Below are 115,343 nucleotides of genomic sequence, written 5' to 3'. Positions count from 1 at the left end.
AAACATCATGTGTTTTACTTTAAAACCAATTTCTGAATGTGTTGGGTCTATTGCCCATTTTGTTGTTGACATAGTAGTATTATTTATTAGTTATTTCTATTGTTTTTTTATCTGATTATAATTTCATCGGTACTTCCATCAAAAGGATTTCGGCATCTGCAGAATTTGCAGTGATTGAAATTGTATCAGTATCCCATATACCTAAACCGTCACGTTCATTTAAAACGATGTTTCCTATAGTGAAATCACCTTTCAAAACAAAAGCATAAATTCCATTTCCTGGTTTTTTTAATTGATAAGAAGTAGAAAAATCCTTGTCAAATTTCCCGATATGAAACCACGCATCCTGATGCACCCAAACGCCTTCGTCTTCTGGATTTGGGGATAAAATTTGTTGTAATTTATTGTGACGATCCTTTAAGTCCAAAGTAACTTGATCATAACGCGGGGTTACATTTTTTTGATTCGGATAAATCCAAATCTGTAAAAATTTAACCAACTGGTCTTTATTCTTATTGTATTCGCTGTGAAAAATCCCTGTACCGGCACTCATAACCTGAATATCTCCTTCTTTGATTACGGTAGTATTTCCCATACTGTCTTGGTGTTCTAAATCCCCTTCGAGCGGAATAGAAATAATTTCCATATTATCATGTGGATGTTTCCCAAAACCCATTCCTTGACTAACTCTGTCGTCATTCAAAACCCTTAAAACACCAAAATTCGTGCGCTCTGGATTGTGATAATTAGCAAAGCTAAAAGTGTGATAAGATTCCAACCAACCATGATTCGCGTGACCACGAGTATTGGCTTTGTGTAAAACTGAATGAGTAATTAATCTGTCTTTAATTTTATCTGTATTTTCCATCGTTTTGTTCTTTAATATTATGGTACAAAGTTGCGTCAAAAAAAAAAAGTATCCATTGAACTAGGACAAGAAATGAAAAACAATAAAAATTTAGAGTTTGGCAATTTTGGTTCTTACTTTGCTTAAAAACTCGGCAGAAATGCCAAGATAAGAGGCAATGTAATGTTGAGCGACGCGTTGTGACAGTGTAGGATAATGTTCGAGAAACTCTATATATTTCTCGGTGGCTGTTTTAGAAATGGTATTAAATAAGCGATCTTGAGTAACTGCTAGACTGCGTTGCATCAATATTCGAAAAGCTCTTTCAAACTTGGGAGCTTTCACAAATAAAGTCTCTTTTGTTTCAGGACTGAACATAAAAAACTCACAATCTTCTAATGTTTCGATACTTACACGACTCGGTTTATCTTCATAAATACTAAAAGAAATATCGCTTATCCAAGCATTTTCAATGGCAAATTGAAGAATAACTTCAAAACCATTGGCATCAATATAATATTTCCTGACACAACCCTTAATAACAAATGCTTCAAAATTGCACATTTCGCCTTCATGAAGCAGAATCGTTTTTTTAGGAACAGTTTTATATTCCAATAAAGAATTGAAAATTTCCAGTTCTTCCGGTTCAAAAGCCACATAACGACTGATATTTCTATTGATTTGTGCGAACAAAATATTTCTATTTTTAGAAAACTAAAGGTAGAAAAAAATGCGAATTAATAATGCCCAATAAATATATTAAATCAGCAACATTTCCGCAAAAAAACAAAAACCACTCGCAATTAAATTCCTATTTTTGCTTTGATAAATAAATAATACATCTTTTATGCTCATTATAGGAATTGCAGGTGGAACAGGAAGCGGAAAAACAACCGTAGTACATCAGATTATGAATGAATTACCGGAAACAGAAGTAGGTATTATTTCACAAGACTCGTATTACAAAGAAAACCACGGGCTTTCATTTGATGAAAGAGCGCTTATCAATTTTGATCATCCGCGTGCTATTGATTTCGAATTATTAGTTACTCATCTGAAAGAACTTAAAGAAGGAAACAACATCAACCAACCCGTATATTCCTTTGTAACGCACAATAGAACTGATGATACCGTTTTTACACATCCCAGAAAAGTGATGATTGTTGAAGGTATTTTAATATTGGCAAATCCAGAATTAAGAGATTTATTTGATGTGAAAATATATGTTCACGCTGATTCTGACGAACGATTAATCCGTCGGATGCGACGTGATATTGCAGAGCGTGGCCGTGATATGCATGAAGTCATCAATAGATACCAAACAACATTAAAACCTATGCATGAGCAGTTTATAGAACCTACAAAAGCATTTGCAGATATTATAATACCAAATGACAAATACAATACCGTAGCCATAGACGTAGTTCGGGCGGTAATAAATCAAAAAATACTATAATTTAGTTTTAATCTAATTCATTAATAAGAGCGATTTTCCAATTTCCGTTACGATCTTTTTTTTTGGCAAAAAATAAAAAAATTTTTCACTTTAAATGAAGTTCACTGGATTCCAATGAAGATAGAAATTAAGTGAAGTAATCGGGGCTAAAAAAATAAAAATGACAAATCCGTATAAAGACAAATCTTGGTTTAAATTTTTGAGTAACAAATACATTTGGGTCTTGTTATTTTTTGCCACTTGGATGGTATTCCTCGATAACTATTCCTATTTCGATCACCGCTTTCTGGACAAGCAAATTGAAGAGCTGGAAGACAATAAAAAGTATTACCAAGACGAAATAAAAAAAGACCAAGAGAACATCAAAGAATTAAAGAATTCCGAACAAATAGAAAAATACGCCCGCGAAAAATACTATATGAAAAAAGATAGTGAAGATATTTACATCATTGAATTCGAAGGCGACACGATTGAAAAAAATAAATAATTAAAGATTTTAATTATTCAAAATTATAAAATAATCAACAAACAAAATGGCTGTAAACCTTTTCGATGATTTCAATCCCATTTCTTCCAAACAATGGAAACAAAAAATCCAATTTGAACTCAATGGAGCTGATTATAATGAAACCTTAGTTTGGAACTCTCCCGAAGACATTCAAGTAAAACCATTTTACCATAAAGATGAATTCAAGAAAGCTTTTGCGCTTACTACAAAAGCAACTCAATTCAAAATTTGTCAAAACATATTTGTTTATGATTTTGAAAAATCAATAGAAAGAGCCTTAGATTCGTTAAAACGTGGTGCGGACAGCCTTCGGTTTATAATAGAAAATGAATCCATTGACATCACAAAATTACTGGAGAAATTACCTTTAGAAAAAGTAACCGTTTACTTCCATTTGAGTTTTATCTCAATCGATTTCGTGAAAAAAATTGATGCATTTGCAAAGAAAAATAATACGCAAATTTTCTGTAATCTCGATCCAATTGGACAATTAGCCAAAGACGGAAACTGGTTTGTAACCAAAGAAAAAAGTAATTTTGAAACACTCAATTTACTTTCGGCAACAACAACCGCAGTGTCTTTAATAAGTATCAATACCGCTTTGTATCAAAATGCAGGCGCAAACATGGTGCAGCAAATTGCCTATAGCTTAGGCCATGCCAATGAATATTTCAACCGAATTGAATTTATAAATCAACCAATCGTTTTCGAAGTTGCTGTTGGGACAAATTACTTTTTTGAAATAGCAAAATTACGTGCTTTACGATTACTTTTTAATCTAATAGCCAAAGAATATAACCACAATCTAGATTGCAACATTATCGTTTCACCAACAAAACGCAACAAAACATTATATGATTATAACGTAAATATGTTGCGCACCACAACTGAATGTATGTCGGCAATTATTGGCGGAGCAGATGCAATTGCTAATCTACCTTACGATGCGTTGTATCATAAAGACAATGAATTTGGAGACCGAATCGCAAGAAATCAATTATTGATTCTCAAAAATGAAAGTTATTTTGACAAAGTCAATAATCCGGCTGATGGAAGTTATTACATAGAAAGCCTGACCAATCAATTAGCCGAAAAATCATTAGCATTATTCAAGGATATGGAGTCTAATGGTGGTTTCTTGAAACAACTTAATGACGGAATCATCAAAAGAAAAATTCAAGAAAGTGCTGATACGGCCCAAGAATTATTTGATAATGGTAAAGAAATTTTACTAGGAACAAACAAACATCCCAACAAAGCCGATAAAATGAAACACGATTTAGAACTGTTTCCTTTTGTAAAAGTCAAACCGAGAAAAACATTAATTACGCCAATAATCGAAAAACGACTGGCAGAAAAAATAGAACAGGAAAGACTTGAAAAAGAAGGCTAAGATTTAGTATTCCGTTAAAAAATTATTTCCAAAATAGTATAATTCATTGCTGAAAAATGAAAAGAAAAGAGCTACAACATATTCAATTAGAAAGTAAAAAGTCGAAAGTCGAGAGTGACAGTTTACGCGCTAATGCATTTATGACAGCCGAAGGAATTGAGCTAAAACCAACGTATTCCGAACAAGACATTGAGCATCTTACTCATCTTGATTTTGGAGCTGGTTTTGCACCAAATTTACGCGGACCTTATGCAACCATGTACGTTCGTAGACCATGGACAGTACGCCAATATGCTGGATTTTCGACTGCTGAAGAAAGCAATGCTTTTTACAGGAGAAACTTGGCTGCGGGTCAGAAAGGACTTTCCATCGCTTTTGATTTACCTACTCATCGCGGGTATGATTCGGATCACGAACGCGTAGTGGGTGATGTCGGAAAAGCGGGAGTTGCGATTGATTCTGTCGAAGATATGAAAGTATTGTTCGACCAAATTCCGCTAGAGGAAATGTCAGTTTCCATGACCATGAATGGTGCTGTCTTACCTATTATGGCTTTTTATATTGTTGCAGCAGAAGAACAAGGCATAAAACCCGAATTACTTTCAGGAACGATACAAAATGATATTCTTAAAGAATTTATGGTGCGCAACACCTATATTTATCCGCCAACCCCTTCGATGAAAATTATTGCTGATATTTTTGAATTCACCAGCAAAAAAATGCCGAAATTCAATTCGATTTCTATTTCAGGATATCACATGCAAGAAGCGGGAGCCACTGCAGATATTGAATTGGCATACACACTAGCCGATGGATTGGAATACATTAGAACTGGATTAGCAACGGGGATGAAAATTGATGAATTCGCTCCACGCCTGTCCTTTTTCTGGGCGATTGGAATGAACCATTTTATGGAAATTGCCAAAATGCGTGCAGGAAGAATGATCTGGGCAAAACTGGTTAAACAATTCGAACCAAAAGACGACAAATCATTAGCGTTGAGAACCCATTGCCAAACATCGGGCTGGAGCTTAACAGAGCAAGATCCTTTCAACAATGTGGCGCGAACGTGCATTGAAGCTGCAGCCGCCGCTTTTGGAGGAACACAATCTTTACATACCAATGCTTTAGATGAAGCAATTGCGTTACCAACAGACTTCTCGGCAAGAATTGCCAGAAACACGCAACTCTATTTACAAGAAGAAACTAAAATCACAAAAACAGTAGATCCTTGGGCTGGAAGTTATTACGTGGAAAGTTTAACGAATGAAATTGCCGAAAATGCTTGGAAGCTGATTGAAGAAGTGGAGGAACTAGGTGGCATGACCAAAGCCATTGAATCCGGAATTCCAAAACTTCGAATCGAAGAAGCTGCGGCAAGAAAACAAGCGCGAATAGATAGCGGCCAGGATATTATTGTGGGCGTTAATCAATACCGATTAGAAAAAGAAGACCCTTTACAGATTTTGGATGTGGATAACCAAATGGTTCGTAAACAACAACTGGAACAATTAGACCGAATAAAAGCGACCCGAGATACTGAAAAAGTAGAAAATTCTCTGAAAAAATTAATCCTTTGTGCTCAAACTGGCCAAGGCAATTTATTAGAAATTGCTATTGAAGCTGCCAGAAACCGGACAACGTTGGGAGAAATTAGTGGTGCGCTGGAAACAGTTTTTGGAAGATATAAAGCACAAATTAAATCCTTTAGCGGCGTGTATAGTAAAGAAATAAAAGACGACAAAAGTTTTGAAAAAGCAAAACAAATGGCAGATGCCTTTGCAAAACTAGAAGGACGCCGACCTCGAATTATGATTGCCAAAATGGGACAAGACGGACATGATCGTGGGGCAAAAGTTGTTGCTACCGGTTACGCCGATGTAGGTTTTGATGTTGACATTGGCCCACTTTTTCAAACACCGGCTGAAGCTGCAAAACAAGCGGTAGAAAACGACGTGCATATTTTAGGGGTTTCCTCTCTTGCGGCAGGTCATAAAACCCTTGTCCCTCAAGTAATCAATGAACTTAAAAAATACGGTCGGGAAGATATTATGGTAGTTGTAGGCGGAGTAATTCCTGCACAAGATTACCAGTTTTTGTTTGATGCTGGTGCGGTTGCCGTATTTGGACCTGGAACAAAAATTAGTGAAGCAGCTATCAAAATATTGGAAATTCTGATGGAAAGTTTAGAGTAAACAGATTCCTGTTATATTAATATTAAAAACATCAATCGAAAGGTTTGTGTTTTTTTGTATCGTTTTTCAATCTCAATTACAAGCACGAATTCCTATTAAAAAAAGTTTTTTTTAGAGTAGTTACTTTTAACATTGCATACAGAAAAAATTAACTTAATGGGCTGAATAAATATGTTAATTTTACTAAAGACAATATGTTTTTCAAAATACTTATTAAAATAATTTTTATTAAAATGTTAATATACAATTTATTAAGATGATTAATAAGAAAAAAAACAATACCACTTAGCATTTATTTGCTCATTAAAATGTATCTTATTTAATATTAATTTAAAACCAAATATCATGAAATCATTACTTATTATTTTGATGTTTTTAGGTTTATGCTCACCATCTTATTCACAAGATCAGAAGAAAGATACCGTTCAGGGAAAGATGAAAATCACAGAATTACCACCAGTTGTAATCAAAAAAGCAGGGAAAGATTTTGCAGTATATCTTCCGGATAATAACCCGGATAAAGGTGTGCAAGCTGTAGAAGAAAAATTCATCGGTTACGACCTTGGAAAAGATTATGAGGGGTTTGAAGAATACCTTGTGGTTCTGAGTACCGCAAAAGGTACTTTATCTGCAACTTATAATGAGAATGGAAAATTAATGCGTGTGGTTGAAGAGTATAAGAATGTAAAACTTCCCAGTGAGGTAATTTATTCCATTTACAGAGCTTATCCCGGATGGGCAATTGTAAACGATCAATTTCTCTATACCCAATCAAAAGGAGATGTTGTAAAGAAACAGTATAATGTTAAGATTAAAAAAAACAAGGAAGTCGTTAAACTAGTAGTTCGTCCCGATGGAGAAATTATAAAAATGAAATAATAATACTATTTTTAATAGAATAAATAAAGAGGTTGCCAAATATACATTGGGCAGCCTCTTTGCTTGAATGAAGTAAACCTTTTATATGTTTTTTATAGTTGCATTACTATCCGCAACAATAAACGAAGTATCATACCCGCCAAAGGATTTCATATAACTACGTATGGAAGTGCCGTAAGCATCCCGAAAATATCTTTTCCCTTTAGTTTTCAAATATTTTCTTACTGAACCTGGACCTCCAAGATGTGCAGCGGCCAATATTCCAGATTCCGTTATGCGAATTCCATTCATTATTGTGCCTTGATATTTTTCAATTTCCTTTTTCAGCTCCCATTTATTTTGTGCTAAAAGAGCAATAAATGCTTTTTCCTGCATTTCGGGGCTATTCAAAAAAGCAGTGCTATTGCGCACACCAACTGATTTTAGTGTTTCTACACCAAACTGGTATTTGCCTAAATATCCGAGTGAATTAATTTTTTTGTATTTGCTTTCAGATTCTCTGTATCCGATTGCTTCTTTGAATCCAATAAAGAAATTTCCAGTAAAAGGGATATTCAAATTGGTGTAATCTTCTTGTTTTTCAGATGGAAATAAGTAGTGTGATCCATCTTCTTCATGTACTAGAAACCAAGAGTTGGTGTCTAAATTAAAGGGTTTAAAACCCGAGCTTAAAAAAGCGACAATAATTGTCAAACCTGTATAAAAATACCATTTCTTTATCATAAATTGTTTTTCTTCAAAACGCTGTCCCGTTAAGAAATTTCTACGTGCAAAGATAGGTAAAAAATAATTATACTGATAATCAATTAGTTAAAGTTTTCTAAAAATAGATTAAGTGGAATTTAACATCGTTGAAGAGCACCATTTCAATCGTTGGAGCTGGTATTTTTACTGTATTTAAAACTGAAAAAAGAGTCTTTAAAAAGTGGGATTTTGTATTAATTTTAGTCAAATCGACATCAAGACTCAGGTAAAATTGCCTGTATCTTTGTCGATTTAGAGTCCGAAATTGTACCTCATTTTGTCTATTTCCGGTTATCATTCCTTCGGCTCCATAACCCAAAGCAAGATTCAGCCATTTTGGTATTTTTGAGCCTTTGGCAAAAGAATATAAATTGACCGAAAACCAATAGGTTTGTCCATTATAATCTTTTAGAATTTGTTCTGTAAATGAACTCCCTAAAACTGCTGGTCTTTGATTTGCATATTGGGTGATATGAAAAGAAAATTTAGGGGTTATACGCTGTTCTTTCCACAGTAATTCTTGTGAAACATATAAAGCCGTTCCGGAAGCATTTGCAATTACATCCCCGGATGAAGCGCCCCATTCCGAAGAATAACCGTCCATCACCTCAACAGCTGTCAAAAAAGCAAACCCCAAACCCGCTCCGTAAATCAGTTGGTTCTTTTTACTGGCTCCACTCCACTGCAACATTTCGGCACCAAATCTTCCTAAATGATACGAAGAGAAAGAATGCCCCAATTTATCCATTTGAAGCCACTGGGAATTATCATTTATAAAATGAAAATCAGATTTGGGATAATCGGCATACCAAAACTGGTTTAAGCCCACCAAAATCCCGGAAGCCAATACAGTCTCAGAGATCACAACGGTTTGTTGTCTTATCTTATTTAACGAATCCGATGGTGTCAGGAAAGTATCAATTGCATTTTGTGAAAAACCCGTTTGATACCCAGTCAAAAACAAGAATAAAAAAAGCAGCTTTTTAAATGTCAAAACTATCTTTTTACACCTTGACTGTTTATCCAATCTGAATATTTCTTGGCATTTTTATTATGTTCTTCTAAAGTAGCAGCAAATTCATGGTATCCAAAACGTTCCACACTCGCACAGAAATAGATAAAGTTATTTTTCTCCGGATTTAAAACGGCTTCCAATGCTGTAATATCAGGCATTGCGATAGGTCCGGGAGGAAGTCCAATATTTACATAGGTGTTATAAGGAGAACTCATTGTCAAATCTTTATAAAAAACTCTTTTTATAACCTGATCAAAATCATTTGATTTCTTTTTTATCGCATAGATCACTGTTGGATCCGCTTGCAATGGCATTTTCGCTCTTAAACGATTCAAATAAACGCCGGCAATTCTTGGTCTCTCGTCTTTTTTTACGGATTCTTTGTGTACTATTGAAGCCAAAATAGTTGCTTCAATTGGGGTTAATCCTTGTTTAGCGGCTTTAGCAAAACGTTCCTTATTCCAAAAATTTCTATATTCTTTAATCATTTTATCTCGGAATTTTTCAGCCGAGGTATTCCAATAGGTTTCATACGTATTAGGAATGAACATCGCCAAAACATTTTCATCAGTAAAACCATTTTCTTTCAAAAAAATGGAATCTTTAAATGAAGTCAGCAATGATAAACTGTCCGCTTCAATTTGGGACCCCACACGTCCTGCAAAATTCTCCAATCGTTCCTGATTATTGAAAGCCAATTTTACTGGTACATTGATTCTCAAAGTTTTCACTAAATCATAACTATTCATTCCTTTTGTAAATAAAAAGCGACCTGGTTTTACATTTTCCGGATAATCTCTTTTGCTTGCAACCATTTCAAAACGATTCATATTTTCGATATAAGGAGCAATTATTTTTTTAACATCTTCGTATTTAGAGTCTGTTGGAATGTACACATAGAGTTCTTTATCTGTAAATTTTGTATTCGCTGAAAAAATTTGGCGCAATAAAATAAATCCATAAACTATTAATACTGATATTAATACAACAGATATGATTGTTATAATTTTCTTTAAGTTCAAAATAATTATCTTTTTAAATTACTACGCCAGTTCGCTGACGCTCGTGTGATTAATTAATTGAAAAATAGCTTCGTTTTTATAAACGCCTTTGACTAAATTCCAATCCTTTTTTATTCCTATCCTTTGAAAACCAAATTTAGTAAAAAGAGCGGTACTTGCTACATTTTCTGTTCCAATATTTGCATATAATTGATGTAGGTTCAGATGATAAAAAGCGTATTGGATTAATAGTCCTAATGCTTCCGAGCCAATATTTTTTTTGCGGTTTTCATTACCTTGAATTACAATCCCGACCCCTGCCCTATTATTTTTTGGATCAAAATCAAATAAATCGATTAATCCCAAAGCCGGAAAATCCTGGTCTTGGCAAATGGCCAATCGCAATTGCTTGGCTTCATAAATATCCTGATGCGCATTTTCCAAATATTGCTTTACTAAAAACCGACTGTAAGGCGTATGCGTATTGCTCACTTCCCAAATACTTTGATCGTTTTCAATAGCGTAAATAAACTCCAAATCATTAGGTTCAAGTGCGCGGATGTAGATATTTTCTCCTTTTAATGTTATCATTTAGGTATCAGGTTCTTGATTTTGGTTTTTAGTTATATTTCGATAGTTCCTTTAAACACAAATTCAGCTGGTCCTTTTAAGAAAACATTGGTAAACTGTCCGTCCTTTTTATCAAAAGAAACAACTAATTTTCCACCTTCAACATTCAAATCTATTGAGTTTGCTTTTGTTTCACCCAAAACATTCATTGCGATTGCTACTGCAGTTGCTCCCGTTCCACAGGCCAATGTTTCATCTTCCACTCCTCTTTCATAGGTGCGAAGCGAAAAAGTAGTTTCATCTATTTTTTTTACAAAATTGATATTGCTTCCTTGTTTTCCATACAATTCACCGTATCGAATGCTTGCTCCGTTTTCTTTGACATTGTAGTTTTCTAAATCTTCCACCAGTTGTATATGATGTGGTGAACCGGTATTCATAAATACATAATCCGGAGTAATTTTCACCTCATCTACATTTATCATTTGTAAAGAAACTATTCCATTGTCGGCAACTGAGGCATGATGCAACCCATCTGTCGCAATAAAAGTAGCATTGTCGTCAATAACGTTTAGCTTTTTGGCGAAAGCCACTAAACATCTTCCACCATTCCCACACATGGAACTTGGATTTCCATCTGAGTTGTAATAGACCATTTTGAAATCAGTTTCCGGGTCATTTTCCAATAAAATAAGTCCGTCTCCACCTATCCCAAAACGCCTGTCGCATAAGTGGGCTATAAGTTGAATATTTTCTTTTGGAAAAATTGCCTGTCGATTATCAATCATCACAAAATCATTTCCTGTTCCTTGGTATTTATAAAATTCTATTTGCATCTTATTTAAATTGATATATACAAAAGTACGAACTATTAATGAAATGTTAATCATTGTTAAAGAGCGTTAAACTGTTTTATAAAAAAGCAATTTAACGCTATTTTTACTTTAAAATAATTTAAAAACGAATTCTAATATGAAACGATTTTCAACACTTTTTTTAATATCATTGCTGAGTGGAGCCGTAACATTAGGGGCTTACAAATTATTATTTGACAATGATGGTTATTTTTCGAATAACAAAGACTCTATCACCACCTTAGCCTCCGATTCCTATGGAAAACGCGTAGGATTATCCGCTGAAAATGTTGATTTTACAGAAGCTGCAGAAAAGACCATTCATACGGTAGTTCACGTAAAAAATGTATCGCGTAAAACGGTGACCAACCCAATGCTTGAATATTTTTACGGCTACGGTGGGCAGCAACAGCAAGAACAAATAGGAACGGGTTCCGGTGTGATTATTTCTGAAGACGGTTATATCGTAACTAATAATCATGTGGTGAAAGACGCCTCGGAAATTGAAATTACTTTAAATAACAAAAAATCATATAAAGCCAAACTCATTGGAACCGATTCTAAAATGGACATTGCTTTATTGAAAATCGATGCAGATGAGAAATTACCGTATACTGCTTTCGCCAATTCTGATTCGGTGAAAATTGGGGAATGGGTTTTGGCAGTAGGAAATCCGTACAACTTAACTTCAACGGTAACCGCAGGAATTGTTTCGGCAAAAGCCAGAGATTTAGGTACTAGCGGCATTCAGTCTTTCATACAAACAGATGCAGCGGTAAATCCAGGAAATAGTGGTGGCGCATTGGTAAATACACGTGGCGAATTAATAGGTATTAACACGATGATTTCATCCATGACGGGTTCTTATGTGGGTTATTCTTTTGCAGTTCCGTCAAATATTGCCCGAAAAATAATTGAGGATATTATGGAATTCGGTAATGTGCAAAGAGGAATTCTTGGAGTTGAAGGTGGCGAATTAAACGGAACTGCTTCAAAAGAATTAGGCATTTCCCAAACACAAGGATTTTACATCAAAAACGTGACTAAAAATTCCGGTGCCGAAAAATCCGGACTTGAAAAAGGAGATATTATCGTAAAATTAGACGACCAAAATGTGGCTACTTATGCCGATCTTTCCGGGTATATCAATACTAAAAGTCCTAATGATAAAGTTCAAGTAACCATTATCAGAGACGGAAAAAACAGAATTGTTCCGGTAATTTTGAGTAAAAATGAATTTTTCACTACGGAATTCAAAGGTCTGGAATTGGAAAACATAAATTCGGCTGATAAAAAGAAATTCAACCTGAATTTTGGTATTAAAATTAAATCTGTTACCAATGAAAACCTCAAACAATATGAGGAAGAACTCAAAGGAAATATTATTCTGAGTATTGATACTATAAAAGCAACAGATATAGAAACAGTCTCTAAACTTTTAGACAAAAAGGACGAAAGTCAAAGTATCCGAATTGAGATGATTAATAAAAACGGAGAAATTATAAAAATTATAATCTAATACTTATATTCTCAAAATGAAAGCCACCTTGTAAACCGAGGTGGCTTTTAAAAAAAAAAAAAAATCATAAAACAAGTTACGAAATCGATTGAAATGGGTATTTTTGCGCAAAATTTAAAAAATTATTAATTTATTTTACAAATTTTCACATGAGCATTATATATGAAAAAGAAGTTTCTTTTCAAGCCGAAAGAAGACGTGCAGGAGTAGAATTAATAAAAATCATCAGTGATTTATGGTATGAAAAATCAATTGAAATGGTTTTGTTTAGAAATCAATTAATTGACAAAAACGTTAGCGAAATCATCAACTTGCACGAATATGCAGGTGAATTCGTGGGCAAACCAATTTCTGTGTTTGATTCAGTAGAAATTGCCCGGGCTGTTTTAGAATTAGATTTACCGCCTTCAAAATTGGATATTGGTAAACTTACGTATGAGTATCGTTTAGAAGAGGATAAATATCCTGACACCAGACATTTTGTACTAGACAAATTAAAAGATGCCAAATCATCTGAAGAAATTCAACCTAAAGATGTAGTGTTATATGGTTTTGGCAGAATTGGAAGATTGTTAGCTCGTGAGTTACTTTCGAAAACAGGAAAAGGAAACCAATTGCGATTGAGAGCCATTGTCACCCGTGATAAAAACGATGCTACTTCCCTGGAAAAAAGAGCTTCCTTATTGCGTTATGATTCTATTCACGGTGATTTTCAAGGTTCAGTTGTTGCTGACACAAAAAATAATACGCTGATTATTAACGGCACAACCGTTCCTGTAATATATGCAAACACACCCGAAGAAATTGACTATACCATTTACGGAATCAACAATGCTTTGGTTATTGATAATACTGGCGCATTCACAAATCATGAAGCTTTGAGCAGACATTTAGTTTCAAAAGGAACCGATAAAGTCTTGCTTACCGCTCCCGGAAAAGGAGTTCCAAATATTGTTCATGGTGTCAACCAAAATGAATACAATCCGGATGAAATAAACATTTTTTCGGCTGCGTCCTGTACTACGAATGCGATAACTCCAATCTTGAAAGCCGTTGAAGATACTTTAGGTGTTGTAAAAGGACATTTAGAAACTATTCATGCGTACACTAACGACCAAAATTTGGTTGATAATATGCATAAAAAATACCGTCGTGGTAGAGCTGCTGCCTTAAATATGGTAATTACCGAAACTGGTGCAGGAACCGCTGTTGCCAAAGCATTACCATCGCTTGAAGGAAAGCTAACTTCTAATGCCATCAGAGTGCCGGTTCCTAATGGTTCTTTGGTAATTCTAAATCTTGAAGTGAGCAGAGTAACTTCTCTACAGGAAATCAACGCCATCATGAAAAAATACGCTTTAGAAGGCGAACTGGTAGAACAAATAAAATATTCGTTGAACAACGAGTTAGTTTCTTCGGATATCGTGGGGACTTCGGCACCTTCCATTTATGACAGCAATGCAACAATTGTTTCTAATGATGGAAAGAATATCGTCTTATACATTTGGTATGATAATGAATATGGGTACAGCCACCAAGTCATCCGACTGGCGAAATATATTGCTAAAGTAAGACGTTTCACGTATTACTAACATTTAGGTTACAGGTTGTACGTTGCTATTTTAGTTTTAATTTTAGTTTTTTAATTTTTTGTAGCGCAACCCAACCTGAATTAAATAGAAAATCCGTTTTATTAAATTGAAACGGATTTTTTTGTTTTTTGAATTACAAACTAAAATTCATCTAATTTAAATCGGTAAAACAGTGGTACTCTTTACTTCTGAAATAATAAAAAAACTATTAATCAAGGAAACCTCTGGTAAAACAGATAATTTTTTTTGATGAAAATAATGATAACTTTCCATATCTGGCAATACGATTTTCAACATATAATCAAAATTTCCAGAAACAAAATTACATTCTACCACTTCTGGCATATTTAAAATTGCCAGATTAAATCCTTCTGAGATGTCATAATTCTGTTTCACGAGTGTCACCTGGCAATACACTGTCAGGTTTTTACCTAATTTCTTTTTATTCAAAATAGAAACATACTTCTCAATAATTCCTTCTTTTTCCAAACGCTTTACCCTGTCATGAACCGGTGTTAGCGAAAGGTTGATTTGATTGGCAATATCTTTCAGTGTCAAATGTGCATCTTCTTGAAGAAGACGTAAGATTTTTTTGTCAGTTTCGTCTAGTATCATAATTTGTCGATTCTTTTTTTAGGTACAAAAGCAGTTTTTTTTTCTTTTTAGAAATATAAAAAAACTCATATTCAGAAATATTTCATGCTAAATTACCAAATAAAAAGAATATTTCCTTAATTTGATGCCAAATAGCAATAATATTTTCTTTATATATAAATTTGTAATGCAATTAAATTAAAACATTTAAACACATCACTATGATAATCGGAATTCCTAAAGAAATCAAAAATAACGAAAACCGTGTTGCACTTACTCCTGCAGGTGTTGCCGAATTCAAAAAACAAGGTCATGTCGTTTATGTTCAAGCAAGTGCTGGTGAAAATAGTGGTTTTAGCGACAAATCATATGCTGAAGCTGGAGCAGCGTTATTGCCAACTATTGAAGACGTTTACAGCATTGCTGAAATGATAATCAAAGTAAAAGAGCCTATCGCTTCTGAATATCCTTTGATTAAAAAAGACCAATTATTATTTACCTATTTCCACTTTGCATCCTCTGAACCATTGACGCATGCTATGATTGAGCGTGGCGCAATATGTTTGGCATATGAAACTGTTGAAAAAGCAGACCGTAGCTTGCCTTTATTAGTACCCATGTCAGAAGTGGCGGGTCGTATGTCAATTCAGGAAGGTGCTAAATATTTAGAGAAACCATTAAAAGGAAAAGGAATCCTTTTAGGTGGCGTTCCGGGAGTTCCTCCTGCTAAAGTATTGGTTTTAGGTGGTGGAATCGTAGGAACACAAGCGGCTAAAATGGCAGCAGGTTTTGGTGCTCAGGTAACCATTATGGATGTAAGCTTAGCGCGTTTGCGTTATTTATCTGATGTAATGCCGGCTAATGTTACCACTATAATCTCCAATCATTACAATATCCGTGAAGCAATTGCTACAGCCGATTTAGTTATTGGAGCTGTCTTAATACCAGGAGCCAAAGCCCCGCATTTAATCACTCGTGATATGTTGAAATTAATGGGACCTGGAACGGTAGTAGTAGACGTAGCTGTTGATCAAGGAGGTTGTATCGAGACTTGTACGCCAACCACACATGAAAACCCAACTTTTATCATAGACGATATTGTACATTACTGTGTGGCTAATATGCCAGGCGCAGTACCTTATACTTCAACATTGGCGCTTACAAATGCTACTTTACCTTACGCGTTGCAATTAGCAAACAAAGGATGGCAAAAAGCATGTGCCGAGAATGAAGAATTGAAAAAAGGATTGAACATTGCCAACGGAAAAATCCTTTACAAAGGAGTTGCCGAAGCTTGGAATCTCCCTTTTCATGAAGAGTTAATGTTAGAAAACACTGTTAACTAATATTAAACAAGTGCTTACTACACTAGAAAAACCCGTCTTGTCACAAGGCGGGTTTTCTGTTTTTATAGTATAAAGTAAAGTATTTTTGGTGTGACCTCCAGCAAACTAGAAATCAGATTCCAGTATTCAATCTCAGATTACAATCTCATATCTGCAATCTGAATACTGATCACTCCAAAAACTACTCTTTTGGTTTCGTCATATAATAAACCGGAATTCCTGTAAGCATAATCAACACTCCCCAACCACAAGTCGAGAATTTAGTCAACAATAAAGAAATACATATTGCCGATGCTACAATAATGTATAAAAACGGCAGAAAAGGATATCCAAACGCTTTATAAGGTCGTTCCACATCTGGCATCTTCTTGCGAAGTATAAAAATTCCGTAAATAGTCAAGATGTAAAAAATCAACACAATGATAATTACAAAATCCAACAAATCACCGTATTTCCCTGTCAAACACAAAATCGAAGCCCAGACACATTGTATCCATAAAGCCCAAGCGGGAACACTTGCATCGTTTAACACCGCAGCTTTCTTGAAAAACAAACCATCTTTTGCCATGGTATAATAGACTCTGGCTCCTGCCATAATCAATCCGTTGTTACAGGCAAAAGTCGAAATCATAATCATCACCGCAATGATAATCGTCCCCATATCTCCAAAAGTATATTGTGAAGCCACAACCGCTACCCTGTCAGATTTTGCAGTAGCAATTTCGTCCAAAGGAATTACGGCGAGGTACATTAAATTCGTCAGTATATAAATAATGGTGACAATAAAAGTTCCCAAGAACAAACTCAAACCTACATTTCGCTTTGGATTTTTAATTTCACCCGCTATAAAAGTAACTCCCACCCAAGCATCACTGGAAAACAAAGAACCCACCATCGCTGCCGAAATTCCGGTTAACAAAGCCGTTCCGCCTATTGGCATCCAAGAACCACTTTCGGTATTGAAGGCTCTGGAACTAAATGCATTTGTCCAGTTGGCATTCCAAATTTCCGCTTTAGCAGCAAGAATAAAACCAAAAATTATTAATCCAAACAATGATAAAATTTTAATAACCGTCAAAACTGTTTGCATTATTTTACTGTTCTTCACCCCGCGACTGTTGATGTAGGTCAGTAAAATAATCGTGATTATAGAAACAATTTGGGCTGCATTGAGCTTGAAAGAACCTATTTCGTACAGAATATTTTCGTCACTTAATGGAGGAACCAAATAAGCCGCAAATTTTGAAAACCCAACCCCAACCGCGGCAATTGTCCCCGTCTGAATCACCGCAAAGAAACTCCAACCGTAAAGAAAGGCAATCAGTTTATTGTACGCTTCTTTAAGATATACGTACTGTCCGCCTGCTTTGGGAAACATAGCACTCAATTCGCCATAACTAACCGCCGCAATAATGGTAATCAATCCCGAGATCAGCCAAATTAAAATCAGCCATCCTGCTGAGCCCACTTGTCGGGCAATATCGGCACTTACAATAAATATTCCCGAACCTATCATAGAACCCACCACAAGCATGGTTCCATCAAGCAATCCTAATTCTCTTTTAAAATCTTCTGGTTTTTGGTCTTCCATATTTTTGGGTTTTGGGGTTTTGGTTGGCTAAAGATATACTTTTTTTAGAAATTTAAAAAAATGGAGAAAAGGATGCGCAATAATTTTAAAGTTTTGGGCGTGACCCTCCGTAAAAACTTTGGGTCGTGCTGTACGCTATATCTTTATTTTCTTAAAGAAAGTAAATAAAGGATGCCGCTTCCATCACTCACGCAAAACCAATACCAAAGACAACAATGCTTTCGTTGATTTATAGTTGTGGATTACGTTGTGGTGAATTATTAGCGCTTCAGCCCGTTCATATTGACTCCAAAAGGAATATTGTATTACTTAAAAACGCAAAAGGAAAAAAAGATAGAATTGTGCCCTTAAGCCCAAAAATACTCGATATGCTAAGAGAATACTACTCCTTATATAAACCAAAAAAATATTTGTTTGAAGGGCAAGTAGCAGGAGTTCCTTATGATAGTCGGAGTTTACAACAAGTACTCAAACAAGCATCACATAAAGCCCAACTTACAAAACCAGCTACACTACATTGGTTGCGACATAGTTACGCCACTCATTTACTAGAAAGCGGAACCGATCTGCGTTATATACAAGAATTACTAGGCCATAATAGCAGTAAAACTACAGAAATTTACACCCATGTGAGTACCAAAAGTATCCAACAAATAAAAAAGTCCATTTTGATGATTTGTAAGATAAAAATTAAAATGTATATTTGAAAGTAATACGCTACAGAGTAGCGCCTATATACAAGTTACCAGCAAGGCTACAGCAACAGTGCAAACTTGACACAAACAAATTGAAATATGATAAATAAGGTAGAAAGTCTTGTTTCCATTGGGAAATACCGCAACTACAATGCTGTTGGACAAGTTAATTTTAATAAACTTACCCTAATTTATGGGGATAATGGAGGTGGAAAAACTACTTTAACATCTGTTTTTCGCTCTTTAACAACAAATAACCCCGACATAATCAGAAGTAGAATTTCTACAAATCATACAATACCACAAGTTGCACAGATTACGCAAAGAGCAACGCCAACAAATATTTTTCATACTTTCGGTTCCGGAGGTTGGTCAGTTCAATTTTCAGATATTGAAATTTTTGACATTCATTTTGTCAATGAAAATATTTATTCTGGTTTTGATTTTAACGATGAACATAGAAAACAATTACATCAATTTGTAATTGGTGCTCAAGGAGTTGCTATCCAAAACCAAATTGAGCAAAATAAAATTGCAAAAGCAACTTCAAGACAAACTCAAACGAGTATTGAAACGCAACTAATTCAACAAGTCGGAAATAATCTAACACCTGATTTAATTAATAGCTTTTTAGCTATTCCTATTTCAGAAACGGCTAATATCGACCAATTAATTACAAACGCAGAGACTGTTTTAGCAAGTGCAAATGCAACTAAAATAATACAAACGCTACAACCTCTTTCCAATCTTACAAGAATTACTACAGGTATAAACTTTGTTTCTCTTATTGTTGACTTACAGACCACATCGCAAACTATCCAAAATACAGTTTTAGAGACTTTGTTTTCTCAACACTGTTTAGATTTATCTGCTAACACGATAGTTGGACCTGAAAGTTGGTTACAAAAAGGATTTGCATATGTTGAAAACAAACAAGAGAATACTGAATTAAGTATTTCCTGCCCATTTTGTACACAGTCCATTGATGCGAGTTCTGATATTCTAATGTCTTTTGCAAGTAAATTCAACGCTGATTTTAATGCTTTGACTGAAAGACTTCAAAATCATTTATTATCACTTCAAGACTTTAATTTAGAAGCGACTATACAATTAATAAACAATGTAAATCAAACTAACACAGGAAGAATTTTAAATTGGACAGCACATTTACCAAATACTATTCAACCACCAGCATTTAATATAATTGCTAATGAAACTGATTTAAGAACAGAATTTCAAAATTTAATTACAGCGGTTCAACAAAAAATACAGAATCCAACATTAGCAGTGGCTCCCGCGACTGCTAATGCTTTTGAAATTTCTGAACTAGCAATTAATAGTAATATTGTTAATTACAATCAAAATGTAGTAATATACAATACTGCAATATCAACTTTTCTTTCAAGCATTCAAACTGTTGCAACTGCACAACCTGAAGTAGATAGACTGAAAAGGATTAAAAAGAGATTTGAAACTCCTATTGATACATTTTGTATTCAACTTACTACTGAAAAACAAACATTAAGAGGATTAGAAACAACATATACACAATTGTCTCAACAACAACAAACGTCAGCAACAGCCTTTTTCAATAATTACCAAACTCAAATAAACCATTATTTAGGAAATGTTTTTAGAACGCATTTCAGAATTGACAATGTTGTTCACGTTGCGCCACGAGGAAGAGCTACACAAAGCCAAATCGGATACAAACTGACAATTGACGGAAAAGATATTTCATTTGCACCCAACCAACCATTTAATGCAAAAGAATGTTTAAGTGAAGGCGACAAAAGCACAATAGCTTTAGCTTTCTTTTTATCAAAACTTGACCTAGACACAAACAAGCAGAATAAAATTTTAGTTTTTGATGACCCTTTATCAAGTTTAGACACAAACAGACGAACATATACGATCGGGATTATTAAATCATTGTTTCAGCAATTAAAACAAGTAGTTGTTTTGAGCCACAATGAATTTTTTCTTCACGAAGTTGGAAAAGACATTGCCATAGCTCAAAAATGTACACTTCGCATAACGGAAGATTTTTTAGCGAAAGCTTCAAAAATTGAAGTTTGCGATTTAGACGAATTGGTCAAAATTGATTATTTCAAACACATTGAAAGATTAGAATCATTTAGAAGTAACCCTGATATTAATTTAAGAGATTCTATTTTAGGTAGGCTAAGAAATGTTTTAGAAGCACATTTGCGATTTAAATTTTACAAAGAAATTCGTTCACTGACAGGACAACCAACTTTCGGCAGATTAATTTCGTTTCTAAATACATTTCCAGTTACATTTAGAGACAACACAAATAGAGCGGACATAATATCAAAACTACATTTAATAAATGGTGTCTCTTGGAAATCTCATCACGGAGATCCTAATCCTGATTATACCACATTAGGTATGAATCCAAATACAATTACAGTTACCGAATTGGACAATTTAATACAAGATACTCTTACTTTGATAGAAACCCGATTATGACAACATAACACATAAAAGCCCAGCTGGTAACAGCCACTACAACGGATTTGGGCATTTGGCTTAATGTAAAGTTGGTTTTCTATTTGGGATGATTTGGCAAATCCGAAAATAGGGCTTCCTTATTCCGCCACATCGCCAAGCTGCGGGACGTCAAACTATCTAATAACCTCTTTTCCTCCCGTCAACATTTTTGTGTTAAAAATCACTCCCCGAAGTCTTAGCCGGTCCATACTGAGCAAAATCTCCCGACTTTGCGCCCACAATGCTAGGTCAGCAATCCTAATCTCAATCAAAGAACTAGAACAAGAATCCCGGTTTTGAGTAGTTTTTTATGCTTGATTTGAAGTTAATCAAAACGAACCTCATTCTTTACATATCTGCGTAAGTACACTAAAACCTTAGTAACGATTTTTCTGATAACAGAACAATAATCGCAATTCAATATGCCTTTTTTGGAAAGAAAAACATTAAATCCATACCTTAGTTTTCGCAAATATATATTTAAAATTAAATTTATGGAACCTAAAATGATATGGGCGAATCTTGTCTCAAATGACTTAGACAGGACAACCAAATTCTACACAGCATTAAATTTTAAAACAAATGGCGCTCGTACGGAAGAGTTGTCGAGTTTCTTTTTTGGCAAGGATAAATTTATCATTCATTTCTTTGTAAAAGCAAGATTTGAAAGCTTTGCGAACAGTGACGCTGCAAATCTTGAAAAACAAAACGAGGTAATTTTTTCTCTTTCCGCTCAAAGTAAAGAAGAAGTTGATCAATGGTTCATAAAAGTCAAGAAAGCTGGCGGAAAAATTTATGCTGAACCGCAGGAATTTGAAAAGGGATACACATTTGGATTTGCAGATCCAGACGGTCACAAATTTAATGTCTTATATTGGCCGGGAATGTAATTCATCCTGCCGCAATCTCTTTCACCAAATGACACCATCAGTTCTGACCAACTTTTCTAAATACCGACAATCAGAAAAAAATACTGACTTATCTTTATCCATGGGCTGACCTCTGGTCATCCGTGCCTCATTAAAATATAAAAATATGTATTCCAAAAAATTGATCTTTTTATCTTTAACTGTTTTACTTTTATTTACTTTCAATATTTTTAGTCAAGTTACACTCCCGAAAATTCTGGGACATAACATGGTTTTACAATAACTAAAAGACGTACCTGTGTGGGTAAGTCTAAATTTGTTCAGGCCATGCTAGAATACAGTGAATTTCAATCCGCAGTGAAGGGAAATAGAACTCCTGAGGATGATTTATAGTAAATAATCACAACATTGCATTTTTATACCATCGAAAATACATGAATCTAAGTCCAGAACATCTCGGTTGGGACGCGGCATTAAACCAAGGATTCAGGCTTCTAAAATTGAATCAAAATTCCAAATTACTTCACGACTTAATTACTATAACAACGTACAAAATCGGGAGACTTCACACCGTATATTACAAAAGGCTCGAAATGACGTTTAAAACTTCTCGTTTTTTAACAAAGAAAAATACATTATTTTCAAGTATTTTAACAACATATCCACACATTTGCAAAAACCATCCTTAACATCTATATTGTATCCGATTATAAACACTAAAACCAAAATTTATGCCAGCAGGAGGTAGCGTAACGGGTAGAATACTAAATTGTGTTCCCTCTTTTGATAAAGAAAACGATTGGACACTCGATAAGGCAATTGTTGAAGGACTAGTAATAACTGACTTTCCTGAGATTTTTGATTTGCGTGAAGACTGGTGGGAAGTTGGAGATCAACTCGAAACATCTGCATGCGTCGGTTGGGCGTCTACACATGGATTACTTAGATGGCATCTTGTTAAAGAAAACCGTATCAGCAAAGACGATCAACTCTCGTCATGGTTAACTTGGATGGCTGCTAAAGAAACAGATTTAGATGCTACTACAACACCCGAAGACATTAATTCCGGCGTATGCTTGAAAGCTGCACTGGACGTATTACGAAAATATGGTGCTGTTCATGAAAAGAACCTTCCTTTAGACACATACCAATTCAGCAAGAAATTCAAAACAACGGAATTCACTGATTTAGCCGGGCAGATGAGGATTAAAGGGTACTACAGAGTAATCAACAACGATGATTGTAATGTAGATTATTTACGCATGTGGATTTCAAGTCAAGGTCCTGTACTTGCTTTGGTGGACACAGATAGTCAGTGGGTTCGAACCTCAGAACACCAGTTTAAAGTGTATGATAAGGAAAGTTTAAATGGTGGTCACGCTGTGGCCATTGTGGGATACACAAAAGATTATTTCATCGTTCGCAACAGCTGGGGTACCGATTTTTGCGACAATGGTTATGTTTATTGTTCAAACGAATATGTAACCAAGGCATTTTGCGAGGCATACGGGATATTACTTTAAGAATAAAAGCAAACAAATAAAACCGCATCAACTGTGCGGCTTTGTTTGTTTTAGGAACTTGTCTCGTCCTGTGAAGAAGAAAACGAGATTCTTTACTTGGTTTTCATTGGCGGTAAGTCAAATGCTTCTGCTTCATGTTCAAAATTGTTACGGTGTGAACCATCACAAAAAGGCTTATTTGAGGATAATCCACAACGACAAAGACCCAATGCAGTTCTTCCTTCGAGTCCATAAACTTTCCCTTCAAAGTCCATTATTTCGAAATCACCCTCTATTTTTATAGATCCATTGCGATTAACTATTAGTTTAGTCTTACTCATAATACAATTTAATTTTTTAGAGTTCAAAGATTGCAAAATATATGCTTACCACTTTTAAATCCGGATTCTTTTATGATGCAAAAAGCTAATTTACATTAATTCTATATTATGCAAAAGGTAAATCATGAAGTAATAGTAGCCAACTGAACCAAATCAGATCTAACACCAAATCAATCACAACCAAACTTCCTGCTATAGAAAGGTGGCTTCACACAGAATCTAAATTCGGATTCGTATCCCGTTTTTATTTTATGGTATAAGCTGAATGATTTACATCTATATTGTACATTTGTCAAGTACGAAGTACATTGGGCAGTGTTTTCTCATTTTATGTTTTTCACATAAAAGATTCACACCCTTTTTAATTGTAACTAAAAAGAATTTAATACCCTATAATATTAAAGCATGAGTGTCTTAAAAAAAGTAAATGAATATAGAAGGATAGTAACACACAGCCTGACTAAAAACATTGGCAGTTCACAAAAAAAACAAAAAATTGATTTGACTCAAAAAATCGAAATTAAAAGAGTTTTAATTTCAAGGCCCAATCATAGATTAGGAAATCTTTTGTTGATTACGCCGCTTGTGCAAGAAGTTATCGCCACTTTTCCAGAGTGTAAAATTGATCTATTTGTAAAAGGTGGTTTAGCTCCAATTGTTTTTCAAAATTACCAAAACATCAATCACATTATTGAGCTTCCTAAAAAACCTTTTAAAAATTTAATAAGTTATTTTCAAGTTTGGATAAAAATCAAAAAACAACACTATGACATTGTCATTAACGTAGATAAAGGTTCTTCGTCGGGAAGGTTATCTGCGCAATTTGCTAATGCAAAATATAAGTTTTTTGGCGAAGTTGATGAAAACATACAATTGAAATATAGCGATTATGAGCATATTGCAAAATATCCGGTATACGAATTTAGAAATTTTTTAACCAAATTAGGATTTAATAAAAAGGAGAATCCTGTTCCATCATTAGACATTAAGCTAAGTTCTTCAGAAATTGCTGAAGGTCAAAAAATAGTGAAAGAAATAGTAAAAAACGATGTAAAGACAATTTCTATTTTTACTTATGCCACTGATGACAAATGCTATTCAGAATCTTGGTGGGAAGAATTTTATGATCGATTAAAAAAAGAATACCCAAATTATAACATTATTGAAGTTTTGCCCGTTGAAAACATTTCACAAATTGGATTTAAAGCACCTACCTTTTACAGTAAAGATATTCGTGAAATTGGGTCGGTAATTGCAAATACAGAAATTTTTATTGGTGCAGATAGTGGTATTATGCACTTGGCTAGTGCATCACTAACACCTACTGTTGGTTTATTTTCACGCCCTAATCTAAATATGTATGCACCTTACAACAATAATAGTGTGGCAATAAACACAAACAACATTAATACGGATGATTGTATTAAAATCATCAATCGTATTCTTACTGCTAACTGATTTAGCACTATCTTGCTCCCTAAAAAAAATAAATTAAATAGCTATGAAAAAAATATTCTTTTTACTTCTTATATTCGTGTTTACTGGATCAATTTGGGCACAGGACCAAAACTCATTTTCGTTAACTATGGATCATGCGGCGCTTTCGGTAAAAGATTTGGATCGTTCGGTTGATTTTTACACTCACGTTTTGAAACTAAAAGAAATTACTAATCTTACACGAAAAGAAGGTATTCGTTGGATTTCTTTGGGAGATGGAAAAGAATTACATCTAGTCTCCACTATCAAAGAACCTGTTACAATAAATAGAGCGATACATCTTGCTTTTAAAGCCATTAACTTTGATGGACTGGTAAAAGTATTAGAAAATCTAAAGATCACCTATTCGGATTGGCCTGGAACGCGTGATAAAATCAACGTTCGTGCTGATGGCATTAAACAGATTTATTTTCAGGATCCCGATGGTTATTGGATTGAAGTAAACAGTGTCGAAAAATAGATTACTTTTAAAAGCTATTGCTTTATCCTTACATTCCATAAGTGAGCAATAAAAATGTAAACTCTTCTCTATTCTTTCGCAAAAAAAAACAATAAACCACATCTAATTAGATGTGTGAAAAATGATACTTTTATTCTAAATTGTGTACTATTTTCTTTGTGTATCTTTTGCAATTTTTTAGTATTGGTTTAAATTCTTTTTTGAACTAAATAATACGATAAATAAATAAGGTGAGGAAATATAAAAAACTCAAAACAGTAATGAGTTAATCGTTATCTCTTTTCTTTAATCTAAAACACACGATGGCGCCACTGTAAATCTATGAGCCATAAAAGTTTAAAGATGAAATTGAATTTAATAAAAAACAAAAAACTCCTCAGTTTCCTGAGGAGTTTCCATTTTATATAAGAAGTAGTAAATTTACTAAAATTCGATTATTGTAAAACTCGATTGATTTGTGTTAATTTTTTTTCATAATATTTCTCTTTAACAGATGAAATTACAACTCCACCACCTACAGAGGCATGAATGAATTTTATATCACCATCGCAAACTTCAACAACCATTCCAACATGATTGATACGACTTCTTCCATTGGTTTTAAAGAAAATTAAATCTCCTTTTTGAGCATCTTCTGTATTGACTACAACTCCTAAACGGGATTGTTCTAAAGAAGTTCTTGGTAATTTAATATCGAAAGCCCCAAATGTAGTACACATTAAACCAGAACAATCATATCCTGATTTTGAAGTCCCACCTGATTGGTATCTTGTCCCAATATTAGACGAAGCTGTTTCTATCAATTCATCTAAAAAATTAGGATTTGAAGCTGGTTTTACAAAACTTTTGAAATCCCCATTATCGCTTTCTACATTTTCATATTTCTCGCTATCGTTTTCAGTATTTGTAAACTCATTTGTAATATTTTCAGTTTCTAAAACTGCTACTTTTACATTAGTTGCATTAGCTGATTGAATGTTTAATTTATACCCAACACGTAGCTTATTTTTAATTTCAGGATTTTGTTTTTCTAGTTCCTGAACCGTAATTCCATATTGTTTTGCAATGCCGTATTTGGTTTCTTTTGGTAACACTTCCCGAACAATATTTTCATTTGAAGTATTTGAACTTTCGGTTGATGTTGCAACAATTACTGAGGGTCCTTTTGGCAAATCATTTATTGGTTGAGCTGTAACATTTTGCTCATGTGTAGATTGTATTTTATTTTCTTGTGGTGCAACTGCGATTTCAGTTTTTAGAGATCCGTTTACAGGAATATTAATTCTTTGCCCCACTCTAAGTGATTTAACCCCTAATGTTGGATTGGCTTTATCAAATTCCTTTATTGTGATTCCGTATTTTTTTGTAATGGAATACTTTGTTTCTTTTGGCAAAACTTCTATAGTAGTTTGTTCTCTAATAGCAGTTTCAGCAATTTGATTCTCAACGGTTACTGATGTTTTTTGTAAAGACTTTTTTACTTGGGGAACAACAGCGATTTCTGTTGAAATTGCATTAATGGGAATTACAATTTTTTGACCTATTCTTAATCCTGAAGTTTCTAATGTAGGATTGGCTTCATTTAATTCTTGTAATGTGATTCCGTATTGTCTTGCGATTCCGTAAAGTGTTTCTTTGGCAAGCACTTCGTGTTCTTTATTGGAATACTTTGTTGCAATCTTAGATTTAGTAGTGGTGTTTTTTGGAGCATTAACCGGAATTAATAAGACTGAATTGAGTTTTAATAGATTCTTGGCTTTTGGATTTAATTTATATATTTCGCTTTGTTTTACATCATATTTTTCTGCAATACTCGAAATAGTTTCCCCTTTTATGATGGTATGTTTCCTGGTGCTTTCCTGGGAAAAAAGTACAATACTATTCAATAAAAACAATGTTACAATAAATCTTAAACTCATATTCCTTTATTTCAAATTACTTACCCCATTTTTATTCTCCTTAGCAATTTCGGGATATAATTATTAAATCTCGCTAGGGTTTCTTTTTCAACTATTTTTGGTCTTAAAAAAATTCATAAAAAAACTTATCTCTTTTCAAAAAAAAGGGTAAGAATGTTTTCATTTAAAATCTAGTTGATTTTTTGTTCGAATTGCAAAAGCAACTTAAACAGTAACGCAGTACAATCCTAATGTATTGTTGCGCTCAAAATAAATATTCTAATAAAGTGATGATTTGTTTACAATCAAAAAAAGCTTCACTAAAAATTTATCTACAAAAAGCTAATTTAAGTTATAAAATTTAAAAAACAATGTTTTTTTGGTTTTAATGTGCAAAATAAAGAAAATACCTGTTTTTCAGCATTTTTTAGGGCTTTTTAGAACAAAAAATTTCATTTTATTTAAAACAACGCTAATTATTTATTTCCCAAAAATGGTAGATTCTAAAGAAATTTTCACCCGATTTCTAGCCCTGCTGGAAGTAGAAAGCCTTTTGAAACGGTAGCAAGAAATAGCTCCTGAAATAAATTCAGGATGATCAAAAAAAACTCCCAAGTTGCCTTGAGAGTTTTGAATATAAAAATATTTTAATTTACTTATGCATTACTCGCAGCAGCAATTAAATTTAATGCTGAACCAGCTACGAACCAACCAATTTGCCCTTCATTATACGTATGGTTTGCCAAGATAATATCTTTGGTTCCATCCGCGTGAACGAATTCTAATGTTAAAGGTTTTCCAGGAGCAAAATCTACTAAATCTGTGATATTGATACTATCATCCTCTTGAATTTTATCGTAATCTGCTTCGTTAGCAAATGTTAATCCTAAAAGACCTTGTTTTTTAAGGTTTGTTTCGTGAATACGAGCAAATGATTTCACCAATACCGCCTGAACACCTAAGAAACGAGGTTCCATAGCAGCGTGTTCTCTAGAAGATCCTTCTCCATAATTGTGATCTCCCACAACAATAGAAGGAACTCCAGCAGCTTTGTACGCACGTGCTACTGCAGGAACTGCATCATACACACCAGTCAATTGGTTTTTAACCGAGTTGGTTTTATCCGTAAAAGCATTAACTGCTCCTATCAACATATTATTTGAAATGTTATCTAGGTGACCACGGAAACGCAACCATGGACCAGCCATAGAGATATGGTCTGTAGTACATTTTCCGAAAGCTTTAATCAATAATTTAGCTCCTGAAATATTTTTACCGTCCCAAGGTTGGAATGGTGCCAATAATTGCAACCGATCTGAAGTTTCGCTAACTGCAATTTGAACTCCTGATCCATCAGCAGCTGGTGCTTGAAATCCTGCATCTTCTACAGCAAATCCTTTTTTAGGCAATTCATCACCATAAGGAGTGCTCAATTTTACTTCTTCCCCATTATCGTTGATTAAAGTATCAGTAATAGGATTGAAATCCAAACGACCCGAAATTGCTAAAGCAGCAACCATTTCTGGAGATGTTACAAAAGCGTGTGTGTTTGGGTTACCATCCGCACGTTTAGAGAAATTACGGTTAAAAGAGTGAACGATTGTATTTTTTTCTCCTTTATCTGCTCCAGCCCTATCCCATTGTCCAATACATGGTCCGCAAGCATTTGTAAATACTTTGGTCCCCATTTTTTCGAAAGTAGCGATGATTCCGTCTCTTTCTATTGTATATCTAATTTGCTCAGAACCTGGGTTGATACCAAATTCCGCTTTTGGACTGATCCCCAATTCAACGGCTTGATTAACGATAGACGCAGCACGAGCCATATCTTCGTAAGAAGAGTTCGTACAAGAACCAATTAATCCCCATTCTACTTTAATTGGCCATCCATTAGCAGCAGCTTCTTCTTTCATTTTAGAAACTGGCGTACCTCTGTCGGGAGTAAAAGGACCATTAATGTGCGGCTCCAATTCAGAAAGGTTAATCTCGATAACTTGATCAAAATAAGTTTCTGGATTTGCGTATACTTCTGGATCAGCAGTTAAGTAAGAAGCTACCTTATCAGCAGCATCTACTACATCTTGACGACCTGTTGCAGAAAGATATCTTCTCATCGACTCGTCATAACCAAATGTAGATGTTGTAGCTCCAATTTCGGCTCCCATATTACAAATAGTTCCTTTTCCCGTACATGACATTGAAGTAGCCCCTTCTCCAAAGTATTCAACAATAGCTCCTGTTCCTCCTTTTACAGTAAGAATATCAGCTACTTTAAGGATTACATCTTTTGGTGCAGTCCAACCAGAAAGTTTTCCAGTTAATTTTACACCTATTAATTTTGGAAATTTTAATTCCCATGACATCCCTGACATTACATCTACTGCATCAGCTCCACCAACACCAATAGCTAACATTCCTAATCCACCTGCATTTACAGTATGTGAATCAGTACCAATCATTAAACCTCCGGGGAATGCATAATTCTCCAAAACGATTTGGTGAATAATTCCTGAGCCTGGTTTCCAAAAACCAATTCCGTATTTATCAGAAACTGAAGAAAGAAAATCAAAAACTTCTTTCGATTGTTTATTTGCTACAGCTAAATCGCTTGAAGCTCCTACTTTTGCTTGAATTAAGTGATCACAGTGAACCGTTGTAGGAACTGCAACTGTTTTCTTTCCTGCATGCATAAATTGCAATAATGCCATTTGAGCTGTTGCATCTTGGCAAGCAACTCTGTCTGGAGCAAAATCAACATAATCAGCACCTCTTGCAAAAACTTTAGATGGAGTTCCATCCCAAAGGTGGTTATATAAAATTTTCTCCGTTAAAGTAAGTGGACGACCAACTAGCTCACGTGCTTTATCAACACGAGATGTCATATTTGCGTACACCTTTTCAATCATTTCAATATCAAAAGCCATAAGAGTTATATAATTGATTATTTATTCTATTTAAAACATCACAAGATACAAAAAAATTGAGTAGGAATAAAAAAAAGCCCGAGTTTATATGAACTCGGGCTTTTGAATTATGATTATCCAATCATGTGATTATTTTATTAACAACTTATGAGGAGGTGCAAACTTAGTTAGGTTGATACCTTCAACTGCCGTTTTATATTCTTCTATAGTAGGAGTTCTACCAAGAATTGTTGACAGAACCACGACCGGTGTAGATGAAAGCAATGACTCTCCCTTTTTACTTGCAGAATCTTCTACAACTCTTCCTTGGAAAAGACGAGTTGAAGTTGCTATCACTGTATCTCCTTTAGAAGCTTTTTCCTGATTACCCATGCAAAGGTTACATCCCGGGCGCTCTAGATATAGCATGTTTTCATATTCTGTACGTGCAGCAGCTTTAGGAACATTATCGTCGAATTCAAAACCAGAGTATTTCTGTAAAACTTCCCAGTCACCTTCAGCTTTAAGTTCATCTACGATATTATAAGTAGGTGGTGCTACTACAAGTGGCGCTAGAAACACTACCTTACCTTTTTGCTCTTCTATGTTCTTAAGCATTTGAGCAAGGATTTTCATATCTCCCTTGTGAACCATACAAGAACCAATAAATCCAAGATCAACTTTTTTATCTCCTCCATAGAAAGATAGCGGTCTGATGGTGTCGTGAGTATATCGTTTAGAAACGTCAATATTATTCACGTCAGGATCAGCAATCATTGGTTCAGCAATCAGATCAAGATCAACAACAAGTTCAGCGAAATACTTCGCATTTGCATCTGGAATCAGAGCTGGTTTCTCACCTGTTTTAATCTCGGCGATTCTATTATCAGCAATATTAATCAATCCGTTGAGTACTTGTGGAACATTATCCATACCCTTATCAATCATGATCTGGATTCTACTCTTCGCAATCTCTAGTGATTCAATCAAGGTATCATCTTCAGAAATACAGATAGAAGCTTTTGCCTTCATTTCTGCAGTCCAGTCAGTAAACGTAAATGCTTGGTCAGCATTAAGAGTTCCAAGGTGAACCTCAATAATTTTACCTTGAAATACGTTCTCTCCTCCAAACTTCTGAAGCATCTGAGCTTGCGTAGCATGAACCACATCACGGAAATCCATATAACTCTTCATATCTCCTTTGAACGTCACCTTCACTGATTCAGGAATTGGCATTGAAGCTTCACCAGTAGCAAGTGCAAGAGCAACTGTTCCTGAGTCAGCACCAAAAGCAACACCTTTAGACATTCTTGTATGAGAGTCACCACCAATGATGATAGCCCACTCATTTACAGTAATATCATTAAGTACTTTGTGAATTACATCAGTCATTGCGTGATAGACACCTTTGGGGTCACGAGCAGTGATCAAACCGAAGTCGTTCATAAATTTCATCAGTTTTGGAATGTTAGCCTGAGCTTTCTTATCCCATACTGAAGCAGTGTGACATCCAGATTGGTATGCACCGTCAACGATTGGCGAAATTACAGTAGCAGCCATAGATTCCAATTCTTGAGCAGTCATAAGACCAGTGGTATCCTGTGAACCTACGATATTAACTTCTACACGAACATCCGAACCAGCGTGTAACACTTTACCTGGAGTGCTACCAACAGCGTTTCTATTGAATATTTTTTCTACTGCAGTAAGACCTTGTCCCTCATGAGAAATCTCCTTTGATGGGGCAAATACAAGAGGAGCATCTATACCTAGAACCTTCGCAGCGAATGTCTGAAGTTTTTTACCAAATACAATTGCGTATGACCCACCAGCTTTTATAAATTCCATTTTCTGAGGGGTAAATGCCTTAGAAATATCAATCAGCTCTTTGTCACCATTATAAAGTTTTTTTTCTTTTATATTGATTGTAAGAACAGTACCAGTAGCAATAGAATAGGCTTCCTCGAGAATAGGGTCACCGCTTTCATTGCGAACTGGATCGCCATTTTCGTCCAGTTTTTTTACCCAGTTTTTAAGATCAAGACCAATACCTCCAGTAACATCAACAGTAGTAAGAAAAATTGGAGAAATACCATTTGTTCCTGCAACAATCGGAGCAAAATTAACAAATGGAACATAAGGACTTGCTTGTTTACCAGTCCAAAGAGCCACGTTATTTACACCTGACATTCTTGATGAACCCACACCCATAGTACCTCTTTCAGCAATCAACATCACGCTCTTGTCTGGATGTTGTGCTTGAAGTGCCTTTATTTCCTCTTGTGCTTGAAGAGAAATCATACATTTACCATGAAGTTCACGATCAGATCGCGAATGAGCTTGGTTACCTGGAGAGAGCAAATCAGTCGAAATATCTCCCTCACCAGCAACATAAGTAACAACTTTGATTTCGTCAGCTACTGCTGCCAGTTTTGTAAAAAACTCAGCCTGAGCGTAACTTTCTAGAATCTCTTTAGCGATTTCGTTACCGTTTTTGAAGGCCTCCACTAAACAATGTGTATCCGCCTCGTAAAGGTAAACTTGTGTTTTAAGAACCTTTGCCGATTCTTTCGCAATAGCAACATCATTACCTAAAGCTAAATCCAGCAACACCTCAATCGAAGGCCCACCTTTCATGTGTGATAATAACTCAAAAGCAAAAGCTACTGTAATTTCTTTAACTATAGATTCACCAAGTATGATTTCCTTTAAAAATTCAGCCTTCTCACCAGCTGCACTAGTAGTTCCAGGTATAGTGTTGTAAATAAAAAAATTAAGAGAATCCTCTCGATATTCGTTATCTAAATCTTTAATTTGCGTAATGATTTCGCTTAACAATTCGGCACCATCAATTGGCTTTGGGTGAAGTCCCTGAATTTTTCGTTCTTCGATCTCCTTGATGTAATCGTTATAAGTATTCATAATGATGTATTTTCATTTTATATGGCAGATTTCCTTGATTATTTCAAAATAAAAAAGCCATAATATTAGTTTATTTTATTTGTGATGCAAACTTAAGAATTAAAGATGAGAATTTAAAAAAATCAGCAAAAGATGCCATTTCAATCATAATATTTATAAAAAGAATAAATATTATGTGTTTAATTGAAAAATTCTAAAAATCAGAAAGATTATTTGTACAATTGCTACTTTACAAGACAAAACAACCTTTTTACCATGATTATTTTTTAGTTTTTTTCTAAATTATAATACTAAATATGTGATATTGTATCAGTCAAAAGGAAAATTATTATTCTCTGACTAAAAGTCAACTCCTTACATCAATTTATCAATAATCATCTCTTCAGTAATTCCTTCGGCATCAGCTTTGTAATTTTTGATTATTCTGTGACGCAAAATTCCAGTAGCCACCGCTTGTACATCTTCAATATCCGGTGAAAATTTTCCATTGAAAGCGGCATTGGCTTTCGCGGCCAAAATTAAATTTTGTGAGGCCCTAGGTCCTGCTCCCCAATCTAAATAGTTTTTTATAAATTCATTCGACAAAGGATTATCTGGACGCGTTTTACTTACCAGCGTTACTGCATACTCAATCACATTATCCGCAACAGGAATTCTACGAATTAATTGTTGAAAATCAATAATTTCCTGCGCCGTAAATAATGGATTTATAGTATTATTCAAATCGGAAGTTGTGCGTTTTACCACTTGTACTTCTTCAGCAAAAGAAGGATATTCCAATTTTATGGCAAACATGAATCGGTCTAATTGTGCTTCAGGCAAAGGATAGGTTCCTTCCTGCTCGATAGGATTTTGAGTTGCCAAAACAAAATAAGGTAAATCCAATTTATAATTCTCCCCTGCAATAGTAACCGAACGCTCCTGCATTGCTTCCAATAAAGCAGCTTGTGTTTTGGGCGGTGTCCTGTTGATTTCGTCTGCCAGAATAATATTCGAAAAAACAGGCCCTTTTATGAATTTGAATTTTCGGGTTTCATCTAATATTTCACTTCCCAAAATATCTGATGGCATTAAATCAGGCGTAAATTGGATTCTTTTGAAATCAAGTCCTAAGGCTTGCGCCAAAGTATTTACCATCAATGTTTTTGCTAGTCCTGGAACTCCAACTAAAAGTGCATGACCCCCAGAAAAAATACAAAGCAAAATTTGATCTACCACCGCATCCTGACCTACAATAATTTTTGCTATTTCGTTTTTTAGTTCATTTCGTTTTTGAACTAAGGTATGTATTGCTGCTACGTCAGACATTTTAGAATGTATTTTAAATTAAAAAGAGTTAGCGATATGAATTCATAAAGCTAACTCTTTTTATTTATTTTATAAAAATTATTTTTTCAACCAGTTGTTTGTAAAAGCACAATCTCTGTATTCACCGATAATTTTAATGTAGGTTTCTTTAATTTTCTCATCAAACCATTTTCCAATAGCTTTGATTTGTTTTTCTTTCAGTGCTAAGTCCTTAATTTTGATGTAATCCTTAGCATAATCAGCCGTATGTTCGTTTATTCTATTGGTTACGGTAATCAACTTGAATTTTTTCTTTCCTTGCTCATCTTCCATGAATGGCGCTGTAACCTCTCCTCCTTTTAAATTTGAAACTTGTCCGTATAAGCTAGGATCCATTTTTGTTAATTCAAAACGAGTATCCTGTGTCTTTGGATTAATTAATGCTCCACCGTTTGCTCTCGTTTCTTTTTCTTCTGATAGCGTTCTTGCAGCCTCCGCAAAAGTTATTTCCTTATCCTCAATTCTTTTTTTAATTAAAGTAATTTTTTCCTTTGCTTCTTTCATTGATTCTTCAGAAACTGCTGGAGTCAATAAAATATGACGCAATTCTATTTCCTGCCCTTTTATTTTTTCTACATATATAATGTGATACCCAAAATCAGTTTCAAATGGAGCAGATATTTCTCCTTCGGCAAGTCCGAAAGCAACATCTTTAAATTCCTTTACAAAAGGTGTTTTACGATTCATTTTATAATAGCCACCATTAGATCTTGAACCTGGATCTTGCGAATACAGAACTGCTTTAGTTGCAAAACTAGACCCTTCCTGAATTTCTTTTTTGAAACTATTTAGTTTGTCAATCACTTTTTGTTTTTCAGCCTCGGTAACTTTAGGCTTAATAACGATTTGTGCTACTTCCATTTCTGCACCAAAAACTGGAAGCTCAGCTGCAGGGATTGTTTTGAAAAATTTACGAACCTCTTCAGGTGTTATTTCTACGGCATCAATAATCTTTTTTTGCATCTCTGAAGTAAGCTTCTGTTCTTTTAGAATATCAAAGAAATAAGTTCTAAACTCTTCTTCCGAATTTTTCTTATAATACTTCACTACTTTATCCAGAGACCCTAGTTGTTCCGTCATATAGTTCACTCGATCATCCATCATGCCTTTTACCTCGGAATCCGTTACCTTAACACTATCTTGTATTGCTTGATGTGCATACAATTTGTCTTCCAGTAATTTTCCTAACATTTGACATCTAGTAATATCTTTTATAGAACCACCTTGACTCGAGATTTCCAAATAGGATTTATCAATATCTGAATCTAATATAATGTAATCTCCAACTGTAGCAATTACACCGTCAATTTTTTGTTTTTGATTAGATTGTATTTTATTAGTAGTAACAACTGCACTATCTTTAATAATTTCTTGCGCACTGGTAATCACACATGAAAAAAGCAAAACAAAAAAAGTAAATGCAATTCTATTATTAATGGATCTCATTTTTATTTTATTTATTGGCATTATTATAATTTGTATTTAATGTAAAACATACTCATTCAATTGTATTTAAACCTATTTATAAAGGCTCGAATAATTTTGACAAATATACACTTTAAGAATCAAGAAGCGAATTGAATTTATATTACAATTTCTTACCATTCTTAAAATTTAAAACGAACAAAAATAACAATTCAATTACATAATACAAGTTTCCTCCGTACTATTAACAAAAAATTATAAACGCATTTATTTATTGCTATATTTAGCCTTTAAATCATACCGAAACTGAACTTTAGAACTACAAAAAATTAAAAGCCACCTTGCACATTCTTGAATCGCAACAGTGTCTTTTTATTTCCACTTTTTCAAACATCTCGCTTTTTTGCAAAATACATTTCCTTTTTCTAATGTTTCCTTCTTTTCTAATGGAGTAATAACTGTAGAAAAAGGCTTTAAAATTCTCATATTTAACACTCTATTTAGAAAGTTGTAAGCACTACAACGTTTTCGTAAAGAATTAAAAAAAATCTCGTGCTCACGGCGTAAGAAAATGCATAGATTAGCTAAAAAAGTAATTTTTTATCAATAAAAATAAATTTACACTAATTATTAGGTTTATTTTTTTGATTTTAATAAAATAAGTTTTAATACCTAACCTAAAAAAACCAATAAGAAAAATTAAATTTCTAGAATTCTTATTGCATACTATTTTTTAATTATTTCCCAAAATCTATTACTTAACCTAATTTATTCATTTATGAAAAAACAAAATTTTAAAGCGTATCTACTTTCAGCCTTATTAGTTGGCCTGTATTCGTGCAATTCGAATAACGATCTGGAAACAGATTCAGCTGCTGCAGCTTCACAATTCAAAGTAATCAACGTTACACATCACGACGGAAAACCATTCAGTACCGGAAAATCGACTAATTCAACAACCGGAAGGTACGTTGCAAATCCTGGCGGTGGTGTTATGATGCAAGCTTTCTATTGGGATGTTCCTGCTGGAGGAAACTGGTGGAATACTGTTAACACCAAAATAACTGCTTGGTCAAATGCGGGTATTGGTTCCATCTGGCTGCCTCCAGTATCAAAAGCACAAAATGGGCCATTTTCTATGGGGTACGACCCTACCGATTATTTTGATTTTGGAAATTACAATCAAAATGGTACTGTAGAAACCAGATTTGGTTCCCGTACAGAATTAGAAAGCCTGATAACAAAAGTGCATGCCGAAAACATGCAAGTATATGCTGACATGGTATTAAATCACAATAGCGGCGGGCAATTAGAAAACAATCCTTTTACAGGAACGCAAACCTACACTAACTTTACTGGTGTAGCTTCGGGGAAATTTCCTAGAACTAGTGCTGATTTTTATAAAAATTCATACGGAAACAACGATGAAGGTTCTTTTGGCGGCTTTCCTGACTTAGCCCATGTGGTACCAAATGTTCAAGACTGGCTTTGGAAAAGAGCAGATGGTGTAGGGAAATATTATAAAAACACCATGAAGTTTGATGGCTGGAGATTTGATTACGTGAAAGGTTTTGCTCCTTGGGTTGTCAAAGACTGGAATGCAAACGTTGGTGGCTTCTCCGTTGGTGAACTATGGGATTCTAACGTAAACATCCTTAACGATTGGGCTAACAATGCCAATAGTTCTGTTTTTGATTTTGCCTGTTATTATAAAATGAACGATGCATTTGACGGAAATAATCTAAATCTTTTGAATGATGACATGATGTGGAAAAGAAACCCGTACAAGGCGGTTACTTTCGTTTCCAATCATGACACTGATGAAATTTCTAAAAAAGAGTTAGCGTACGCTTATATTTTAACTCACGAAGGATATCCTACTATCTTCTACAGAGATTATGAAGAATGGCTGAATAAAACTAAAATGGACAATCTTATTTGGATCCACAACAATAAAGGAACGGGAACTACTTCTGTTTTATATACAGATACTGACGAATATATCGCTCGAAGAAATGGCTATAATGGAAATCCTGGGTTAGTGGTTTACATAAACAACTCTTCAACTTGGCAAGAAAGATGGGTTCCTACCAATTGGACTAATGCTCAGATCAAAGATTTTACCGGTAATTCTACTTGGATCCCTACAACTCAAGGAGACACATGGGTTAAAATTCAGTGCCCTCCAAATGGGTATTCCGTTTGGTCCATCAATATGTAAATATAAATATCCTAAAGACTGTCTGAAAAGCCAGTCTTTTTTTTTACAGCTCATTCTATCTTAACAAATTCTATAATTAATTTTTAAAAATTAAAAAATGTCATCTTCAAAATTCATATAATCAATTAAGAGTATACTATTTTTTTAATTGGCATTTATAAATAGTACTTTTGCAAACTATTTATATAAATATGGGCTTTTTAGAAGAAATACAACGTAGAAGAACTTTCGGGATTATCTCACATCCTGATGCCGGAAAAACAACACTTACTGAAAAACTCCTCCTTTTTGGTGGTGCTATTCAAGAAGCGGGTGCTGTAAAAAACAACAAAATCAAAAAAGGCGCAACGAGTGACTTTATGGAAATTGAACGGCAGAGAGGAATTTCGGTTTCTACTTCGGTTTTGGCATTTAATTATAAAGACAAAAAGATAAACATTCTCGATACTCCAGGACATAAGGATTTTGCAGAGGACACTTTTAGAACCTTAACCGCTGTTGACAGCGTTATTGTTGTAATTGATGTTGCCAAAGGTGTTGAGGAGCAAACAGAAAAATTAGTGGCTGTTTGTAGATTACGTAAAATCCCTATCATTGTATTCATCAATAAATTAGACAGAGAGGGAAAAGATGCTTTTGACTTAATGGATGAAGTGGAGCAAAAATTGGGCTTAACGGTTACTCCGCTAAGTTTTCCAATAGGAATGGGTTATGACTTTCAAGGAATTTATAATTTGTGGGAACAAAATATTAACTTGTTTAGTGGTGATAGCCGAAAGAATATCGAAGAAACAATTGCTTTCTCTGACGTTAAAAATTCAGAATTAGAGAAAATTATTGGACAAAAACCAGCAGATCTATTACGTGAAGAACTAGAATTAATAGACGAAGTATATCCTAAATTTGATCGTCAGGACTATTTAGACGGAAAATTACAACCTGTATTTTTTGGCTCTGCCTTAAATAATTTTGGAGTACGAGAATTATTAGACTGTTTTGTACAAATTGCTCCATCACCAAGGCCAAAAGATTCAGAAACTCGATTAGTCGATCCAAAAGAAGAAAAAATGACTGGATTTGTTTTTAAAATCCATGCTAATATGGATCCAAAACACAGAGACCGTCTCGCCTTTATTAAAGTTGTTTCTGGAACTTTTGAAAGAAACAAACCTTATTATCACGTACGTCAAAAAAAGAATTTAAAATTTTCTAGTCCAAATGCTTTCTTTGCCGAGAAGAAAGAAATAGTAGACATCTCCTACCCTGGTGATATTGTTGGCTTGCACGATACCGGAAATTTCAAAATTGGAGATACTTTGACCGAAGGCGAAATCATGAGTTTCAAAGGAATTCCTAGCTTCTCTCCGGAGCATTTCAGATACATCAATAATGCTGACCCCATGAAGGCCAAACAGCTCGATAAAGGTGTTGATCAGTTAATGGATGAAGGTGTTGCACAGTTATTCACTCTGGAAATGAACAACCGAAAAATCATCGGAACTGTAGGTGCACTTCAATATGAAGTTATTCAATACCGTTTGGAACATGAATATGGCGCTAAATGTACCTATGAAAATTTCCCAGTTCACAAAGCTTGCTGGGTGAAGCCAAATGATGTTAAAAGCGATGAATTTAAAGAATTTAGAAGAATCAAACAGAAATTCTTGGCACATGATAAATACGGGCAACTGGTATTTCTAGCTGATTCTGACTTTACTATTCAAATGACGCAAAATAAATACCCAAACGTTAAATTATATTTCACTTCAGAATTCGAGTAATATTACAGATGGAAAAAATAATTTTAAAAATCAGTTTGTATCAATTCTGTCTTAATAAAATAATTGCATAAAAAAAACGCTAATTTAAAAATTAGCGTTTTTTTTATATCAATTAAAAATTAATTCAAATTTAAGCAATCATACTTTCTAAAGCTACTGCTTTTTTCAAAAAAGCTTTGATTAACAAACGGTTTGGAGCTGTTCCAGAAGTAATAACTTGTTTTTTTGTATTTATACCTTCAGTAGAAATAGTATTATTTGGATCTTGTTTAGAACCCATGAACCAAAGCACAAAATTCATATTATTAGAAGCCGTACTTGTCGAAACATTATCTTGTTTTGCAACACTAACAACTTCAATCGCATTAGCAGCTAAATTATTATCAGTAGATTGACCAAAAACAGAAACATTAGATAATAAAATAATTACCAACAACATAAAAATGTTGTTAATTTTTTTATTTCCATTATGTTTTGAAAAATGATTCATTTGTATGTTTTTTATTAAATTAAATAAGATGCTTTTCTTATTCTGATACGAAATTATACCATTAACATTCTAATAAAAAATATTTTCGATGAATCACCATTATACCCGTCTAAGCGACAAAATTTGAATATAAACACTGCTTAATTTAAATTATCGGCAACTTAATCTATCTTTCCGCTGGCCATCTTTAATAAGGATAAAATGAAACAAATTAAGATCATTATTTTTAAAAAAAAGCCCTTCATTAAAAAATAAACAAAAAAAGGCTCCATTTCTGGAGCCTTTTCTGTTACTATGCTTGTCCTGCTGGACCAAAATTAAGTGGAATAGGAGGTTGTTCTGTGTCTTTTATTTCGCCATGGGCGGCTTCAAAACGGTGAATATTTTCTCCAATTGCTTTCAACAATCTTTTGGCATGTTGCGGTGTCAAGACAATTCTTGATTTTACCTTAGCTTTAGGAATACCAGGCATGATACTTACAAAATCTAAAACAAATTCTGAAGAGGAATGATTGATTATTGCTAAATTGGAATAAATCCCTTCAGCTGTTTTTTCATCCAATTCAATGTTGATTTGCTCTTGTTGTTGATTTGAATTGCTCATAAATATTATATTTTTTTCCATTACCCTCTCCTACGGAGAGGGTTAAGGTGAGAATTAATAAATGTATTCCTCTTTATTAGCCATCATATCATTGTAATCCTCTTTTGAACCTACAATTGTATGATCATATTCTCTCATACCCGTTCCGGCAGGGATTCTATGTCCTACAATTACATTTTCCTTCAATCCTTCTAAGTAATCGATTTTACCTGCAACAGCAGCTTCATTCAATACTTTAGTTGTTTCTTGGAAAGATGCAGCAGAGATAAACGATTTCGTTTGAAGCGACGCTCTTGTAATACCTTGTAAAACTGGTGTTGCTGTTGCAGTAATAACATCACGAGCTACAACAAGATTTTTATCTGTACGTTTCAAAAGAGAGTTTTCATCACGCAATTCACGAGGTGTAATAATTTGTCCTTCTTTTAAAGCGCTAGAATCTCCAGCATCTTCAACTACTTTCATACCATATAATTTATCATTTTGAACGATAAAATCTTTAGTATGAATCAATTGATCTTCTAAGAATAAAGTATCACCTGGATCTTGTACTCTTACTTTACGCATCATTTGACGTATTACTACTTCAAAGTGTTTGTCATTGATTTTCACCCCTTGTAAACGGTATACTTCTTGAATTTCATTTACCAAATACTGTTGAACAGCTGCTGGCCCTTGGATTCTTAAAATATCGTCCGGAGTAATTGCACCATCAGATAAAGGCACCCCTGCTCTTACGAAGTCATTTTCTTGAACTAGAATTTGGCTTGATAATTTAACCAAGTATTTTCTAATATCACCAAATTTAGATTCGATAACAATCTCACGGTTTCCTCTTTTGATTTTTCCAAAAGAAACAACACCATCGATTTCAGAAACAACAGCTGGGTTTGAAGGGTTACGAGCTTCTAACAACTCTGTAATTCTGGGTAAACCTCCTGTAATATCTCCTGATTTAGAAGAACGACGTGGGATTTTTACCAATACTTTACCTGCCTTAATTTTTTCACCGTTTTCAACCATCAAGTGGGCTCCAACCGGTAAGTTATAAGAACGAATTAATTCATTGTCTTTACCGTAAACCAATAAAGTTGGAATTAATTTTTTAGCTCTAGATTCAGAAATTACTTTTTCTTGGAAACCAGTTTGCTCATCAATTTCAACCATGAAAGATTGACCTTGCTCTAAATCTTCGTAAGCAATTTTACCAGTAAACTCAGAAACGATAACTCCATTATATGGATCCCATTTACAAATCACATCCCCTTTAACAACCGATTGACCGTCTTTAACGAAGATACTAGAACCGTAAGGAATGTTATTTGTACTTAATAAGATACCCGTTCTTTCATCGATTAATTTCAATTCAGATGAACGAGATACTACAATATCAACTGCATTACCTTCACTATCTTCTCCTTTAACAGTTTTTAAATCTTCAATTTCTAGTTTACCGTTAAATTTGGTAACAATACTAGACTCTTCAGAAATACCACCTGCAACTCCACCAACGTGGAATGTACGTAATGTTAACTGTGTACCCGGCTCTCCAATAGATTGAGCAGCAATTACACCAACTGCTTCTCCTCTTTGTGTCATTTTACCAGTAGCTAAATTTCTACCGTAACATTTAGCACAAATACCTTTTAAAGCTTCACAAACTAATGGCGAACGCACTTCCACTTTCTCGATAGGAGAAGCTTCAATTGCTTTCATAATAACCTCCGTAATTTGCTCACCAGATTTAATTAAAACATCACTAGTTAAAGGATTAATTACGTCTTGCAATGCAACACGTCCTAAAATTCTTTCTCCTAAAGTTTCAACTATTTCCTCATTCTTTTTCAATGCTGATACTTCAACACCTCTAAGTGTACCACAATCATCGATGTTAACAATAACATCTTGAGATACATCATGCAGTCTTCTTGTTAAATATCCTGCATCGGCAGTTTTCAATGCCGTATCCGCAAGACCTTTACGCGCACCGTGAGTAGAAATAAAGTACTCAAGGATAGACAGCCCTTCTTTAAAGTTAGAAAGAATTGGATTTTCAATAATTTCACCACCACCAGCAGTAGATTTTTTTGGCTTAGCCATCAAACCACGCATACCGGTTAACTGACGAATTTGTTCTTTAGAACCCCTTGCTCCAGAATCAAGCATCATATACACCGAGTTGAAACCTTGTTGGTCTTCTCTAATGTTTTTCATTGCTAACTCTGTAAGTTGCGCATTCGCTGAAGTCCAAACATCAATAACTTGGTTGTAACGTTCGTTATTAGTGATAAGACCCATATTATAATTTACAGAAATACCTTGAACTTGTTCTCTGGCGTCTGCAATTAATTTAGGTTTTTGATCTGGAATTCTAATATCCCCAAGAGAGAATGACAAACCACCTTTAAAGGCAAATTTGTAACCCATATCTTTCATGTTATCCAAGAAGGCAGCAGTTGTAGGTACATCGGTAGCGCTTAAAACGTGTCCGATAATATCTCTAAGGTTTTTCTTAGTCAATACATCATTGATATATCCAGCTGCTTCCGGTACTACTTCATTAAATAATACACGACCTGCAGTAGTTTGTATGATTTGGAACACCAAATCACCAGCTTCATTAAAATGTTTTGCTCTAATTTTCACACGAGCATTCAATTCTAATCTACCTTCATTCAAAGCAATATTTACTTCTTCAGCAGAATAAAAAGTGATTCCTTCTCCTAAAATTTTAAGCTCAGGAGTAGATAAACGTTCTTTGGTCATATAATATAGACCCAAAACCATATCCTGAGAAGGTACCGTGATTGGAGCACCATTTGCAGGATTCAGAATATTGTGAGAACCTAACATTAATAGTTGTGCTTCCAAAATAGCTTCTGGTCCTAATGGCAAGTGAACTGCCATTTGATCCCCATCAAAATCCGCATTAAATGCAGTACAAACTAAAGGATGCAATTGGATTGCTTTTCCTTCAATTAATTTTGGTTGGAATGCTTGAATACCTAATCTATGTAAAGTAGGAGCACGATTCAGTAATATTGGGTGACCTTTGATTACATTTTCAAGGATATCCCAAACTACAGGCTCTTTCTTATCTATTATTTTCTTAGCTGATTTTACAGTTTTTACAATTCCTCTTTCTATCAATTTACGGATAACGAAAGGTTTGTATAATTCTGCTGCCATATCTTTAGGGATACCACATTCAGATAATTTCAATTCAGGTCCAACAACAATTACCGAACGAGCAGAATAATCCACACGTTTTCCAAGTAAATTTTGACGGAAACGTCCTTGTTTACCTTTAAGGGAATCAGATAATGATTTTAATGGTCTGTTTGATTCTGTTTTTACTGCAGAAGCTTTACGCGTATTATCGAAAAGTGAATCTACAGATTCCTGCAACATACGTTTTTCGTTTCTTAAGATAACTTCTGGAGCTTTAATCTCCATTAATCTTTTCAAACGGTTGTTACGTATAATTACACGACGGTATAAATCATTTAAATCTGAAGTTGCAAAACGACCTCCATCTAGTGGCACAAGTGGACGTAATTCTGGTGGAATAACTGGTACCACTTTCATAATCATCCATTCCGGACGATTCTCACGGTTCAAGTTAGACTCACGGAAAGATTCAACAACTTGTAATCTTTTTAACGCTTCAGTTTTACGTTGTTTAGACGTTTCATTGTTAGCATTATGTCTCAATTGATAAGACAAGGCATCAAGATCAATTCTTGCTAATAAATCCATAATACACTCTGCTCCCATTTTGGCAACAAATTTATTTGGATCAAAATCATCAAGATACTGATTGTCTGCAGGAAGCGTATCTAAAATATTTAAATATTCTTCTTCTGTCAAAAAGTCTAGTCTTTGCAAAGATTCACCTTCAGCATTTTTAGCAATACCTGCTTGGATTACTACATATCTTTCGTAGTAAATAATCATATCTAATTTCTTAGATGGAAGACCAAGGATATAACCAATTTTGTTTGGAAGAGAACGGAAATACCAGATATGAGCAATTGGCACAACAAGATTGATGTGACCTACTCTGTCTCTACGTACTTTTTTCTCAGTTACTTCTACACCACAACGGTCACAGATGATCCCTTTGTAACGTATTCTTTTATACTTACCACAAGCACATTCAAAATCTTTTACTGGTCCGAAAATTCTTTCGCAGAAAAGTCCGTCACGCTCCGGTTTGTGCGTTCTGTAGTTGATCGTTTCCGGCTTTAATACTTCACCTCTTGATTCTTTCAAGATCGATTCAGGAGAAGCGAGACCGATTGAGATTTTATTAAACCTTTTTACAGGGTTTTTATCTTTATTGTTATTATTTCTATTATTCATCATAGTTTTTACTATTGATTTATTTGCAATTAAAAATTGATTGTAGATTTATGATTTTCTTTAATCATTAAACTATTACCTCGAATTACTTCTCTAAACTTCAAATACAATTTTTGAAGTGCTATTTATAAAACCTATTAGGTCTAAATAAAAAATCGGAACGGGTTACGGGTATAAATCCTAAAAACTTATATAAATGCCAAAGTAGAGACGTTACAATGAACGTCTCTACCTGTGACAAATTATTATTTATTCTTCTAAACGAATGTCAAGTCCAAGACCTTTCAATTCATGCATTAATACATTGAATGATTCCGGTAATCCTGGTTCTGGCATAGATTCACCTTTAACGATTGCTTCGTAAGTTTTAGCTCTACCGATAACATCATCAGACTTCACAGTCAAGATTTCTCTAAGTGTACTTGATGCTCCATAAGCTTCAAGTGCCCAAACCTCCATCTCTCCAAAACGTTGACCTCCAAATTGAGCTTTACCTCCAAGTGGTTGTTGTGTAATCAACGAGTATGGACCTATAGAACGCGCGTGCATTTTATCGTCAACCATGTGTCCAAGTTTCAACATGTAGATAACTCCTACTGTTGCCGCTTGATGGAAACGCTCACCTGTACCACCATCATATAAATGTGTATGTCCAAAACGTGGTATTCCAGCTTCGTCAGTCAATTCATTGATTTGATCAAGAGTTGCTCCGTCAAAAATTGGTGTAGCAAATTTTCTACCCAAGTTTTGTCCCGCCCAACCAAGAACCGTTTCATAAATTTGACCAATGTTCATACGTGAAGGTACACCTAATGGGTTCAACACGATATCAACTGGCGTTCCGTCTTCAAGGAAAGGCATATCTTCATGACGAACGATACGAGCAACAATACCTTTGTTACCGTGACGTCCCGCCATTTTATCCCCAACTTTCAGTTTACGTTTTTTGGCAATATATACTTTCGCTAATTTCAAGATTCCTGCTGGCAATTCATCTCCAACAGTAATAGTGAATTTCTCTCTACGTAAAGCCCCTTGTAAATCGTTCAATTTAATTTTATAGTTATGAATTAAATCATTAACCATTTTATTAGTTGCATCATCAGCAACCCATTGACCTTTACTTAAGTGAGCAAAATCTTCAACAGCATAAAGCATTTTTTGCGTGTATTTTTTACCTTTTGGTAAAACTTCTTCACCCAAATCATTCATTACACCTTGGGATGTTTTTCCGTTTACGATCAAGAAAAGTTTTTCCACTAATTTGTCTTTTAATTCAACAAATTTAACTTCAAACTCCATTTCAAGTGCTCCTAAAGCATCCTTGTCTTGTGTACGTTTACGTTTATCTTTTACTGCTCTTGCGAACAATTTTTTGTCTAAAACAACACCATGTAAAGAAGGAGACGCTTTCAATGAAGCATCTTTAACATCACCTGCTTTGTCCCCGAAGATTGCACGAAGCAATTTCTCTTCCGGTGTAGGATCTGATTCTCCTTTTGGAGTAATCTTTCCGATAAGAATATCGCCAGGTTTAACCTCGGCTCCAATTCTGATCATACCATTTTCATCTAAATCTTTAGTAGCTTCTTCAGAAACGTTCGGTATATCGTTCGTTAATTCTTCGTTACCTAATTTAGTATCTCTAACTTCTAATGAATAATCATCCACGTGAATAGAGGTAAAAATATCGTCACGAACTACTTTTTCAGAAATTACAATCGCATCCTCAAAGTTGTATCCTTTCCATGGCATAAATGCAACTTTTAGGTTACGACCTAAAGCTAATTCACCATTTTGAGTCGCATATCCTTCTGATAATACTTGTCCAGGAACTACTCTATCCCCTTTTCTTACGATAGGTTTTAGATTGATACTTGTACCTTGATTGGTTTTTCTAAATTTAATTAGATTGTATGTTTTTTCATCAGGCTCAAAACTTACCATTCTCTCTTCTTCAGAACGATCGTATTTGATAGTGATAATATTTGCATCTACATATTCAATAACTCCATCTCCTTCAGCGTTAATTAAAACTCTAGAGTCAGAAGCAACTTGACGCTCTAAACCAGTTCCAACAATTGGAGCTTCAGGACGAATTAATGGTACGGCCTGACGCATCATGTTAGATCCCATCAAGGCTCTATTCGCATCATCATGTTCTAAGAAAGGAATCAAAGAAGCGGAAATAGAAGCAATTTGATTTGGAGCAACGTCAGTATAATCTACTTTTGTTGGTTCAATTACTGGGAAATCACCTTCTTGACGTGCAATTACGTCTTCGGCAGTAATTTTTCCTGTAGCATCCATTTGGATATTTGCCTGAGCAATCATCATTCCTTCTTCTTCTTCTGCGCTTAAGTACACTGGAGTAGAAACTAAATCTACAGTTCCATTTGTTACTTTACGATACGGTGTTTCGATGAAACCCATTCCGTTTACTTTAGCATAAACACCAAGAGAAGATATCAAACCAATGTTTGGTCCCTCAGGAGTTTCAATTGGACATAAACGTCCGTAATGCGTATAGTGAACGTCACGTACCTCAAAACCTGCTCTTTCTCTCGAAAGTCCACCTGGTCCTAGTGCAGATAATCTTCTTTTATGTGTAATCTCGGCAAGTGGATTAGTTTGATCCATAAACTGAGACAACTGGTTTGTTCCAAAGAAAGAGTTGATAACAGATGATAATGTTTTAGCATTAATCAAATCTATTGGTGTAAACACTTCGTTATCTCTAACGTTCATACGCTCTCTAATAGTTCTAGCCATACGCGCTAAACCAACACCGAATTGTTGAGACAATTGTTCTCCAACTGTTCTAACACGACGGTTTGATAAGTGATCAATATCATCAATCTCTGCTTTAGAGTTAATCAATTCAATCAAATATTTTACAATGGTAATGATATCTTCTTTGGTAAGCACTTGCTTTTCCATTGGAATATCTAAACCAAGTTTTTTGTTCATTCTATAACGACCTACTTCACCTAAGTTATAACGTTGATCAGAGAAGAATAATTTATCTATAATACCACGAGCCGTTTCTTCATCAGGCGGTTCTGCGTTACGCAATTGTCTGTAGATATGCTCAACAGCTTCTTTTTCAGAATTTGTTGGATCTTTTTGAAGCGTATTGTGAATGATGGCATAATCACCTTGATTAGCATCTTCTTTATGCAACAAAATAGATTTAACGTTAGAATCAATGATTTCTTCCACATTATCTTTATCGATAATAGTATCTCTATCAAGAATTATTTCGTTACGTTCTATAGAAACTACTTCACCCGTATCTTCATCTACGAAATCCTCATGCCATGTATTCAATACACGAGCAGCTAATTTTCTACCGACATATTTTTTAAGACCTGTTTTAGAAACCTTAATTTCTTCAGCAAGGTCAAATATCTCAAGGATATCTTTATCTCTTTCAAAACCAATTGCTCTAAAAAGAGTGGTAACTGGTAATTTTTTCTTTCTATCGATATAAGCATACATTACGCTATTAATATCTGTAGAAAATTCTATCCAAGAACCTTTAAAAGGAATTACTCTGGCAGAATACAATTTTGTACCATTTGCATGGAATGATTGACCAAAGAAAACACCCGGTGATCTGTGTAATTGAGATACAACCACACGCTCAGCACCATTAATAACAAAGGTACCACTTGGTGTCATATAAGGAATTGTACCAAGATATACATCTTGAACAATTGTTTCAAAATCTTCGTGTTCTGGATCTGTACAATATAGTTTTAACCTTGCTTTTAAGGGTACACTATAAGTAAGACCTCTTTCTATACATTCTTGAATTGTGTAACGTGGAGGATCTACAAAGTAATCAAGGAATTCCAATACAAAGTTATTTCTTGTATCAGTAATTGGGAAATTTTCCATGAAGGTGTTGTAAAGCCCTTCGTCGCCTCTTTCGTCAGATTTAGTTTCTAATTGAAAAAAATCTTTAAACGATTTAACCTGAACATCTAGAAAATCTGGATAATCAGGAATATTTTTTGTTGAGGCAAAATTCAATCTTTCAGTCTGATTTGTTATCATCAATGGACAAAATTTTGATTAAAAAAGTAATTTTTCTTTGTACAAATAGGGATTATTTATACTTTCCTTTTACAACCATTACATCTTTAAAAACCAATTTAAGATAACTACTTTCTTATTATCTGTTAATTTTTTTTCCTCGTAATGGGTAAAATGAATTTGTTTTAAAAGGCTATTATGTAATTACACAAGGTAGACTTTTGTTATACGAAAAATGGTTTAGGTCATTGGGCGACTAAACCCAAGACCTAAACCTAATTCTTTAAACCGAGTTTAACTATTTAAGTTCAACCTCAGCTCCAGCTTCCTCTAAAGATTTTTTAAGCCCTTCAGCTTCTTCTTTAGAAACACCTTCTTTTACATTACTTGGTGCGCTATCAACTACATCTTTAGCTTCTTTCAAACCTAAACCTGTAAGTTCTTTAACTAATTTTACAACTGCTAGTTTAGAAGCACCTGCTGCTTTTAATACTACTGTAAATTCAGTTTGAGCTTCTTCAACAGCAGCATCACCACCACCAGAAACTACTGCAGCTGCAGCAGCTGGTTCGATACCGTACTCATCTTTTAATATTGTTGCTAATTCGTTAACTTCTTTTACTGTTAGGTTAACTAATTGTTCTGCGAATTGTTTCAAATCTGCCATTTTTTCTATCGTTTTAAAATGATTTGTAAAAAATATAATTTATTTATTGTGCGCGTTTTGTGTAATAAAATTAGAGTAAGACTCTATTTTCATTATGCTTCCACTTCTTCTGTAACCTCTTCGCTTTTTGCAAATTGGTTTTGAAGAGCAGAAATAACTCTTTGTGCTGGTGACTGCAATAATCCAATAAGTTCGCCGATAAGCTCTTCTTTAGATTTAATAGTTGCTAATGCATCTAATTGATCGTCTCCAATATAAATTTCAGCGTTTATATAAGCTCCCTTCAATACAGGTTTAGCTGATTTTTTTCTGAAATCTTTAATTATCTTACCAGGAGCGTTTGCTATCTCAGAAATGAATATAGCGCTATTACCAGTCAAAACTGAAGGTAAATCTCCATAATCATTAGCTGAAGCTTCCATTGCTTTTGCAAGCAAAGTATTTTTAACTACTTCTAATTTTATACCTGCTTTATAGCAAGCTCTTCTCAAGTTTGAAGTTGTTTCTGCGTTCATTCCAGAAATATCAGATACATAAACAATGTTTGTACCAGCTAACTGTGCAGTTAAAACTTCAATCGCGATTGATTTTTCTTCTCTAGTCATACTAAAAATTTTTAACTGCCAATTATACTGCTTTAGGGTCCAAAGCAATTGCAGGACTCATAGTGCTAGTTAGGTATATACTTTTTATGTAAGTCCCTTTAGCAGCAGTTGGCTTAAGTTTGATTAATGTTTGAATAATTTCGTGAGCATTGTCAACAATTTGTTCCATTCCAAAAGAAACTTTACCAATTCCTGCATGCACTATACCAGTTTTATCAACTTTAAAGTCAATTTTACCAGCTTTTACCTCTTGAACAGCTTTTGCAACATCCATGGTTACAGTACCTGTTTTAGGGTTAGGCATTAAACCTCTTGGTCCTAAAATACGACCTAATGGACCTAATTTACCCATAACAGAAGGCATCGTGATAATTACATCAACATCTGTCCAACCGTCTTTAATTTTTTGTAAATAATCGTCAAGACCTACATAGTCCGCTCCCGCTGCTAAAGCTTCCGCTTCTTTATCTGGAGTAACTAATGCTAATACTTTAACATCTTTACCAGTTCCATGAGGTAATGTTACCACACCTCTTACCATTTGATTCGCTTTTCTTGGATCTACACCCAATCGAACTGCGATATCAACAGACTCATCAAATTTTGCAGAAGCAATTACTTTTATCAATGCAGCTGCATCTTTTAAAGAGTATAATTTGTTCTTTTCAATTTTTGAAGCAGCCTCTTTTTGCTTTTTTGTCAATTTTGCCATGTCTTTCTCTTAATTAAAAAGGAGAATCTCCTGATACAGTTATACCCATAGATCTAGCTGTTCCAGCAATCATACTCATAGCAGAATCGATTGTGAACGCATTTAAATCTACCATTTTATCTTCAGCTATTGCTTTGATAACATCCCAAGTAACGCTAGCTACTTTTTTACGATTTGGTTCACCAGATCCTGACTTTAGCTTTGCAGCTTCCAATAACTGGACTGCCGCTGGAGGAGTTTTTACAACAAAATCAAATGATTTGTCTTTGTACACAGTAATTTGTACTGGGCATATTTTGCCGGGTTTATCTTGAGTTCTAGCATTAAATTGCTTACAAAACTCCATGATGTTTACCCCAGCAGCTCCTAAAGCAGGTCCAACCGGTGGCGACGGGTTCGCAGCACCTCCCTTAACTTGTAGTTTAACTACCTTACTAATTTCTTTAGCCATTTTTTAAAAAATTTAACACTACAATCATTGGAAGCGATTGTAATGGATATTATAGATGTAACAAAAAATTATACTTTTTCAACTTGCATAAAACTCAATTCCAATGGTGTTTTTCTTCCGAAAATTTTCACCATAACCTCAAGTTTACGCTTTTCTTCATTGATTTTCTCAACAGTTCCATTGAAACCATTGAAAGGACCATCAACAACCTTAATAGTTTCTCCAATATTGAAAGGTATAGAACGAGTATCTGTATTTACAGCTAGCTCATCTACTTTACCTAACATTCTATTGACTTCAGAAAGTCTTAATGGCACAGGCTCACCACCTTTAATTTCACCTAAAAAACCAATAACACTTGTTATAGACTTGATAATATGAGGTATTTCACCTATTAGATTCGCCTCAATCATAACATAACCAGGAAAATAAACTTTATCCTTGATTATTTTCTTTCCTTCTTTTACAGTAACTACTTTTTCAGTAGGAACCAGAACTTGCGAAACATAATCACCCATCCCTAATCTTGCGATTTCAGTTTCGATGTATGCTTTCACTTTATTTTCTTGCCCGCTTACTGCTCTAACTACATACCACTTTTTAATACTACTTTCTGCCATAACAAAAAAATTACGCTTTTATCCAGTTAAAAAATCCAGCCAAAGCTTTTGCGAAAATTTCATCTACTCCCCAAGTTGCCAAAGCGAATAATACTGAGAATACAGCAACAACAATCGTTAGACGTTGCACCTCAGCCCAAGCCGGCCAAGTAACATTTGATTTTAATTCCTCAAATGCTTCTGATATGTAATTAACAACTTTTGTCATTCTGATTTAGTTTATTTGCACGGGCGGAGGGATTCGAACCCCCATCAACGGTTTTGGAGACCGCTATTCTACCCTTGAACTACGCCCGTCTGTTAATAAAAGCCAGTAACAACCTTAGAAGTTACCGGCTTCATAATTTATTTATAGGATTATGCTACAATCTCAGTTACCTGACCTGCACCTACCGTTCTACCACCTTCACGGATAGCGAAACGTAAACCAACATTTAACGCAATTGCACTAAGCAACACAACATCAATAGTTAAGTTATCCCCAGGCATAACCATTTCTACACCTGTTGGCAAAGTAATGATACCTGTTACGTCAGTTGTACGTACGTAAAACTGTGGACGGTAGTTATTATGAAATGGTGTATGACGACCACCTTCTTCTTTTTTCAAGATATAAACCTCTGCTTTAAAAGTAGCGTGTGGCTTAACTGAACCTGGCTTACAAATAACCATTCCTCTTTTGATGTCTTCTTTTTGAATACCTCTTAAAAGAATACCTACGTTATCTCCAGCTTCTCCTCTATCAAGGATTTTACGGAACATCTCAACTCCAGTAATAGTAGAAGTTAATTTTTCAGCTCCCATACCGATGATTTCAACTGGATCTCCAGTATTAGCAACACCTGTTTCGATACGACCTGTAGCAACAGTTCCACGACCAGTGATTGAGAATACATCTTCAACAGGCATCAAGAAAGGTTTTGCAACATCTCTTACCGGCTCTTCAATCCAAGCATCAACAGCTTCCATCAATTCAAGAATTTTTGGTACCCAAGCTGGATCATTATTCAATCCACCTAAAGCTGAACCTTGAACAACAGGACCATTATCTCCATCATATTCGTAGAAAGATAACAAGTCTCTGATTTCCATCTCAACTAATTCAAGTAATTCCTCATCATCAACCATATCCACTTTGTTCATGAATACAACCATTCTAGGAATACCTACCTGACGTCCTAAAAGGATATGCTCACGCGTTTGTGGCATTGGTCCATCAGTCGCAGCAACTACAAGAATAGCACCATCCATTTGAGCAGCACCTGTAACCATGTTTTTTACGTAATCCGCGTGACCAGGACAGTCAACGTGAGCGTAATGACGATTAGCAGTTTCATACTCAACGTGAGATGTATTAATTGTAATACCTCTTTCTTTTTCTTCTGGAGCATTATCAATTTGATCAAATGATTTTGCTTGACAGTAACCTGCATCAGACAATACTTTTGTAATTGCCGCAGTTAATGTCGTTTTTCCGTGATCCACGTGCCCAATTGTTCCAATGTTTAAGTGGGGCTTGTTACGGTTAAAATTTTCCTTTGCCATTTTACTTAATTTTTAATCTTAGTTATATATTAATTTCTATTTCCTACTTACTTGAGCCAATGTCGGGAATTGAACCCGAGACCTCTTCCTTACCAAGGAAGCACTCTACCCCTGAGCTACACCGGCAGAATCCTTGATGTCAGAACTATGATTTGAGATTTCAGATTCAAAAAAAATTTAAAACCTTAATTTCAATATCTACATTATTCCGTGGGGAGAGCAGGATTCGAACCTGCGAAGTTTACACAGCAGATTTACAGTCTGCCCTCGTTGGCCGCTTGAGTATCTCCCCTACTTCTTCTATTGTCAAACCGTTACAGTTTTGAGCCGGCGGAGGGACTCGAACCCACGACCTGCTGATTACAAATCAGCTGCTCTAGCCAACTGAGCTACGCTGGCGAATCAATAAAAAAAGTCCGCTATTTCTAACGGACTGCAAATGTAGAGATTTTATCTCTCAATCAAAACATTTTTTTAAAAAAATTTGTATTAAATGTGTGAACTTATTTTTTCTTTCCTTTTTACCAACAATCGTTCTAATGATTCAGCACAAAGCTCCACCGCTTCTTCAAAAATTTTACACTGCTTTTTAACTACAAAATCATCTCCCGGAACATTAATTTTTATCTCAGCAATTTTATTCTCTTTATCACTTGTCTTTTCAACTTTCAAAAAAACATCTACCGATACTACCTTATCGTAATATTTTTCTAATTTGTCCATTCTTTCTTGAACAAAATCCACTAGCTTTTTGTCAACAGCAAAGTTAACTGCATGAACATTTACCTTCATAATCATTATTTTTTAATAGTTAAACATTTGCGAATTACTTCTGATTCCTTGGATGCGAATCTTCATATACCTTTTTTAGTTCTGCTAAGCTACTATGTGTATATATTTGCGTTGACGCCAAACTAGAATGCCCCAGTAACTCTTTCACTGAATTCAAATCGGCTCCGTTATTTAATAGATGAGTTGCAAACGTATGTCGCAATATGTGCGGACTCTTTTTTACTTTCTCGGAGACAGCACTAAAGTAAGAATTTATTAATCGATACACAAAAGAATCATTTAATTTTAACCCTTTTTTTGTGAGAAAAAAATAATCGCAATCCGCTATCGTCAACAAAGAGGAACGCTCCTTTAAATACACAGAAAACTGATTTATAATTATAGGCAAAACAGGCAATAGCCGTTCCTTATTCCTTTTTCCTAGCACTTTAACCGTACCATTAGATAAATTAACATTAGCTGCTTTTAAATGAATTAACTCCGTTCTTCGCATACCGGTAGTATAAAACAAATCGACTATAAGTTTATTTCTTATTTCCTCAAAACCCACTGGATTTTGCACATGACTCAACGCATCCTCAAGTTCTTTTTCAGAAAAAGGAATTTGTAATATCTTAGGAGTCTTTAGCGCTTTGTGCTTCAATAGCGGACTCACTCCTAATTGTTTAGTTTTTAATAGAAATTTATAAAATGCCTTTAAGGATGCAATTTTTCTATTGACTGAGGCATTTGATATATCATTATCAACAAGAGAAACAATCCAAGTTCTAATTTGACTATAATTGACTTGCTCTATATTCTCTTGATCAAAATGAATCGTATTGAATGATTCGAAAGAAGTAATATCATTGCAATACGCCGTAACGGTATGTGAAGAATATTTTTTCTCCAACTGCAGATAATCCCGAAATGCATCTTTATTAGTAGCCATAAAAAAACCGTTAGCATCAAAGTTATAAAACTTTTAATGACTAACGGTACTTTATTCTAATAGATATTGACTAACTCTCTAAGTTATCTCTCATATTTTGGATATAAGCCGCTTTTTGAATTTTGATTCTATTGGTAACTGAAGGCTTAATAAAAGCAGTACGCGCTCTTAATTGACGAACAGTTCCTGTTTTATCAAATTTTCTTTTGTAACGTTTTAACGCTCTATCGATATTTTCTCCGTCTTTAATTGGTATAATTAACATAATATAGACACCCCCTTTCTTTAAGTGTGCAAAAGTAAACATTATTTTGAATTACGAGTCATGATTTATAGATTATTTTTGGGCGTACCGGCGGGCACCACTTTTATGATTCTCAAAACACATCTCAATCCGCCGTCAGGCTGTGCGTTTCAAGTCCTTATTGCATTCCGGGCTTTCCTCTTCCATCCTTCACGCAAAAAAAAAGAGCCAAGCTGCAATTTAAGACATCTTGACTCTTTATGTTATATTTTAGTTTCAAAAACTATGCTTTCAATAAATTTCTGGAGATCACTATTTTTTGAATCTCGGTTGTCCCTTCACCAATAGTACATAATTTAGAATCTCTATAGAATTTCTCCACTGGATAATCTTTAATGTAACCATAACCACCGTGAATTTGCACTGCTTCATTCGCGACTTTCACACACACTTCAGAAGAATACATTTTAGCCATAGCTCCCATCGTGGTAACCGGCCTGTGTTGTTGTTTTAAGAAAGCCGCTTTGTGCAACAACAATTCCGAAGCTTCAATCTCTGTTGCCATATCAGCTAACTTGAATGAAATTCCTTGAAACTCACAAATGGGTTGCCCAAACTGATGCCTTTCTTTCGAATATTTCAATGCCGCTTCATACGCTCCTTTAGCAATCCCTAATGACAATGCTCCAATGGATATTCTTCCTCCATCCAAAATTTTCATCGCTTGAATAAAACCTTGCCCTACTTCTCCTAATCTGTTAGCATCAGGAATACGACAATTATCAAATATCAATTCAGCGGTTTCACTGGCACGCATTCCTAATTTATTTTCTTTTTTTCCAGAAGCAAAACCCTGCATTCCTTTTTCGAATACAAAAGCAGTCATTCCTTTCGAATCTCCTTTTTCACCCGTACGAACAATTACCACAGCGATATCTCCAGAAATAGCATGGGTAATGAAATTCTTAGCTCCATTGACAATCCAAAAATCGCCATCTTTTTTTGCAGTAGTATTCATTCCACCTGCATCTGATCCGGTATTATGCTCTGTCAACCCCCAAGCACCTATATGCTCAGCAGTCGCTAATTTTGGAATCCATCTTTTCTTTTGCTCTTCATTTCCAAAAGTTAAAATATGATTGGTACATAACGAATTATGTGCCGCTACAGATAGCCCAATGGATGGATCTACTTTTGATATTTCTTCAACAATAGTAATGTACTCATGATATCCTAATCCAGAACCTCCAAGTTCTTCTGGCACTAAAACACCCATAAAACCCATTTCACCTAATTTTTTAAACAATGGCACCGGAAAAGTCTGTGCTTCATCCCACTCCATGATATTCGGGCGAATTTCTTTTTCAGCAAAATCTCTTATAGATTGTGCAATCATAGCTTGCGTTTCGTTGTAATCAAAGTTCATCGTGACAGTGTTTTATTTTAAAAGCTCAAATATAAGTCAATTATATTTGCTTTATCAACAGGAAATCCCTTAATTTTTGTTAAATCCTCAATATTCTTAATATTTCCTACCATACTTCTATAAGTCACAATTTCTTTAGCCAAAGTATATCTGAAATAATAAAACTGGGAAAGCTCTTTTAAAGAAGCATTATTAATATCTATTTTTTTAAAATTTGGGAGTACTGAAATTTTAAAATGAGTATTCAAATTTTCAATAACTTCAGGTGACAATCCCCATACCTCTTTCATTTGTTCCATGGAAACAAACCCTCCTAGACTTTCTTTTTGTTTTAAAATCCGCAGTGATATGGCCTCGCCTATCCCATAAATTTTCACCAAATCTTCTTTGGTCGCCTGATTGATATCGATTAAAACAATTTTTTCCTTTTTGGCGAAAGCCCGATCTGAATAATTTTTATATGCTTTGAATTCTTTCTTATTGTTTACCCAATCAGGAAATTTAAAAAAAGGCGCTATTGCATTTAATAACGAATCCGAAACTTTAGTCACGTTTTGAAATTCTTTAGAAGAATTGACATATTTATTTTCTTTTCTAAAAGCTAACAAGCGATCAATTTCCTGAACTGACATTCCTAGTTTATATCCTTTATAATCGGTAATAAAATTAGGATTGAAAGGATAGGTTTTAGAAAACTCTTTATAACTATCCGTTTTTATGGAATCAATTTGAGATTGCAGCGAAAGCCATTTCTGTTTCTCCGGATAATTTTTTATTACAGCACTAAAATCAACAAAAAAATAAACCAGCTGTAAAACAATGATAATCGCAAATAATAAAAAAACACCCGTACGTTGTTCCCGAGTAAACTTAAAATAAGTAAGAATAGTTTTATAACTCATCTGATGACTGCGTGTTGATTTATTTAAATAAGAAACCTAAAATTATAAATTAAATCAAGACACATCACTTTCTAAAGGAAAATATTCGATGAAACAGAAAATTTTATTTTGAGTTTCAACGTAATATTCTACATAAATGGATTCAACAAAGGTTTTCTATAGAATAAACCCTTAAAAAGAGTGACAGATTGTTTTTTTTATAACTTAAAACTAAATTATTGTTTTTATTTTTTATAAAAAAGAATACATTTGGAGCTTAATAACAAAAAAAAAATATAAAATATGTCTATTTGGAAAAGAAAACCATTAGCTCAGCTTTTAGCAGAGGCCGCTGATTCTGAAAAGGGATTAAAGAAAACATTAACCGCACCGGGGCTAGTTGCACTAGGAATTGGGGCAATTATTGGAGCTGGATTGTTTTCAATAACTGGACTGGCAGCATCAATGAATGCAGGACCGGCTATAACAATTTCGTTTCTTGTAGCTGCATTTGGTTGTATTTTTGCAGGTTTATGTTATGCTGAGTTTTCTTCAATGATTCCTGTCGCAGGAAGTGCTTATACTTATTCTTTTGCAACAATGGGAGAATTTGTTGCTTGGATTATTGGTTGGGATTTAGTTTTAGAATATGCGGTGGGCGCAGCAACTGTTTCCATTAGTTGGTCCAGATATTTTGGTAAATTCTTAGGCGGCTATGGTATTCACATAGATGAAGCCTACATGCTTTCACCTTTTGAAGGTGGAATAATAAATGTACCAGCCGTTTTTATCGTTATGCTAATGTCATTAATATTAATTAGAGGAACTCGAGAATCGGCATTAATAAACGGCATTATTGTTTTATTAAAAGTAACGGTTGTTTTAGTATTCATTGCAGTAGGATGGCAATACATAAGACCTGAAAACTACACCCCATACATACCTGAAAACACAGGTAAATTTGGAGAATTTGGGTTCTCAGGAATAATTAGAGCTGCAGCAATCGTATTTTTCGCTTACATTGGTTTTGATGCCGTTTCAACAGCTGCACAAGAAGCTAAAAATCCAAAAAGAGACATGCCTATTGGGATATTGTTATCATTAGCGATATGTACTATTCTTTACATCCTTTTTGCTCACGTAATGACAGGAGTTGTAAATTATCAGGCATTTGCTGGAAAAGATGGAATCGCACCTGTTGCAATTGCTGTTGAAGCAATGGGAACAGTTGGACCGGACGGAATGATAACACCTGCTTATCCTTGGTTAAACAATGCTATTTTACTAGCTATTTTAGGTGGTTATTCTTCTGTAATCTTAGTTATGTTGATGGGACAAAGTAGAGTGTTTTTCTCTATGAGTAAAGATGGCTTGATGCCAAAAGTATTCTCAGAAGTGCATTCTAAATTTAGAACTCCTGCAAAAAACAATTTATTATTTATGGTAATTGTGAGTCTTTTTGCCGCATTTGTTCCTGCAAGAGTAGTTGGAGAAATGACCAGTATTGGGACATTATTTGCTTTTATCCTAGTTTGTATAGGAGTGTTAATTATGCGTAAGAAAATGCCAGAAGCACCAAGAGCATTTAGAACTCCTTTTGTACCTTATGTACCAATTGCCGGAGTTTTAGTATGCTTGTTTATGATGGTCTTTTTACCATTAGACACTTGGATTCGTCTTATCGTCTGGATGATGATTGGATTCGATTTATACTTATTTTACGGAATGAAACATAGTATTTTAAATAAAGGAAATTTTAGTTTAGATAGTTACAAGACTGTTTCAGCATCAGGTTTAGGAATGGTATTTGCCTTAATTGTTATAGCATATATCAATCAATTAGATTCAACAGCAGAAGGTAGTTTCTTGTTTTATTTCTCTCTGATATTTGCTGCGATTCATATTTTTATTTACGGTTACAGTTTCAAAAAAACTAGATAATAAAAAGCGCTAATTAAAAAAAGGGATTATAAAGTATTTAAGCACTTTATAATCCCTTTTTCTTATTTATAGTATTCTACAAATCAAAAACTGAAGTGCGTTTCGCCCGAATTAAATCCTTCAAACGAATCCAAAAAGCCAATGTCAAATAAACGGCAAACCACAATCCAACAGTAACAAAAGACAAGTAAATAAAAAACAATCGCACACTACTGGCGCGCATTCCTAGTGTATCAGCCAAACGGGAAGAAACATGAAAACCGTGTTTCTCAAAAAAAAACTTAAGCTTGATTACTACTGACATCTTTTATTTTATTTTGTTGCACTGGTTATTCGTTTATTCTAAATAACAAATTTACAACATTACAGCAATCTCTGGTAAACAAATCCAAAATAACTGAATCAACTCTTTTTTAACAATTCCATTCCTACGGCACAATCTAAACATTTGCTTTTATTACAATACTCATTCTTGAGTTGCAATAAAGATTGTGTTTCAAAAGCACTTTTTGGTTGTATTCCAAAAGAACTAAATTTATCCATAACAGCATTTTTCTCAGGAGCGACTTCATTTAAAAGACGGATCAAATCCTCCGAAATTTCTTTTCCCTGACTTTTTGCGAAAGCAAACTGAAGCGGAATTATAGTATTTATAACAATCAAATCGATGAAAGATTTAGAAAGCGGTTTCTTTTTCTCCGGACTTTCTTTATCAAATTGATAATGATTTAACCAATATTCGGAAGCGGTCACTTGGAAAACTCCGTAAATATCTTTTAATGCATTTAAAGTACTTATTTTCGAAAATAAATTTTGCTGACTATGGTATAAATTGGCTAATTGAGAAAGTCGTATCGTAGGAAAATTATCGGGACGATGCTTGAAAAACTGGACTGGTTCTATACCCGTTTTCTCTATCTGATATTTATGTAACAAATATAAATACCTAAATTTCAAATCTTTAAAATAATTATCTTCTTTTTCTGAATCCAATAATCCCGAAGCTCCAAAAATCAAAGCTTCAAGATTCTCCACTTCAAAACTTTCTTTTCTAACTATTGAAAAAGGGATCGATTGGGCGATTTTTAAAAAGATTTCCCCATTTGTATTTAAACCAAAATTCTTAGCTAAAAGAGAAAACAAAACCGCTTCCCAATCTTGATTGTTTTGTTCCAATAAATCAAATATAGGTTGAGATTTCCTTTCTAAACGTTCAAAAAACAAACGCTCTTGCCAGTTTTTAAAAGCAAATTCATCAATTTCTTTTAGTTGCTTTTCGCAAAAAATCCATGATTTTGGAGCTATTAAAGATTGGTAACTTTCTACAGTCTCTTTCTCAACATAGTTTTTGAGTTCCAAAACTGGAATTTCGGTATTATTACTTCTAAAAATCTCTGTGTCATGTTCCCAAACTACATGCAAAATTACATTCTCATAACTTGCATCCTTTTCGTGATGATGCACATACCAATCCGAAGATTTAAGATGAATTTCAACGTTTCCAGCCCATTTTTGATTGTCAATAGTGATTTGAGCATTGAAAAAATCAGGACCTGCCAATTCAAGATATTGACCTACGTTGATAATTGTGACTTCCTCATTGTTGAACGTTTTTAAATTCAAAGTATCGAACTTCTTAAACTTCCAGAGGTAATGGAGAAAATCTTCTTTCATTTTAATCTTTTAGATGAAAGACTAAAGTAATAAAAAAACAGAAATGAAAGAAATTTATTTCAATAAATACAATTTAGCACAAGCACGAGCATCTGATAATGCTTCGTGATGATTCAATTGTATTTTCATTTCCCTGCAGCAATCACTTAATTTGGTCGGTTTTAATCCTTTGGCTTTGTAAATTTTTACCGTACATTCCCAACGAGAAGCGATATTCAAATCAGCATAATCTAAATTATAAAGTGCCATTGATTTAGCCAGAACATTTCTGTCAAAGCTTTCATTATGAGCTACAATCACTCTATTTTGGAGACGTTTTTGTATTTCAGGATATACTTGTGCAAATGATTTTGCATTCACCGTATCACGCGGATAAATTCCGTGAACTTGAATCGTAAAGGGAGAATATAGATTATTTGGCGGCTTAATTAAACTAACAAACTCATCTACAATAATTCCGTTTTCTACGGTAACAATACCTACGGAGCAAGGATGGAAAGCTGTAGCTGTTTCAAAATCTATAGCGGTAAAGGTCATTTTGGATTTGTATTTTATAAAACTAAAAAACCACAAATTTAGCGAATTAATTTAGTCAAATTCATGGCTATAAAAATTTAAATGCTTAAAATTAAATTATCATTTTATTAACACAATATAATTGGACATGCTAACTTAGCCATCACAGAAAGTTAAGAAATAATCTTAATTTTAACTTATGCAACAAGTGCGCAAAATTTACAACAAAGCTTTCAAAGAAAAAGAAGTTCAATTAGAGTTATGAAAGAAAAACATATCAGAACTGACCAGAGAGCTGGGAGTAACAGCACCACAGTTATTGTACAAATGGCGTAGAGAGTTCGAGGAATTTGGAGTGGGAAATTTTCCTGAAAAAAGAAATTTAAAACTAAGTCCCGAACAAGAAAAAATTCACGAACTGGAGAAAAGACTTAAAGATAAAGAGTTAGAGCGCAATATGTTAAAAAAAGCAATCGGCATTTTTTCCAAGAGCGGTCGATGATTTATAGTTTCATTAAAAACAATGAACAACTATTCCCGATTGAAAAAATGTGCAAAGTTTTACATGTGAGTAGTGGAAGTTATTACCAATGGAAAACACAAACAATCACTACAAGACAGCAACGAAAAATTGCCATAAAAGAAAAGATAATATTGATTTATTTTGAATCCAAATAACGATACGGAAGTCCTAGAATAACATTAGAACTTTGGAGTATTGGTTATAAAATTTCATGACCCGGGAGCTTTGCTCGAACAGGCGAAGCAATTACCGTATCAAAATATATCAAACAGCTAGGAGTACGAAGTTCAATATGCATGCAAAAAGTTTGTAAATATTCTTGATTCCTATAAAAAACAACCCGTAGTATGAGCCGCAAAGGAAATTATTAGGACAATACAATAGCGGAAAGCTTTTTTAAATCCTTGAAAACTGAATTGATTTATGAAAACAAACTGATTTCTAAGGAACAAATGAAACTAGAAAACTTTGAATAAATTTGGTACAACAGAAAAAGGAGACATTCTGCTTTCAATTATGCAACTATTGAAGAATTTAACAATCAAATTAATTACAAAAATGTAGCTTAACTTAATGTGTAGTTTCATTTGCAGATCCACGTTATGCAAAATAATAAAATAGGTCTAGATATGTAGAATCCTAAAATCAAACCATATCGTTGAAAAAAAACCTTGTAGGAGTATGCGAAAAAAATATTCCTTTCAAGTTTATTTTATTGACCCAATAATATCATATTTGGTAATAATATGGTGATTCCCATTCTCTAATTCAACCAAAACCGCATCGTTTTCTTTGGTAAATAATTTCGAAACTTCTTCAATTGAAGTTCCTAATTTTACGATTGGAAATGGTTTTCCCATAATTTCTTTAATAGGTCTATCCGCTACATCTTTATCGGCAACATAACTTTGAAATAAATCACTTTCATCAACCGAACCCACAAATCCCGTGACATCAATCACCGGAATTTGAGAAATTTTGTATTTGCGCATTCTTTCTATAGCATGTGAGACTAATTCTTCGGTACGAACAACAATCAATGGTTTATCGATATGATCTTTGATAACATCTTCAGCTTTTTTAATTTCCTCTTCCAAAAATCCTCTTTCACGCATCCAATCGTCATTGAACATTTTACCTACATAACGACTTCCTGAATCGTGAAACAAGACAACAACCACATCTTCCGGTTTGAAATGTTCTTTGAGTTGCAACAATCCTTTTACGGCTGCACCAGCTGAATTCCCGACAAATATTCCTTCTTCAAGTGCAATTTTTCTGGTATAAACTGCCGCATCTTTATCCGTTACTTTTGTAAAACCATCAATCAAAGAAAAGTCAACATTCTTTGGCAATATATCTTCACCAATTCCTTCTGTTATATAAGAATAGATTTCATTTTCGTCAAAAATTCCTGTTTCATGATACTTTTTAAATACGGAACCATAGGTATCAATTCCCCAAATTTTAATATTTGGATTTTTTTCTTTTAAATATTTTCCAACTCCTGAAATTGTTCCTCCCGTTCCTACCCCAGAAACAAAATGGGTAATTTTCCCACCGGTTTGTTCCCAAATTTCCGGACCAGTTTGCTCGTAATGGGCTAAAGAGTTGGATGGATTATCATATTGGTTTACATACCAGGAATTAGGCGTTTCCTCCGCTAATCTTTTAGAAACAGAATAATACGAGCGTGGATCGGTAGGTTCAACATCGGTAGGACAAACTACTACTTTTGCTCCTACGGCACGAAGAATATCCATTTTTTCTTTGGATTGCTTATCCGAAATCACACAAATAAGTTTGTACCCTTTTATAATGGCTACTAACGCTAATCCCATTCCTGTATTTCCTGAAGTACCTTCGATAATAGTTCCTCCCGGTTTTAGTCTTCCATCTGCTTCTGCATCTTCAATCATTTTAACGGCCATCCTGTCTTTTACAGAATTTCCCGGATTGAAAGTTTCTACTTTAGCAAGCACCAAAGCATCTATTCCGGCAACAACTTTATTAAGTTTGACTAATGGTGTGTTGCCTATTGTGCCTAATATGTTTTCAGCGTAGTGCATTTTATTATTGATTTAAGAGTCTCTGTTGTTATAAATTGCATTACAAAGATAATATTTTGTTACAAAAAAATACAGAATACTGGATTTTGTATACATTATTTCTTCGCTATACTTTTATCAAATAAGAGTTTTGTAAATTTCATTTAAAGCTACATCTTTACTTTCTTTTGTCAAGCGAGTAAAGACATATTTATAGCATAAAAAAATGACATTTTCCGTGAATATTGCGCTACTATTTTATTAATTAAAGAAGTTCCAAACCAATCCAAAACGGATTGTAAGATCCCGAGAAGGATTGTTAGGTGACGAATAGAAATTATTACCCGATAAGGAAGAATTAAAATGTTCTACTTTTATGTAAATTCTGGTTCTTTGAATCTTTGCATTAATAAAGAAATCAAGGTTTGGATAATTTCCAATTAGCTTTTTATTTTGAACAAAAAACTCACCAATTACCGGATTGTAATCATTCGCAAAATATTTTGTAAAATAGTTAAGTGAAACTCCCGTCTGCAAAAACAAAGCGTATTTTTTAAAAAAATAACCAGAGTAATAAAAGGTATTTCTTGTCAAAATTTCAGGCACATTTAAGACATTATCCTGTTGACCTACTTTTTGATACAAGACAGTGTTATCTAATGCAAAACTCCCAAATTTCAATTCTTTGCTCACTTTAACTGATATGTAATTTATCGTGTTCCCGTATTGTGTTGGAGCAACGATTTGAGTATGTGCCAATATTTGAGCAGCTGTTGAAACATCATTAAAATACAAATGATCGTTTAGAACTGAATACTGTAACGATGCATTAACCCAAGGGGTAATGGCATTGACGTTAACTGTATTTATTTTTTCATTCTTGAAATCATTTGACCAATTGTATTGAACATAACTACTTTGATTCAGGTTGTAATTATTATTGGGTAACTTATTGATGTTTTGATATTCAAATGACAATTCCGTTTCGTCATTAAAATCATATTTTACCTTAGCATCCAAATTAGATAAGGATTGATTGGTAATCGATCTTGAATACAAAAACTTACCGTTCCACTTATTTTTTCGGTATTCATACTGTCCTCCCACATTATTTATGTTTTGGCTTAAAGAACTTCCAACCGTTTTATCATCAAAAATCAATATCTGGTTGTAATAGTAATTAGATCTAAAATCCTCAACAAAAAACTGGAATTTCCCTAAAGTAGTGTTCTCATAAATTAGCCCTGCCTTATTGTACATTTTATTATAACGGGTTTGGTCATTGATTCCACTGTCTTTAAAAGAATCTCCAAATCTATACACCATCATTCCCCCCACAACTGAAGGAACGGTCGCCTGATTGTATTCGAAAAATTTATTTTCGTAATTAAACTGATGCGTTACATATAAATTATTAGCGCCTTTATTCGAATTGATTCTAAAAATATGATCCAAGAATATTCTTTTCCCTTTCAGAAAAGATTTAGCGTCTAAAAAATAGACCTCAAGTCGTTGTCTGTTTTTGTAATTAGGGTCTTCACTTTCGAAATCTCTGATTGTTGTAATTCCTCCATTTTCTTCATTTAGAATATCCTGAGATGTAAAATGTGCATTAGAAAAATAGCGTTTATTTTTAGTATTATAACTTACGGTGAATCTAAAATTTCCCGTACTTGACAATTGATTTATATATTTTCCCTCAGATCGTAATCCCCTGTAGGCAATAGAAAAATTAAGATTTTCAGATGTATTCAACGTAATAAACGCATCTGTCGACTGGCCTTTTTGCAGGGTCGTTTTAAAATATAATTCTGTTACGGGAGTAGCTACAGAGCTATATCGTATTTGGTTCGCTTCGAGAAAATTAAAATGTTTTGCTTTGAATCCAAATTCCGGTAAAGGCGAAAAATCGGTTAAACTATATTGCAACGTATTATACGTTTGTCCATCATTTGGAAAAGGCAAAAGTCCAAAAATATCTTTTCTTAAATAATTATGACTGTATTCTTTTTGAATGGTCAGTGAAGTATCAATATAAGTTGTATCACGATCCAAAGTAATCACCCGATACATGTCTATGGTAGCGACAGGTTGTTTCTTTTTACTTATTGAATCCGAGCTGTTGTATTTACTATTGGAGTCTAAATTTTTACTTTTTTCCTGAGAAAACAGCAAACTGGATAATGATAAAAAAATAAAAAAAAAGAGAATTCTCATTTGAAAGGGGTATAATTAGGCAATTATTTTTACAATTTTAATCAAGCAAAGATAATTTATAAAAACATATAAATAAAAAAACACAGCATTTTATGGGATTGTTATAACAAATAGAAAATTAACGGATTTTTACAGCGAAAATTTTATAACCTTTGTTAATTCAAAAGTAAGACGCTATGCTTTCAATTAATTTTTCGAAAATTATTCTGGAATCCGGAACCGATGAAGCAGGCCGTGGCTGTCTTGCAGGCCCTGTTACTGCAGCGGCTGTAATATTACCATTCGATTTCGAAAACGTAATCCTTAACGACAGTAAGCAACTTTCAGAAAAAATCAGAGAAAAATTAAGACCCCTTATTGAGCAACAGGCCATTTCATTTGCAGTTACGCATCTTGAACCTTTGATAATTGACGAAATCAATATTCTCAATGCGTCAATAAAAGCGATGCAGGAAAGCATTTTAAAGCTCAATCCCATACCTGAATACATTATTGTAGATGGAAATGCGCCATTTATCCATAAAAAAGGAATAAAAAACCGTGGAGGGAAAATTTTTACTACTTCTGAACTTGAAATTCTTAATTCTATTCCAAATACGAGTATCGTAAAAGGAGATTCTAAATTTATGAGTATTGCCGCTGCTTCGGTATTAGCAAAAACCTATCGGGATGATTATATGAACCGAATTCATGAAGAATTCCCGATGTATAATTGGAAACAAAACAAAGGATATCCCACCAAGGAACATCGTGAAGCAATTCGGAAATATGGGACCACTAAATACCACCGAATGACGTTTCGATTGTTACCGGAACAATTAAAATTAGAGATTTAGATTTTTGATTGCTGATTAACGATTTCAGATTTATCAAAAGTCGCGTTAAAAAGATTGGAGAAATGTTTCCGGATTTTTTCTTTCACTTCCTCTTCATTTACTCTTTCAACTCCAAGTTCTACATTTAAGGAAGTTACCGCCTTGCCGCTAATTCCACACGGAATAATATTGTCAAAATAACCTAAATCAGCATTTACGTTTAAAGCAAATCCATGCATAGTTACCCAGCGGGAAGCGCGCACGCCCATCGCACAAATTTTTCTAGCAAATGGAGTTCCTGCGCCTAACCAAACACCGGTTTCGCCTTCACTTCTTCCACAAGTAATTCCATATTCATGAAGCGAAAGAATAATAGCTTCTTCCAGAAAACGCAAGTATTTATGAATATCAGTAAAGAAATTTTCTAAGTCAATAATTGGATAACCCACAATTTGACCTGGCCCGTGATAGGTAATATCACCCCCACGATTGATTTTGTAGAAAGTCGCTCCTTTGGCTTCGAGTTGTTTTTCGGATAAGAGTAAATTGCTTAAATCACCACTTTTACCCAAAGTATAAACATGAGGATGTTGCACAAAAAGAAAGTAATTGGGCGTTTCCAAATTAGTTTCTTCTCTCCTGTTTTTAATTTTCAAGTCAACAATTCCTTTGAATAATTCTTCTTGGTATTCCCAAGTTGCCTTGTAATCTTTGTTTCCTAAATCTTTAAGTTGGATGATTTTGTTCATTTTTTTTCTAGAGGTGCCAAAGGTTTTAAGGTACAAAGGTACAAAGGTTTAAAATATGAATTTTGAAAATTAGACCACAAATCATATGAAAAGAACAATAAATGGATATTAATAATCTATTTTAAGAATTATTAATATCCATTTATTGGTCCATGGAATCGCGCAAAAAACTATTCAGACTTAGGTTTCAATTTGTGATTACAATAAATAATTAAACAATTTATAATTTTTTACCCGTAACCATCTCTGGTTTAAGGATTACTTTCGTCCATCCTTTTTCACGTGCATCAAAATGTTTATAGGCATCAGGAGCCTCATCCAATGAAAGTTCATGTGAAATAATCAATGACGGTTTCGCTTTGCCAACCGAAATTAATTTAGAAAGCTGGCGGTTGTACGCTTTTACATTTGCCTGACCTGTTGCTATTCGCTGACCTTTCATCCAGAATTGACCAAAGTCAAAATCCATGTGTCCGTTTTTCTGTAATTCTTCTTTTGATTTCGGATCTTTTGGAACAAAAACTCCAACAACTCCAATAGAACCAGTTGCTTTTACGGCTTGGACGAGTTCGTTCATTGTTATATTAGAATGCTCCGCACCATGTTTGTCACAACATTGGTACCCTACGCATTCACAACCCTTATCAGCACCCACACCATTGGTAAGCTCCAGGACCTGTTCTACAGCGGAACCTTTCGAAAAATCAATAGCAATAGCACCCAATTCTTCAGCAAGCTTCAGTCGGTCAGGGTGATTATCCACCACCATAATCTTACTGGCACCTTTAATGCTTGCCGAATGTGCTGCCATAAGTCCAACGGGACCTGCGCCATAAATAACAACTGAATCACCTGGCTTTACACAAGCCAATTCGGTTGCGTGATATCCTGTAGGAAAAATATCCGATAACATCACATAATCATTTTCCTTTTCAATAGCGTCTTCCGGTAATTTGAGACAATTAAAATCACCATGAGGGACGCGCAGGTATTCGGCTTGTCCGCCGCTGTAAGGGCCCATTCCAGCAAAACCATAAGCAGCACCGGCAAATCCCGGATTCATTGTGAGACAAAAACCGGTTAAGCCGCTTTCGCAATTTTGACAGTGACCACATCCAATATTAAAAGGAAGACAAACCATATCCCCAACTTTAATTTGAGTTACCGCTTTACCAATTTCGATTACGCGTCCCAAATTTTCGTGCCCAAATATCCTACCCGACTCCATATCGGTTCTCCCTTCATACATATGTAGATCAGATCCGCAAATATTTGTAGTGGTTACTTTAACCAATACATCCGTCTGTTGCTCAATTTTGGCATCCGGCATTTCCATGACCCGAACGTCCCTAGGTCCAAAATAAACTATTGCTTTCATAATATTATTTTTTAAATGTTTACTTAGTTCTGAAGTTGTTATTTCTTTTAAGTTTTGAATAATCCAAATGAATTGCAAATGAATTTTAAAAAAAGCTTAAAGTTAAAATTATTTTTTTAAATAATTAATTTTCAGATAGTTAATAAAATGTTGCAATTTATGAATGCTGAAAATATGTTTGAAAAGTGAGATGGGATGGTGTAATTATTCCTTACTTTTCAAAAATAAATACTTTCAGCAAGGTATTTTCGAAACTAATAATAGACTAAAGAAAATCATGACAAACACATTACTGAAAGCAATCCTAATCTTTTATCTTCTTTTTCATCTTTATTGCATTTTTTTCTACTTTAAAAGGAAAAAGAGTCGATAGCACGACGAAATTTAATTGATAATCCCTTAAATTTTGCTTTATTAAAAAATCCTTTTACCAAAAAAATTTAATCCCACAACTTACAAATTAGACCCTTGCTACTTTGCTTCTTATACAGTATCTTTGCGCTCTTAAAATCAGAATAAAATGGCATTATCCGAACAAGAAATATTACGTAGAGAAGCACTTACCGAATTACGCAATTTAGGCATTGAGCCTTATCCAGCAGCCGAATTTATCACAACCGTTTATTCCAGCGAAATCCTAGCCGATTTCGAGAAGTATGAAGGTAAAGAAGTTGTTTTAGCAGGACGTTTGATGGGTAAGCGTATCATGGGAAAGGCGTCATTTGCAGAATTGAAAGATGCAGAAGGACGTATTCAAATCTATGTTTCCAGAGATGATATTTCAACTGATGAGGAGAAAACAATGTACAATGTAGTTTTCAAAAAACTATTGGATATTGGCGATTTTATTGGGATTCGTGGAACGGTTTTCAAAACACAAGTAGGTGAAATCTCAGTACATGTTTATGGATTGACGGTTTTGGCAAAAGCCTTGAAACCACTTCCTGTTGTAAAAACGGATGCTGATGGAAAAACACACGATGCTTTTGCTGATCCAGAGCAAAGATACCGTCGTCGTTACGTGGATTTAACCGTGAACGATCACGTGAAAGAAACGTTTGTCAAAAGAACTAAATTATTCAATGCGATGCGTTCTTTCTTTAATGATAAAGGATATCTTGAAGTAGAAACGCCCGTTTTACAACCAATTCCTGGAGGAGCTGCAGCACGTCCTTTTATCACGCACCACAATTCGCTTGATATGCCTTTGTACATGCGGATTGCGAATGAATTGTACTTAAAAAGATTGATTGTTGGTGGTTTTGATGGGGTATATGAGTTTTCGAAAAACTTCCGTAACGAAGGAATGGACCGTACACATAATCCTGAATTTACTGCCATGGAAATATATGTAGCCTACAAGGACTACAACTGGATGATGAAATTCACCGAAAACTTGTTAGAGCATTGCGCCATTAGCGTGAACGGAACTTCAGAAGCGACTTTTGGAGAACATACCGTGAACTTCAAAGCGCCGTATGCAAGAGTTACAATGACGGATTCTATCAAACATTTTACTGGTTTTGATATTTCAGGAAAAAATGAAACCGAATTATTCGAAGCGGCAAGAGGAATGGGAATTGACGTGGATGCCACTATGGGTAAAGGAAAATTGATTGATGAAATTTTTGGTGCTAAATGCGAAGGAAATTATATTCAGCCAACATTTATCACGGATTATCCAAAAGAAATGTCTCCGTTGTGCAAACAACACCGTAACAATCCGGAATTAACAGAACGTTTTGAATTAATGGTTTGTGGTAAAGAAGTAGCCAACGCTTATTCTGAATTAAACGACCCGATCGACCAAAGAGAACGTTTTGAAGAGCAAATGAGACTGTCTGAAAAAGGAGATGATGAAGCTACCGGAATTATCGATGAGGATTTCCTTAGAGCGTTAGAATATGGAATGCCACCAACCTCTGGATTAGGAATTGGGATGGACCGTTTGATGATGTTCTTGACAAATAATGCTTCTATTCAAGAAGTATTGTTGTTCCCGCAAATGCGACCAGAGAAAAAACAGGTTCAAATTGAATTGTTGGACGAAGAGAAATTAATCATTGCTCTTTTGAAAACTAATGACAGCAAAATGGATTTGGGTTTATTGAAAGTAAAATCAGATTTGAGCGGAAAGAAATGGGATGCTGCCATGAAAGGTTTATCAAAACACGGACTAGTGAAAGTCGCTTTAGTAGGTGATAGTAAAGTGGTGGAATTGGCTGAATAGTTTATTCCGTTTGATATAATATAAAAAAGGAGCTTCGATTGAAGCTCCTTTTTCTGTTTTTATAACGTATAATTCAAATTAACACTCCAACGGTAATTCGCTTCAATTTTTGAATTGGATAAATGTTGATTGATGGGAAGCATCGCATTAACCCCGATAGAAAAGTCCCCTTTTCCAGCTTCAATCCCAAATTTACTAAAAAGGATATCACCTGAAGTATCCGGTAATTTCTCTCCATATTGTTTATTGGTTTCATAGACTTCTCCAGCTAAACCCAATTGTGGAACTAGTTTTACAGCCGGTAAATCAAAAAGATAAAACAGCGTACTACCATAATTAAATTGATTTCCAAATTGGTACTGCTTTTGGTTTTCGGTTTTAAAAGTATAATTCAGCATGGTGCTTAATCCCAAATTTTTCTTTTTTATGACATATTCAGAAACCAAAAGATAATCCCAACTGCCTGTTCCCACTTGGAAACTCTGGTTAACATTTCCGGTATTGTTGGCTTCGTCAAATTTCCCTGTTGGTATTTTTACTCCACCGCCTAATTGCAGTTTATGAGTAAAAATGGTGCTGTCTTTATGCGTTTGATATACGGAGTACATCGCCATAACGGAGATGTCGCCCAATCCTTGAATATTTTCTGTTCCAGTGGAACGTTCTCTATTGTGAAAATGATACGGAACCAATGCCGATATCTGGATTTTTTCTGTAATTGGAATTTTGGTCCAAATTTGGACCGTATTGAAGTTTTCGTCTATCCACGGCGAGTTGGCGAAAATCCCATCTCTGCTGGTATAACTTTGATTGAAATAGCGCAAGCCTACAAAATTATTATTCAACATAGAACTGAATCCCATACTACCTCCACTTGCTGAACAGCCACACGCATCACAATCATCTTCGAAATCTTCGAGTACTTGCATTTTCTGGAAAGTAAATCTCGAAATGCTGTCTTTTTCTATTTTGGCAAAAACAAACTGGTTTACAAAAAGAACTAAAACAATAATTAAAATTTTATTTTTCATGGTTTTAATATTCTGAGAATCGTTTATCGGTGAGATATTGATTATCGGTTAGTGTTTTTAGGAAGACAATTAATTGTGTTTTTTCAATATCAGAAAGCGGAATTCCTAAATTTCCGTTTTGATTTAGAATAGGGTCTAAAGTTGCGTTATTTACAACTCCGGAAACATAATGATTCAAAACGGATTCTAATGTCCCGAATCTTCCATCGTGCATATAAGGCGCTGTTTTTTGAACATTTCGCAAACTGGGCACTTTGAATTTATAATAATCCGTTGCTACTTGCGTCATTCGAAATCTTCCCACATCCTTTATTTGCGGATTGACTCCCAAGCCATTATTTCGATAAGAATTGTCAGTCATTAAATCCGTGGCGTGACACGAGGCACATTTTGAATTAAAAAGCGCATATCCAGCTAATTCCTCCGAAGTTAAAGTCCCACCCGTTTCAGTACGGCGGTATTTATCAAATTTAGAATTGGATGAAGTGACCATCAACATGAATTGAGAAAGTGCTTTCAGCATATTTTCTGTATTTATGGTTCCATCAGTAAATGCTTGCTGAAAAAGTTTTTGATAGGTTTTATCCGCTTTCATCATGGCAACAATTGCAGTCAGATTTCCATTCATTTCAATAGCACTTGTCAATGGAATAATGGGTTGTAAATCCAGATGCGTTGTTGCTCCATCGTACATAAATGCGGTTTGGTAACCTAGATTTTGAATCGGGGGCGTATTTCTTGTTCCTATATTATCACCCACGCCATGACTGAACGTATGTCCGTGATGTGTAAATGCATTTTCCTGAATGTGGCAAAAACCACAAGATACAAGACCGTCCGAAGATAATCTTCCGTCGTAAAATAATTTCTTACCCAGTTCAAATCCTTTCTCTGTTGGCGGATTTAACGCAATATTATAAGCCAAATCCGGAAAATTAGACGGCACTTCAAAATCTAACGGTTTATTAATATAAACATCATCTTGATCCGAACAACTGGACAGCAAAGTCAAAAAGAGAAATAACAGTATTAATTTGTACATCTTCACGTTTTTTAGCCCTGATAGTAATGGAAAGCCTGTAGCAGAAAAATGTAGTTTTTCTTGCTGGAAAAAAGCGACCAAAAGAAGCTCTTTTTACAGCTTAGAAAACCATATTTTTTAGCGAGGACTTGTAGTGTATAGCAGGAAATAGCTTCTAATTCAGTACTAATTAATCGTTATGAACGTGGGCTATAGTAAACATTCCGTTAAGGTTTGCTGTGATTAAAGGCAAATTTGCACCGCCCATAATCATGGCACCCATACCGCCCATGTTATTATCCGAAAGTTTGATTTTGTTTGTTCCGTCAATAATTTTAGACACATCGGCCACAACATGAATTTCTGGAGCAATAGTTGTTCGCACCATCGCTTTTGTAGGCAAATCAAGTGTTACCTCCGTATAGTTGTAATTTGTTCCCGTTTGCCCTGTATGAACCATAAACGAGGTACTGTTAGCGACTGTTGGGGACGTAAATTTTCCTTCGAAAGCAAGGAATTTATATCCCGCAGACCAGCTCCACAACATATCGGCAGCTTGAGCAGTAGCCAGGAAATTTCCCTGACCCGCTGCGCCCAATTCCCATTGCGCTTTGTCAACTCCAATTCCAAATTTTATTTCGGTATAATTTGCCGCAGGAACATTGGTTAATTCCAATAAGTGACTGGCTTTCGTGGCTTCATCAACTATAAAATAGCTTTCACTTTTGGGATAGGTAAAAGTAGTTCCATCCTCTTTGGTCAAGACGATGTTACTAATAATGTATTTGACGGTATTGATTTTTAATACTTCCCCGTTGGAAGTCGTATTGGCTTGCGTACTCAAAATCAAGTCATTTGACCCAAAAGAATTATCGAATTCAACTCCTAAGTTTCCTGTTCCTGAGACCACCTCATCATTATTAGTACAGCCTGCAAATACAGCGCTTAATGCAATAATTACTATTGCTTTATTCCGTAAATTTTTCATTTATATGATTGTATATTTCTTGTTTTTTGTTTTTGAAATAATTGTGCGCACAAGATAGTTTCAAATGACATATGTCAAATGAAAAAGTACACGCAAAGGTGTTTCAACTAAAATTTAGGAAATAAAAATGGGCGGATGAAAAATGGAATATAAATTCAGATGGGAATATAAATTACTATATTTTGAATGTATTGTTGTTTCGGTATTACCATTATAAACTAATAGGGAAAGGTGGTTTTTGATGTCCAAGATTAAATCAATGGTATCAAATGTTGTATTTTTTTTGTTAGAAGGTGTTTGTTTTTCTTCTTGAGCTTTGGCCAATTCTTTCATCAAATGGCACCTTCCATTACAATGCATCACCGGTTTTGCCTTATTAACACACAATACTTTTGAAATATATTCATAATTAACGGCATATTCTAAAACCGGAAATAGTGGCTTTAGAAACAGAAACAATACTATTATAAATGCTGTTTTTTTCACGGGGCAAAGGTAGATTATAATTCTTTAAAGTAAATCTAAATAGAAATTTTTTCAATCCTATTTAGGATTAACTAAAACTAATTCTGGAATTTGAATTTCTAGCAATGCTGTTTTATAGGAATTAAGTTGATTTAGAATCTCTTTTCAGAGCTTTCGAAAAAAGGTGTTGCTGAAAATAAATCTTCATAATAAGCAATTTCTTCCATAAAATTATTTTTGAATGAATGCCAATTCACTTACGGAAAATTCGGTTTTAAAAATTTTAAAATTTTTATTTTATGATTTTTAAAACCGAATTCCAAATAAGAAGTAATACGTTCTGAGCGAAAATCATAAAATTTTGAGTGATTTCTTGGTAAGAAAAACAAAATTTTATTATCTTTTTTTTATAACTAAGGATCTAAAATAAATTTTCGTTAAAGAATTAAACCTTTGACGTTTATCTCTGTCTTATAGTTCTAACTTAAAAACAATACAAATGAAAAAATTAATTATTGCTGCATTATTAGTTGTTGGAATGACAAGTTTTGCTCAAGACAAAAAAGAAAGACCAGCAAGAGCTGAGATGGAAAAATTAACTCCAGAACAACGTAATGAATTGATGTTAAAAAAAATGACATTAGATCTTGATTTGAATGCAAAGCAGCAAGAGCAAATGAAACAGGTTATTGCTGAACAAACTGCCAAAAGAGAAGTCATGAGAGCGGAAAGAAAAGCAAATCAGGAAAAAAACAATGGCGATAATTTTGACATGAGAACCAAAAGGATGGATGAGCAAATTGCGATGAAAAACAAAATGAAAAGCATCTTATCAGTAGAACAATTTGAAAAATGGAATACAGAAAAAGAAAAACAACAAGAAAAAAGAGGTGATCGAAGAGGTGGCGATCGAAAATAAGAATAAAAAAAACTTCCGGTTAAAGCCGGAAGTTTTTTTATAACTAAAAAGTTTTAGACACTTTATCTATAGAACGAATGGTAAAATCTAAATCATCGTACGTTAATGCATCGGTAATAAACCATGTTTCGTAGGCAGATGGAGCGATATAAATTCCTTCTTCTAATAATCCATGAAAGAATTTTTTGAAAGTTTCATTATCGCCTTTGGCAGCAGTTTGAAAATCTACAACTGGGGCAGCATCAAAATGTACTGAAATCATAGATCCAATTCTATTGATTGTAAAAGCAACATTATTAGCTTTCAAAACTTTGTCAATTCCTGCACCCAAATACGCTGTTTTTTCTTCTAATCTTTGAAAAATAGCACGATCACTATCTAACGATTGTAACATCGCTAATCCAGCAGCCATTGCTAATGGATTTCCAGATAATGTTCCTGCCTGATAAACAGGTCCTAATGGTGCTAAATAATTCATAATTTCTTCACGGGCGGCAAAAGCACCAACAGGTAAACCTCCTCCTATTACTTTCCCAAAACAAACTATATCAGCAGTTATATTGAATAATTCCTGAACACCGCCTCTGGCAAGTCTAAAACCTGTCATGACCTCATCAAAAATCAATAGAATTCCGTTATCCGTACACAATTGGCGCAATCCTTCCAAAAAACCTTTGTTTGGAGGAATACAACCCATATTCCCTGCAACTGGCTCTACGATTATTGCAGCAATTTCATTTATGTTCGCTTCAATTAAAGCCTTTACATTCTCTAAATCATTGTATCGGGCCAACAAGGTATCTTTGGCAGTTCCTGCAGTAACTCCCGGACTATTTGGCGAACCAAAAGTAATGGCTCCACTTCCGGCCTGAATCAAGAATGAATCAGAATGACCGTGATAACAACCTGCAAATTTAATTATTTTATCTCTTTTGGTAAATCCACGAGCCAGTCTTACTGCGCTCATACAAGCTTCAGTTCCTGAATTTACAAATCTGATTTTGTCTATATTCGGAACCATGGAAACAGCTAAAGCGGCAATTTGAGTTTCTAATTCTGTTGGCATTCCAAAAGAAGTTCCCAATTTAGCTTTCTCAATCACGGCTTGTACAACCGGTTCAAAAGCATGCCCTAAAATCATAGGCCCCCATGAATTGATATAATCGATTAAACGGTTTCCATCTTCATCATACAAATAAGCACCTTTGGCACTTTTGACAAAAATTGGAGTTCCTCCTACTGCTTTAAAAGCTCTTACTGGTGAATTCACACCTCCTGGAATTACTTTTTCTGCTTCAGCAAAAAGCTGACTGCTTCTTTTATATAACATGTAATGAATTATGAATTTTTGGTTATTTTTAAATTATTTTATAAACAGTCTTTGTCCAATTGAAAGAGAATTGTCAGAAAGATTATTTTTTTGTTTTAATTCGTCAATTCTTAATTCGAATTTTTTAGAAATAGAATACAACGTATCTCCTTTTAGAACCTGATAGGATTCTGAACCTTTTGAGTTTTTATTTTCAATTGATAATTCTGCAACTAATTGTTTTTCATTCGACACATAGTTTACGTCTAAAACTTCACGGTCATATTGTTGCAAATTGTATCGTTCAATATAAGCTATCAATTTATCCGGATATTTTGGATCTGTAGCGTAGCCGGCAGTTCTAAGCCCTCTTGCCCAAGCCTTGTAATCTCCTTTTGCTAATGCAAATAATTTAGAATATCTACTTCTTCCAGTTAGAAATATAGCGTGGTCTTTAAATGATTCTGATGGATTATTATATTTCCTGAAGCATTCCTGATCAGAATCATCATCATGACGCACACTTTCTCCAGTCCAGCCTTCATGACATTTTATGCCAAAATGATTATTGGCACTTAAAGCCAAATCACCTACTCCGGCACCTGATTCTAAAATTCCCTGAGCTAAAATAATACTTGCAGGAATACCAAAACTCTTCATATTTCCCATTGCAATTTCTTTAAATTGAGAAATATAAGCTTTCACAACAGCATTCGTAACTACCGTTTTTGAAGTAGAAACAATTACTTCCGTTTCACTGGTTGTCTGTTCTTTTTTTACGGGTTTTGTAATAGCTGATTTTGGGACATTCGATTTTTTAACAGTGGTAACCATTTCTGATTTTGGCTTTAGAGCAACTTTTTTCGTAGTTACAATAACTGGCTTTGTAGCTTTACAACCTACCAAAGTTATTATTGTGAGAATCAGTAGAATTTTTTTAAACATTGACATTGATTGTTGGTAATTGTTTGTTTCTTAATTTTATATTCATTCCTTGAATTCCCTGAATTCCACCGGTATGAATTAGCAAAATTTTTGAGTGGGCCGGAAAATAGTTCTTATGTATCAAATCCATAACGCCAAAAACCATTTTTCCTGTATAAATAGGATCCAAAGGAATTTGATTGTCTTTATAAAACTGATTAATGAACCCGATTAATTCATTATTTACTTTTCCGTAACCTCCAAAATGGTAATCCGTAATTAATTCCCAATTCTCATTTTGTGCAAAATTACGGATTTCGGTTTTTAAAAAATCCCCTTTTAAAGCTGGAAACCCTAAAACTTTCTGATGCGGTAAAACACTATTTATAATTCCTGAAATTGTGCCTCCTGTTCCTACTGGGCAGCAAATATAATCAAATTTAGCATCTCTATGTGTTAAAATTTCCTTACAGCCTTTGACGGCCAGCACATTAGTTCCGCCTTCGGGAATAATATAAAAACTCCCGAATTTTTGTTTTAAATTTTCTAAAAATGAAATCTCGTTTTTTAAGCGATACTCTTCTCTTGAAATAAATTCCAATTGCATTCCACAATTTTGAGCAAACAATAAGGTTGGATTTCCTGAAATTTTACTTCCCAGTTCATCCCCTCGAATAACTCCAATAGTTTTAAATCCTTTTTCTTTCCCTGCAAAAGCAACCGCTGCAATGTGATTCGAAAAAGCACCTCCAAAAGTAAGCAGTGTTTTCTGGTTTTCTTCTTTCGCCTGAAGCAAATTATATTTAAGCTTTCTAAACTTATTTCCTGAAACAAAAGGATGAATCAAATCTTCCCTTTTGATATGCACTGAAATGTAGTTTGGAAATAATATCGTTAACTGTTGATTCAAGCTATGTTTTTTTTTACAAAGGTAAAATTTATATATAACAAAAATGCAACCTTTACAGATTGCATTTTTGTTTTCATTTTAAATAAAATTTAGTTTTTAATTATTATTTTTTTACCAACTTCAATATTGTCTTTGGTAGATAACTTAACAATATAAATTCCATCTCCAAGACCGGACGTAGAAAATTTATAAGATGAATTTACTCCCAAATCTTTTTTATTGAAAATTAATTTTCCGGCGACATCATATAAACCGCAGGTAGTAAGATCTACTAACAATGGATTATTGATTGTTAGATTTTTAGTAGTATTGTTTTGGTAAACCACAAAACTCTCACTCGTCAAATCTTCAACTCCTAAAGAAACATTACTTTTAAAGGTGATTTCAAATTGTGAATTATTGACACCTGCTGGAAGAGTCAATTCATGGAAATCATTTTTAATATCAAAATATTTATCGGCCACTTTATCATGTAAGTAAACAGTTTTAGCTCCTGTAAAATTCAAAATTTCTTTTACTGTAATTTTATAATTAGCTTTGTCCACATTATTAAAACCAATAGGGATTTTTTTATTGACATTAAAATTTACAGCATTTATTACATATTCGTTATCCTCTAATACAAAGTAAGCATCTGCAGGAGGCCTATCGCTTGTGGATAGTGCATCTAAAGCACGATCAATACCATCCGTTGCTTCAGGAATAAATGCCAAAACCATTTGACGAACTCCTTCATTATTCATCAATATATTTAATCTTATTTGCGGCGTTGGGAGAATACTCACTTTGGTATAATCAAAACCAGAAACGGATTGAATATCGGACAAATAAGAATCTGACTTTTTAGTTTTATCTTGATTTTTATTAAATTGAGAATAATTTGACGCATTCTCCTTAACAAATACTCGATAACTATTTTTCATTTCCACAGTAGCATTTGCAGTTCCATTAATCAAAAAACCTTGCCCAACTGGACTAAAACGTCTTTCATAAATCCCTCCACTACCTGTATTCGTTAACTGATTACCTGAACCATCATAAGAATAAAAAGTTGCAGGAACATAAACTCCATTACTTCCTAAAGAACCAGGTGAAAAAGTTCCATATCCCCCTTTATAATCCGCTATATAATGAGAGTTTATTGTTTTATCTTGCTCCCAGAAATAAGCAATTCCCGAACAATTTGTTGCCGCTATTAAAAAGGCAGACAAATCTATTGCTGATGGATAAGGATTTCCAGTTAATGTATATTGCCCAATTAACACTGGAATAGCAATTGTTCCATCATTTGGTTTTCCTCTAAAATCATATCTTTGTTGACTTGTCGGATTGTTTTGAACCCCATTTACAGTAGTTAAATTAGTCCCTGAAGTTCCTTTCATCGTAAAACCTTCTCCTGCATTTATGCTAGAAGCAGAACCTACTTGAATCCAACGCGAATAATTGGATGTTACTATCATTTTATAAATCCAATATGGGGCAATTGCAAATGGACTAGCTTTACCATCGTAATTATTCATTGCTAAAATGGTTGGATTATTGCTACTAGTCAAATTTACAATGTCTTTAAGTTGGGTAATCCCAAAAGGAGAATTCCCTGTGACAGCAGTATTTCCTCCAACAGGAGAACACCAATAATTGAATTGAAAATTGTTCGTACTTCCTTCTTGAAAAATAGATAATTCACCGACTCCTTTATTTGTTCCAATCGAATTAGAGCCTTGCAACAATTGGGCATCTTTTCTCAAATAGAAATTGCTACTAGCTGCACTTAATTCCAAGTCTTGTTTTATAAAAACAACTTCATTACTTACAAATATGTAACTGTTAGGACTAATATACATCTGGGCATTGGCATTGCTCTGAAATAAAATTTCAGAAACAATCAACAGTATTATTTTAAGTAATTTTGAGTACACAAGCTTATTAGTTAAGTTAATTTATAAGAATTTGTATGTTTTTAATAATAATAATCTCATTAGAAACTATAAGGTGTTAGAGAATAAAGCTCTTAAGGATAATAAAAAAATCACACCTGTAAGCTAGCTATTTACGATAGTTTTTGACACACAATATTATCTCACACTCATTATGGTTACGATTCTATTTTTCAGAATTATTACATCTGAATCAATTTTCCATCTAATGTCAATATTTTGCCCCGAAGAAACTGTAGCAATTGCCTGTAAAGAAATTGACCCCGTATTCAGACTACTTGCGCAAGTTCTGCTCGAGTTAGAAACTAAAACTCCATTTTGATAAACACTAAACGTTGCTAATGCTTTGCTAGGGGTTGCTATGGTAGTCGTACCAGGTTTAAATATAGTACCATTCACGCTTGAAAACTGAAAACCTGAAACATCACCTGAGTTCGTACCGATGTCTCCGGTAAAATACGAATTCCCCGTGTTGCTAATGGCACCATTGGTCGTAAATATAACAAAAGTAGATAATGTTCCTAAGTCAAGATAAGAACAGTTTAAAGGAATATATGCGGTTCCAGGCCCAAAACTAATGGCACCCGTTGTTGAAAACAATCGCCCTTCAAGCGTTCCATTAGCCCCCATAAAAACGGCTCCATTATTAGCTATAACAGTTCCTTTCATTATTGTTGAAGCAGCCATAGATGCTGCGCCTTCTACAATCCAAAATACGTTACATGCTGATGCGCCGTTAGTCAATGCAACTACTGTTCCACCTCCGGTTGTAAATGCGCCTCCAATTTTAAAAATAAACACTGCATTTGGATTTCCTCCTGCATCCAAAGTTAAAACTCCTGCTATTGATCCAGCAGCACCTATTGAATATACACCAGCTAATAGAGTCTCGCCACTACCAAGGGAGGGCAAATGAATACTAGTAGTGGGAACCGCAACCAACCGCTCGTATGCTGCTTTTAAATCTAATCTACCTTGATCCGTATTTATAGATCTAGAAGAATAGCTAGAATTAATACTATATTGACCATTAAACATAACCAGATATGTTCCTGCCGAAGGAGTCAATGTCATTCCTGAAATTAAAACATCCGTATTTGAACTAGTTACTACATCCTCAGTTGCATTAACCGAATTAAAGTTATCTGAATTGGCTAGTACAAAAGCCGTAGTTGCTAATTGTGTCGTATTAGTACCAACTGCAGCAGTTGGAGCTAATGCCGCCCCCGTAAAGGTAGGCGAATCTGAAAAAACGATCTTTTTAGTCCCTGTTTCATCAATCAATGAATTCTGTGATTGTGCTGATGTAATACTTCCAGTTTGCGTTCCATAAACTGTTCCTGTTGTAGGTAACGTTACATTTGTTACTCCTGTAGTTGTAATTGTAGTTGCAAATTCACCCGGCAAGGCAAGTGTCGACGAATTATTATTAGCTATTCCTGTTCCCCCATTTATTGGTAAAACTAAACCTGTAATAAAATCTTTCCAACCCAAATTATAAAAATTGAAAATTGAAGTCGTAGTGTTATAAATAAGAAGTCCTGTTGCGGGTGAGCTAATGGCATCTCTTTGTGTTGTTGTCAAACGCGGCAAAAGAAATCCTTTATCGGTAGAATGAATATCTAATACTGATGAAACTTCAGGGGCAACAGTACCTATACCTACTTGTGCGACAGACACTTCCGAAATTATCAGGAATAAAAAACATAAAAACAAGATATTATTTTTCATTTATTTATTTTATATATTCTATTGATCTAAATCATTAATACATTGGAAACAATGTGTGTGTGTTTTGTACTTTAATAAGTACGTTAGAAATTTAAAATGTGATACTATTGAATAAGTTGATATAAAAAAAAACAAAAAGACAGCATGCATAAATACATGATAATAAAAATTATCTTACACTAATCAGTGTCAATATTCTACTTCCTAGCTTTAAAGTTCCTGCATCAATGTTCCATCTTACATCAACATCTTGCCCTATAATAAGAGATGCTATAGCATGCAATGATACATCTACAGTATTTACAGAACTTATTCTCGTTCTACTGGAGTTTGCAATTAAAACTCCATTTTGATAAATACTAAAAGTTGCCATAGCGCTAACAACTCCAGGAGTAAAGGTAGTACCATACACAGCAGCAGTTTCAAAACCTGAGATAGCACCTAAGTTAGTACCTATATCTCCGGTAACTGATGAAATTCCTGTATTACCAACACCTCCAGAAGATGTAAACATAGCAAAAGAAGACAAGGCTCCCCAGTTGACATAAGGACTATCTGCTGTTTTAGTTATAGTCGAACTATCAATAGCTACAGCTCCACTACCAGTAAACATTCTACCATCAAGTGTACAACCGGCACCTAAAGAAGGGGCCCCTTGTTTACTGAATAACGTTCCTTTCATAACAGTTGAAGCTCCTAGCCCCATAGCACCATCAGCTAACCAAAAGATATTAGCAGCAGATGCTCCACCAGTTAAGATTACAGTACTACTTGCTGTGGTGCTAAAGGCTCCAGTAAATTTCATAATAAAAAGAGCGTTAGGATTTCCCCCACCATTTAAAGTCAGGGTTCCTCCTGCGGTACCCGCTCCATCTATACTATATACTCCTGGTCCCAGAATCTCTCCATTTCCAAACGCTGCTCCATGGGTACTTGTAACCGGAATAGTATTCAATTGGTTATAGGCCGCTTGTAAATCGATGGCCGCTTGCGCAGTTTTATTTCTACCTATGATTGTATATTGCCCATTAAAGGAAACAGCATAAGTTCCTGTGAGGGGACTTATTGACATTCCTGGTACAACAACATCCGTAAGTGAAGTAGTTGTTATCTCCCCAGCGGCAGTAACAGATTTATAATTACTTGTAGTATTTGCCAATACAAAAGCCGTTGTTGCTAGTTGTGTCGTATTCGTACCGACTGCTGCGGTAGGAGCTTGCGTTATACCTGTAAAAATTGGAGATTCAGAAAACACTAACTTTCCATTCCCTGTTTCATCGCTCGCTGAATTTTGTATTTGTGCTGAAGTTATACTTCCTGTTTGCGTTCCATACAAAGTTCCTGTCATAGGCAATGTAACGTCTGTTAATCCAGTAGTTGTAAGTGTAGTTGCAAATCCTCCCGGTAATGTAAGAGTAGATGTGTTACTATTGGCTATTCCAGTTCCTCCATTTATTGGTAAAACTAAACCTGTATTAAAATCTTTCCAACCCAAATTATAAAAATTGAAAATTGAAGTCGTAGTGTTATAAATAAGAAGTCCTGTTGCAGGTGAACTTATTGCATCTCTTTGTGCTGTTGTCAATCGTGGCAAAAGAAATCCTTTACTAGTAGATTGAATATCTAGTATCGATGAAACTTCAGGATTAGTTGTACCTATTCCTACTTGTGCATTTGATGGTTTCGAAAATAATAAGAATAAAAAGAATAAGAACGCAATACTGTTTTTCATATATTTTTAATTACTCGATTGATATCTATATTTAATTAATTGAAAAACAATACGTTTTAAATCTAAAAAATTTATTAAAAATCCAATGATTTGCAAATGTGATGTAAATTAATGACTAAACAACTGTTAAAAAAAATAAAGCGTCTTATCGACATATCGTTACTATCTTTTTATATTTTAGAGCAATTATTTTAACTCATAATTCCCCGTAAACACAAGCTTTTATGAGCAAAATTTTATTACAATCTAAATAACATTTATTAAAAAAAATATGATGTTTTTTTCTTACAAATTAAAAATGAATAGCAATGTTTTTTTATTCTAGTTTTGTTTTATAATTTAAAAATTGAGGGAAATAAGAATGTTTTACTTGATTAAACGCAATTGAACGATAAAAAAAGTGTTTAATAAACGATAATTTATTGAAGTAGAGATTATTAAAAATATTATGAATAAAATATTTTTGATTGACAAAAACAGACTAAAAAAATCAATATTATTTTTTATCTAAAAACTTTAAAAAAAGGTCTGTTTTTCAAATACTTTAAATCTTTTTCATTAGCGTAAGCTTCTCTTTCAAAACTAATATTTCTATAGGCTAAATCAGCTTTCTTATATTGAATCAAACGAAAAAGATATTCTATAAAATACCAAATAAAAAAAGGAATTACCAGAAGTTCTAATTGTTGGCGCAAGTGTATTTTTTCATGATTAATAAAAACCTTGTTTTCTATATCAATGCGGTATTTTACAAATACAAAAGGAAATACCGCCAATCCACGATAACCTTTTGGAATTAAATATTTAGCAACAATTAGAAACATTCACTATAAAATTTATAAATTTGTAATGACAAATTGCCACTATTAAATGAAAAACTCAATCGATTGAGTTCTTTTGTCAATTAAAGCAATCGAAAGACTTATACTATAGAATAATCAAAAGTATGATTGAGCAAAGTAATGAAAATAAATTAATAGAAGGGGAAGATTTCTATTACACACCGGAAGGCTACAAATGTTTCACTGAAAAATACCATTTAAAACGTGGCTATTGTTGCAAAAGTGGTTGTCGTCATTGCCCGTATGGTTATGATAAAAAAACAGGTGCAAATAAAAAGTAATCAATATCGATTACAGATATCATAAACCAAGAGAGCGCAGTTTTCAAAAACATCAACAAAAAATAAATGGATATTTGTTTACAGAAATACAGAATCAAAATTCATAAATCCTACCACACGTCGGATATTCGTTATCCTTAGTTCTTTCATTTTTTCACAAGAAGCCAATCTTCTTTACTGAATAAAAAAATAAATTAACGAATATCATTAGAAATGACTTTCCAAGAACAAATTCAACAGGGAATCCCTTCGGTTTTACCAAAAATAAAACCATACGAAACGGATATCAATCACGCTCCAAAGCGTAAAGTAATCCTTTCGACAGAAGAAAAAAAACTGGCATTCCGCAATGCTCTTCGTTATTTTGAACCGCAGCATCATGCTGAATTAATCAAAGAATTTTCGGAAGAAATGGAAAAATACGGTCGCATATACATGTACCGCTTTCGCCCCGATTATAAAATCTATGCGCGACCTATAGCTGAATATCCCGGAAAATGTGAACAGGCAAAAGCGATCATGTTGATGATTCAAAATAATTTGGATTATGCCGTAGCACAACATCCGCATGAGTTGATTACTTATGGCGGAAATGGAGCCGTTTTTCAAAACTGGGCACAGTATCTATTGACCATGCAGTACTTATCGGAAATGACCGATCAACAAACATTGACTATGTATTCCGGCCATCCTATGGGATTGTTCCCTTCACATAAAGAAGCGCCAAGAGTGGTGGTAACAAACGGAATGGTGATTCCTAATTATTCCAAGCCGGATGACTGGGAAAAAATGAATGCATTGGGCGTTTCACAATACGGCCAAATGACGGCTGGAAGCTATATGTACATTGGACCACAAGGAATTGTTCACGGAACAACCATTACCGTTTTGAATGGTTTTCGTAAAATAAAACGCAGTCCAAAGGGCGGCTTATTCGTGACCTCAGGATTAGGAGGAATGAGCGGTGCACAACCAAAAGCGGGAAACATTGCCGGTTGCATTACCGTTTGTGCCGAAGTAAACCCCAAGATCACCCACATTCGCCACAGTCAGGGCTGGATTAATGAAGTGGTTGAAAATATCGATGAATTAGTAAAAAGAGTCGTTTTGGCTCAAGCCAATAAAGAAATCATTTCTATAGGATATCTTGGAAATGTAGTAGATGTTTGGGAAAAATTTGACACTGAAAATATTCATATCGATTTAGGATCTGATCAAACTTCCTTACATAATCCTTGGGCGGGTGGCTATTATCCTGCTGACATTTCTTTTGAGCAAGCGAATGTAATGATGGCTACTAATCCTGATTTATTCAAAATAAAAGTACAAGAAACATTACGCAGGCACACTACTGCTATCAATAAACACACTGCCAAAGGAACCTATTTTTTTGATTACGGAAATGCCTTTTTACTGGAAGCTTCCCGTGCAGGCGCTGATGTAATGGCGAAGAATCATATCGATTTCAGATATCCGAGTTACGTTCAGGATATTATGGGTCCTATGTGTTTTGATTACGGCTTTGGTCCTTTCCGATGGGTTTGTGCCTCGGGAAAACCGGAAGATTTAGCCAAAACAGATTTAATAGCCTGTCAAGTTCTGGAAGCAATGGCAAAAACTGCTCCTGAAGAAATTCAGCAACAAATGCAGGATAATATTCAGTGGATAAAAGGCGCACAAGAAAATAAATTGGTCGTAGGTTCACAAGCCCGAATCCTTTATGCTGATGCCGAGGGACGTGTAAAAATTGCTGAAGCTTTTAATCAGGCTATTGCCAAGGGCGATATAGGAATTATAATTTTAGGCAGGGATCATCATGACGTTTCAGGTACTGATTCTCCGTACAGAGAAACGGCTAATATTTATGACGGCTCCCGTTTTACTGCCGATATGGCGATACAAAACGTCATTGGAGACAGCTTTCGTGGTGCCACTTGGGTCTCCGTTCACAATGGCGGAGGAGTTGGCTGGGGAGAGGTAATTAACGGTGGATTTGGTATGGTTCTTGATGGTTCAAAAGAGGCTTCAAGGCGTTTAGAATCAATGCTTTTCTGGGATGTTAACAATGGAATATCCAGAAGAAGCTGGGCTAGAAATGACGGAGCAATATTTGCCATAAAAAGAGCGATGGAAGCACAACCTTTATTAAAAGTGACCGTCCCTAATATAGTGGCCGACAATTTATTGGATTTTTAAAAATTTGAGCGTATCTTTAGTAAACATATAGTAATCAAATAATCACATCATGAAAGCAATTAAACTCCTTACCGTATTTATACTTTTCGCAATTGCCTCTTGCAGTTCCGTAAGAGTATATTCAGATTATGATAACAATATAGATTTTAGTCAATACAAAACGTATGCTTTTCATAAAAAAGGAATTGATCGAGTTGAAATTTCAGAATTGGATAAGAAAAGAGTACTTAATGCCATAGACAGAGAACTAAGTAAAAAAGGAATGACTAAAAGTGAAAATCCAGATTTGCTGATTAATATACTAACCAAAGAAAGAGAAAAAATTGACGTAAACCAATACAACGCCGGATGGGGTTATGGTTGGGGATGGGGTTGGAATCCTTATTTATGGGGAGGCCGAAGTACTTATGTTTCCTCATCAACCGAAGGAACATTGTATATAGATTTAATTGATGCCAAGAAAAAAGAATTAGTCTGGCAAGGCGAAGGTGTTGGTTATTTGACTGAAAACCGCAGTCAAAAAGAAAAACAAATTAATGAATTTGTTGCTAAAATTTTAGAGCAATTTCCACCTGTTAAAAAGTAATATTTTTTTCAGCTCGTGATATAAATTTAAAGTAGCGAGAACCTTTTAAACTATTATTTGTTATAAATGGCCTATCTTTGTATAGGCTTTTTTTATACCAAATCATGCAACAACTTACGGATATTACCAGTCTCGAAGACATCAAATTACTTGTTGATACCTTTTACTCTTTAGTCAAAAAAGATGAATTTATTGGACCAATATTCAACGAAAAAATAAGCAACAACTGGCCGGAACATTTAGAAAAAATGTATCGTTTCTGGCAAACAATTTTACTCGAAGAACACACCTATTCCGGCAGCCCATTTCCCCCACACAAACAATTACCCATTACCAAAGAACACTTTGATCGCTGGATGGAAATTTTCATTGAAACTACCGATAGTTTATTTTTAGGCCCATTAGCCGAAGAAGCTAAACTTCGTGCTATGAATATGGCTGAGATGTTTAATTATAAAATTGAGTATTTCAGGAATACCAAAAAGAACTAAATCCTTAACTAATTATCAAAGACTGACCAATTATTTTTTTTGAATTACGAGTATCTTTGAAACAAAATAATTTACTAAAAAACCAAAGGATTACTATACTAGATAAATATGCGCAAATTTTTAATTCTCATAGTTTTACAATCTCTTCTTATTTCTTGTTCCAATTTAAAACAAACTGCTGAAAACAAACCCACTCCCAGTTTAAAATTTATCGGTTCGTTAGAAATTCCTTTTAATCAAACTTTTCAAGCTACTAAAATTGGTGGTTTATCCGGAATCGATTATGATGCGAAACAAGATTTGTATTACCTCATATGCGACGACAGGTCGGTTTTTAACGATTCCAGATTTTACACTGCAAAAATTCGTTTGGTCGAAAATAAATTAGAAAACATCCATTTTCAAAGCGTTACCACTTTAAAAGACGAATTTGCAAAAAGTTATGGAAACTGGAATACCAGTCCTACTACGGCATGTGATCCAGAAGATCTGCGATACAATCCAAAAACTAACTCCTTAGTTTGGACTAGTGAAGGCGCTCGTGTAGTTACCGCAGCTAAATTAATTTTACAAAATCCGTCCCTAAACTTTATGGATTTGAAAGGTAATTTCAAATTTAAAGCCAAATTACCAGCAAATTTAGCAATGCAAAAAGAGGAAAAAGGCCCAAGAAATAATGGGACTTTAGAAGGAATTACTTTTGACATAAAATACAAAAACATTTACACCAACATTGAGGAACCTTTATTTGAAGACGGCGACCAAGCTAATACCAGCAAAGGAGGCTTGATTCGATTGTATCAATTTAATGCTAAAACAAAAAAGAATACGGCTCAATACGCATACAAATTAGAGCCTATTGCACTGGAAACGAATCCAAAAGGTGCTTTTGCTGTGAATGGCGTTTCGGCAATTCAATATTATGGTAAAAACCAGTTGTTGGTAGTGGAACGCTCTTATTCTACCGGTACGCAAGCCTGCACTATAAAAGTATTTTTGTGTGACTTGAAAAAGGCAACTAATGTTAAAAACTACGGTTCGTTAAAGAATCAACATTTTGAATTGGCTTCCAAAAAACTGATGCTGAACATGGATGATTTAGGTATTTTTATTGATAATATCGAAGGACTAACTTTTGGACCAAAATTGGCAAATGGTCACCAATCTATTATTTTTATTTCTGATAATAATTTTTCTGAGATGCAAAAAACGCAGGTGTTGGTGTTTGAATTGGTGAAGTAATAAACACAAAAAATGTTATCAATCTCCAAATCCCTAGCCCGGATCACTTCATTAAACTTTTATTTTCAGTGAACTTCGTTTACAATGAAAAGCTTTTTGAGAAAGCCGTTTTGGTTCTTGTTGCAAAGTGACTCCTCCCCCCCAACCCTCTACAAAGGAAAGGGCAAAAATAGGAACACCCTTATTTATTCGCTCTTTTGTGAACATTAGAAAAACAAACGGGGTTGCAAAAACTTGCAATGAAAAGACGGAAATAGCTTTTGAAATTTGTACTTTTGCACTGTAACTACAACGATTTCGAAATGAACGCAACTATTGAAAGTAATCCATTATTGGACCGATTGCCAAAGCACTTAAAGCAATTTATTAAGCCTCAAGACTACAGCGACTACACACCTATAAGTCAAGCTGTTTGGAGATATGTAATGCGCAAAAATGTGAATTACCTTTCGAAAGTAGCGCATAGTTCGTATCTCGAAGGGCTGAAAAAAACAGGCATTGAAATTGACCACATTCCAAGCATGTACGGCATGAATCGGATTCTGACCGAAATAGGTTGGGCAGCAGTGGCGGTAGACGGATTTATTCCACCAAATGCGTTTATGGAATTCCAAGCCTATAATGTACTGGTTATCGCTTCTGATATTCGTCAGCTGGAACATATAGAATACACGCCAGCACCAGATATTATTCACGAAGGTGCCGGTCATGCACCTATTATTGCCAATCCAGAATATGCGGAATACCTGCGGCGTTTTGGAGAAATAGGCTGTAAAGCGATTTCTTCAGATAAGGATTACCAAATGTATGAAGCCATTCGACTACTTTCTATCTTGAAAGAGGCGGAAGATACTCCTCAAGCCGATATTGATGCTGCCGAAAAAGCGGTGGAGAATTTACAAAATAGTATGGGAGAATTATCCGAAATGGCCCAAATTAGAAACCTGCATTGGTGGACCGTGGAATACGGTTTGATTGGAACTTTAGAAAACCCAAAAATTTATGGTGCAGGATTGCTTTCGTCTATTGGTGAAAGCGCATGGTGCATGACGGATAATGTAAAGAAGATCCCTTACGATATATCAGCAGCCAACCAAAGTTTTGACATTACAAAACTACAGCCGCAACTCTACGTCACTCCGAATTTTGGATACCTAAGCTTGGTTTTGGAGGAGTTTGCTAATAAAATGGCATTGCGAACCGGTGGACTATCAGGAATTAATAAATTGATTCATTCCAATGCATTAGGAACTATAGAACTAAGTACCGGAATACAGATTTCGGGAATTTTCACTACTATTATTGAAGAAGAAGGAAAACCCGTTTATATCCAAACTACAGGAAAAACAGCCCTATCGTATAGAGAAAAAGAATTAGTTGGTCATGGAACAATCAAACATCCGAAAGGTTTTGGAAGTCCCATTGGAAAACTAAAAGGTATAAATCTCGCTATTGAAGATATGAGTCCAAGAGATTTAAGCGCTTATTCCATAACTGAGAATCATAATGTAACATTGGAGTTTGAAGGAGATATTATCGTAAAAGGAGAAATTATAACTGGTTCCAGAAATCTGCATGGCGAAATTATTTTAATCAGTTTAAGAAACTGTACCGTAACGCACAAAGAAACTATTTTGTTTCAACCGGAATGGGGTAATTATGATATGGCGATAGGAAAAAAAGTGATTTCGGCTTTTTCCGGTCCTGCTGATGTGAATAGTTTTGATTTGATTTCGCACGTACCAACAAGTAAAACCATCAAGGCAAAACATACCGTGGAACGTGATGATTTAGAGGTTTTGTATCAAACGATTCGAATGATTCGACAATCCAAAGATATGGACGCTTCTTTAATACCAGTTTTTGAAAAACTAAAAATGAATCACTCAAATGACTGGCTGCTAGCCATTGAAATCACGGAACTTTTGAAAGACAGAAACGAACCTCAACTGTTACAGGAAGTTATCGCTTATCTTGAAAAATTAAAAGAAAAAAGACCCAAAGTAGCGCACTTAATTGCTGGCGGATTGGATTTGATTTTTGATAAAGAGAAAGCTTAGTTTTTTCTCCGAAAACATAAAAAGGGTTAAACACGACCCGAGCGAAGCGAACAGACGAAGTAATTGCACTAATTTCCACGAATTAATTTGTAAAAATTAGTGCAATTCTTGTTTATAATTTAATTTGCTGACCAAAATCTTTCTCGCTTTCAATTACTTTTCCCTCATACTGCAATTTCCAACCCATGGTATTAGTGAGAATCAGTATTTTTGACAATTCACTAATTAAGCGATTTTGAGCATTCGTTTTAAGGGACGATTTTTCTATTTTCTTAGTTAAATTCGCTTTAACCGATTTGTTGATTTTGTTGTAATCATCTCCCGTAAATGGATTCAGTTTACTTTGTTCTACATCATAAAATTGAATATCAGGGCTTATTTTTATTTCTTCTTTTGGAATACTTACAATCGTGATGGTTTTATTTTTTTCATCAATATCGTATTTCATTTTATGCAAATCATAAGCAACAGTCACATCGGCATTGACAACAACAAGGGCTTTTTTCTCAAAAGAAAGCATGTCCAACAAATATTTCTGTTGATTTTTATAAGTTATCACCTCTGAGAAGTGTCCTTCGGTAACCACAAGTTTCCCTACGTTTATAATTTGTTGCTGAATTAGATTTGTGTTGTAACTGATGTCTTCATCATCTTTTTTCTTAAAATCGCAAAATTTGAACAATAAAAATATTCCGCCAATAACTCCTATTCCAATAAGTATTCTTCTAAGCATAATTAAAATTTCATAAATGAATATTGATTTTCCAATTTAGTGATTTTTTCTCTGAGTTTGGACTCAAACTTCAAATGACTTTCAGAATCAGGATTAAAAGACTTATGCAAAAGACTTTTTTGAATACTTTCAACGGCATCCATTGTAGAATAAGCATTTTCTGAAATTGATGTTTCTTTGAAGCGTTTCCAAATATAATCGATTGCCACTTGATTGGGATGCAACATATCTTCCGCATAAAACCGATAATCACGAAGTTCATCCATCATGATTTCGTAGCTTGGAAAGTATTCCGTTTGCAGTTTATAATATTCTGCATTAAGAACCCTATGAATTGCCGAAATCAAATTAGCTTTACTCCATTGGTTTTCGATAAAACCGTCTTTGATATGACGCACTGGAGAAACTGTAAAAATAATAGTGCAACTTGGATTTATCGAATGAATTGATTTGATAGTATTTGCGATACTTTCTTTGCACTCATAAACAGAGATTAATTCTTTTTTAAATTCCTTTTGTGGTACTTTATGACAATTTGCAACTATAGAATCACGTTCTATATTTCGATACACCCAGGAAGTTCCGTAAGTGATAATAATATGTGTTGATTTAGTTATTTGTTGATTCATTAATTTGACAATCGCATTCAAATTATTTATTAATTCGCGTGAATCAGCATTACTCAAATCTGAATGCACATCATAACAATGCCAACGTTCGTTATAGAAAAAAAGATCTTCTTCAGTGAATAATTTGGGATTTATGGCTTTATAAATGATTTTTTCAATAGAAACCGGATTGAAAATTATTCCGAAAGGATTTATGGTGTTTCCGAATTTAAAATAATTGAATTTTTCACCTATGTTTTCAGCAAAACAGGAACCTAAAGACACCACCTTAGAATTATAATCTAAAGGTTGATTGCTTTTAGGAATGGGTATTTGGGTTCTAAATTGCATCTTTATAATTTACTACAAATTTGAATAATTTTTAGCGAATTAAATACTATTTAACTCTTTTTTCATTCATCATGTATAGTTAAAATTAAACGACCCTTTTAGAGTTTTAAAACTCTGAAAGGGTTGCAACCAGTTTTTGCAAACTTATGATTTTTATTAATAGAAATATTGTGTTTTCAAGTAACCAGTAGTAGAAATAGCATTCTCTGAAATCTTTTCGGTTGGGTAGTTCTCTACATCGTATGTAAAAGAACTTTTATAAAATTTAGCTGATGATATTATTTGGTCATCTTTGGCAGTACTTATAATCACTATACTTATTGGGCTATTATTCAAAGAGATTGCTTCATTATAATCCAATAGTTTTTTGTATCCCAATACATTATACAATGGATTATGTTTAGAATCATAATCAAAACTTATACTGTAGCTAGAAGTAACTCCTGCTGTGTCACCTAATATTCTTTCGTCTTTGATGAAATTTTCGTTTTGAAAATACAAAATTCCATGATAGATTTTCACTTCCTGATTCCCGGAATTAATGGCTAGTTTTTCATAAGAAACAGAATCATCTGAATTATGAATGTAATTTATTGTATAATTATTTGTAGACTTTGCATGTACCAATTTGCCGGCGACATATTTATATTCAATGGTTTCGAGAAGTTGATTTTTTTTATCTACCGTTGCTATTTTAGAAATCAAACCATCAGTATAAGAAAAATCAACATGTTTCTCATCGCCATCAGTACTGACGATTTCATTCCCATTATAAGTAAACAAAGTTGTTGAAGAGGTACCATCTGCTGAAGTAGCAACTATCTTTTTTAATAATTTTATGCTCTCATCTTTATCATTTGAACACGAATAAATTGTCAATAAAAAAACTGATAAGATACAATACACATATTTTGTTTTTTTCATAATTTATAAATAACCCGTATTCACTTTTGTCTAACCTTTTGGTTTTATATAGATCAAACCTAAAAAAATAAAATAAAAGAGACAATATTCATCGCTACAATCCCAATATTTCGGTTAAACTACTATTTTTAATTGAGCCAAAGTAGGATATAAAGACCCTGTAATATAGCAGACTGGGCAAAAAATAAACCCTTATAGAACTTATGCTCTAAAAGGGTTTCTTTCTAGTATAAAAATTATTATTATTTTACTTTACAAACTCAACTGCTTTTTCTAAGGCGTTTTGAATTCCTGCTATATTCTTTCCTCCTGCTGTAGCAAAAAACGGTTGTCCACCACCGCCACCTTGGATAAATTTACCCAATTCACGGACTACCTGTCCTGCATTTAGGTTTTTATCGGCAACTAATTCTTTAGAAATATAACAGGTTAACATTGGTTTTTCTTCGTCGGCTGTAGCCAAAACAAGAAATAGGTTATTCCCTAAATTTCCCAATTCATAAGCCAAATCTTTTGCTCCTTCCGGATTTAAATCCACCTGTTTCGCTAAGAATTGTATGCCGTTTATTTCCTGTATTTCTGCTGTTAAACCCGCTTTCAAATTTTTAACTTTGTCTTTTACCAAAGCCTCAATTTGTTTGGCCAATTTGGTATTTTCTTCTTGCATAGAATGAACGGCTTTCAAAATATCCTGAGGATTTTTCAACGCTATTTTTACTTCATTTAATGTATTTTCATACGATGCGAAATGTGCTTTAACGGCATCACTTGTAATGGCTTCGACACGACGAATTCCTGCAGCAACCGCTCCCTCAGAAACGATTTTGAAATGCCAGATTTCCGCAGTGTTTTTCACATGAATTCCACCGCATAATTCCATGCTTTCGCCAAATTTTATGGCACGAACTTCATCCCCATATTTTTCTCCAAACAACGCCATCGCTCCTTCTTGAACTGCTTGTGCAAAAGGAATGTTTCTTCTTTCGATAAGTGGTAATTGCTCTTGGATTCTTGCATTTACAAAATCCTCCACTTGCTGCAATTCGGTTTCCGTCATTTTAGCAAAATGAGAGAAGTCAAAACGCAAATAAGTTGGATTTACCAAAGATCCTTTTTGCTCCACGTGTGTTCCAAGAATACTTCGCAACGCTTGGTGCATTAAATGTGTAGCAGAGTGATTTCTAGAAGACAAATTTCTCAAATCCTGGTTTACTTTAGCTGTAAAACTAGCGTTTACATTTTCCGGTAATTTTTTGGCAAAATGCAAAATCAGGTTATTTTCTTTTTTAGTATCGATGATTTCGATGGTTTCATTTGCAGAAACCAAAGTTCCCTTGTCACCAACTTGCCCTCCACCTTCAGGATAAAATGGCGTGTTATTTAAAACGATTTGGTATAAAATCCCGTCTTTTTTACTGTCAATTTTACGGATCCGAGTGATTTTCACGTCACTTTCTGATTGATCGTAACCCACAAATGTTTCTACATTTCCAGGAATCAACACCGACCAATCTTCGGTAGAAACTTCTGATGCTGCGCGCGAACGCGCTTTTTGGGCTTGCATGGCAGTGTTAAATCCTGCTTCATCCAATTCAAATCCTTTTTCTCTTAGAATCAATGCTGTTAAGTCAATTGGAAATCCAAAAGTATCATATAATTCAAAAGCTTTAGTACCTGAAACCGTTGCCGTTTTAGTTTCTGTAACTACATTTTCCAGCAATTGCAATCCTTGGTCTAACGTTCTTAAGAACGATGCTTCTTCTTCACGAATCACATTAGTGACCAATTGTTGTTGCGATTTGATTTCCGGAAAAAATTCCCCCATTTGATTTGCCAAAACTGCTACCAATTGGTTGATAAACGGCTCTTTGATATTCAGGAAGGTAAATCCGTAACGAATGGCACGGCGTAAAATTCTGCGAATTACATAACCAGCACCTGTGTTTGATGGCAATTGTCCGTCTGCAATAGCAAAAGCCACTGCACGAACGTGATCTACCACCACACGAATAGCGATATTGGTTTTGTTTTGCTCTTCGCTGATATTTAAAACTTCGTTTGAAGTGTATTTTAAACCTGTAATTTGTTCTACTTTTTCAATAAGTGGCGTAAAAACATCAGTATCATAGTTAGAAGTTTTTCCTTGCAATGCCATACACAAACGCTCAAATCCCATTCCGGTATCAACGTGTTGAGCGGGAAGTTTTTCTAAAGAACCATCGGCTTTACGATTGAACTCCATAAATACGTTGTTCCAGATTTCCACTACTTGTGGATGGTCATTGTTAACTAAACTTTTTCCGGAAACTAATGCTTTTTCTTCTTCTGAACGTAAATCAACATGAATTTCGGAACAAGGTCCACAAGGTCCTTGGTCGCCCATTTCCCAGAAATTGTCTTTCTTGTTTCCAAGAATGATTCGGTCTTCATCAATTAATCCCTTCCAAATATCCCAAGCTTCCTGATCGAATGGTACGTTTTCTTCTGGATTTCCTTCAAATACGGAAACGTATAAATTTTCTTTTGGGATTTTATAGACTTCTGTCAAAAGTTCCCAAGCCCAGTTAATCGCTTCTTTTTTAAAATAATCTCCAAAAGACCAGTTCCCCAGCATTTCAAACATGGTATGATGGTACGTATCAAAACCTACATCTTCTAAGTCATTATGTTTTCCTGAAACCCGAAGACATTTTTGTGTATCGGCAATTCTATTGCTTTTTGGCGTGGCATTTCCTAGGAAATATTCTTTGAACTGTGCCATTCCTGAGTTGTTGAACATCAGGGTTGGGTCATCTTTTAGAACTATGGGTGCCGATGGAACGATTAAGTGTCCTTTTGATGCGAAAAAATCTAGAAATTGTTTACGTACGTCTTGTGATGTCATTTTTTTAATTTAAATATTTAAAGATTCAAAAATTTAAAGATTATTTAGAATTGAATCTTTTAATTTGTTTTGCCCCAGATAACAGTGAAAAGCTTCGCGGTTTTGAAATTTATTTTTTCATGAGATGGCAGAGCGACCCGAGGAAGCTCCTGCTGGCGCATTAGAAAAAAATATTTCAAGACGAGAACTTGCAACGAATAGCTGGAATAGGCACATTATTATATTTATTCCTGAAAAAAGGGTTGAACAAATGAAACATTTATTAAATTTGTTCGACTAACATTTTACAATGTGCAAAAATAGGGTATTTTAAAACATGGCGAAAGTAAAATATTATTACGATTCCGAAAATCTAGCATACCGAAAAATAAAAGTAAGAAAAAGAAAGAAATTTGCTGTTATAACCTTATTTTTAGTAGCATCGGCCTTGTTCGGATTTCTATGTTTTATCATTTTATTAAACACTCCCTATTTTGAAACGCCAAAAGACCGTTTACAAGCGCGTGAAATTGACAATTTGAAGTTAAATTTTTCTATTTTAAATAAAAAAATGGATCAGGTTGATGGTGTTGTTGAAGATATTGAGGATAGAGATAATAATTTATACCGAATTTATTTTAATGCCTCTGCCATTCCTGACTCCGTACGGAAATCAGGTTTTGGCGACATTAATCGCTATAAAAAATTAGCAGGTTATGACAATTCCCAATTGGTAATGAACACGACAAAAAGGGTTGATGTGCTTACTAAAGAATTAGCGATTCAGTCGAAATCACTGGATATTATTTTAGACTTAGCAAAAGCTAAAAATAAATTATTATCCGCGATTCCTGCTATCCAGCCCGTAAGTAATGAGAATTTGAAACGGTTGGAGTCTGGTTTTGGATATCGAACAGATCCTTTTACCAAAGCGAGAAAAATGCACAAAGGGATGGATTTTAGCGCAAACATAGGAACTCCCGTTTATGCTACGGGAGATGGTGTAATAGCCAAGGCTGATAATTCGGTATCCGGTTATGGAAATCACATCGTAATTAAACATGGTTATGGATATGAAACCTTATATGGCCATTTAAGTAAATATAAGGTTCGGGCTGGACAACATGTAAAACGCGGCGATATTATAGGATATGTGGGCAGTACAGGGAGATCCGAAGGACCACATTTGCATTATGAAGTGCACAAAGATGGGAATGTCGTGAATCCATTAAATTTTTATTACGGAAATATTTCAGCAATTGAGTATGTTGCCATTTCAAAATTGGCTAACCAGGAAAATCAATCATTAGATTAATAAAAATGTTCCATCTCAATAGTCCGAAAGAATGGTGTTCAATTAGAAAATTAAAAAGTCAAATAAAAACAATATGCATATTGAACTTTCTAAAGATAAAAGGTATTACAGCATTGGCGAAGTAGCCAAAGCATTTGACGTAAATGCCTCACTGATTCGTTTTTGGGATAATGAATTTGATATTCTAAAACCGAAAAAGAATGCCAAAGGCAACCGCATGTTCACTCCTGAAGATGTTACTAATTTACAACTCATTTTTCATTTAGTGAAAGAAAGAGGTTTTACGCTGGAAGGCGCCAAAACACATTTGAAAGAAGGTCAGAAGAAAACATTGGATAAATTTGATATTATTCGAAAACTGGAAACAATACGAACGCAATTAACAAATATTAAAAACCAACTATAACTGTTGATTGCAGATTTTATAAAAATAACAATTAAACAATAAACTTTAAATTAAATAAAAAATGGATTTTAAAAAATTTTTACCTTGGATTATCGCAGTAGTTGTAATTATTGGAATTTACAGCTGGGTTAAAGGAATTAACAATACCGCAGTAACTTTAAATCAAACAGTAGAACAATCTTGGGGAGATGTACAAACGGCTTATCAAAGAAGAAATGACCTTATTGGAAATTTAGTAAACACGGTTAAAGGAGCCGCTGATTTTGAAAAGTCAACTTTAACTGCTGTTATCGAAGCTAGAGCAAAAGCGACTTCCGTAAAGATTGATCCAGCAAATATTACTCCAGAACAATTAGCTGAATTCAACAAAGCACAAAGTGGCGTGAGCAGCTCTTTGTCAAGATTATTAGTAACCGTTGAAGCATATCCTAATTTGAAAGCCAACCAAAATTTCTTGAAATTACAAGATGAATTGGCCAGTACGGAAAATCAAATTCTTACCGCAAGAACCCGCTTCAATGAAGCAGTTAAGCCTTATAATTCTCATATTAAAACGTTCCCAAATAGCTTATTTGCAGGAATGTTCGGTTTCAAAGAAAAAGCATATTTTAATGCTGTTGAAGGTGCAGACAAACCCGTTGAAGTAAAATTCTAATCTAAAAAACAATGTCAAAAGTAGAAGATTTTTTAACCAAAGAAGATGAGCAAGCAATTGTTGAAGCTATTCGCATGGCGGAAAAAAACACTTCTGGCGAGATTAGAGTACATATAGAAAAAACAACTTCCATTGATGCGTATGATCGCGCAATGGAAGTTTTTCATGAATTAAAAATGGACGAAACTGAACTTCAAAACGGTGTTTTAATTTACTTAGCAATAGAAGATAGGCATTTTGTAATTTGTGGTGACAAAGGTATTAATGATGTGGTTCAAGATGATTTTTGGAATTGTACTCGTGATATCATGGTGGCTGGGTTCAAAAAAAGAGATTTCAAGAAAGGGCTTATCGATGGAATTGCTAGAGCCGGTGAGCAATTGCAGAAATATTTTCCTTGGCTAGAAGGCGATACGAATGAATTATCAAACGAAATATCTAAAGGATAATGCAATTACAAAAAAAGAATAACCCAATTTTCCTTAAGCTATTAGTTTGTCTTTTATTTACACAAATTACTTTTGCCCAATTTACAATTCCTGAAAAACCTAGTTTTCAGACTTCCATTTACGATTATGCTAAAATTTTAAGTGCAACCGAAAAAGCACAATTAGAAGAAAAACTAGTCAAATATTCTGATTCTACTACAACCCAAATAGTTATTATTACTATCGAAAGCCTTAAAGGCGAAGATATTGGTATTCTTACTCCCAAATGGGGACAAACTTGGGGCATCGGTGGGACTGCAAAAGATGATAATGGGGTCCTTATTTTATTGGCTAAAGCCGAAAAAAAAATATGGATTTCTCCAGGTTATGGACTTGAAGATCGCTTAACAGCTGGAATTGGAGGTGAAATTACCCGAACTATTATTATCCCAGAATTTAAAACCGGAAGTTATTACAAAGGACTTGATAAAGGAACCGATGCTATAATTGATGTTTTTAAAGGAAAATATAAAGGAGAAAGAAAACAAATCAAAGGGAAAGAGAAAGGTTTTCCAATTATGCCAATTATAGTTATCGTCATTATTATTCTGGTGCTCATTTCAAGAAATAAAGGTGGAGGTGGAAATTCTGGTAACAGAAGTGGCGGACCTAGTTTGCTTGATGTTCTTATTCTTAGTAGCCTTGGCAGAAACAGCGGCGGCTTTGGAGGCTCTTCTGGTGGTGGTTTTGGCGGTGGCGGAGGAGGCTTCGGTGGTGGATTTGGTGGCGGAGGTTTCTCTGGTGGTGGATCTGGTGGAGATTGGTAAATCAATTTAAAGTATGCTTATTTAATCATATCCTTAGATATACATTCAAAAAATCAGCATTACAAATTAAAATAGTTTATGTTTGTTTTACTTTCATTTTATAAATTTGAAATTGCATCTCATTTAAAAGTTACATTATAAAACATAATTATAAATGCTTTCACATAAAGCCAAATATGCCCTCAAGGCATTACTGTTTTTAGCGCAACAAGACGAAAATCACATTTCAAGAACTATTGAAATTGCTGAAGCTGCCAATATTCCAAAAAAGTTTTTGGAACAGATTTTATTGGACTTAAAACGCGGACATTTTGTAGGGAGTAAACAAGGTAAATTTGGTGGTTATTATCTTTTAAAATCAAAAAACGATATTACTTTGGCCGATATTCATCGATTATTTGATGGTGCGATTGCATTACTTCCCTGTGCTTCATTAAATTTTTACGAACCCTGCTCTGATTGTAAAAGTGAGCCTGAATGCCTATTAAGGCACGGATTAATGACTATTAGAGACGAGACCTTAAAGGCTATGCAAGGCATTACAATTTCCTCATTAGTTAACAAATAAAAAAATATTTTTTAAACTCTACTATTTTCATAGAATTAGTTATACATTTACATAGAATTTAATGCATAATTAATAATCCAATTTTAAACATATGAAAACGTACTTAAACACGTTCGTTATTTTAAATGAACAAATAAGAAATAAACAAGTACTTGCAAGTAAAAAGAATGATGAAATGATGTGTATGTGCTAGTAAAAAAAATTTAACCAAAACTCTACTAATTACATATAATAAGAATATAATGAAAACTAATTTCACAAAAATAATTACAACTCTATTAATACTATTCATATTCTCTCCATCTTTTGCACAAACCGCTGTCATTGGAGTAGTAACGAATAGCCAAAAATCACCCCTAGAGGGTGCTAATGTCGTATTAAAAGGCACTAAATATAGTGCTACTGTGGATTCCAGCGGCAAGTTTACTATTAATACCCAAGGAAAAATTCCTTTTACGCTTATTATACAATATGTGGGATATAAATCTAAAGAAGTTACAATTACTGAATTACAAGATATCCCTTTAGAAATAATCCTTTCGGAGGAGAATCAACTTATTGAAGTAGTCATCACATCCAGACGTCGTATAGAAAAAGCTCAAAATGTTCCCATTCCAATTTCTGTTGTAAGTGGCAAACAGGCTGAGGAAGCAGGAGCTTTCAACGTAAATCGTTTGAAGGAATTAGTCCCATCAGTTCAGCTATATTCTTCAAATCCAAGAAACACAACTATTAACATTCGTGGTCTGGGTTCCACTTTTGGACTTACTAACGATGGTATCGATCCAGGTGTGGGTTTTTATGTTGATGGGATTTATTATGCGCGTCCAGCTGCCACAACACTCGACTTTATTGATATCGATCGAATTGAGGTATTACGTGGACCACAAGGTACATTGTTTGGTAAAAATACGACTGCTGGTGCCTTTAACGTAACCACTCGCAAACCTAGTTTCACTTCAGGTGCCAACTTGGAGGTTAGCTTTGGAAACTATGGATTCCTTCAGGCTAAGGCTTCTATCACTGGAGCTTTAAGTAAAAAAATTGCCGGAAGATTATCTTTTTCAGGAACGCAACGTGATGGTCTAATAGAAAATGTTGCAACCGGAAAATCGGTAAACGATCTGAATAATCAAGGAGTTAGAGGGCAGCTGCTTTACAAACCAACAGAAAATACCGATATCACATTAGCTGCTGATTTCTCGCGTCAACGTCCGGATGGTTATGCGCAAGTTATTGCTGGTGTTACCCCAACAAAACGTGCCGCCTACCGACAATTCAATCAGATTATTTCTGATTTATATTATAGCCTTCCAAGTCAAAATCCATTCGACCGTAAGATTGACCATGATACTCCTTGGCGTTCCGGACAAGATTTAGGAGGTATATCACTAAATGTAGAAACTAAAATTGGAGAAGGAACACTTACTTCAACCTCAGCTTGGCGATATTGGAATTGGGACCCATCCAATGATAGAGATTTTACAGGCCTTCAAGTACTTAAATTATCTCAAGCCACGTCAAAACATCAACAATGGTCACAAGAGGTTCGTTATGCAGGAGATTTCTCCAATAGGTTAAGCGGTTTAATTGGTATATTCGCTATCGGGCAGCAACTTAAAGCAGATCCTATCCAGATAGAAGAAGCTGGATCCGCTCAGTGGCGTTTTTCTCAAGATACACCAAACGATTCTAATGGCTACTCATTATGGCAAACACCTGGACTTTTAGACGGATATGGAATAAAAACCCGAAACACACTCAACACATTCAGTGGGGCAATATTTGGTCAACTTGATTGGGAAATTACTGAAGGTCTTCACTTACTGCCTGGTCTGAGATATAATTATGACAAGAAAAAATTGGACTACAGTAGAGAAACTTACGGAGGTCTTCAAACAACTGATCCAGCTTTACTTGCCTTGAAAAAGAAGGTTTATTCTAATCAGGCTTTCAAAGTGGATGTAGACGACACCAACTTTTCCGGAAACTTAACATTGGCTTACAAAGCGACTGACCTTGTCAATACTTTTGCAACGTATGCGAGAAGTTACAAACCTGTTGGTGTTAATGTCGGTGGGATACCTACCGATGCTAATGGTCCGATTCTAGCACTTGCTGAAATAAAACCTGAAGAAGTAAATCATTTTGAATTGGGAGTAAAAACCACACCTTTTTACCATACTATACTGAATTTCACATTATATAATACAGACATCAAAAACTTTCAAACGCTGGTTCAAAGTCCTGATGTGAGTCTAAACCGTGGTTATCTTGCTAACGCAGAAAAAGTACGTGTACGCGGTGCTGAGCTTGATGCTAGTATTACTGTCAATAAACATCTATCGTTTACCGGTGCCGTATCTTACACAGATGGTAAACATGTAACTTTCAAGAATGCACCACTGCCAATGGAAGAAACAGGATTAAAAGATACAAATAATAATGCAATATATGCTAAGGATATTTCAGGTAGTGTCCTTCCTGGTATCTCAAAATGGGCAGGATCATTAGGAGGTGAAATCTCTGATTCGGGTAAATTATTTGGTAATGTAGGGAAGTTCTTCTTAGCCTTAGACACGTACTATCGCTCTTCGTTTTCTTCAAGTGCGTCTCCTTCGAAGTATCTAGTAGTTGATTCTTATGCGCTACTTAACGGTCGTATCGGTTTCCGAGCTTCAGAAGGTTTATCAGTTTACTTATGGGGGCGCAACCTATTGAATAAGGATTATTTTGAACAATTATTACCTGCGGGTGGTAATGCTGGGCAATATGCTGGTGTATTAGGAGACCAAAAAACTTATGGCATTACCCTTCGTTATTCATTATAGTAAATTTTCTATCCCAAATTCTCAAATATCGCTATTACATGGTGTATATATAGCAAAAAAAAGCGGTTGCAAATTTAATTTACAACCGCTTTTTTTAATTCCCCATCAAATCTCCTCTTCCTTCTCCTGGTCCTCCTCTTCCTTCTCCTGATCCTCCTTGCCCTCTATTTTCAGCTCTTGGAAGCTTCTTCATCCCCGAAAAATCTTGAATTTTATAGGTTAGTGAAAACATGGCATATCGTTTTAAAATTGTATTTTCCTCATCACGAATTGTAGTAGCCGAAATTGTTCTGGAAAAACTCTGATTCTGATTTAGAACGTCATACACTTTTACTTTCGCAATCATGTTTTTAGCAAAGAAGCTGTAAGACAAACTGGTGTTCCATAAATAAAAATCTTTCTTAAAACCACTTGCAATTCTAGAATTATAGGTATATCCGAAATCATTTCCAAAAATCCAGTTTTTAGGCCAATAACTGGTCGTTTGTAAATTAATTCGGTGTACTACATTTGAGGTCCCATCGGTTACATAATTTGAATATTTTGATTCATTGTAAGATAAACTATACGATGGTGCTATGGTCAATAATTCCCCATAATCATAATTCAAATATACCCTTGGTGTAATCCCTAATGATTTAGCACCATACAAAACGCCATTGGTAAAACCTTTATCCAAAGAAAAACTACCGTTTAAACCAATCCCATATCGGAACGAATGTGCTTCTCTTTTTATGGATTGATTCCAATTTCCTCCAATAGCTGTAGAGTATGTTCCTGAAATATTTTCATAAGTCGTAGTCCTTTTTCTATTGGCATCGTATACCGATATGGAAACCACTTCACTATTATTATAATCTCCCCTTACAAACAAACTATAACCAGAACGGGTACGAAAATCAAAATTCCTGAAATTAATATTGGCACTATGCTTTGCATTAGGATTCAAATTAGGATTCCCTATTATCGTATTCAAAGGATTAGCTAAATTTTGTACTGCCAGCAATTGACTTGAAGAAGGCAGACTATTAGAATAATCATATCGCAAAGTAAAAAATTTTGAACGGTCCAACTTGTATCTAATTTGCACTCTTCCATAGGGCAACACATATTTTTTATTCAAATCGGTTGCTTTATTTAAGTATAATGAATGATTATTGAAATCAATAATGGAAGTGCTGGAATTCAAATTAAACGTAAATTTATTTTTTTCTAAAGTAATGCCTACTTTTGGACTAATGGAATTTTGACCGGAAGTAATAAAATTAGACAAGGACTCATTTAAAACTGAATACGATTGAGAATTATCCTCAAAATCGAATGTTTTCAAATCTTTAATCTCCTTCGTCCATCCAAAATCAGAACCAAAACGAACTCGTATAGAATCGGTTATCGGCTCTGTATATTCAATATCAGCTGAGTAGGAATCATACGTATTTTCATTTTTACTCTTTTGATTTCTCTCGTCATCAGATTGTCCATTTTGATAAAAAATAGTTTTAGACTCCGTTAAAGCATCTGAGCCACTATTGGTATTGCTATTAGTGAAAACAAAACTTAAATTACGAGACTTTTTTTGGAAAGCTTTATTAAAGTTTATCGTGTTCCCAAAATTAGTTGATTTATTTTCTCTATATAATTTTGATCTGCTTTCGTTTAAAAGTTCATCATCTTCACCTCTGGATAAACTTTCAGCACTAGAATTACTATTAGAATTTGACAGATTCACTTTTGGCATAAAAGCAATTCGGGTCGTTGGATTAATTTTATATTCAAACTCCAAATTCACCTTATTTCCAGTATTCTCATCTCTTGATTTCGACTCCGATTCGGTGGAGAAGTTACCCATAGGCAAGAAATTGGTTTGTTTCGACTTACTTTCATTATCAGTAACTGTATTCGAAAAAGAATATCCTGCAGTGGCATCAAAACCTTTGTACCATTCATCGGTATAATTGAATCCTGCCGAATTAGATTGGGTAATTCCCTTACCGCTTCCTGAAGCCCCACTGCCTCCTCCTCTACTGTTTCTACCACCGCCCATGCTATCAAATACCTCATCCATAGAAAACCCGGTAGAATTAATGTTATTTGAAGAAGCTAAAACACTTATTTTTTGTTTGTTATTAAAAAAATTCATTACAAAACTGCCCTCATAACGATCATCTGTGCCATATCCCCCCAAAAATTTACCAAAAAAACCTTTGTTTTTCTTTTCATCTATAGTTAAATTAATACTCGAATAATCTGAAGTTGATTCTTGTTTAGATAATTCTTCTTTTTTGGTTTTGAAATCAGAAACTTGAACTTTATTAATGATTTCGGCTGGCAGGTTTTTCAAAGCCATTGCCCCATCTCTGTCAAAAAAAGTTTTCCCGTTTATCAAAAACTGAGTCACTTCCTTACCGTTTACTGTAATTTTACCATCACTATCCACTTCAAAACCGGGCAATTGTTTTAATAAGGCTTCTACATTGGCATCTGGACGCACTTTGAAAGAATTAGCATTAAACTCTAATGTATCTTTTTTTACACGAATGGGAGGAGCTTCACTTTTTATAACTACACCAGCTAATGCATTTACACTTTCTAATAAATAGACTTTACCAAAATCTTTATTCTCTGCAATCTCCTTTTGTTCCTCAACATAACTCTGGTATCCCATGTAGGAAACTTTCAAAAAAACTGGCTTATCGTATTTCTTGGTCGTAATTTTAAAAAGACCATTTTTATCAGTAGTAGCATATTCTAAAACTGTAGAATCTTTTACGTTAGAAAAATAAACTGTTGCTGCCTGTAAAGGAATCTGGGTAGTAACATCAAGGACTGTTCCTCTAATAGTAAACTCATCTTGGGCATTAGCAGAGAAACAAAATAGTAATAAAACCAAAAAAGCATAGAATTTAGACATGTAAACTTTATTTTAGATAAAGTGATAAGATGCTTAAATGAATAAAAGGTTTAATCTATCCTATCATTTTTATAGAGTTTATGTAAATTTGCCAAAAATTGAATAAAACTTCATGAAAATAATCAAAATTCTTTTCTTGTTCTTAGTCTGCAGTATATCCAATGCACAAACCGAAAAAAACATAAACCATCAAAACTTGCTTTGGACACGATATCATAACCAATTGACATTAAACAACAAATGGTCATTAAATACTGAATTTGACAATAGGATTTTTCTAAAATCTGTAACCGAAAATGTATATGTCATACGCGTGCAAGGACGCTATAAAATAAACGACCATTTAGAGACAGGAGTTGGTTTTGCCTATTTTTCTGTCGCTACTCAAGAACCTGAATTAAATTATGATTTTAACATCCCCGAATATAGAGTACAACAAGATATTACTTGGAAACAAAATTTGGAAAAAATTACTTTGAATCAGCGTTTTCAACTGGAAGAACGATTTATTCATAATGCGAATAAACAAGAATTGTTATCGGGAACCAGTTTTTCGTGGAGATTTAGATACCGCATCCAAGGTGAATATACTTTTTGGAAAAAAGAAACCCAATTTTTAAAAGCAATAGTCTCCGATGAATTACTGATTAATTTTGGTAAAAAAATAATCAAAAACACTTTTGATCAAAATAGGATTTATGGTGCTATACAATATGGTATTAACAAAAATTTCGCTGTAGAACTTGGCTATTTAAACAGTTTTCAACAACGGGCCAGTGGAGTAGATTATTTTAATAGAGACATTATCCGGTTTAGTATCTTCCACAAACTAAGAGTACAAAAAAAGGTTAAAACTATTTAGGATAAATATTGCATTGGTATACCATTAATCTTGTTTATGATTTACACTGTACTGTATGATGATTACAAAACTTCTAAAACTTTCAAGATTATCCTATGATAACTTTAGAAAAAGAAGTGATTAGATTTATTCCATTTTCCATCAAATAAATTTAAACCAAAAAAAATCCCGATTTCTCGGGATTCTAACTATTTTTCTCTGATATAAATGTCAATTGGCACTCCTGAAAAGTCCCAGTTTTCTCTAATTTTATTTTCCAGATAACGCTTGTAAGGTTCTTTTACATATTGTGGCATATTCGCAAAAAACACAAATTGTGGAGTTGGTGTTGGCAATTGCATGCAATATTTAATTTTCACATATTTTCCTTTTGTCGCTGGTGGTGGGTATGCTTCAATCACTTTCAACATAAACTCATTGAATTTTGAAGTAGCAATACGCTGTTGTCTGTTCTCGAAAACCTTTACAGTAGTTTCCAATGCTTTTAATAAACGTTGTTTCGTTAAAGCAGAAACAAAAAGAATAGGCACATCCGTAAATGGCATTAATTCTTCTCTGATTTTAGCTTCATAATCACGAGTTGACATCGTTTCTTTTTCAACTAAATCCCATTTGTTTACTAATATTACAACTCCCTTACGATTTTTTTCAGCCAACCAAAAAATACTTTGATCTTGGCCTTCAAAACCACGAGTAGCATCTATAATCAAGATACAAATATCAGCATGCTCAATGGCACGAACGGAACGCATTACCGAGTAAAACTCTAAATCTTCTTTCACTTTCGCTTTACGACGAATTCCTGCCGTATCAACTAAGTTAAATTCGAACCCAAAACGGTCAAATTTTGTATCAATAGAATCACGGGTTGTCCCCGCAATATCAGTAACAATATATCTGTCTTTACCAATTAATGCATTGATAAAACTAGATTTTCCAGCATTAGGACGACCTACAACTGCAAAACGAGGCAATACAACTTCTTCCTGAGTTGGCTCTGGTTTTACCGGAAAAGCATCAATCAATGCATCCAATAAATCCCCAGTTCCACTTCCAGAAATACTAGCAAACGTATAATATTCTCCTAAACCAAGGTTGTAAAACTCAATTGCATCTTTCTCACGCATCGCATTATCCACCTTATTTACGGCAAGCAAAACCGGTTTAGTCACTTTACGCAACAATCTCGCAACAGCATCATCCATTGGTGTAATCCCTTCTTCTACATCAACTACAAAAATGATAACATCAGCCTCATCTATAGCAAGTTCTACTTGTTTACGAATTTCACCTTCAAAAACGTCATCTGACCCACGTACGTAACCGCCCGTATCAATAACAGAAAATTCCTTTCCGTTCCATTCGCTTTTTCCGTAGTTTCTATCACGGGTTACACCCGAAACTGAATCTACAATAGCTTCTCTTCTTTGGATTAATCGATTAAAAAGCGTCGATTTTCCTACGTTTGGCCTTCCTACAATGGCAACAATGTTATTCATAATCCTATTTTCAAATATTTTGCAAAGGTATGCTTTTTTTAGTTTCCAGTGGTCAGTTTTAAGTATTCAGCTAAAAAGCACGCTAACTGCGACTTCAATCTAAATTTTTAATGCTTTTTTAGGAGCTATTTCCAGCTGTCCACTTTATCTTTTATGTTTTAAAGAAAAACATAAAAGGATGCCGTTCCCATCTGGGCTAGGACATTTCGAATTCTAATATCATTCATCGTAAAGTTTTTAGAGCTGAGCACTAAGAAACCGAACACTGAATACTTCTCTTATTGGTTATACCCAAAACGCTTCAACATATTCGCGTTGCTTCTCCAGTTTTTATTCACTTTCACCACCAACTCAATATGAATTTGTTTTCCAAAGAATTTTTCTAAATCAGCACGAGACTCCATCCCTACTTTTTTCAAAGCAGCACCTTTATGACCTATAATGATTCCTTTTTGCGTTTCACGCTCCACCATAATCAAAGAACGGATTCTGATAATGTTTTCATCCTCAAAAAACTCTTCAGTAACAATTTCTACTGCGTACGGAATTTCTTTACTGTAATTCAACAAGATTTTCTCACGGATCGTTTCATTGACAAAAAAACGTTCCGGTTTGTCTGTCAATTGATCTTTTGGGTAATAAGCTGGAGATTCTGGCAACAATTGAATGATTCGTCCAAAAACTTCCGGCACATTAAAATTCTGTAAGGCCGATATTGGGAAAATTTCCGCATTGGGAACTTTCGCAGTCCAGAAAGCCACTTGTTCTTCCAGTTGTGCCTGATTTGAATTATCAATTTTATTCAGCAACAATAAAACAGGAATTTTGGCATGGATTATTTTATTAAAAAACGCTTCGTCTTTCAACTCTTGTTCTCCAATTTCAACCATATAAATCAGGATATCAGCATCTTCAAAAGCCGACTTAACGAAATTCATCATCGATTCCTGCATTTCGTATGCTGGTTTGATTATTCCGGGCGTATCCGATAAGATCATTTGAAAATCTTCCCCGTTTACAATTCCCAAAATTCTATGACGTGTTGTTTGTGCTTTTGATGTGATTATTGATAATCTTTCTCCAACAAAGGCATTCATTAATGTTGATTTCCCAACATTTGGATTCCCTATGATGTTTACAAAACCTGCTTTATGTGACATTTTTATTATAATTTATTTTGCAAAGGTAGACATATCAAGCCAATAGACGAAATAAAACATTTTTTTAATTTTTTGTTGAAAGTCTCGAATTTCGTCGTATATTTGCACCCGAAACAACGCGGGATAGAGCAGTAGGCAGCTCGTCGGGCTCATAACCCGAAGGTCACAGGTTCGAGTCCTGTTCCCGCTACTAAGAATTTATTGAAATTACAAACGCACATCGCGGGATAGAGCAGTAGGCAGCTCGTCGGGCTCATAACCCGAAGGTCACTGGTTCGAGTCCAGTTCCCGCTACTAAAAAAGCTTCAGAGAAATCTGGAGCTTTTTTTTGTTGTAGCAAAATCGTAGTAAAATTTCTAAAATTTTCTTTCGACTTAACAATTTACTAATGGATCAATCCGGAAACCTGTGGAGCGCTAAAAATTATGCATCAATATTAGTTAATCTAAAAAGGAAAAACGCAACGTTTCTAACACCTCTAAATTGCGCTCTAAAAGCTTTTATTTTAGCATTGAAAGATTTAAACCCAGATTGATTTACTTTATCATGCCATTAAGCTAACCTTGAAAGTCCAATAATTTTATCGGTTGTTTTCTCAAAGATATTTCTCAAATCTTGCGCTAAATTCTATGCTTTTTGATATCGGGATATAGTTCAAATAATAATGAAGATCGTTCTATTTGGTTTTACTAACATTTTATCGAAATATTGGCCTTCGTGATGTGCTTCGCAGTTCTGACCATTTAGATTTGTTTTATATAGAAAACAACTACTATTATTAGGTAAAGGAGTATATAATTCTCATAATAATTATTTTTAGAATAATCTTGGATTTGTAATTTTATCGATACTGTTGAATATTTCATAGCGTAAGAATATTTCATGCGAACCTGAATTATAATTTTTTAAATTAGTTCTTTCTCTGTCATAGCCATATCCAATGTATAAACTATCTGAGACTTGAAAACCAACCATGCCGCTCAAAGCAGCACTCCATCTGTAAGCAATTCCAACCATAAATTTATCATTAAACATAAAACTCCCTGAAACATCAACTTGAAGTGGTGCACCTTGAACCATTTTGGTAAGTAACGCAGGTTTAAATTTTACTGATTCATTTAAATCAAACACATATCCCGCAATAAGGTAATAATTGATTTTTTCCTTGAAAATTCTCACTTCATTATCATCATAACGATTACTCTCTATTAAATTAGGAACTGATAAACCTACATACCCTTTGTCTGAATGATAATAAATCCCTGCTCCAATATTGGGGGAGAATTTATTATTATAATCATGTAAAGTCGGGTCATCATCAACAGGATTCAGTCGTGTAACATCTAAATCAAACAAATTGGCAGTTGCTTTGATACCGAAAGAAAGTTTGAAAGTTTCTGAAGTAGGAATGGTATAAGATAAATCAGCCGAGATAGTATTCTCATGGGTTGGTCCAATTTTGTCATTAATGATAGAAACACCTAACCCTAGGTTACTATTATTTATAGGAGTATTGACTGAAACTGCATTTGTAACAGGTGCTCCATCGAGTCCAACCCATTGTGTACGATGTAAGGCAAATATACTCAAGGCTCCTCTTGATCCTGCATAAGCGGGATTGATATTTATAGTGTTATACATGTATTGGGAAAATTGGGCATCTTGTTGGGCATAACTTATAATTCCAGTAAACAGCAAGGCGAATAATAGTACTCTTGTCTTCATTTAGTTTGTTTTTTAAACCTGAGGGTTTTGTTAGCCCTCAGGAATCAGATTTATCTTGCAAGGTATAAATACCCATCTTTTTTATTAGTCATAATTTGATTATTTTCACCAATAGAAGTGTAATTTAATATATAAAAATAGGTTCCAGCTGGCAACTCCTGAGATTGACCAATTGTAGTTCTACCTTTAGAAAAACCTGTAAAAGCTTTACTGGTATTATCATATCCTTTAGTTTCATAAACTAAAACGCCCCAACGATTATAAATCTCCACAGTATTATCAGGGTAACACAATGTACTTTCAATATTTTCGATAACAAAGGCTTCATTAGTACCGTCTCCATTTGGAGAGAAGGCATTGTGAACGTCAATTATACCGCAACCTAACACAATACCACAATCATTATCTGAAAGAGTTATTTTTAAAAATATACTTCTAGTGCATTCATCATTTACAGTTTGATATTTATATTCAAAATTATAAATTCCATCAGGTAAATTAAAAGGAGAGAATCTATTTCCGTTTAATACTGCGCTACTGTTGTTAATCCAAGTTCCATTGTTTGGTATTTCGGGAGATAGTTCACTATTTAAATCTATAGTCATAGCGCTGTCCCTATTACACGCTGTTTTTTCAATTAATGTTGGTTCAGGTTTCGCTGTATTGTCATTAACCCAAGCACAAGTTGTGGTGTTGAAAGTATACGTATCCCAACAGTTTACTTTCGCTGGCTCTGAAGGTTTCGCTGTATTGTCATTATCCCAAGCACAAGTTGTGGTGTTGAAAGTGTACGTATCCCAACAGTTTACTTTCGTTGGTGCTGCAGGTTTCGCTGTATTGTCATTAACCCAAGCACAAGTTGTTGTATCAAAACTTCTAGTTTCCCAACAGGCTAATGCCGTGGTTGGTTCTGCTGGCTGTGTGCCGGTTGTTTTCCAAGCACAAGTTGTTGTATCAAAACTTCTAGTTTCCCAACAGGCTAATGCCGTGGTTGGTTCTGCTGGCTGTGTGCCGGTTGTTTTCCAAGCACAAGTTGTGGTATCAAAACTTCTAGTTTCCCAACAGGCT

General features: G+C 34.5%; 95 protein-coding genes and 6 tRNA genes (1 of these 101 running past the window's edge). 38 read left to right on the top strand and 63 right to left on the bottom strand.

Annotated elements, in window-relative coordinates:
• From ACM55G_RS11495 to ACM55G_RS11485, 3 genes are all read right to left on the bottom strand, one after another.
• Positions 1-72 carry the 5' end (the start) of a YceI family protein gene (locus tag ACM55G_RS11495; RefSeq protein WP_416844069.1) on the bottom strand. 459 nt of this gene lie to the left of the window's left edge, so 72 of the gene's 531 nt are visible here — the first part of the coding sequence; the start codon lies at positions 70-72; its stop codon lies off the left edge, out of view.
• A 43-nt stretch (positions 73-115) separates the two neighbouring features.
• Positions 116-868: a pirin family protein gene (locus ACM55G_RS11490; protein WP_416844068.1), complete on the bottom strand. Its 753-nt coding sequence runs from the start codon at positions 866-868 to the stop codon at positions 116-118.
• A gap of 90 nt (positions 869-958) precedes the next feature.
• Positions 959-1,540, bottom strand: a complete 582-nt coding sequence (locus tag ACM55G_RS11485; RefSeq protein WP_416844067.1) for a Crp/Fnr family transcriptional regulator — start codon at positions 1,538-1,540, stop codon at positions 959-961.
• 154 nt (positions 1,541-1,694) lie between these two features.
• On the opposite strand from ACM55G_RS11485, the gene udk reads away from it, so the two are divergent.
• The 5 genes from udk (at position 1,695) to ACM55G_RS11460 (ending at position 7,278) form a co-directional block, all read left to right on the top strand.
• A complete protein-coding gene (gene udk / locus ACM55G_RS11480; protein WP_416837033.1) occupies positions 1,695-2,303 on the top strand; it encodes a uridine kinase in 609 nt (202 codons plus the stop codon).
• A 160-nt stretch (positions 2,304-2,463) separates the two neighbouring features.
• Complete coding sequence (locus ACM55G_RS11475) at positions 2,464-2,790, top strand: FtsB family cell division protein (protein WP_416844066.1); 327 nt, start codon at positions 2,464-2,466, stop codon at positions 2,788-2,790.
• 46 nt (positions 2,791-2,836) lie between these two features.
• Positions 2,837-4,204, top strand: a complete 1,368-nt coding sequence (locus ACM55G_RS11470) for a methylmalonyl-CoA mutase subunit beta (RefSeq protein WP_416844065.1) — start codon at positions 2,837-2,839, stop codon at positions 4,202-4,204.
• 56 nt (positions 4,205-4,260) lie between these two features.
• Positions 4,261-6,399 (top strand): methylmalonyl-CoA mutase, encoded by a 2,139-nt coding sequence (scpA, locus tag ACM55G_RS11465; protein ID WP_416844064.1) that lies wholly within the window; start codon positions 4,261-4,263, stop codon positions 6,397-6,399.
• A 345-nt stretch (positions 6,400-6,744) separates the two neighbouring features.
• Positions 6,745-7,278, top strand: a complete 534-nt coding sequence (locus ACM55G_RS11460; RefSeq protein ID WP_416844063.1) for a hypothetical protein — start codon at positions 6,745-6,747, stop codon at positions 7,276-7,278.
• Between the two features lie 81 nt (positions 7,279-7,359).
• On the opposite strand, the gene ACM55G_RS11455 is transcribed toward ACM55G_RS11460, so the two are convergent.
• The 5 genes from ACM55G_RS11455 to dapF form a co-directional block, all read right to left on the bottom strand.
• Positions 7,360-8,001, bottom strand: a complete 642-nt coding sequence (locus ACM55G_RS11455) for a peptidoglycan-binding protein LysM (RefSeq protein ID WP_416844062.1) — start codon at positions 7,999-8,001, stop codon at positions 7,360-7,362.
• A gap of 97 nt (positions 8,002-8,098) precedes the next feature.
• On the bottom strand, positions 8,099-9,016 hold the full coding sequence (locus tag ACM55G_RS11450; RefSeq protein ID WP_416844061.1) for a DUF2279 domain-containing protein: 918 nt from the start codon (positions 9,014-9,016) through the stop codon (positions 8,099-8,101).
• 2 nt (positions 9,017-9,018) lie between these two features.
• Positions 9,019-10,059: an endolytic transglycosylase MltG gene (mltG, locus tag ACM55G_RS11445; protein ID WP_416844060.1), complete on the bottom strand. Its 1,041-nt coding sequence runs from the start codon at positions 10,057-10,059 to the stop codon at positions 9,019-9,021.
• A gap of 21 nt (positions 10,060-10,080) precedes the next feature.
• The gene (locus tag ACM55G_RS11440; protein WP_416844059.1) at positions 10,081-10,629 is read right to left on the bottom strand and encodes a GNAT family N-acetyltransferase; all 549 of its coding nucleotides are present in this window, start codon (positions 10,627-10,629) and stop codon (positions 10,081-10,083) included.
• 32 nt (positions 10,630-10,661) lie between these two features.
• Positions 10,662-11,444: a diaminopimelate epimerase gene (gene dapF / locus ACM55G_RS11435; RefSeq protein WP_416844058.1), complete on the bottom strand. Its 783-nt coding sequence runs from the start codon at positions 11,442-11,444 to the stop codon at positions 10,662-10,664.
• Between the two features lie 136 nt (positions 11,445-11,580).
• On the opposite strand from dapF, the gene ACM55G_RS11430 reads away from it, so the two are divergent.
• On the top strand, positions 11,581-12,981 hold the full coding sequence (locus ACM55G_RS11430) for a S1C family serine protease (protein ID WP_416844057.1): 1,401 nt from the start codon (positions 11,581-11,583) through the stop codon (positions 12,979-12,981).
• 149 nt (positions 12,982-13,130) lie between these two features.
• A complete protein-coding gene (locus ACM55G_RS11425; protein ID WP_416844056.1) occupies positions 13,131-14,573 on the top strand; it encodes a glyceraldehyde-3-phosphate dehydrogenase in 1,443 nt (480 codons plus the stop codon).
• Between the two features lie 156 nt (positions 14,574-14,729).
• Here the strand turns inward: ACM55G_RS11425 and ACM55G_RS11420 are convergent, their stop codons facing one another.
• Entirely contained in the window at positions 14,730-15,188 is a 459-nt protein-coding gene (locus ACM55G_RS11420; RefSeq protein WP_416844055.1) for an Lrp/AsnC family transcriptional regulator, read from the bottom strand.
• Positions 15,189-15,388: 200 nt separating this feature from the next.
• Between ACM55G_RS11420 and ald the strand changes: the two genes are divergently transcribed.
• Positions 15,389-16,513 (top strand): alanine dehydrogenase, encoded by a 1,125-nt coding sequence (ald, locus tag ACM55G_RS11415; RefSeq protein ID WP_416844054.1) that lies wholly within the window; start codon positions 15,389-15,391, stop codon positions 16,511-16,513.
• A gap of 181 nt (positions 16,514-16,694) precedes the next feature.
• On the opposite strand, the gene ACM55G_RS11410 is transcribed toward ald, so the two are convergent.
• Positions 16,695-18,104: an APC family permease gene (locus ACM55G_RS11410; RefSeq protein ID WP_416844053.1), complete on the bottom strand. Its 1,410-nt coding sequence runs from the start codon at positions 18,102-18,104 to the stop codon at positions 16,695-16,697.
• A gap of 215 nt (positions 18,105-18,319) precedes the next feature.
• Between ACM55G_RS11410 and ACM55G_RS11405 the strand changes: the two genes are divergently transcribed.
• From ACM55G_RS11405 to ACM55G_RS11390, 4 genes are all read left to right on the top strand, one after another.
• Positions 18,320-18,811 carry a tyrosine-type recombinase/integrase gene (locus tag ACM55G_RS11405; RefSeq protein ID WP_416844052.1) on the top strand — a complete coding sequence of 164 codons (492 nt, stop codon included), beginning with the start codon at positions 18,320-18,322 and terminating at the stop codon, positions 18,809-18,811.
• A gap of 87 nt (positions 18,812-18,898) precedes the next feature.
• Positions 18,899-21,292 (top strand): AAA family ATPase, encoded by a 2,394-nt coding sequence (locus tag ACM55G_RS11400; RefSeq protein WP_416844051.1) that lies wholly within the window; start codon positions 18,899-18,901, stop codon positions 21,290-21,292.
• Positions 21,293-21,807: 515 nt separating this feature from the next.
• The gene (locus ACM55G_RS11395) at positions 21,808-22,203 is read left to right on the top strand and encodes a VOC family protein (protein ID WP_416844050.1); all 396 of its coding nucleotides are present in this window, start codon (positions 21,808-21,810) and stop codon (positions 22,201-22,203) included.
• Positions 22,204-22,913: 710 nt separating this feature from the next.
• Positions 22,914-23,705: a C1 family peptidase gene (locus tag ACM55G_RS11390; RefSeq protein WP_416844049.1), complete on the top strand. Its 792-nt coding sequence runs from the start codon at positions 22,914-22,916 to the stop codon at positions 23,703-23,705.
• A 92-nt stretch (positions 23,706-23,797) separates the two neighbouring features.
• Here the strand turns inward: ACM55G_RS11390 and ACM55G_RS11385 are convergent, their stop codons facing one another.
• Positions 23,798-24,025 carry a CDGSH iron-sulfur domain-containing protein gene (locus ACM55G_RS11385; protein ID WP_416844048.1) on the bottom strand — a complete coding sequence of 76 codons (228 nt, stop codon included), beginning with the start codon at positions 24,023-24,025 and terminating at the stop codon, positions 23,798-23,800.
• A gap of 405 nt (positions 24,026-24,430) precedes the next feature.
• Here ACM55G_RS11385 and ACM55G_RS11380 point away from each other — a divergent pair, with 405 nt between their 5' ends.
• Both ACM55G_RS11380 and ACM55G_RS11375 read left to right on the top strand, forming a co-directional pair.
• Positions 24,431-25,483 carry a glycosyltransferase family 9 protein gene (locus tag ACM55G_RS11380; RefSeq protein WP_416844047.1) on the top strand — a complete coding sequence of 351 codons (1,053 nt, stop codon included), beginning with the start codon at positions 24,431-24,433 and terminating at the stop codon, positions 25,481-25,483.
• A gap of 43 nt (positions 25,484-25,526) precedes the next feature.
• Positions 25,527-25,982, top strand: a complete 456-nt coding sequence (locus tag ACM55G_RS11375; protein ID WP_416844046.1) for a VOC family protein — start codon at positions 25,527-25,529, stop codon at positions 25,980-25,982.
• Between the two features lie 434 nt (positions 25,983-26,416).
• Here the strand turns inward: ACM55G_RS11375 and ACM55G_RS11370 are convergent, their stop codons facing one another.
• From ACM55G_RS11370 to ACM55G_RS11350, 5 genes are all read right to left on the bottom strand, one after another.
• Positions 26,417-27,901, bottom strand: a complete 1,485-nt coding sequence (locus ACM55G_RS11370; RefSeq protein WP_416844045.1) for a LysM peptidoglycan-binding domain-containing protein — start codon at positions 27,899-27,901, stop codon at positions 26,417-26,419.
• A 635-nt stretch (positions 27,902-28,536) separates the two neighbouring features.
• Complete coding sequence (locus ACM55G_RS11365) at positions 28,537-30,804, bottom strand: aconitate hydratase (RefSeq protein WP_416844044.1); 2,268 nt, start codon at positions 30,802-30,804, stop codon at positions 28,537-28,539.
• A gap of 129 nt (positions 30,805-30,933) precedes the next feature.
• Entirely contained in the window at positions 30,934-33,705 is a 2,772-nt protein-coding gene (locus tag ACM55G_RS11360) for a bifunctional aconitate hydratase 2/2-methylisocitrate dehydratase (protein ID WP_416844043.1), read from the bottom strand.
• 354 nt (positions 33,706-34,059) lie between these two features.
• Complete coding sequence (locus tag ACM55G_RS11355; protein WP_416844042.1) at positions 34,060-35,013, bottom strand: AAA family ATPase; 954 nt, start codon at positions 35,011-35,013, stop codon at positions 34,060-34,062.
• Between the two features lie 78 nt (positions 35,014-35,091).
• Positions 35,092-36,519: a peptidylprolyl isomerase gene (locus ACM55G_RS11350; RefSeq protein ID WP_416844041.1), complete on the bottom strand. Its 1,428-nt coding sequence runs from the start codon at positions 36,517-36,519 to the stop codon at positions 35,092-35,094.
• 736 nt (positions 36,520-37,255) lie between these two features.
• Between ACM55G_RS11350 and ACM55G_RS11345 the strand changes: the two genes are divergently transcribed.
• Entirely contained in the window at positions 37,256-38,698 is a 1,443-nt protein-coding gene (locus tag ACM55G_RS11345; protein WP_416844040.1) for an alpha-amylase, read from the top strand.
• Between the two features lie 191 nt (positions 38,699-38,889).
• Entirely contained in the window at positions 38,890-40,479 is a 1,590-nt protein-coding gene (locus ACM55G_RS11340) for a peptide chain release factor 3 (RefSeq protein ID WP_416844186.1), read from the top strand.
• Between the two features lie 130 nt (positions 40,480-40,609).
• Here ACM55G_RS11340 and ACM55G_RS11335 read toward each other — a convergent pair whose 3' ends face one another.
• The 20 genes from ACM55G_RS11335 to ACM55G_RS11240 all read right to left on the bottom strand — a co-directional run bounded on the left by ACM55G_RS11335 (position 40,610) and on the right by ACM55G_RS11240 (position 58,874).
• Positions 40,610-40,969: a hypothetical protein gene (locus tag ACM55G_RS11335; protein ID WP_416844039.1), complete on the bottom strand. Its 360-nt coding sequence runs from the start codon at positions 40,967-40,969 to the stop codon at positions 40,610-40,612.
• A 292-nt stretch (positions 40,970-41,261) separates the two neighbouring features.
• A complete protein-coding gene (locus tag ACM55G_RS11330) occupies positions 41,262-41,573 on the bottom strand; it encodes a DUF3467 domain-containing protein (protein ID WP_416844038.1) in 312 nt (103 codons plus the stop codon).
• 54 nt (positions 41,574-41,627) lie between these two features.
• Entirely contained in the window at positions 41,628-45,941 is a 4,314-nt protein-coding gene (rpoC, locus tag ACM55G_RS11325; RefSeq protein WP_416844037.1) for a DNA-directed RNA polymerase subunit beta', read from the bottom strand.
• Positions 45,942-46,187: 246 nt separating this feature from the next.
• Positions 46,188-50,000 carry a DNA-directed RNA polymerase subunit beta gene (gene rpoB / locus ACM55G_RS11320; protein ID WP_416844036.1) on the bottom strand — a complete coding sequence of 1,271 codons (3,813 nt, stop codon included), beginning with the start codon at positions 49,998-50,000 and terminating at the stop codon, positions 46,188-46,190.
• Between the two features lie 277 nt (positions 50,001-50,277).
• On the bottom strand, positions 50,278-50,646 hold the full coding sequence (rplL, locus tag ACM55G_RS11315; protein WP_416844035.1) for a 50S ribosomal protein L7/L12: 369 nt from the start codon (positions 50,644-50,646) through the stop codon (positions 50,278-50,280).
• A 92-nt stretch (positions 50,647-50,738) separates the two neighbouring features.
• Positions 50,739-51,251 carry a 50S ribosomal protein L10 gene (gene rplJ, locus ACM55G_RS11310; RefSeq protein WP_416844034.1) on the bottom strand — a complete coding sequence of 171 codons (513 nt, stop codon included), beginning with the start codon at positions 51,249-51,251 and terminating at the stop codon, positions 50,739-50,741.
• A 22-nt stretch (positions 51,252-51,273) separates the two neighbouring features.
• Positions 51,274-51,963, bottom strand: coding sequence for a 50S ribosomal protein L1 (rplA, locus tag ACM55G_RS11305; protein ID WP_416844033.1), 690 nt, complete (start codon positions 51,961-51,963; stop codon positions 51,274-51,276).
• A gap of 13 nt (positions 51,964-51,976) precedes the next feature.
• Entirely contained in the window at positions 51,977-52,414 is a 438-nt protein-coding gene (rplK, locus tag ACM55G_RS11300; RefSeq protein WP_416844032.1) for a 50S ribosomal protein L11, read from the bottom strand.
• A gap of 68 nt (positions 52,415-52,482) precedes the next feature.
• Entirely contained in the window at positions 52,483-53,034 is a 552-nt protein-coding gene (gene nusG, locus ACM55G_RS11295; protein ID WP_416844031.1) for a transcription termination/antitermination protein NusG, read from the bottom strand.
• Positions 53,035-53,044: 10 nt separating this feature from the next.
• Positions 53,045-53,242 (bottom strand): preprotein translocase subunit SecE, encoded by a 198-nt coding sequence (secE, locus tag ACM55G_RS11290; protein WP_039109059.1) that lies wholly within the window; start codon positions 53,240-53,242, stop codon positions 53,045-53,047.
• Positions 53,243-53,260: 18 nt separating this feature from the next.
• Positions 53,261-53,331, bottom strand: a tRNA-Trp gene (locus tag ACM55G_RS11285).
• A 60-nt stretch (positions 53,332-53,391) separates the two neighbouring features.
• A complete protein-coding gene (gene tuf / locus ACM55G_RS11280; protein WP_416844030.1) occupies positions 53,392-54,579 on the bottom strand; it encodes an elongation factor Tu in 1,188 nt (395 codons plus the stop codon).
• Between the two features lie 54 nt (positions 54,580-54,633).
• A tRNA-Thr gene (locus tag ACM55G_RS11275) sits at positions 54,634-54,705 on the bottom strand.
• An 85-nt stretch (positions 54,706-54,790) separates the two neighbouring features.
• Positions 54,791-54,871: transfer RNA gene (locus ACM55G_RS11270), tRNA-Tyr, on the bottom strand.
• A 33-nt stretch (positions 54,872-54,904) separates the two neighbouring features.
• Positions 54,905-54,978 (bottom strand) — tRNA-Thr (locus ACM55G_RS11265).
• Positions 54,979-55,068: 90 nt separating this feature from the next.
• The gene (hpf, locus tag ACM55G_RS11260; RefSeq protein WP_416844029.1) at positions 55,069-55,371 is read right to left on the bottom strand and encodes a ribosome hibernation-promoting factor, HPF/YfiA family; all 303 of its coding nucleotides are present in this window, start codon (positions 55,369-55,371) and stop codon (positions 55,069-55,071) included.
• Positions 55,372-55,405: 34 nt separating this feature from the next.
• On the bottom strand, positions 55,406-56,302 hold the full coding sequence (locus tag ACM55G_RS11255) for a tyrosine-type recombinase/integrase (RefSeq protein WP_416844028.1): 897 nt from the start codon (positions 56,300-56,302) through the stop codon (positions 55,406-55,408).
• A gap of 70 nt (positions 56,303-56,372) precedes the next feature.
• Positions 56,373-56,567 (bottom strand): 30S ribosomal protein S21, encoded by a 195-nt coding sequence (gene rpsU, locus ACM55G_RS11250; protein ID WP_035670421.1) that lies wholly within the window; start codon positions 56,565-56,567, stop codon positions 56,373-56,375.
• A 262-nt stretch (positions 56,568-56,829) separates the two neighbouring features.
• Positions 56,830-57,972 (bottom strand): acyl-CoA dehydrogenase family protein, encoded by a 1,143-nt coding sequence (locus tag ACM55G_RS11245; protein ID WP_416844027.1) that lies wholly within the window; start codon positions 57,970-57,972, stop codon positions 56,830-56,832.
• 17 nt (positions 57,973-57,989) lie between these two features.
• Entirely contained in the window at positions 57,990-58,874 is an 885-nt protein-coding gene (locus tag ACM55G_RS11240; RefSeq protein WP_416844026.1) for a ComEA family DNA-binding protein, read from the bottom strand.
• A 282-nt stretch (positions 58,875-59,156) separates the two neighbouring features.
• Between ACM55G_RS11240 and ACM55G_RS11235 the strand changes: the two genes are divergently transcribed.
• On the top strand, positions 59,157-60,794 hold the full coding sequence (locus tag ACM55G_RS11235) for an amino acid permease (RefSeq protein WP_416844025.1): 1,638 nt from the start codon (positions 59,157-59,159) through the stop codon (positions 60,792-60,794).
• A 76-nt stretch (positions 60,795-60,870) separates the two neighbouring features.
• On the opposite strand, the gene ACM55G_RS11230 is transcribed toward ACM55G_RS11235, so the two are convergent.
• The 3 genes from ACM55G_RS11230 to ACM55G_RS11220 form a co-directional block, all read right to left on the bottom strand.
• Positions 60,871-61,098 (bottom strand): PspC family transcriptional regulator, encoded by a 228-nt coding sequence (locus ACM55G_RS11230; RefSeq protein WP_099714538.1) that lies wholly within the window; start codon positions 61,096-61,098, stop codon positions 60,871-60,873.
• Positions 61,099-61,196: 98 nt separating this feature from the next.
• Positions 61,197-62,468, bottom strand: a complete 1,272-nt coding sequence (locus ACM55G_RS11225; RefSeq protein WP_416844024.1) for a DUF2851 family protein — start codon at positions 62,466-62,468, stop codon at positions 61,197-61,199.
• A gap of 54 nt (positions 62,469-62,522) precedes the next feature.
• Positions 62,523-63,005 (bottom strand): 3'-5' exonuclease, encoded by a 483-nt coding sequence (locus ACM55G_RS11220; RefSeq protein ID WP_416844023.1) that lies wholly within the window; start codon positions 63,003-63,005, stop codon positions 62,523-62,525.
• 298 nt (positions 63,006-63,303) lie between these two features.
• Here ACM55G_RS11220 and ACM55G_RS11215 point away from each other — a divergent pair, with 298 nt between their 5' ends.
• Positions 63,304-63,486 (top strand): transposase, encoded by a 183-nt coding sequence (locus ACM55G_RS11215; RefSeq protein WP_416844022.1) that lies wholly within the window; start codon positions 63,304-63,306, stop codon positions 63,484-63,486.
• Between the two features lie 425 nt (positions 63,487-63,911).
• Positions 63,912-63,983, top strand: coding sequence for a hypothetical protein (locus ACM55G_RS11210; protein WP_416844185.1), 72 nt, complete (start codon positions 63,912-63,914; stop codon positions 63,981-63,983).
• 231 nt (positions 63,984-64,214) lie between these two features.
• Here the strand turns inward: ACM55G_RS11210 and ACM55G_RS11205 are convergent, their stop codons facing one another.
• Positions 64,215-65,576 carry a pyridoxal-phosphate dependent enzyme gene (locus ACM55G_RS11205; protein ID WP_416844021.1) on the bottom strand — a complete coding sequence of 454 codons (1,362 nt, stop codon included), beginning with the start codon at positions 65,574-65,576 and terminating at the stop codon, positions 64,215-64,217.
• A 240-nt stretch (positions 65,577-65,816) separates the two neighbouring features.
• Positions 65,817-67,772 (bottom strand): putative porin, encoded by a 1,956-nt coding sequence (locus tag ACM55G_RS11200; RefSeq protein WP_416844020.1) that lies wholly within the window; start codon positions 67,770-67,772, stop codon positions 65,817-65,819.
• A 176-nt stretch (positions 67,773-67,948) separates the two neighbouring features.
• On the opposite strand from ACM55G_RS11200, the gene ACM55G_RS11195 reads away from it, so the two are divergent.
• Positions 67,949-68,608: a ribonuclease HII gene (locus ACM55G_RS11195; protein WP_416844019.1), complete on the top strand. Its 660-nt coding sequence runs from the start codon at positions 67,949-67,951 to the stop codon at positions 68,606-68,608.
• Here ACM55G_RS11195 and lipB read toward each other — a convergent pair.
• Both lipB and ACM55G_RS11185 read right to left on the bottom strand, forming a co-directional pair.
• The gene (gene lipB, locus ACM55G_RS11190; protein WP_416844018.1) at positions 68,605-69,336 is read right to left on the bottom strand and encodes a lipoyl(octanoyl) transferase LipB; all 732 of its coding nucleotides are present in this window, start codon (positions 69,334-69,336) and stop codon (positions 68,605-68,607) included. The genes ACM55G_RS11195 and lipB overlap by 4 nt on opposite strands.
• A gap of 220 nt (positions 69,337-69,556) precedes the next feature.
• Positions 69,557-70,714: a glutathione-independent formaldehyde dehydrogenase gene (locus tag ACM55G_RS11185; RefSeq protein WP_416844017.1), complete on the bottom strand. Its 1,158-nt coding sequence runs from the start codon at positions 70,712-70,714 to the stop codon at positions 69,557-69,559.
• A 520-nt stretch (positions 70,715-71,234) separates the two neighbouring features.
• On the opposite strand from ACM55G_RS11185, the gene lysS reads away from it, so the two are divergent.
• Positions 71,235-72,944: a lysine--tRNA ligase gene (lysS, locus tag ACM55G_RS11180; RefSeq protein WP_416844016.1), complete on the top strand. Its 1,710-nt coding sequence runs from the start codon at positions 71,235-71,237 to the stop codon at positions 72,942-72,944.
• 59 nt (positions 72,945-73,003) lie between these two features.
• On the opposite strand, the gene ACM55G_RS11175 is transcribed toward lysS, so the two are convergent.
• From ACM55G_RS11175 to ACM55G_RS11160, 4 genes are all read right to left on the bottom strand, one after another.
• On the bottom strand, positions 73,004-73,975 hold the full coding sequence (locus ACM55G_RS11175) for a transporter (RefSeq protein ID WP_416844015.1): 972 nt from the start codon (positions 73,973-73,975) through the stop codon (positions 73,004-73,006).
• A gap of 4 nt (positions 73,976-73,979) precedes the next feature.
• Positions 73,980-75,017, bottom strand: coding sequence for a cytochrome-c peroxidase (locus ACM55G_RS11170; RefSeq protein ID WP_416844014.1), 1,038 nt, complete (start codon positions 75,015-75,017; stop codon positions 73,980-73,982).
• A gap of 169 nt (positions 75,018-75,186) precedes the next feature.
• The gene (locus ACM55G_RS11165) at positions 75,187-75,984 is read right to left on the bottom strand and encodes an MbnP family protein (protein ID WP_416844013.1); all 798 of its coding nucleotides are present in this window, start codon (positions 75,982-75,984) and stop codon (positions 75,187-75,189) included.
• Positions 75,985-76,098: 114 nt separating this feature from the next.
• Positions 76,099-76,470, bottom strand: a complete 372-nt coding sequence (locus tag ACM55G_RS11160) for a hypothetical protein (RefSeq protein ID WP_416844012.1) — start codon at positions 76,468-76,470, stop codon at positions 76,099-76,101.
• Between the two features lie 478 nt (positions 76,471-76,948).
• Here ACM55G_RS11160 and ACM55G_RS11155 point away from each other — a divergent pair, with 478 nt between their 5' ends.
• Complete coding sequence (locus ACM55G_RS11155) at positions 76,949-77,368, top strand: hypothetical protein (protein WP_416844011.1); 420 nt, start codon at positions 76,949-76,951, stop codon at positions 77,366-77,368.
• Positions 77,369-77,411: 43 nt separating this feature from the next.
• On the opposite strand, the gene hemL is transcribed toward ACM55G_RS11155, so the two are convergent.
• The 7 genes from hemL to ACM55G_RS11120 form a co-directional block, all read right to left on the bottom strand.
• Positions 77,412-78,698: a glutamate-1-semialdehyde 2,1-aminomutase gene (hemL, locus tag ACM55G_RS11150; protein WP_416844010.1), complete on the bottom strand. Its 1,287-nt coding sequence runs from the start codon at positions 78,696-78,698 to the stop codon at positions 77,412-77,414.
• A gap of 33 nt (positions 78,699-78,731) precedes the next feature.
• Entirely contained in the window at positions 78,732-79,622 is an 891-nt protein-coding gene (locus ACM55G_RS11145) for a glucosaminidase domain-containing protein (RefSeq protein WP_416844009.1), read from the bottom strand.
• Positions 79,615-80,511, bottom strand: a complete 897-nt coding sequence (locus ACM55G_RS11140) for a 1-aminocyclopropane-1-carboxylate deaminase/D-cysteine desulfhydrase (protein WP_416844008.1) — start codon at positions 80,509-80,511, stop codon at positions 79,615-79,617. The genes ACM55G_RS11145 and ACM55G_RS11140 overlap by 8 nt, the downstream gene beginning before the upstream one ends.
• An 89-nt stretch (positions 80,512-80,600) precedes the next feature.
• Entirely contained in the window at positions 80,601-82,400 is a 1,800-nt protein-coding gene (locus ACM55G_RS11135) for a T9SS type A sorting domain-containing protein (RefSeq protein ID WP_416844007.1), read from the bottom strand.
• 186 nt (positions 82,401-82,586) lie between these two features.
• Complete coding sequence (locus tag ACM55G_RS11130) at positions 82,587-84,179, bottom strand: ice-binding family protein (RefSeq protein ID WP_416844006.1); 1,593 nt, start codon at positions 84,177-84,179, stop codon at positions 82,587-82,589.
• 169 nt (positions 84,180-84,348) lie between these two features.
• Positions 84,349-85,911: an ice-binding family protein gene (locus tag ACM55G_RS11125; protein ID WP_416844005.1), complete on the bottom strand. Its 1,563-nt coding sequence runs from the start codon at positions 85,909-85,911 to the stop codon at positions 84,349-84,351.
• Between the two features lie 503 nt (positions 85,912-86,414).
• Positions 86,415-86,735, bottom strand: a complete 321-nt coding sequence (locus ACM55G_RS11120) for a hypothetical protein (protein ID WP_416844004.1) — start codon at positions 86,733-86,735, stop codon at positions 86,415-86,417.
• 122 nt (positions 86,736-86,857) lie between these two features.
• Here ACM55G_RS11120 and ACM55G_RS11115 point away from each other — a divergent pair, with 122 nt between their 5' ends.
• From ACM55G_RS11115 to ACM55G_RS11090, 6 genes are all read left to right on the top strand, one after another.
• Entirely contained in the window at positions 86,858-87,034 is a 177-nt protein-coding gene (locus tag ACM55G_RS11115; RefSeq protein WP_416844003.1) for a DUF5522 domain-containing protein, read from the top strand.
• A 213-nt stretch (positions 87,035-87,247) separates the two neighbouring features.
• Complete coding sequence (locus tag ACM55G_RS11110) at positions 87,248-89,230, top strand: urocanate hydratase (RefSeq protein ID WP_416844002.1); 1,983 nt, start codon at positions 87,248-87,250, stop codon at positions 89,228-89,230.
• A 49-nt stretch (positions 89,231-89,279) separates the two neighbouring features.
• Positions 89,280-89,816 carry a DUF4136 domain-containing protein gene (locus ACM55G_RS11105; protein WP_416844001.1) on the top strand — a complete coding sequence of 179 codons (537 nt, stop codon included), beginning with the start codon at positions 89,280-89,282 and terminating at the stop codon, positions 89,814-89,816.
• Between the two features lie 104 nt (positions 89,817-89,920).
• Positions 89,921-90,307, top strand: coding sequence for a group III truncated hemoglobin (locus tag ACM55G_RS11100; protein WP_416844000.1), 387 nt, complete (start codon positions 89,921-89,923; stop codon positions 90,305-90,307).
• 108 nt (positions 90,308-90,415) lie between these two features.
• Positions 90,416-91,549, top strand: a complete 1,134-nt coding sequence (locus ACM55G_RS11095; RefSeq protein ID WP_416843999.1) for an esterase-like activity of phytase family protein — start codon at positions 90,416-90,418, stop codon at positions 91,547-91,549.
• 302 nt (positions 91,550-91,851) lie between these two features.
• Positions 91,852-93,609 (top strand): aromatic amino acid hydroxylase, encoded by a 1,758-nt coding sequence (locus ACM55G_RS11090; RefSeq protein WP_416843998.1) that lies wholly within the window; start codon positions 91,852-91,854, stop codon positions 93,607-93,609.
• 112 nt (positions 93,610-93,721) lie between these two features.
• On the opposite strand, the gene ACM55G_RS11085 is transcribed toward ACM55G_RS11090, so the two are convergent.
• The 4 genes from ACM55G_RS11085 to alaS all read right to left on the bottom strand — a co-directional run bounded on the left by ACM55G_RS11085 (position 93,722) and on the right by alaS (position 99,109).
• Positions 93,722-94,342: a DUF4230 domain-containing protein gene (locus tag ACM55G_RS11085; RefSeq protein WP_416843997.1), complete on the bottom strand. Its 621-nt coding sequence runs from the start codon at positions 94,340-94,342 to the stop codon at positions 93,722-93,724.
• Between the two features lie 2 nt (positions 94,343-94,344).
• Complete coding sequence (locus ACM55G_RS11080; RefSeq protein ID WP_416843996.1) at positions 94,345-95,301, bottom strand: GSCFA domain-containing protein; 957 nt, start codon at positions 95,299-95,301, stop codon at positions 94,345-94,347.
• A 156-nt stretch (positions 95,302-95,457) separates the two neighbouring features.
• On the bottom strand, positions 95,458-96,225 hold the full coding sequence (locus tag ACM55G_RS11075; protein ID WP_416843995.1) for a hypothetical protein: 768 nt from the start codon (positions 96,223-96,225) through the stop codon (positions 95,458-95,460).
• A gap of 247 nt (positions 96,226-96,472) precedes the next feature.
• Positions 96,473-99,109, bottom strand: coding sequence for an alanine--tRNA ligase (gene alaS / locus ACM55G_RS11070; protein WP_416843994.1), 2,637 nt, complete (start codon positions 99,107-99,109; stop codon positions 96,473-96,475).
• A gap of 316 nt (positions 99,110-99,425) precedes the next feature.
• On the opposite strand from alaS, the gene ACM55G_RS11065 reads away from it, so the two are divergent.
• From ACM55G_RS11065 to ACM55G_RS11035, 7 genes are all read left to right on the top strand, one after another.
• Positions 99,426-100,403: a M23 family metallopeptidase gene (locus tag ACM55G_RS11065; RefSeq protein ID WP_416843993.1), complete on the top strand. Its 978-nt coding sequence runs from the start codon at positions 99,426-99,428 to the stop codon at positions 100,401-100,403.
• Positions 100,404-100,476: 73 nt separating this feature from the next.
• Positions 100,477-100,809: a MerR family transcriptional regulator gene (locus ACM55G_RS11060; protein ID WP_416843992.1), complete on the top strand. Its 333-nt coding sequence runs from the start codon at positions 100,477-100,479 to the stop codon at positions 100,807-100,809.
• 61 nt (positions 100,810-100,870) lie between these two features.
• A complete protein-coding gene (locus ACM55G_RS11055) occupies positions 100,871-101,464 on the top strand; it encodes a LemA family protein (protein ID WP_416843991.1) in 594 nt (197 codons plus the stop codon).
• A gap of 11 nt (positions 101,465-101,475) precedes the next feature.
• Positions 101,476-101,913, top strand: a complete 438-nt coding sequence (locus ACM55G_RS11050; protein WP_416843990.1) for a TPM domain-containing protein — start codon at positions 101,476-101,478, stop codon at positions 101,911-101,913.
• Entirely contained in the window at positions 101,913-102,719 is an 807-nt protein-coding gene (locus tag ACM55G_RS11045; RefSeq protein ID WP_416843989.1) for a TPM domain-containing protein, read from the top strand. The genes ACM55G_RS11050 and ACM55G_RS11045 overlap by 1 nt, the downstream gene beginning before the upstream one ends.
• A 154-nt stretch (positions 102,720-102,873) precedes the next feature.
• Entirely contained in the window at positions 102,874-103,287 is a 414-nt protein-coding gene (locus tag ACM55G_RS11040) for an RrF2 family transcriptional regulator (RefSeq protein WP_416843988.1), read from the top strand.
• Positions 103,288-103,529: 242 nt separating this feature from the next.
• The gene (locus ACM55G_RS11035; RefSeq protein ID WP_416843987.1) at positions 103,530-106,118 is read left to right on the top strand and encodes a TonB-dependent receptor; all 2,589 of its coding nucleotides are present in this window, start codon (positions 103,530-103,532) and stop codon (positions 106,116-106,118) included.
• Positions 106,119-106,212: 94 nt separating this feature from the next.
• Here the strand turns inward: ACM55G_RS11035 and ACM55G_RS11030 are convergent, their stop codons facing one another.
• Complete coding sequence (locus ACM55G_RS11030) at positions 106,213-109,029, bottom strand: outer membrane beta-barrel protein (RefSeq protein ID WP_416843986.1); 2,817 nt, start codon at positions 109,027-109,029, stop codon at positions 106,213-106,215.
• A 112-nt stretch (positions 109,030-109,141) separates the two neighbouring features.
• Here ACM55G_RS11030 and ACM55G_RS11025 point away from each other — a divergent pair, with 112 nt between their 5' ends.
• Positions 109,142-109,891 (top strand): DUF2490 domain-containing protein, encoded by a 750-nt coding sequence (locus tag ACM55G_RS11025; protein ID WP_416843985.1) that lies wholly within the window; start codon positions 109,142-109,144, stop codon positions 109,889-109,891.
• A 188-nt stretch (positions 109,892-110,079) separates the two neighbouring features.
• Here ACM55G_RS11025 and der read toward each other — a convergent pair whose 3' ends face one another.
• Positions 110,080-111,390 carry a ribosome biogenesis GTPase Der gene (der, locus tag ACM55G_RS11020; RefSeq protein WP_416843984.1) on the bottom strand — a complete coding sequence of 437 codons (1,311 nt, stop codon included), beginning with the start codon at positions 111,388-111,390 and terminating at the stop codon, positions 110,080-110,082.
• Between the two features lie 278 nt (positions 111,391-111,668).
• Complete coding sequence (era, locus tag ACM55G_RS11015) at positions 111,669-112,550, bottom strand: GTPase Era (protein ID WP_416843983.1); 882 nt, start codon at positions 112,548-112,550, stop codon at positions 111,669-111,671.
• A gap of 117 nt (positions 112,551-112,667) precedes the next feature.
• Between era and ACM55G_RS11010 the strand changes: the two genes are divergently transcribed.
• Both ACM55G_RS11010 and ACM55G_RS11005 read left to right on the top strand, forming a co-directional pair.
• A tRNA-Met gene (locus tag ACM55G_RS11010) sits at positions 112,668-112,740 on the top strand.
• A gap of 31 nt (positions 112,741-112,771) precedes the next feature.
• Positions 112,772-112,844 (top strand) — tRNA-Met (locus tag ACM55G_RS11005).
• A 522-nt stretch (positions 112,845-113,366) separates the two neighbouring features.
• Here ACM55G_RS11005 and ACM55G_RS11000 read toward each other — a convergent pair.
• Positions 113,367-114,275, bottom strand: coding sequence for a PorP/SprF family type IX secretion system membrane protein (locus ACM55G_RS11000; RefSeq protein ID WP_416843982.1), 909 nt, complete (start codon positions 114,273-114,275; stop codon positions 113,367-113,369).
• 50 nt (positions 114,276-114,325) lie between these two features.
• Positions 114,326-115,343 (bottom strand): gliding motility-associated C-terminal domain-containing protein (locus tag ACM55G_RS10995; protein ID WP_416843981.1); only part of this gene is annotated, 1,018 nt, incomplete at its 5' end.

The sequence above is a fragment of the Flavobacterium algoriphilum genome, assembly GCF_048158655.1.
Taxonomy (GTDB): domain Bacteria; phylum Bacteroidota; class Bacteroidia; order Flavobacteriales; family Flavobacteriaceae; genus Flavobacterium; species Flavobacterium algoriphilum.
This window is presented reverse-complemented; position numbering and strand designations above follow the sequence as displayed.

Excerpts from the sequence above, each read along its gene's own strand:
- ACM55G_RS11490 (WP_416844068.1), bottom strand. The coding sequence starts at position 868 with ATGGAAAATACAGATAAAATTAAAGACAGATTAATTACTCATTCAGTT.
- udk (WP_416837033.1), top strand. The coding sequence starts at position 1,695 with ATGCTCATTATAGGAATTGCAGGTGGAACAGGAAGCGGAAAAACAACC.
- ACM55G_RS11475 (WP_416844066.1), top strand. The coding sequence starts at position 2,464 with ATGACAAATCCGTATAAAGACAAATCTTGGTTTAAATTTTTGAGTAAC.
- ACM55G_RS11470 (WP_416844065.1), top strand. The coding sequence starts at position 2,837 with ATGGCTGTAAACCTTTTCGATGATTTCAATCCCATTTCTTCCAAACAA.
- scpA (WP_416844064.1), top strand. The coding sequence starts at position 4,261 with ATGAAAAGAAAAGAGCTACAACATATTCAATTAGAAAGTAAAAAGTCG.
- ACM55G_RS11460 (WP_416844063.1), top strand. The coding sequence starts at position 6,745 with ATGAAATCATTACTTATTATTTTGATGTTTTTAGGTTTATGCTCACCA.
- ACM55G_RS11455 (WP_416844062.1), bottom strand. The coding sequence starts at position 8,001 with ATGATAAAGAAATGGTATTTTTATACAGGTTTGACAATTATTGTCGCT.
- ACM55G_RS11440 (WP_416844059.1), bottom strand. The coding sequence starts at position 10,629 with ATGATAACATTAAAAGGAGAAAATATCTACATCCGCGCACTTGAACCT.
- dapF (WP_416844058.1), bottom strand. The coding sequence starts at position 11,444 with ATGCAAATAGAATTTTATAAATACCAAGGAACAGGAAATGATTTTGTG.
- ACM55G_RS11430 (WP_416844057.1), top strand. The coding sequence starts at position 11,581 with ATGAAACGATTTTCAACACTTTTTTTAATATCATTGCTGAGTGGAGCC.
- ACM55G_RS11425 (WP_416844056.1), top strand. The coding sequence starts at position 13,131 with ATGAGCATTATATATGAAAAAGAAGTTTCTTTTCAAGCCGAAAGAAGA.
- ACM55G_RS11420 (WP_416844055.1), bottom strand. The coding sequence starts at position 15,188 with ATGATACTAGACGAAACTGACAAAAAAATCTTACGTCTTCTTCAAGAA.
- ald (WP_416844054.1), top strand. The coding sequence starts at position 15,389 with ATGATAATCGGAATTCCTAAAGAAATCAAAAATAACGAAAACCGTGTT.
- ACM55G_RS11410 (WP_416844053.1), bottom strand. The coding sequence starts at position 18,104 with ATGGAAGACCAAAAACCAGAAGATTTTAAAAGAGAATTAGGATTGCTT.
- ACM55G_RS11405 (WP_416844052.1), top strand. The coding sequence starts at position 18,320 with ATGCTTTCGTTGATTTATAGTTGTGGATTACGTTGTGGTGAATTATTA.
- ACM55G_RS11400 (WP_416844051.1), top strand. The coding sequence starts at position 18,899 with ATGATAAATAAGGTAGAAAGTCTTGTTTCCATTGGGAAATACCGCAAC.
- ACM55G_RS11395 (WP_416844050.1), top strand. The coding sequence starts at position 21,808 with ATGGAACCTAAAATGATATGGGCGAATCTTGTCTCAAATGACTTAGAC.
- ACM55G_RS11390 (WP_416844049.1), top strand. The coding sequence starts at position 22,914 with ATGCCAGCAGGAGGTAGCGTAACGGGTAGAATACTAAATTGTGTTCCC.
- ACM55G_RS11385 (WP_416844048.1), bottom strand. The coding sequence starts at position 24,025 with ATGAGTAAGACTAAACTAATAGTTAATCGCAATGGATCTATAAAAATA.
- ACM55G_RS11380 (WP_416844047.1), top strand. The coding sequence starts at position 24,431 with ATGAGTGTCTTAAAAAAAGTAAATGAATATAGAAGGATAGTAACACAC.
- ACM55G_RS11375 (WP_416844046.1), top strand. The coding sequence starts at position 25,527 with ATGAAAAAAATATTCTTTTTACTTCTTATATTCGTGTTTACTGGATCA.
- ACM55G_RS11370 (WP_416844045.1), bottom strand. The coding sequence starts at position 27,901 with ATGAGTTTAAGATTTATTGTAACATTGTTTTTATTGAATAGTATTGTA.
- ACM55G_RS11365 (WP_416844044.1), bottom strand. The coding sequence starts at position 30,804 with ATGGCTTTTGATATTGAAATGATTGAAAAGGTGTACGCAAATATGACA.
- ACM55G_RS11360 (WP_416844043.1), bottom strand. The coding sequence starts at position 33,705 with ATGAATACTTATAACGATTACATCAAGGAGATCGAAGAACGAAAAATT.
- ACM55G_RS11355 (WP_416844042.1), bottom strand. The coding sequence starts at position 35,013 with ATGTCTGACGTAGCAGCAATACATACCTTAGTTCAAAAACGAAATGAA.
- ACM55G_RS11350 (WP_416844041.1), bottom strand. The coding sequence starts at position 36,519 with ATGCCAATAAATAAAATAAAAATGAGATCCATTAATAATAGAATTGCA.
- ACM55G_RS11345 (WP_416844040.1), top strand. The coding sequence starts at position 37,256 with ATGAAAAAACAAAATTTTAAAGCGTATCTACTTTCAGCCTTATTAGTT.
- ACM55G_RS11340 (WP_416844186.1), top strand. The coding sequence starts at position 38,890 with ATGGGCTTTTTAGAAGAAATACAACGTAGAAGAACTTTCGGGATTATC.
- ACM55G_RS11335 (WP_416844039.1), bottom strand. The coding sequence starts at position 40,969 with ATGAATCATTTTTCAAAACATAATGGAAATAAAAAAATTAACAACATT.
- ACM55G_RS11330 (WP_416844038.1), bottom strand. The coding sequence starts at position 41,573 with ATGAGCAATTCAAATCAACAACAAGAGCAAATCAACATTGAATTGGAT.
- rpoC (WP_416844037.1), bottom strand. The coding sequence starts at position 45,941 with ATGATGAATAATAGAAATAATAACAATAAAGATAAAAACCCTGTAAAA.
- rpoB (WP_416844036.1), bottom strand. The coding sequence starts at position 50,000 with ATGATAACAAATCAGACTGAAAGATTGAATTTTGCCTCAACAAAAAAT.
- rplL (WP_416844035.1), bottom strand. The coding sequence starts at position 50,646 with ATGGCAGATTTGAAACAATTCGCAGAACAATTAGTTAACCTAACAGTA.
- rplJ (WP_416844034.1), bottom strand. The coding sequence starts at position 51,251 with ATGACTAGAGAAGAAAAATCAATCGCGATTGAAGTTTTAACTGCACAG.
- rplA (WP_416844033.1), bottom strand. The coding sequence starts at position 51,963 with ATGGCAAAATTGACAAAAAAGCAAAAAGAGGCTGCTTCAAAAATTGAA.
- rplK (WP_416844032.1), bottom strand. The coding sequence starts at position 52,414 with ATGGCTAAAGAAATTAGTAAGGTAGTTAAACTACAAGTTAAGGGAGGT.
- nusG (WP_416844031.1), bottom strand. The coding sequence starts at position 53,034 with ATGGCAGAAAGTAGTATTAAAAAGTGGTATGTAGTTAGAGCAGTAAGC.
- secE (WP_039109059.1), bottom strand. The coding sequence starts at position 53,242 with ATGACAAAAGTTGTTAATTACATATCAGAAGCATTTGAGGAATTAAAA.
- tuf (WP_416844030.1), bottom strand. The coding sequence starts at position 54,579 with ATGGCAAAGGAAAATTTTAACCGTAACAAGCCCCACTTAAACATTGGA.
- hpf (WP_416844029.1), bottom strand. The coding sequence starts at position 55,371 with ATGAAGGTAAATGTTCATGCAGTTAACTTTGCTGTTGACAAAAAGCTA.
- ACM55G_RS11255 (WP_416844028.1), bottom strand. The coding sequence starts at position 56,302 with ATGGCTACTAATAAAGATGCATTTCGGGATTATCTGCAGTTGGAGAAA.
- rpsU (WP_035670421.1), bottom strand. The coding sequence starts at position 56,567 with ATGTTAATTATACCAATTAAAGACGGAGAAAATATCGATAGAGCGTTA.
- ACM55G_RS11245 (WP_416844027.1), bottom strand. The coding sequence starts at position 57,972 with ATGAACTTTGATTACAACGAAACGCAAGCTATGATTGCACAATCTATA.
- ACM55G_RS11240 (WP_416844026.1), bottom strand. The coding sequence starts at position 58,874 with ATGAGTTATAAAACTATTCTTACTTATTTTAAGTTTACTCGGGAACAA.
- ACM55G_RS11235 (WP_416844025.1), top strand. The coding sequence starts at position 59,157 with ATGTCTATTTGGAAAAGAAAACCATTAGCTCAGCTTTTAGCAGAGGCC.
- ACM55G_RS11230 (WP_099714538.1), bottom strand. The coding sequence starts at position 61,098 with ATGTCAGTAGTAATCAAGCTTAAGTTTTTTTTTGAGAAACACGGTTTT.
- ACM55G_RS11225 (WP_416844024.1), bottom strand. The coding sequence starts at position 62,468 with ATGAAAGAAGATTTTCTCCATTACCTCTGGAAGTTTAAGAAGTTCGAT.
- ACM55G_RS11220 (WP_416844023.1), bottom strand. The coding sequence starts at position 63,005 with ATGACCTTTACCGCTATAGATTTTGAAACAGCTACAGCTTTCCATCCT.
- ACM55G_RS11205 (WP_416844021.1), bottom strand. The coding sequence starts at position 65,576 with ATGCACTACGCTGAAAACATATTAGGCACAATAGGCAACACACCATTA.
- ACM55G_RS11200 (WP_416844020.1), bottom strand. The coding sequence starts at position 67,772 with ATGAGAATTCTCTTTTTTTTTATTTTTTTATCATTATCCAGTTTGCTG.
- ACM55G_RS11195 (WP_416844019.1), top strand. The coding sequence starts at position 67,949 with ATGCTTTCAATTAATTTTTCGAAAATTATTCTGGAATCCGGAACCGAT.
- lipB (WP_416844018.1), bottom strand. The coding sequence starts at position 69,336 with ATGAACAAAATCATCCAACTTAAAGATTTAGGAAACAAAGATTACAAG.
- ACM55G_RS11185 (WP_416844017.1), bottom strand. The coding sequence starts at position 70,714 with ATGAAAGCAATAGTTTATTTTGGACCTAGGGACGTTCGGGTCATGGAA.
- lysS (WP_416844016.1), top strand. The coding sequence starts at position 71,235 with ATGGCATTATCCGAACAAGAAATATTACGTAGAGAAGCACTTACCGAA.
- ACM55G_RS11175 (WP_416844015.1), bottom strand. The coding sequence starts at position 73,975 with ATGAAAAATAAAATTTTAATTATTGTTTTAGTTCTTTTTGTAAACCAG.
- ACM55G_RS11170 (WP_416844014.1), bottom strand. The coding sequence starts at position 75,017 with ATGTACAAATTAATACTGTTATTTCTCTTTTTGACTTTGCTGTCCAGT.
- ACM55G_RS11165 (WP_416844013.1), bottom strand. The coding sequence starts at position 75,984 with ATGAAAAATTTACGGAATAAAGCAATAGTAATTATTGCATTAAGCGCT.
- ACM55G_RS11155 (WP_416844011.1), top strand. The coding sequence starts at position 76,949 with ATGAAAAAATTAATTATTGCTGCATTATTAGTTGTTGGAATGACAAGT.
- hemL (WP_416844010.1), bottom strand. The coding sequence starts at position 78,698 with ATGTTATATAAAAGAAGCAGTCAGCTTTTTGCTGAAGCAGAAAAAGTA.
- ACM55G_RS11145 (WP_416844009.1), bottom strand. The coding sequence starts at position 79,622 with ATGTTTAAAAAAATTCTACTGATTCTCACAATAATAACTTTGGTAGGT.
- ACM55G_RS11130 (WP_416844006.1), bottom strand. The coding sequence starts at position 84,179 with ATGAAAAATAATATCTTGTTTTTATGTTTTTTATTCCTGATAATTTCG.
- ACM55G_RS11125 (WP_416844005.1), bottom strand. The coding sequence starts at position 85,911 with ATGAAAAACAGTATTGCGTTCTTATTCTTTTTATTCTTATTATTTTCG.
- ACM55G_RS11120 (WP_416844004.1), bottom strand. The coding sequence starts at position 86,735 with ATGTTTCTAATTGTTGCTAAATATTTAATTCCAAAAGGTTATCGTGGA.
- ACM55G_RS11115 (WP_416844003.1), top strand. The coding sequence starts at position 86,858 with ATGATTGAGCAAAGTAATGAAAATAAATTAATAGAAGGGGAAGATTTC.
- ACM55G_RS11110 (WP_416844002.1), top strand. The coding sequence starts at position 87,248 with ATGACTTTCCAAGAACAAATTCAACAGGGAATCCCTTCGGTTTTACCA.
- ACM55G_RS11105 (WP_416844001.1), top strand. The coding sequence starts at position 89,280 with ATGAAAGCAATTAAACTCCTTACCGTATTTATACTTTTCGCAATTGCC.
- ACM55G_RS11100 (WP_416844000.1), top strand. The coding sequence starts at position 89,921 with ATGCAACAACTTACGGATATTACCAGTCTCGAAGACATCAAATTACTT.
- ACM55G_RS11095 (WP_416843999.1), top strand. The coding sequence starts at position 90,416 with ATGCGCAAATTTTTAATTCTCATAGTTTTACAATCTCTTCTTATTTCT.
- ACM55G_RS11090 (WP_416843998.1), top strand. The coding sequence starts at position 91,852 with ATGAACGCAACTATTGAAAGTAATCCATTATTGGACCGATTGCCAAAG.
- ACM55G_RS11085 (WP_416843997.1), bottom strand. The coding sequence starts at position 94,342 with ATGCTTAGAAGAATACTTATTGGAATAGGAGTTATTGGCGGAATATTT.
- ACM55G_RS11080 (WP_416843996.1), bottom strand. The coding sequence starts at position 95,301 with ATGCAATTTAGAACCCAAATACCCATTCCTAAAAGCAATCAACCTTTA.
- ACM55G_RS11075 (WP_416843995.1), bottom strand. The coding sequence starts at position 96,225 with ATGAAAAAAACAAAATATGTGTATTGTATCTTATCAGTTTTTTTATTG.
- alaS (WP_416843994.1), bottom strand. The coding sequence starts at position 99,109 with ATGACATCACAAGACGTACGTAAACAATTTCTAGATTTTTTCGCATCA.
- ACM55G_RS11065 (WP_416843993.1), top strand. The coding sequence starts at position 99,426 with ATGGCGAAAGTAAAATATTATTACGATTCCGAAAATCTAGCATACCGA.
- ACM55G_RS11060 (WP_416843992.1), top strand. The coding sequence starts at position 100,477 with ATGCATATTGAACTTTCTAAAGATAAAAGGTATTACAGCATTGGCGAA.
- ACM55G_RS11055 (WP_416843991.1), top strand. The coding sequence starts at position 100,871 with ATGGATTTTAAAAAATTTTTACCTTGGATTATCGCAGTAGTTGTAATT.
- ACM55G_RS11050 (WP_416843990.1), top strand. The coding sequence starts at position 101,476 with ATGTCAAAAGTAGAAGATTTTTTAACCAAAGAAGATGAGCAAGCAATT.
- ACM55G_RS11045 (WP_416843989.1), top strand. The coding sequence starts at position 101,913 with ATGCAATTACAAAAAAAGAATAACCCAATTTTCCTTAAGCTATTAGTT.
- ACM55G_RS11040 (WP_416843988.1), top strand. The coding sequence starts at position 102,874 with ATGCTTTCACATAAAGCCAAATATGCCCTCAAGGCATTACTGTTTTTA.
- ACM55G_RS11035 (WP_416843987.1), top strand. The coding sequence starts at position 103,530 with ATGAAAACTAATTTCACAAAAATAATTACAACTCTATTAATACTATTC.
- ACM55G_RS11030 (WP_416843986.1), bottom strand. The coding sequence starts at position 109,029 with ATGTCTAAATTCTATGCTTTTTTGGTTTTATTACTATTTTGTTTCTCT.
- ACM55G_RS11025 (WP_416843985.1), top strand. The coding sequence starts at position 109,142 with ATGAAAATAATCAAAATTCTTTTCTTGTTCTTAGTCTGCAGTATATCC.
- der (WP_416843984.1), bottom strand. The coding sequence starts at position 111,390 with ATGAATAACATTGTTGCCATTGTAGGAAGGCCAAACGTAGGAAAATCG.
- era (WP_416843983.1), bottom strand. The coding sequence starts at position 112,550 with ATGTCACATAAAGCAGGTTTTGTAAACATCATAGGGAATCCAAATGTT.
- ACM55G_RS11000 (WP_416843982.1), bottom strand. The coding sequence starts at position 114,275 with ATGAAGACAAGAGTACTATTATTCGCCTTGCTGTTTACTGGAATTATA.